The organism is Streptomyces sp. NPDC028298 (genome assembly GCF_055565895.1).
The window spans coordinates 503,167-616,351 of sequence record NZ_JBVHTL010000001.1 but is presented as its reverse complement, the minus strand read 5'-3'; the positions used below and the strand labels follow the sequence as shown (position 1 = coordinate 616,351).

Genomic DNA, 113,185 nt, shown 5'->3' with positions numbered 1-113,185 from the left:
CTGGAACACCGGCTGGCGGCGCACCGGGTCCTGAGCGGTGGAGAGCTGGACCCGGTCGCCGCTGTGGATGGCGGCGGGCGAACCCATGACCCGGCCCCTGACCGTGAAGCCCTCGGCCATCTCGATGAGGGAGACGTTGCGTGCGGCCGGGGTGTTGCGGTGGATCACCGTGGAGTGGCGCACGACACCCGTGCCCGCGCTCGCCTCCGTACGCAGGTCGCTGCCCGCGCACACGGGGCACAGAAGGCGGTTGTACATGGCGGTGGCGCACCAGTGGCACCGCTGGAAGAGCAGGACGTCCCCGGCGCGTTCGGGCGAAGCGGTGCCGAGGCGAGCCCCGGAACCCGCGTCCAGCACGTCCGTCGACGCGTCGATGCCCGGGTGGAGGGCGATTCCTGGGTGGTACACGATGTCATCTCCCTGCGCTCGGCCGGAATCTGATGTGCGCGGAACGCCGTGCACGACCACAGGTTATGGCACTGAGTGCCACTCGACAAGGCACTCCGTACCCTCAAATGAAAGAAAGACCGTCCGCGGCCGGCCCGTGTTCAGTGCCGCGCGAAGGCCGATTCGATCTCCTGCACCACGCGCCACATGGGCGCCCCGCGACGCGAGACGACGACCACCACGTCGTCCGCGCTCTCTTCCTCGTCCGCCCCCTCTGCTTGCGCCGCCTGCGCCGCCTGCGCGTGCGCCGCCTGCGCGTGCGCCGCCTCGGCGGGGGCGGAGCCGAACGTGCGCTGCACGTAGCCGAGAGCCTTGTCGACCGCCACCTCGGCGTCCCCGGTCCCGTCCGAACGCAGCCAGGAGCGCAGGGCGTTGTTGTGCGCGGCGACCACGGCGGCGGCGACGACGTCGGCGCGCAGGGTGTCCGCCCGGGCCCCGGCGGAGAGTCCGCGCAGATACTCCGCGAGGGCGCGCTCGTAGCGCCAGACGACCGACAGTTCGTACGCGCGCAGGCCGGGCACCTTCTTGGTGAGCCGGTAGCGCTGGACGGAGAACGTCGGGTTCTCCGCGTACATGCGCAGCACCAGACGGGCGGCGTCGCAGACGCGCTGCACCGGGTCCTGGGTGCCGGCGTCCTCGCCGAGGAACGCCGTCATGTCGGCCAGGCAGCGTTCGTGGTCGGGGAAGACCACGTCCTCCTTGGACGGGAAATAGCGGAAGAACGAACGCCGTCCGACTCCGGCGAGGGCCACGATGTCGTCGATGGTCGTCTCCTCGTAGCCGCGTTCCAGGAAGAGCTGGAACGCGGCTCCCACCAGGGCGTCCCGCATCGGCGGTTTGACGGTGGTCGCGTCGGCGGGTTCGCGGCGCCCCGGTGCCTCTTTCATGGTCGGAAACTAGCATCGAAGCCGAGGTGGTGGCACTCGGTGCATTTTCAGGGGGACTGAGTTCCCTGACCGCTTTCGCCCGGCGCGCGCCGGGCGGGTCGGCCCCGGAGCCCTCCGGTCCGCCCCGGAGCCTGGAGTTCCCTATGTGGCCGATATGTGCTGACGAGTGAACTCCGTTGGCCCGGGCTCAAGTTGACAGCCCAAAAGCAGTGATCGACTATGAGGACGAGCCACGGCCCGCCGCGTCATCGCCCCCGGATGACGCGGTGCGAAGAGCCTCGGCACTCGTTCCCGCACGAGTGCCGGGGCTCGACGCGTTCCCGCCGGTCCCGACGGGTCGGTGTGCCGGTCAGCGGTCGTTGCAGGTCGCGGAGAATATGTCGTCGCCCGCCAGGTGCCCGTTGAGATGGGCCTGCAGGGCGACGCTCACCAGGGTCAGCAGGAGGTCGATGTCCGAGTCGACCTCCAGATGGATGGTCACCCAGCGGGAGCCGGGCACCACGCGGACGGCCGTCGAGGTCTTGAGATGGTCCTCGAAGCGCCGGATGGCCCGGTCGGTGAGGTGCAGGTCGACATCGTGCTCGGAATGGAAGTGGACGATCTCGCACTGCTCGGCGCACAGTGCGCGCCCCGTGCCGCAACTCGGCAGGGACTCCGCGAGGTCCGGCCAGCTCGCCAGCCGCGTCATGGCTCTCGAGGCCAAGGTCATGCGCCCATCATGACGAGCACACCTCCCGGCCACCAGAACTTGGCGCGGATGTAATCCCTCCAGCGTCGAGGAATGTCCGGTTTTCGCCTGGTAATCGAAGACGCTTCAACCATCGGCACGCGGGCCCGCCCCGTCGGCACCCCTCGGCGCGACGCGAAACGGCCCCGGACATCAGGTCCGGGGCCGCACTCGCTGTCGGGGGACCGGCCGGGCCGGTCCGGCTCACGCCATCCAGAAGAAGACGGCGGTCATCCGCTTGTCCTCCATGGTGGTCCCGCAGTAGCCGGTGGCGCTGTGCATCAGGTTGGCGTTGTAGAGGAGCAGCCGGTTGTAGCGGTGCGGGACGCGGACGTCCTCGACGAAGGAGTCCGGCGGGACGAAACGCGTGCCGAGGGCCTCGACCAGATTGTTGTGCGGGGCGACGACGACGTTGCCGCCCAGCCGGCCGCCGGGCAGGGCCTGCCGGAAGAAGGCCGTTCCGCAGTCCTTGGGGACGTTCGGGTTCAGATAGAGCACCGCCGCGTAACGGCACAGGGCGCGGGAGTCCGTGTGGGGGCGGGGCTCGCCCTCGTCCTTGCCGACGACCTGGACGCAGTTGTGGTTGAGCGTGGCGCCGGACGGGGTCGACTGCTGCCACAGCTCCGGGGCGCCGGTGGCCTTCTTCACCAGCCGCTCCACACGGGCCAGTTCGCCGGGCTCCAGTCCGGGCATCGTCCGCAGGCCCGGCCAGCTCTCCGAGGTGTACGGGTGACCCTTGGCCCAGTCGTCCCGGCCGACACACCGGGCCCGTACGGCGTCCGGGTCGGGCAGCACGTCGTCGAAGACCCAGTAGTCCCGGTCACGGGTGGGCTTGCGATAGGGGAGGACCGGCAACGCCGCTGATCTCGGAGGTTGTGGGGGCATGCGGCCGACCATATTGACGGCTCCGTCAGCGATCTCCAGGGAACGGGTCAACCTTCCGCCAACTCGGTTCATGGATCGGCCAATTCGATTCATGACTCGGCCAAGTGGCGGGGTTCGGGGTGATCACCGAGGCGCGGTTCGCGGTGCTCTCCCGAGGTGCGGCGCCCGGTGAACGTCCCGGCCCGCGCCCGCGTATCACTGCACAGGGACGGCGGGAGACCGCGTGCACGGAAGGAGAGCAGTGTGTCGACACGGCCCGAACGCGGGGGGCCCACCGGCCGCTCCGTGATCGAACCCACGCACATCGAGCGTCGCCGCCGCTCCGAGTCCCTGGCGGAGCTGCTCCGGCAGGTGCGCGAGAAGGAGGGGATGACCGACGACACGGACGACGGCTTCGCGCCGCTTTCCGCGCCGCCGCCTCCCGTGCGGCTGCTGCCCGTCCTGGAGGAGGACGAGACCGAGGAGCTGCCCCCGGTCCCGGGAGGCGAGGACTACACCGCCGACACCCCGCCCGCCCTCGCGGTCCGGCCGGCCGAGGGACCATCCGCCGGTGACGGACGCCCGCACGAGAAGCGGCCCGGAGGCGCCCACGGACCGGCGCGCGGTGCGGGTCTGCGCCGCGCCGCCATCGCGCTCGCCGTCGCGACGGCCGGTCTGACCGGCTTCGCCCTCGCCCTCCTGGTGCCGGGCACCGACCGGGGCGACGCGTCCGGGGCGGGAGGGGAACACTCCCCGACGGCACCGGCCGACCGTGCCGCCGACCCGGACGGCGCCGGCACGCTCCGGCAGGGGGACAGCGGCCCCGAGGTGACGGCCCTTCAGCAGCGTCTCCTCCGCATCCCGGACGTGTACGACCACGGCAGCACCAGCGGCACCTACGACGCCGCGCTCACGGCGGCCGTCGCCCGCTTCCAGCTCTGGTACGGCATCCGCGGCGACGAGTCCGGTGTCTACGGCAACGACACCCGGGCCGACCTGGAGTCCAGGACGGCCGCCCCCTGAGACGGCCGGGGCGGCCTGCGCGGTGACGCTCGCTCCCCCCGCCCCGGCCCCCCCACACACACCCGCCCCCTCCGGCACTGAGGTGTTTCCGAGCCGAGGCCTCCGCTCCCGGGCACCGGGGTGCTCCCGAACCGGGGCTTTGCCCCCGGACACCGGGATGTTCGCGCGGCCGACACCCCCGCTCCCGCTCGCGCTCACCCGGCCACCCGGGTGCCCGCGCGATCCTGGCCGCGACAGGGCGACCTCCGGCGTGAGGGGCTGATCCGCCGTGCATCTTCCCTACCAGCGGGGCGCGTTGCACGACCTCCCCGACGATCCGGCCGCCTACGACGCCGTCCTCGCCGCCGTGGCCGAACAGGCCCTCGCCCGGATCACCCCCGAGGGGAACCTCGAACACCCCGCCGCCCGCGAGGACATCGGGGACACCTCACTGGGGATCACCTCCCTGCTGGCGCTCGCCTGGCAGCGCTCCAAGGACGCCCGTCTACCGGCGGCCGTCCGCCGCGGCCTCGCCTTCCACCTGCGCGAACGCGTGTTCGTCGAGGACAATCCCGGCTATCCGAACCTGCGCCGCCGCGACTCGGGCGAACCGTACGCCCGTTACGTGCCGGAGGCGGGCGCGCACCCGCTCGGCGACTGGCCCAGTACGGTGTGGGCGCTGCTCCAGGCCCTCAACGTCCTGGAGGCGGCGGACGGCATCCTCGACACCGAACAGCGGGCCGAACTGGTCGGGTTGGCCCACGGCTACTGGCGCCGGCTGACCGAGGTGACCTTCTTCAACCCGCAGGAGGCGGGCAACCAGGCGATCGCCTGCGTCGTCGGCGGGCTGATGCTCGCCGGGCAACTCCCCTCCGGCCAGGCCGAATCCGTACGCGCACGGGCCATGCGGCTGTACCGGGAGGAGATCCGCGCCCACCGCGTACGGGACCGGGGCGCTCTGCTGCCGCCCGAGCACCGCGGCGCGTACGACAACAACTACGGTCCCATCTCCCTGTCCTTCCTCGCGCAGGCCCACCGCGTCAGCGGCGAGGACGTGTTCGCCGAGGACGGCGAGGCGCTCGCCCGGTACATCGACGCACGGCTGACCGTCGGCGGGTTCGACGTGGGAGGCCCCCGGTACAGCGAACAACACTGCGGTTTCGAGGCCGTCCTCGGTCTGCGCTACTTCGGCCGCCGCGTCGGCGCCGACCTCGGCCGCTACCGCGGCGACACCCGCTGGGGCCGGCACGCGACCCAACCCGACGGCGGCGTCGACGGCCACTTCGCGTTCATGCTGGTCTGGCAGATCCAGGACCGCACACCCTGGCACCGCCTCCCCTCGAAGGGCCCGCTGCGGCACCAACTCCGCTCAGGGACCGTCTCGGTGGCCTTCGACGACCGGATGACGCCCGCCCTGGTGGAGGCCGCCGGCACGTACTGCCTGCCCGCCGCCGTGAACCGTCAGCACGGCTTCGGCCCCGTCGCCGGAGGCTTCCTGTACTGCCGTCCCGTGGGCGAGGTCCGCGTCCGTGAGCTGCGCGCCGGCCCGCTGACCGCCAAACTCGTCACCAAGCCCGTCGTCGGCCCCGACCACGTCCTGCGCTACGTCCGGTCCCTGTACGTCACCGACGGCACCCGGCTGTGGACGACGGTCGCGGTGGAACGCCTGCCCGGAAGCCCGTACCTGCTCGCCGGGCTGCCGTACGCCGTGGACGACGGGGAGCGGGTGCGCCGGACCGCCGAGGCACAGGTGAGGTCCGCCGGCGGGCTACGGCTGACGCACCCCCGCTCGCGGGGCGCGGACCACTTCGACGCACGCTCGGACACCACCCAGGAACAGGCGGCCTTCGCGCTCGCCGCCGACCCGCGCGTCTACGGCGATCCGGACGAGGGCTGGCGCCACCTCGTCTCCTCCACGGCCCTCGAAGCGGACCCCGCCCCGGGCGGCCCGGAGGACCTGCACGTCTTCGCCGTCCGCTACGGACCCGGCGGTCCCTACACCCCCACGTTCGCCGGCTCCCCGGCCCGACTGGACTTCCGCACCGAGGAGTTCACCGCCTGGATCGGCGATCCACGGGGCGACGCGCACGGGGACCCCGAAGCCGGGATCCGGCTTCACTGACCCGCCGGTCCGCCCGCGCCCGTCCCGACGACCCCCGGTCCGACGACGAGGTCGGCGCGGTCCCGGGTCGCGGCGACCAGCTCGGCGTTGCGCTGGTCCGTCCCCAGTACCCACGCCACCGCCGAGTCGTGATCCTTCCCGAACTCCTCGTGGCGCGCGACCAGCCGCCGGACGCGGTCCGCCTCGTCGAGCTCGCAGAACCACACCTCGTCGAGCTGCGCACGGGCCCGCGCCCAGGCCTCCTCGCGCAGCAGGAGGTAGTTCCCCTCGGTGACGATCAGACGGGCTGCCCGGGGAACCGCGAGGGCTCCCGCCAGGGGCTGTTCGAGGACCCGCTCGAAACCGGGCGCGTAGACGAGCTCCTCCTCGTCCTCGCGCAGCCTGCGCAGCAGCGCCGCGTACCCCGCCGGGTCGAACGTGTCCGGGGCCCCCTTGCGGTCCCGGCGCCCCTGCCGGTCCAGCTCGGCGTCCGCGAGATGGAACCCGTCCATCGGTACGTGGGCGACGCGGAAGGGCGCGACCTCGCCGAGCCGTCCCACCAGCCGCTCGGCGAGCGTCGTCTTGCCCGCCCCGGGACCGCCCGCGATCCCGAGAAGGGCGCGCCGGCCGGGCCGTACGAGCGCGGCGGCCCGCTCCACCAGTTCGTCGAAGGACGGACCCGCCCCGGTCGGCGGACTCGCCCCGGTCATACGGGCCCGGACCCGGGCGCGGGGGCAGCGATCTCCATGCCCTCCAGTATCGGCGACGGTTCCTGCGCCAGGGCGGTGATGTGGCGCTCGCCACCCGGTGGAGACCGATCCCGGGGGCACACTCCTCGTATGACTGAGCTCGGCCTGCCGAAACAGATCCTGGCCTGCCTCTTCGACCTCGACGGCGTCATCACCAGAACCGCGGTGGTCCACGCGGCAGCCTGGAAGCGGACGTTCGACGACTTCCTGCGGCAACGCGAGGGCGACGGATTCCGACCCTTCGACGACGCCGACTACGCCGCCCACGTGGACGGCCTGCCACGCGCCGACGGCGTCCGGACCTTCCTCGCCTCGCGCGGCATCCAGCTCCCCGAGGGAACCCCCGACGACCCGCCGGACCGGGTCACCGTCCACGGACTCGGCAACCGGAAGAACGCGTTGCTCCTCGACATGATCCGCACCGACGGCGTCGAGGCGTACGAGGGCACCCTGCGCTACATCGAGGCGGTCCGGGCGCACGGCCTGCGCACCGCGGTCGTCTCCTCCAGCGCCAACTGCCGTGACGTCCTGCGCTCGGTGGGTGCCGAGGACCTCTTCGACGTACGCGTCGACGGCGTCGTCGCCGCCGAACGGCGGCTGCCGGGCAAGCCGCGCCCCGACACCTTCCTGGCCGCGGCGAAGGACCTCGGCGTCACGCCGTCCGAGGCGGCCGTCTTCGAGGACGCGCTCGCCGGCATGGACGCGGGCCGCTCGGGGCACTTCGGATACGTCGTCGGCGTGGACCGCGTGGGCCAGGGCGACGCCCTGCGCGCCCACGGCGCCGACATCGTCGTACGGGATCTGGACGAACTGGGGGAGCGCCCGTGATCACGCATTCCTCGTACGGGGTCGAGCCCTGGGCCCTGCGGGAGAGCGAGCTGCACCTCGGACTCCTGCCGCAGAGCGAGTCCGTCTTCGCCCTCGCCAACGGCCACATCGGCTGGCGCGGCAACCTCGACGAGGGCGAACCCCACGGCCTGCCCGGCACCTACCTGGGCGGCGTCCACGAGACGCACCCGCTGCCCTACGCGGAAGCGGGCTACGGCTATCCGGAGTCCGGGCAGACCGTCATCAACGTCACCAACGGCAAGATCGTCCGGCTGCTCGTCGACGACGAGCCGTTCGACCTGCGCTACGGACGGCTGCGCTCCCACGAGCGCGTCCTCGACCTGCGCACCGGACTGCTCACCCGCACCTGCGAGTGGACCTCACCGGCCGGCTCCACGGTCCGGGTGCGCTCCACCCGGCTCGTCTCCTTCACCCAGCGGGCGATCGGGGCCGTGGCCTACGAGGTGGAGGCCGTCGACAGCCGGATCAGGGTGGTCGTCCAGTCGGAACTCGTCGCCAACGAACAACTGCCCGGCCGCGACCGCGACCCGCGGGCGGCGATCGCCCTGGAGTCGCCGCTGGAGGCGGAGGAGCACTTCGCGGCGGGAGGCCGGCTGCGGCTCGTGCACCGCACCCGGCGCAGCGCCCTGCGGGTCGCGGCGGCCGCGGACCACACGGTCACGGGCCCGGAGGGGACCGACCTGAGCAGCGAGAGCAGCGACGACGTCGCCCGCCTCACGGTCACCTCCGTACTGGAGCCGGGCCGCACCCTGCGCCTGGAGAAACTCGTCTCCTACGGCTGGTCCGGCACCCGCTCCCTGCCCGCGCTGCGCGACCAGGCCGACGCGGCCCTCGCCGCCGCCCGGCACAGCGGCTGGCGGCAGCTCGTCGACGAACAGCGCGCCTACCTCGACGACTTCTGGGCGCGCGCGGACGTCGAGGTGGACGGCGACGAGGAGATCCAGCAGGCCGTCCGGTTCGCCCTCTTCCACGTGCTCCAGGCCGGCGCCCGGGCCGAACAGCGCGCCATCCCCGCCAAGGGCCTCACCGGCTCCGGCTACGACGGCCACGCCTTCTGGGACACCGAGACCTTCGTCCTGCCGCTGCTCACCTACACCTCGCCGGGCGCCGTCGCCGAGGCGCTGCGCTGGCGCCAGAACACCCTCGAAGCCGCACGCGAACGGGCCGTCCAGCTCGGGCTGCGCGGAGCCGCGTTCCCGTGGCGGACCATAGCCGGGTCGGAGGGCTCGGCCTACTGGCCGGCCGGCACCGCCGCCTTCCACGTGAACGCCGACATAGCCGACGCCGTCGTCCGCTACACCGCCGCCACGGGCGACACGCACTTCGAACGCGACACCGGCGTCGAGCTGCTGACCGAGACGGCACGGCTGTGGCGCTCCCTGGGACACCACGACCACCAGGGGAGATTCCACATCGACGGGGTGACCGGGCCCGACGAGTACAGCGCCGTCGCCGACGACAACACGTACACCAACCTGATGGCCCGAGCGAACCTCCTGGCCGCCGCCGACGCCGTCGAGCGCCACCCCGGGCGGGCGGCGGAGCTCGGCGTCGACGACGAGGAGAGCGCGGCCTGGCGCGACGCCGCCGAGGCCATGCACATCCCGTACAACCACGAACTGGGCGTCCACGAGCAGCACGCCGGATTCACCCGCTACCAGCGCTGGGACTTCGCCGCCACCCGCCCCGACCAGTACCCGCTGATGCTGCACTTCCCCTACTTCGACATCTACCGCAAGCAGGTCGTCAAACAGGCCGACCTGGTGCTCGCCCTCTACAAGTGCAGCCCCTTCTTCGACGACGAGCACAAGGCCCGCAACTTCGCCTACTACGAACCCCTCACCGTCCGCGACTCCTCGCTGTCGGCCTGCTGCCAGGCGGTGCTGGCCGCCGAGACCGGCCATCCCGGCCTCGCCTACGACTACCTGGTCGAGGCCGCGCTGATGGACCTGCAGGACCTGGAGCACAACACCCGCGACGGACTGCACATCGCCTCGCTCGCCGGGACCTGGACGGCCCTGGTGGCCGGCTTCGGCGGGCTGCGCCACCACGGGGACACCCTGGAGTTCGCGCCCCGGCTGCCCGAACGCCTCAGCCGCCTCGCCTTCTCCCTGGAGGTCCTCGGCAGCCGGCTGCGCGTGGAGATCGGGCACGACACCGCCACCTACACGCTCGCCTCCGGCGGCCCGCTGGAGATCAGCCACCACCGCGAGACCGTCACCGTCGACGCCGACAAGCCGCGCAGTCTGCCCATCCCGGCGCCGAGGCTGCGCCCCGCCCCCGACCAGCCGCAGCACCGGCGGCCGAACTCCCGGGGGTGAGACGCGGCGCGGCGCCTTCGGCGTGTCAGTCGCGGGTGACGGAGGGCGCGATGTCCTCGTGCCGCTCCGCGGGCGCTGCACCGGGTACGGCCACCCGTGCGGCGGACCTGGCCGCGGACGTGCCGCAGAAGGCGGGTTCCAGGGCGCGGTACATGGTGTTGAGCACCGTGGTGTTGTTCGAGGTGTTGGCCAGGGCGGTGAGACTGCGCTTGCCGTCCTTCGTGGTGAAGGCGTACGTGTAGTAGCCCTGCACGGTGCCGGTGTGCCCGTACACGGAGATCCCGCACGACAGCTCGCGGCGGCGCAGCCCGAGGCCGTAGGACGTGGTGCTGTTGACCCGGGTCCACTTCGTCATCTGGGTGAGCTGGGCGGCGGACATCAGCTTGCCGCGCAGCAGTGCGGAGAAGAAGACGTCCAGGTCGTGCGGCGTGGAGATGATGGCTCCCGCGCTCTGCGCCCAGGAGGCCGTCTGCTTGGTCGAGTTCACCAGGGCCGCCCCGGTGGTGTCCGACGTGAGGTAGCCCTGGGCGTGCCGGCCCGGGATCGCCGTGGAGGGGTGGACGTAGAAGGTGTCGGCCAGGTTCAGCGGGGTGAAGATGCGCTTCTGGTACTCGGTGGCGACGCTGTGCCCGGTCAGCTTCTCGATCAGCATGCCCGCGACGACGAAGTTGGTGTTCGAGTACGAGTAGGCGGCGCCCGGCGCGTTGGTGCGCGGCTTCTGCAGTGACAGCCTCACCAGGTCCCGGTAGCTGAACACCTTGTTGCGCACGGCCTCGAAGCCGGAGACGGAACGGGCGAACATGTCGTTGGTGTAGTCGTACAGACCGCTGCGATGGCTCAGCACGTGCCGCACGGTGATCCTGTCGTCGGGCAGCAGGCCCGGCAGATAGGTGTCGACCGGCTTGTCGAGCTTCAGCCTTCCCTCGTCGACGAGCTGGAGCAGGACCACGGCGGAGAACGTCTTGGTGACGCTGCCGACGCGGAACCGGTCGTTCGTGCTGATGGTCCGTCCGGTGGCCCGGTCGTCGACCCCCTCGACCAGCCGGTGCACCGTGCCGTTGTCGTCGATTCTCGCCATCGCGCCGGGTGCTCCCTGCGAGCGCGCCGTGCGCAGGATCGCCCGCAGGCCCGCGTCGTCGGGCGCCGCGGCCGCGGCCACCGCGGTCCGTTCGCCGCCGGCGCCGTGCGGGTCCGCCGGTGTCACGGCCTGTGCCGGGCCCGCCAGCAGGGACGCCACGACCGCGCCCAGTGCCGTCCCCGTGACCGCCGTTGCTGAGACCATCTGCTTCTCCCGAGTGTCATCTGCCGGTTCGACGTCCCGGCCCCGACCGCGCCGCGGTTGCGGGCGACGGCACCATCTGTACGCGCTGACGGGGCGCGCGGGTCGCATCGCCATGGGGATGGAGGGGAAACAGCGAGGTGGAATCGGCGAATTGGCGGAAAGCAGTCGCCTGCCGGGGCCGCCCGGTCCGCGTGGCCGGCGGCTGACGCCGGTTCAGCCGCCGAAGAGCTGGGTCCAGTACGTGCCCGCCCTGCCGCCGCCGGCCAGGCCGATGCCTATGTGGGTGAAGTCCCGCTTGAGGATGTTGGCGCGGTGCCCGGGGCTGTCCATCCAGCCCTGGACCACCTCGGCGGACGAGCGCTGCCCGCAGGCGATGTTCTCGCCGACGGCGCGATGGGTGGAGCCCGCGGCGGCGGCGCGGTCCCAGGGCCTGCCGCCCTCGGGGGAGGTGTGCGCGTAGAAGTCGCGGGCCACCATGTCGGCGCTGTGGGCCTGGGCCGCGGCGGTCAGCGTGACGTCGGCGGCGAGGGGCGGCAGGCCCGCCGAGGCCCGCTCGGCGTTGGTGAGGGCCACGACCTCGCGCGCCGTGCGGTCCAGGCCCGCCGGGGTGAACGGCAGGGCCCACAGCGCCGTCCAGTACAGGTCGCCCGTGCGGGTGTCGGCGACGTGGGCCAGTCCCGCGTCGGCGAAGGCGGGATCGCACAGCGTGCGCCGTGACCGGGCGTCGGAGAGGCAGTACTCGACGAACTCGTGCGGGGTGCGCGGGCCGGAGACCAGATGTTCGCCGATGGTGAGGTAGGCGTAGCCGGCCGAGACGACACGCTGGTGGACGAAGACGCCGTCGGGGGCTTCCGAGGCGAGCGTCCCGCGGGCGGCCATGGCTCCGGCGTGGCTCCGCGCGGCGGCGGTCAGCCGGGCGTCGAGGCGGACGGGCGGGGAACCGGCGGCGGCGCGCGCGGAGTTCACCGGCCCGAGATATCCGTCGGGGTCGGGGACGGACCCCGGAGTCCCCGGTGCCGGGACCCGGGCGGCCGAGCCCGGCCCGTCGCCCCGCGCGGAGTTCTGCGCGGCGCCCCGCGTGAAGGCCGGCCCCGGGCCCGCTGGCCTCGGCGGACTCGGGGGCAGGCCGGGCCCGGTGCCGGCCGCCGGTCCGCGCGGCGGGGCGCTGTCCTCGGCGACCTCGACGCCGAAGTCCCGCGCGATGCCCGCGAGACCGTCCGCGTACCCCTGTCCGAGGGCGCGGAGTTTCCACGCCGGACCGCGCCGGTACATCTCGGCGAGGAGCAGCACGGTCTCCCGCTGCGGCCGGGGCGGGGTGAAGCGGGCGAGGACACGGCCGTCCGGTGCGGTCACCTGGACCGTGGGGGAGGGCAGCCGGCCCAGGGGAGTCGTGAGGTCGGCGGGGCTGACGACGACGGTGACACGGGACGCTCCGGGCCTCAGCCGCGGCGGATCGACGGTGAGACGGTCGCCGTCGAGCCGGACGCCGGGCGCGGCCGGCTGGTTGTAGAACACGAAGTCGCCGTCGCCGCGCACCTTTCCGCTCTCGTCGGTGACGAGCGCGGACACGTCGAAGGGGCCGGGGACCCTGAAGGTCACGGCCCCGTCCGGCAGGGGCGTGTTGCCCCCGGGAACCAGCTCGCTCATGCCACCGCCCGTCGGAGTCGCGGTCCGTGCCCCCGCGTCGGAGGTGCGCGGCACGGGCCGTCGACCGCTCAACGGACGGCCCGGCTCCCGCGGTTCCCGCCGCCGGGCAGGCGAAGATCGTCAGACAGGCTCCACGGCGTGTCCGCAAAGTCGCGTCGTCCGCCCGAAGGGAGTGCCAGGCGTCGCCCGGCAGGCGAGACTCTGCGGAGATGCCCTAGGCCTTCCGCGACCCGCGCGGGACCGGGCGGGGGCCGCGCAGGGTGGCGGAGGCCGGTGGGCGGAGCGCCCCGGCGGGTACGGCCGAGCGCAGCGAGCGCAGGGCGAGCAGCATGACGCCGATGTCGTCCAGGTAGACGGGGTCGGGCACCAGGTCGGTGGGCAGCAGGAGGTAGGCGACCGCGCCCCAGAACACCCAGCGGGGCCCGGTCGGCAGCCCGGCGCGCCGCAGATCACGGCGGGTGCGGACGAGCCGGCGCAGGAGCACGAGCGCCACCGCGAGTGCGGCGGCGGCGAGTACCGCGGCGATGACGAGGACCAGGGTCCACGAGGTCGAGTCCATGCGTCCGTCCAGAGGTGTCGTCGGATGCGCTTCCTTCCCGTGTGCCCGCTCGCGCCCCGGCTATCGCCCCGGGCGGGGCCGTCCGGGCGCGCGTTCCCTCATTCCGGGGTGTCGCGGCGGCAGATGACGAAGTCGTCGAAGACGTGCCGGCCGGTCCGTGAGCCGGCGGACCCGACCGCCCGGCGCAGGTCGAGGAGCTGATCCGTGGTCATCTCCAGGGGTGGCTCGTCCGGCTGGTAGGTGGTGCGTACGGGGTAGTCCCGCCCCGGTTCCCGGGTCATCTCGACGTGGCAGCCGAGCACGTGGGTGACGGGACGGCGCCCGCAGAAGTCGACGAGCCGGTCGACGGTACGGGTGAAGGCCGGCCAGTCCTCCACGTACAGGCGTCCGGGATAGACCGTGTCGCCGGTGAGCAGGAACCCGGTCCAGGGGTCGAAGTACGTCACGGCTGCCTCGTGGTGCCCGGGTGTGGCCAGGCATTCCAGCACCCGGTCGCCGAGGTCGACGTGCGCGACGGCGTCGGGGTCCTCGTGGAACCCGAAGAAGTCCCAGGCGGCGGCGAGGGACCCGTCCACGACCTCGGTGCCGGGACGGCCGGCGAACTGGCCGTCCCCGGCGATGTGGTCGCCGTGCGGATGGGTGTGCAGCACCAGCAGGCCGTAGTCGTCACGGGGATGCCGGGCGAGCCAGGAGTCCATCACCTCGTCGACGACCCGGCGCAACGGGAAGTGGTCGGCCGAGGCCGTGGCGCCCGTGTCGATCAGGACCGCGCGCGCGGTCCCGAACAGCAGGAACATGAAGGGCGCTTCGTAGTCGACCGCCATGTTCTGGCGAAGGATCACCGTGTGCTCGTCGTGGACGTGGACCTGGATGTCGGGGTCCGTGTTGTGCTTGGCCGAGGGCGAGCCGTGGATCCACCGCACGTCGAGCGGTGGGGCCGGCGTGGAGGGATCGCCCCCTCGGGCGCCTTCGGTCTGCTGTCCGGCACTGTCCACGCTGTCTCCCTCGGCCTCGGTCCCGCCGGGCCGATGGCGGGCCCGGGACCTCAGTGTCGCGGGTGCGCGTGGTCCACGAGCGCCTGGGACACCGTACGGATGCTCCGGGCGATGTGCTGGAGCTGCATCACCTCGGCGGCGTACATCTTGATGGAGTGCTCGATGACGCCCTCCTGCAGGCCGAGGCCCGGGAGCTCGGAGCGGGCGGTCTGGAGTGCCGTACGGGCGACCCGTATCTCCTGCTGCACCTGGAGGTGCGCGTGGCGGGCGAGCAGGACGGGGTGCTTGTGCAGGACGGGGTAGCTCGCGTAGCGGCTCGGCACCAGCTCGCGCAGCCATTTCACCGCCGATCGCTCCCAGTCGAAACTGCCGGGGGTCTTGACCTGGCACGGCCAGTCCGAGGTGATCGGTGAATACGTCAGGGCCATGTTCATCGCTTCCGGGGTACGTCGGCGGGGGACTCTGGGGCGGCCCCGGCATAGGGGTACCGGGGCCGCCACCACGGGTCTCGCACGCGAGACCCGCTCGAACACCAGGGACCCGATGCGGGTAGGAGCGGACGGCCCCCGGTGCTCATGGGTCGTGACCTGGAAGCCTCCGGGGCACGATCCGAAAGAAGTATTTATATATGCCGCCAGAAGCGCAAGGACATGAAAACATTCATGCGTGCTTTGTTGTGAATGATCCCGTGATGCCGGGGTGACAGAGGGTGCGGACGAGACCGCCGCGTGATAGAGGGATCAGTCCCTCAGGAAGAACTGGTGCTGCTCGGCGACCTGCTCGTACTCCTCCAGGCGCGCCTGGGTGCGCTCCGGATCGGCGTCCGTCATGGCCTGGAGCAGCGCCGCCGACAGCACCACGGGCGCCGCGTAGGAGTCGAAGACGAGCCGGGAGCCGGTGCCGGTGGCGAAGGTGACGTCGGCCTCGTCCGCCAGCGGGCCGAGCCCGAGGTCGGTGACGAGAGCCACCTGGAGGCCCGCGCTGCGCGCCACCCGCATGGCCGTGAGCGTCTCGTGGGCGTGCCGGGGCATCCCGAACGCCAGGACCCACGTGCCGCCCGCCTCGCGCGACTGGAGCAGCGCGTCGTAGGCGACCGAGCCGCCGCGGGTCACCACCCGCACGTCCGGGTGGATGCGGCGGGCGGCGTACGCGAAGTACTCGGCCAGCGAGCCGGAGATCCGCAACCCGAGGACCGTCAGCGGCGTCGACTCCGACAGGGCCCGGCCGACGCGGATGATCTGGTCGGGATCGGTGAAGTCCCGCCGCAGGTTCTCCAGGTTCTCGATCTCGGCGTCCACCGCGGCCTGGAGCTCGTTGCTCGTGACCTCGGCGGGGGTCCCCGGGGTGCTGCTGCCCAGCGTGCTGAGCGCGATGGCCTGGAGGCTCTCGCGCAGGGCGGGGTAGCCGCTGAAGCCCACGGCCGCCGCGAAACGGGTCACGGAGGGCTGGCTCACACCCACCCGCTCGGCCAGATCGGTGATCGACAGGAAAGCGGCTTCGGTGATGTGCTCGATCAGGTACTGGGCGATGCGCCGCTGCCCGGGCGAGAGCCTCGGGCCGTCGAACAGCTCCCTGAGCTGGGACGTGGGCGCGACGCCGGCCTCGGGCGCCGTCTTTCCCGAGGTGATCGCGGATGCCTGTGCGCGTGCCTGCTGCGGCGATGGCACCGGTGCGCCTCCTTCACGTCCCACGAGAACTCAACATAGCTCACCGACCTTTCTGACCTGGGCCGGTCCGGGCGCAAGCAATGCGTGCGTTCCCTGTTTCGGGCGAGATCGCGGGGTACCCGCACAACCGTCACGACGTGCTCGTCCGCGGGCGCGCGTGCCTGCTCGCCGACGCGAGGGAGAGGGTTTTCATGAGCGTGCAACAACTGCCCGCGTCAACGGTCCACGTGATGCTCGGGGACTGTTCCGCGGCCGACGCCAAGAGTGTGCTCGCCGTCCTGTGCGGCAGCTTCGCCGCCGACCGGGAGGGGGCGGACGAGCCCCACGAGTCCGGGAGCGGCCGGCCGACGGTGTGGACGGTGCTGTTCGACACCGCCGGTGATCCCAGCAACACCGCCAAGCCTGTCGGGGAACTTTCGGGGCAGCCGGTCCTGGAGGCACAGGGTGGCCCCCTGGCGACACAGCGTCTGCGGGAGGCCCTCGGTGCCGCCTTCACCGTGCACGAACTGGGCACGGAGGCCGGTGACCAGGAGGTTCAGATGAAACTGCGACTCGATTCAAGCACGGCGCACGAGACGAAGCCCGCGTGAACGCCGGGTCGGTGGCCCGCGAGGGAGAGATCGGCGCCCGCCGTGCGGCGACCGGATCCGCGCGAGAGGGAGCCGCTCGCGCGGGGCTGGTCGCCCGCGGGGTGATCTATGTCCTGGTCGGCCTGCTGGCCCTGCGCATCGCCTTCGGCGACAGCGGCGGGCAGCAGGCCGACCGGGGTGGCGCACTGCAGGAGATCGCCACGAAGCCGTTCGGCGCGGCCCTGCTGTGGGCACTCGGCGCGGGGCTCGTCGGCATGGCGCTGTGGCGCCTCTCGGAGGCCGTCTTCGGCGCCGCCGGACAGGACGGCGGCAAGGCCGGCAAGCGTCTGATGTCCGCCGCGCGGTGCGTGTTCTACGGGTTCGTGGCCTACTCGGTGCTGGCCTTCGCGGCCGGATCGCGCGGCAGCGGGTCGGGCGACAAGCAGTCCCGGGACGTCACGGCCAAGGCGCTGGGCATGCCCGGCGGTCAGTGGATCGTCGGCGCCGCGGGCGTGGGCCTGGTCGCCGCGGGCCTCTGGATCGCCGTACGGGCCGTGATGCGCAAGTACCACAAGCACCTCAAGCTCGGTGAGATGTCCCGGCGGGTCCGCAGGGCGGTCGACACGACGGGCGTGGGCGGCGGGGCCGCGCGGGGCGTGGTGTTCGCCGCGGCGGGAGTCTTCGCGGTCCGGGCCGCGGTGGAGTACCAGCCCGACAAGGCCAAGGGGATGGACGGCACGCTGCGGTCCTTCGCGGCGGCGCCGATGGGTCCGTGGCTGCTGGCCTGTGTGGCCGCCGGTCTCGTCCTGTTCGGGGTGTTCTCGTTCGCGATGGCGCGGTGGCGGAGGGTGTGAGGCCGCGCGGCCGCCCGACCCGGTCGTGCCCGGGCACCCGTCCCGTCTTTGTCCGCCGGACCGTGGCGGCTCGGATGCGTCCGGTGGACCGCGGTGGCTCGGACCGGCCGATTTCCTTACGGTCCGGCGATCGAGTGCCGGACCGCCGGACCGCCGGACCGCCGGGCTGCCGGTCTGCGTCCAGGGGGTGTCTCCGCCGTACCGTCGGCGGAGACACCCCCTCTGTGCGTCCGGTCAGGGCTGCGCGGTGAGCGCGAAGCTCTGGGCGGCCGATCCGTCACAGCCGCGCTGGGTGAGCTGCACGCTGTTCGCGGCGGAGCCCGCCGCGCTCAGGCACTTGCCGCTGTGCCGGGCGACGAAGTGGTACCGCCCCGTGCTCTCCCGCACCGGCTGCCACTGCTGGTTCTGGCCGTTCGACCAACTCCACAGTTGCAGCGGGGCGTTGTCGGCAGTCGAGCGGTCGGTGACGTCGACGACCTGCTGGGCGTTCGGACGCAGCGCGATCCGCGTGTAGCCGCTGTCCGTCGAACGGAACTGGAACTGCTGGGCCTGGGTGCCGTTGCAGGTGTACTGCTGGATCGCGGTCCCGTTCGCCGTCCCGGCCGAACGGGCGTCCACGCAGGTGCCGTTGCCGGAGTTGGCCAGGGAGTACCAGGTGGTCTCGGAGATGGGGTCCGCCGGCGGAACCGACGGGTCCGCCCCGCCGAGCCACTTGAGCCCGTCCAGCAGGAACCGGTTCTGGGCCGTGCTCGCGAACGTCGACGACAGCGTGGTGTTCGTCGCGTAGTCCATCGCGTTGTGGCCGAAGTTCGCGTACAGCATCCGGTACTTCGTGTTGGTCCACACGACCGGGTAGTAGCCGCTGTACCAGGTCTGGTCGGGGTCGGTCCCCAGCGGGAAGCTGCTGGGGTCGACCGAGGCGAGGACGCGGATGTCCGGGTTCTGCCGCAGGTCGTTGGACCAGCTGTACCACTCGCTGACCGACGAGGTGAACGTCGCGGGCAGGTTCACGGTCGAGGGATGGGTCCGGTCCTCGGTCCGCAGGACGGCGGTGGTCGGCCCCCAGGTGTTGGACTTGAAGTTCCCGCTGCCCAGGAACTGGTCGTGGTACCAGGGCCAGCTCCGCGCGTCGGTGGTGAAGGCGGAGACGTGGAAGCCCATCCAGCCGCCGCCACCGCGCATGTACTGCTCGAATCCGGCGCGTTGCGCCGCCGTCTGCGGCAGGTCGTCGAGGAACAGGACGACCTGGTACGCGTTCACGCCGCCGTTCGCGAGCAGGTCCCAGTTGTTGCTCGCCGTGTAGGTGAAGCCGTTCGCGGCGGCCTGCCGGGGGAACCAGTCGTTGGCCTCGTGGACGAAGCTGATGTGGGCCGCGTCCCAGGTGCCGTTGTAGAGGGCGAGCACCTTGAACGGGGCCGCCGCGGTGCTCGCGTGGGCGGCCGGCGGTGCCGCGAGGCCGAGCAGGGTGGCCAGCAGGACGAGGACCCGCAGGACCCCGCGCGCCGGTACGGACCGACTGATGCGCATCCGGTTCTCCTTCCCGTACGTGTCGGGGGTGTTCACGGGTAGCTGACGAGGTCGGCGACGTTGGTGGAGGAGTTGGACGGGCCGCCCCGGTCGTTGACCACGTGCCGGATGGTGCCCGTACCGCCGAGGGAGACGGTCACCATGTCCTTGAAGCGCACACCGGCGTTGTCCGGTGCCTCGATGGCGTGCTCGGCGGCGACGGCCGGGTTGACGTTGAAGTAGCAGTAGCTGCCGAACCCGTACACCTCGTGGCCGGTCACGGAGGGCGCGACCTTGTAGGCGGCGTATCCCTGTGTCGAACCGTTCATCCAGGCCGCCTGGCTGGGCGGGTCGTAGGGCATCTCGTTCTGGTAGAAGTACGTGCGGCCGCCGTTGCCGTTCCAGATGGTCTGGTACTTCTGGTAGTGCTCGACGAACAGGCCGTACATGGTCACGTCGTCGCCGTTCACGACCAGGCCGGTGTCGGCCGTGTTGCTGGTCCAGCCGACTCCGCTGCCGTGGTCCGCCCGCCACAGCCACAGGTGGTCGCCGATGACGTCGTCGCAGTTGACGGTCAGGCTGGTGGTGGCCTTGCCGACGCCCGCGCCGCCGACGCGGAAGAACACGTCGTGCAGGGAGCTGGGGTCCGCGCTGTGGTCCGCGGAGGAGCCGCTCGGCCCCATCTCCAGCAGTTGCGCGGAGTTGGTGGTGCCCGCGTCGATCAGCAGCCCGGCGAGCTGGACGCCGTTCACGTCGGCGACGGTCATGGCGGTGATGCCGTTGTCGGGGACGAGGGTGGCGAGACCGAGGCCCAGGACCACGGTGTCGGCCCGGGTGACCCTGAGCGTCTGGTCGAGGTGGTAGACACCTGGCGTCACCAGCAGGTTCTTGCCCTGGGCGAGCGCGTCGTTCATCTGGGCCGCCGTCGCGCCGGGCTTCACGACGAAGAAGTCGGACAGCGGCAGGGACGTGCCCGCCGGAGTGCCCGAACTCCACGTCGTGCCGGTCGAGCCGGTGCGTACGGACGGGACGAACACCTTCCAGGCGCCCGCCGCGTCGACGTACAGGAAGGGCTTCTCGCGGGAGACCGGAGTCTGGGCCACCGTCGTGTACGGGGGGTTGGGGAAGCTGTTCGCGGGAGCGTTCCTGGCGCCGACGAAGACCATGTTCCAGTTGGAGCCGGTCCAGTTCGACCATTCGGTGTTGCGGGACAGCCACTGCTGCTGCGAACCGGAGTTCACCTGACCGTCGATCTTCGTGTCGGCCATGTAGCCGCCGCTGGACCAGCCGCCGTCGTCCAGGGCCAGGTTGCCGCGCAGATGCATGCGCCGGTAGGGCGCCGCCTGCGACACCGCCCAGCGGTCCGTCCCGGACGTGGGGGTCACCGACAGGTTCTCCGCCGAACGCCAGAAGTTCTGGGTCGCGTTGCCCTGGAACCAGTCGGCCTCCGCGTGCACCGCGCCCCGGATGCTGACGTCGTCGGGGGACAGGCCGAGACCCGCGACCTGGGTGTAGAAGCCGACGTTCGCGTCCGCGCTGTAGCTGCCGGGCTTGAAGAGGAAGGCCTTGCGGGCGGTGCCGAACTGGTTGGTCTGCTGCTGGGAGAAGGCCGCGTCGAGGCTGCTCTGGATCGTCGCGGCCGGGGTCGACGGGTCGAAGACGGTGACGTTCGGGCCCAGGTCGGGTGTCCCCGGCGGTGGTTGTGTGTCGACGGAGTTCACGTAGAAGGACTGCGCCGCGGTGCCGTTGCAGGTGTACTGCTGAAGCTGCACGCTGTCGGCGGCGGACGCGCTCGGCACGTCGAGGCACTTGCCGCTGTTCCGGTTCACGAAGTGGTAGGCGCCGCCGGTCTCCGCCACGGCCTGCCACTGCTGGTTGGTGCCGCCGCCGTACGTCCAGAGCTGGACGGGCGCGCCGTCCGCGGTCGAGACGCCGGTGACGTCCCATGCCTTGGTGGCGTCGGCCCGGTTGCCGACCTGGGAGTACCCGCCCGACGTGGCGGCGAACCGCCACTGCTGGGCCTGGCTGCCGTTGCAGGCGTACTGCTGGACGGCCGTGCCGTCGGCGGTTCCGGCGGCGCGGGCGTCGACGCACTTGCCGCTGCCGGCGTTGACCACCGTGGCCCAGTCGGCCGGGACCGCGGCGGCCTGGGCGGTGGCGCCCGGGGCGGCGGCGGTCAGGCCCGACACCGTGGTCGCCACGAGCGCGGTCACCGTCAGTAGTCCGGCCGCTCGACGGCGCCCTGGGTCTCTTCGTCCGGGCAGGGGGAATCTGGACATGCTGGACACTCCTGAACTGGGTGGGGGGTTCATGTCCGTGAACGCGAAATGCATGCATGGAGGTGTGGCGATCGGTGAACCTAAAGGTCTGCACCAAAGACGTCAAGACATGAAACAAAAAACGCTTTCAAATCAGCGTCAAACGCGAGGAGTTGAAGATCTAGGGGCCAGACGTTCCTGAACTCGACGCCCCGACACGGGTGTTCACCTGCCTGATGTCCTCCGTCGCCGTGCCGCGCGGCGATTCACTTCTTGAAGGACCGTCACACGCGCCGGAGGACGGCGTGCCGGGTGTGGGGTTCCTTACAAGGCGATGACATGACGGCGAACCGCACCCGCCCCACCCGCATCTCAGGGCACTCTGGTTCCGGGCCGGTGACTCCTGTCCTGGAGAGACTCGGAAATCCACCGGCCACCGCGCCGACCGGCATCGCCGGTTCGTGTCCCGCGGCAAGGGAAGCGGCAGCCGCGGAACAGCGCCCCGGAGCACCTCCGGGGCGCCGTGCGTGCCCGGCCGTTGCTCCGCCGGAGGGACCCGGCTCCTTCCAATGGCCCAGCGAGGCCGACTCCGCCGTCGCCGACCTCCCGCGGCAGTGATTGCCTCGGTGGGGGACCGCCGGGAACCCGGAGCCGGCCCACGGACGGCCGGTGCCGGACCGTGGGGCAGGGAGAGAGCCGTGACGGACAACCAGATCCTCCAGGGCCTCGGACTGATCGCCGTCCTGGCCGTCGGCTCCCAGCTCGTGGCGAGCCGGCTGCGGATCCCCGCCCTGATCGTGCTGCTGCCGGTCGGCTTCGCCGCGGGCGCGCTGACCGACATCGTCAACCCCGACAAACTGCTCGGGGACGCGTTCTCCCCGATGGTCTCGCTCGCCGTCGCCGTGATCCTCTACGAGGCCGGGCTCGGCCTGGACATCAGCAGACTGCACGGACACATGCACCGGGTCGTGGCACGACTGATCTGGATCGGCGTCGTGATCACCTGGGGGGCCACCGTCGTCCTCGCCGTACCGCTCCTGGGCATGTCGACGAGCTCGGCCGTCATGCTCGGCGTGATCCTCGTCGTCTCGGGGCCCACCGTCGTCGGACCGCTGCTCCACTTCGTGCGCCCGACCGAGCGGCTGCAGCGCATCCTGATCTGGGAGGGATCGCTGATCGACCCGGTCGGCGGCATCCTCGGCGCGCTCGTCTTCCACGCCGTCGTCGCGAGCGGCAGCAGTGACCTGCGCGGCAAGATCGGTCAGTTCGCGGCGAGCTCGGCCGTCGGACTGATCGGGGGCGCGGTGGGCGCCGCCGTCCTGTGGTTCCTCCTCAGCAGGCTGCACCTGGGCGAGGTGCTCGGAACGACGGCCCAGCTCGCCGCCGCGGTGGGCGTGGCCGCCCTCTGCGACGCCATCCGGGACGACACCGGGCTCATCGCCGCGATCGTGATGGGGATGGCCCTGGCCAACCTGCCGGGCGTCTCCCTCCCGGCACGCCGCCCCTTCCTGGAGACCCTGGTCTCGCTGATCATCGGGCTGCTGTTCATCTCGATCTCCGCCACGGTCACCCCCGCGTCCCTGCGGCACGTCGTCCTGCCCACGCTCGGTCTCGTCGCCGCCCTCGTCCTCGTGGTCAGACCCCTGGTCGCGTTCCTGTCGACCGCGCGCACGGACCTGCCCCGCGGCGAACGGGCCTTCATCGGCTGGATGGCACCCCGGGGAATCGTCGCCGCGTCCACCGCCTCGACGTTCTCCGCCACACTCGTCGCCGACCACGTCGGCGGCGCCCAGAAGATCCTGCCCGCCACCTTCCTGGTGATCGTCGCCACGGTGACGCTGTACGGGCTGAGCGCGCACCCCGTCGCCCGCCGCCTGGGCGCGCTGCGTCCGGCCCGGGCCCGCCCGCTGCTGGTGGGCGGCGACCCCTGGGCGATCGACCTGGGCCGCGCGTTGCGCTCGGCCGGCCTGGACGTGCTGATGTGGGCCGGACGGGAGGAGCAGCGCGACCTGATCCGGGCGTCCGGACTGAGCCTGGCGCCGGGGGAACTGCTCGCCGCGGCCACCGGCGAGGGAGCCGAACTCGAAGGCATCACCGGCGTGCTGCTGCTCACCGAGGAGGACGACTTCAACGCGCTGGCCTCGGAGACCCTGCGCGGCACGGTCGACGGGTTCGTGCACCGGCTCGGGCCGCCCGGTCTGAGCCACGGCGTGGTGGCGCCCTACACGAGCGGTGACACCCTGTTCGGGTCCGGGCTGAGCAGACCGGAACTGACCCGACGCTACGAGGACGGCGCCCGGATCGTCTCCCGTTCCACCGCCGACGGCATCCCGGACGGACACGCGCTGCTGTTCCTCGTACGCCCCGACGGGCGGCTGGATCCCGTCACCGACACCCGGATCCCGGAGCCGGGGCCTCGGGACACCGCGATCCTGCTGGGTCCGGTCCGGACGCCGGGTCGGGTACGGGCGGACTGACCCCGTCGGGCGCGGTCACCACCTCCTCACCCGGTCACCCGGTCACCCGGTCGGCCGGGCGCGGGGCCGCACCCGGCCCCGTACGACACCAACGGGCCAGTGCGGATTGCGGTCCGCCCCCGGGCTGGATCTCATGGTTTCCATGCAGCTACAAGCTTCCGAGCCCGACGACCTCGTACCGCCGATGGAACGCTCGCACTGGGTGGCCTTCGCCGGGATCCTGCTGATGGTCAGCGCTCTGTTCAACCTGCTCACCGGCTTCGTGGCGGTCTTCAACCACGGCTACTACTCGAAGGTGTACTCCCAGGGCAACCGGCTGCTGATCCTCAACTACACGGCCTGGGGCTGGATCTTCGTCGCGGTCGGCATCGTGATGGCCGTGCTGAGTCTCGGCGTGCTCGTGGGCTCCAGGGGAGCGCGGCTGGCGGGTATCTGCCTGGCCGTGTTCAGCCTGGTCGCGCAGATGATCTTCCTGCCGGTCTACCCGTGGTGGTCCCTGTTCACGATGCTCGTCTCCCTGCTGGTCATCTACGGCCTGCTGGCGGAGCCGAAGCACGTGCCCGGGGCGCGGGTGTAGCGGGACCCGTTCCCGGCCGTCTGCTCCGCCGGGACCGGCCGCGTGTTCAGTCGCGCAGCCGGTCCAGCGCCTGGTCGAGCGTGGTGGCGGCCATGATCAGCGACAAATGCGTGAACGCCTGCGGGAAGTTGCCCAGTTGTTCGCCGCTCGGGCCCACCTCCTCGGCGAACAGGCCGACGTGGTTGGCGTACGTATGCATCTTCTCGAAGGTGTAGCGGGCCTCGGCCAGTCTGCCGGAGCGGGCCAGCGCGTCGACGTACAGGTAGGTGCACAGGCTGAAGGTGCCTTCCGAGCCGCGCAGGCCGTCCGGGGAGGCGGCGGGGTCGTAGCGGTAGACGAGGCTGTCGGAGACCAGCGTCCGGCCCATCGCGTCGAGCGTCGACAGCCACGTCGGGTCCTTCGCGCCGAGGAAGCCGATCCGCGGGACGAGCAGCAGCGAGGCGTCCAGGACACCGCCGTCGTAGTGCTGGACGTACGCCTTCACCTCGTCGTTCCAGCCGCGGTCCATCACCTGCTCCAGGATGGTGTCCCGCGCCCGGGTCCACCGCGCGGTGTCCCCGGGCCGGCTCCAGTCGCGGGCCAGCCGCAGACCGCTGTTGAACGCGGCCCAGCACATCACCCGGCTGTACGTGAAGTCCTTGCGTCCGCCGCGGGTCTCCCAGATGCCCTCGTCGGGGCGGTCCCAGTTGTCGGCGAGCCAGTCCAGGGTGCGGGTGACGGCCTTCCAGGCCGCGTAGTCCGCCTGGATGCCGATGTCACGGCCCTCCGAGAGGCCGTAGAGGGCCTCGCCGTAGATGTCGAGCTGGAGCTGGTCGGCGGCGGCGTTGCCGACCCGTACGGGGAACGAGCGGCGGTAGCCCTCGAAGTGGTCCAGGATCTCCTCGCCCTGCAGGGGCGTGCCGTCCACCCGGTACATGATCTGGAGCGCCTCGCCCTCCTGGTCCAGGCGTTCCAGCAGCCGTTCGCGCAGCCAGTGGGCGAACGCGGTCGCCTCCTCGGCGAACCCGAGGTCGAGCAGGGCGCGCAGCGACAGGGCGCCGTCCCGTACCCAGGTGTAGCGGTAGTCCCAGTTGCGTTCGCCGCCGACCTGTTCCGGCAGTCCCATGGTGGCGGCGGCGACCGGGGCGCCGGTGGGCGCGTAGGTCAGCAGCTTGAGCGTGATGGCGGAGCGGTGCACCATGTCGGGCCAGCGGCCCCGGTACCGGGAGTTGCGCACCCAGTTCTGCCAGAACTCGACGGTCTCCGCCATGTTCTCCTCGGTTCCCGGCACGGTGGGCGGCGGCGGTGCGCCGGCGTCGGGACCGTCCACGGTGAACACGGCCACCGCCGTCTCGCCGGCCTTCAGGGTGACCGTGCTGCGGACGTCGTCGCCGTCCCGTTCCAGGGGGAAGGTGGACTGCAGGAACGCGCTGATCCCCGGAGCGCGGAACGCGGCGCCGTCGGGACCGACGGTGAGTTCGTGACCGGCCCGCCCGTAGTCGAAGCGCGGGCGGCACTCCAGGGCGTATTCGACCGTTCCCCGGACGGTCCGCGCGGTGCGCACGAGACGGTGCCGGGCGGAGGCGGTCCCGGACCGGTCGGGGGGCATCCAGTCGAGGACCTCGCCCACTCCGTCGGGTGACATGAACCGGGTCACCAGGACCGCCGTGTCCGGGTAGTAGAGCTGCTTCCAGGTGCCTTCCGGGCGGGAGGGCGCCAGCCGGAAGAAGCCGCCGCGGTCGTGGTCGAGCAGCGCGGCGAAGATGCTGGGGGAGTCGAAGCGCGGGGCGGCGAACCAGTCCACGACGCCCTTGGCGGAGACCAGGGCGGAGCACTGGAGATCCCCCACCAGACCGTGGTCGGCGATGGGCGGATAGCGGTCCATGGTGATCCAATCTCGAGGATCCAGGCCTCTTCACTATCCGGCATGCCGGTCGCGCGCGCTTGTCCGCCCGTGGGGGGAGCGGCGGCCCGGGCGGTGACGTGCCCGGGTGAGCCGGGGCGGGGCCTGTGACGTGCCCGGGGAGCCGTGGCGGGGGCGGTGAGGCCCCGCGGCGCCCGCGAACCGAGCCCCCCGGAACCCACGGTTGCCGAACGCCGGTCCGCCGGAGTTACTGGAGGGGACCGCTCCACGTCGACGAGGCGCGCGCCGGTGTCCCGGGAGGTACCCGCATGGACCTGATCCACGTGCGCCTGGTGAGTCCCGCCCGGCTGACCGACGCCGTGGCCTCCCTGCTCGCGGCCGACCCCCGCGTCGTCAACCTCGTGGTCCAGCCGGGCATCGCGCGGAAACCGGAGGGCGACGCCCTCTCCTGCGACGTGCTGACCGGAGGGGCGAACGACGTGCTGCGCGGTCTGCGGGAACTGCGTCTGGACGAGGTGGGCTCCATCGTCATCGAGCCCGTCGACATGGCGATCGCCGGACACGCCCTGACGGCCGCCGCCGGCCGGCCCGGACTGCTGTCCCGGGCACCGGTCTGGGAGGAGGTGGAGGCCCGCATCCGCGCCCAGGGCACGTACGCGCCGAGCTTCTACCTCTACCTGGTGGTCGCCGGGCTCATCGGCGCGGTCGGCATCGTCACCAACTCGCAGATCCTCATCGTCGCGGCGATGGTCGTCGGGCCCGAGTACGGCGCCATCGTCAGCGTCGCGCTGGGCATCGACCGGCGCTCGGGGCGGCGCGTCCGCGAGGGGCTGACCGCCCTGACGGCCGGGTTCGCGATGGCCATCGCCGTCACGTTCCTCTTCGGCCTGCTGATCCGCGCCTTCGACCTGCAGTCACGGGCGTTCGAGCTCGGTGTCCGTCCCGTCTCGCATCTCATCTCCACCCCCGACTTCTTCTCGGTGGCGGTCGCCACGCTGGCCGGGATCGTGGGTGTCGTGTCCTTGTCCGAGGCCCGGACGAGTGCCCTGCTGGGCGTCTTCATCTCCGTCACCACGATCCCCGCCGCGGCCGACCTCAGCGTGTCCGCCGCGTTCGGGAGCTGGGCCGAGGCGCGCGGAGCGATCATCCAACTCCTGATCAACGTCGCCGTGTTGATCGTGGTGGGCGCGCTCACGCTCCGCGGGCAGCGCGCCGTCTGGCGCAGGGTCGGCCGGCGTGAGGCGCGGCCCGCCGACCGGTGAGGGCCGCGCCGGCGTGCGAGGACGCGCGGAGCGGGGGCGTCCGGTCGGGCCCGGGGAAGTGACAGACTGAGGCCATGGACGAGCGCGCATTCGACAGGTCTGGCCAGCATGCTTCCGTCATCGGTCTCGGCACCTGGCAACTGGGGGCCGACTGGGGCGAGGTGAGCGAGAAGGACGCCCTGGCCGTGCTGGAGACGGCGGCGGAGACGGGGGTGACCTTCTTCGACACCGCCGATGTGTACGGCGACGGGCGGAGCGAGGAGACCATCGCCACGTTCCTGCGCGGCCGGCCGGACCTGCACGTCATGGTCGCCACCAAGATGGGCCGCCGCGTCGACCAGATCCCCGAGAACTACGTCCTCGACAACTTCCGTGCCTGGAACGACCGTTCCCGCCGCAACCTCGGCGTCGACCGGCTCGACCTGGTGCAGCTCCACTGCCCGCCGACGCCGGTGTACTCATCGGACGCGGTGTACGACGCCCTCGACACGCTGGTCGAGGAGGAGCGGATCGCGGCGTACGGGGTGAGCGTCGAGACGTGCGAGGAGGCGCTGGCCGCCATCGCCCGCCCGAACGTGGCGAGCGTCCAGATCATCCTCAACCCCTTCCGCATGAAGCCCCTGCGCGCGGTTCTGCCGGCGGCCCGGGAGGCGGGCGTCGGCATCATCGCCCGGGTCCCGCTGGCCTCCGGGCTGCTGACCGGCAAGTACACCAAGGACACCGTCTTCGGTGCCGACGACCACCGGACGTACAACCGTCACGGCGAGGCCTTCGACCAAGGCGAGACCTTCTCCGGGGTCGACTTCGCGACGGGCGTGGAGGCGGCGGCCGAGTTCTCCGCGCTCGCCCCCGAGGGGTACACCCCGGCCCAGCTCGCCCTGCGGTGGATCGTCGCGCAGCCCGGCGTGACCACGGTCATCCCGGGAGCCCGCTCACCCGAACAGGCCCACGCCAACGCGCAGGCCGCGAAGCTGCCGGAGCTGTCCCGCGCCACGCTGGACGCCATCACGGAGCTCTACGACCGGCGGATCAAGGACCAGGTGGAAAACCGCTGGTGACGGCGGAGCGGGCTGCGGCGGCACGCACCGGGCTTCCCGGAACCCGTGCCGCCGGGTCCCGCGTCGGCTCCGCTGCCGCTGCCGCTGCCGCTGGTGCTCAGCTCGTGGACGTCCCGCGCGTCGCGAGCGCGTCGAGCTGCCGGTCGTGCACGCGGCTGAGCACCAGCACCGAGACGGTCGCGCCGATCAGGGCGCAGAACATGTCCCACTGGGTGTCCCACACGTCCCCCTGCGTGGCCAGGAAGGCGTCCGCGCCGTGCCCGCCGATCACCGCTGCCGCCCACTCGAACATCTCGAAGAGGGCGCTGAAGGCGAGGCACGCGGCCACCGTCAGCGGCGCCAGCCACCTGCTGCCGCGCAGCGGTGACGTCCGGCTGAGCATCTCCCGCACCAGGACGGCCGGCACGAAGCCCTGCATGAGATGCCCGAACCGGTCGTACGGATTGCGGTCGAGCCCGAACGTGTCCCGCACCCAGTCGCCCAACGGCACCTGCGCGTACGTGTAGTGCCCGCCCACCGCGAGCACCAGCGCGTGCGCGGCGAGCAGGCAGTACAGCAGGTTCGTCAGCGGGAAGCGGCGCCGGCTCAGCACCACCACCGGCAGCCCCACGAGCACCCACACGGTCTCCAGCAGCCAGGTCATTCCGTCGTGGGCATGCCAAGCGGAGAGTGCCATGCCCGCCACCACCACGGCGAGGAGCGCGGCGGGGAGGGCGCCGTGCGGGGCACGGTCGGGGAAAGCGCGGTGCGGGCCGGTCGGTGCGAGGGCTGATCCGGGCATGGCGGGCTCCTTCGTCCAGGTGGCCCCATCGTGGTGGAGCGCCGGGCCTCCGGCATGAGTACGGGTACTCACCCGGCCTGCGTGCCATCGCCGGCCGGGCCCGCGCCGCGCGGTCGGCTCACTCCCGGTTCGCCGCCCCGCGCAGGGCCGCGATGGCGGTGCCGATCGCCTGCTGGAGCTCCTCCAGACGCTGCACCATGTCGTCCTCGTAGATGTCGTCGGCGTCGTCGAAGGTCAGCTCCTCGAACACCTTCGTGGCCTTCTGGAGGCTGCTGTAGAACTTCGTCCGGCGTTCCTGGACGCGCAGTTCGGGGTCGGCCTCCACGGTCTCGACGACGAGGTTCTTCATCGTGTCGTACGCCTCGGTGGCCCACTCGCCCGCGTCCTCCCCCTCGTCGAGCTCGTCGAGGAGCGACAGATGCCGCTCGGCCTCGGAGCGCAGCTCGGCGGGAGCGTCCAGGGTCTGTCCGGCCGGCGTCCTGATCTGGCCCTTCTCCGCGATCTGGCGGACGTATCCGATGCGGTCGGCCGCCCTGTTCTCGGTGGCGACCGCCTTCTTCAGCTCGTCCGTGCGGGCGATGTCACGGGCCAACTCGGTCTGGAGCGCGGGGTCCTCCTTCACCCGGTCCAGGAGGGCGGCCCGCGCGGCCTTCGCCGTCGAGGGGTCGGCGAGGATCGCGGCCCGCAGCGCGGTCGGGTTCTCGGCCACCTCCAGCGCCTTGGTGGGACGGATGCCCTCGGCCTCGGCGGCCTCGCTGATGGCCGCGCCGCGCTCCGAGGCGGCACTGGAGCGGGAGGCGTAATAGGCCGACCAGGCCTCCCCGTCCGGCAGTTCGACGTCCGCGCCCGGCATCAGGGTCTCGAAATGGGGAACCAGTCCGTCGTCCGCGGCCCTGTCCCAGGCCTTGTAGTACCGCATGACCCGCTCGGGCGAGCATCCGGCCAGGTCCGCGAACTCCTTCGCGGACACCTTTCGCGTCTCCTCGGCCGACTGACCGCCGGGGCGGACGCTCCGCGCCACCTTGAGCGCGAAGGCCCAGCCACCGTTGCGCGCGTAGGCGCCGAAGTCGTGCGCATCGCGCTCGACGGGGTCCGGAACGCCGGTGCGTGTGACGGCGTCTTTGGACGAGGTGATGGCTTCGGTCACCGGGAACTCTCCTGGGGTGGTGGGGCGTTGATGTCACGGAGGATGAAGCTATGGCCTAAGGTCTGCGTGGAATCAAGGTGACACTCGGAGACCGCGGCCCAGCGGACACCCCAGTAAATCCGAAATGTGCAAGCCCAGAAACGACGCGATGTGATGACCTTCACCCCGATGTGGCAGAAAGTGATGAATTCCTTACGGCCGTGTCACGTACGGGTGTGTATTGGCCATCGCGCGACCGCGGGAGGATCTTTCGTGCGACCGTTCACTCTCAACTACGCCCGGCCCTCAGGGCAGTCGGCCGCAATACCCCCGTACCACTTCGACGTGTCCCTGCAACTGAACGTGCTGCCCGACGGCAGACCGGCCGTCAGCGATCACGCACTGCTGATGGCGACCGGCACCACGACCTCGACGGCCGGTTCTCAGACGCACTTCGACGACTGACGGATGCCGCGCGCATGACGGTTCTCATACTCACGGCCGAACAGGACGTCACCGCCGACATGGTGGTGGCCAGACTGCACGAGCGGGGCGTGCCCATGGTGCGCCTCGATCCCGCGGACCTGCCCGGCAAGGCGGTCCTGTCCGCCGACTACGCCCACGGTGACTTCGACGGCTACCTGTCGGTCAACGGCCATGTGCTCAGCATGGGAGGCCTGCGCTCCGTGTGGGTGCGCAGACCGGGAGAGCCGGCGGCCCATGCCGCCGAACCCTCCGCATGGCTCACCGCCGAGACCAGGCAGGCCCTGTTCGGCATGCTCTACTCCGCCTCGACCCGGTGGATGAACCACCCCCGACGCGCCGAGCAGGCCCGGCACAAGCCCTGGCAGCTACGCGTGGCCCACAGCAGCAAGTTCGCCGTGCCGCCCACCGTCATCACGACCGCTCCCCGGGTGGCCGAGCAGTTCGTCCAGGAGCACGGGGACGTGGTGGTGAAATCGGCCTCCGGTCCGCCGCCCGGCCAGCCCCCGGCGGCCCTGCCCACCACGCTGGTCGGTCCCGGCACGGACTTCTCCGGAGTCGCGGCCGGGCCCGCCCTCCTGCAGCGCTACATCCCCAAACGTGCCGACATCCGGCTCACCGGCATCGGCACCCGGCTGTTCGCCGCCCGGAAGGCCGCCGAACCCGGTCAGGTCGACGGCCGGTTCGGCGAGACGGAGAACGGCTGGGAACCCACACCGGTGCCCCACCGCATCGCCCGTTCGGTCCACGACTACCTCGCCTTCACCGGACTCGCCTACGCGGCCTTCGACTTCGCCGAGGACGCGGACGGCATCTGGTGGTTCCTGGAGTGCAACCAGGGAGGCCAGTTCGGCTTCATCGAGCTGGAGACCGGACAGCCCATCGCCGACGAGGTCGCCGTGTGGCTGGCGCAGCGCAGGCCCGGCCTCCGCATCCCGGAAGGACACTGACATGGGTAATCGGTGACGGCCGGTCACTCCGCTCCCGTCCGGAAGGAGTCGAGGACGGCCTTCAGCGCCTGCCGGTCGGCGGCGCTGTCCCAGTCGTCCGCCGGGGTCGTCCAGCGCAGCGAGAACCCCCGGTGGTCGCCGATGAGGAAACCGCGGCCGAGGGTGCGCACCCGCACACCCCCGACCACGGAGTACCACTCCATGTCGGCGCCCTTCATACCGTGATAGGTCACCGGCCGGATGGCGCCCACGCGTTCGTAACCGGTGGACACGGCACGGAGGTTCGGCTCCAGGTCGCTCCAGACGGCGACCGGGTCCGGACCGAGCTGGGTGCTGTACGTGACGGCCAGGGTGCGCGCGTCGCCGCTCGCCCCGAACGTCACCCGGTAGGCGAGATCGTCGGAGGACTGCGTCTCGACGGGTTTCCAGCCCTTCGGCAGCGCGACGGAGAAGCCCTGCGGCGCCCGGTAGAGGGAGAAACCGGGCGGCAGCGCCGCACCGGCGGTGGCCGAGGCGGAGGGAGTGGGGGAGGGGGACGGCTTCGCCGACGCGGTGGGTGTCCGTTCCGCGGGCGCGCCGCCGGCGCTGGGGGCCCCGGACGGCGCAGCGCCGGCGGACCGTGACGGCGCCGTGCCGGACGCGGCGGTGTCGGCGCCGTCCGATCGCCCGCTCATCGAGGCGAACACCAGCGCGCCGGCGACCGTGACGGCGACGGCCGCGCCCAGCAGCACCGGCCGGCTCAGGGGCAGGCCTCCCCGGGGGCGCACCGGTCGCCCCGGCCCCTCGTCCTCCGCGTCCCGGCCACGGTGGTCCCCGGTGGGGCCGAGGAGATCGGGCAGCGGCTCGGGCGGTGTGGTGTCCTCCAGGTTCTGCCGCAGGATGCGTGTCAGCGACTCCCGCACGACGGCCTCGGGCACCCGCTCCACGGGGTCCCAGCGCAACAGGCCCAGAATGGCGGGCGCGAGCGGGCCCGCGTCGCGCGGGGCCCTGACCGGCAGTCGCTCCACCGCCCGGAGCGTGGCCTCCGCCTCGCCCCGGTCCTGTACGACCGGCCGCCCCTCGACCATCGCGTACATCATCGCGCCCAGCGCCCAGAGATCGGCCGGGGGTCCGCCGGCCTCGCCGCGGGCCTGCTCGGGAGAGGCGTACGAGGGAGCGGTGACGCGCGGCGCGTCGGCGGAGGCCGTCATGCCGAAGCCGGTCACGGTGACCCTGCCGTGCTCGTCGGACCACACCTGGCTCGGGCCCAGTTCGCCGTGCGTGACTCCCTCTTGGTGCGCGGCGGTCAGGACGTCGAGGACGCCGAGCCCGATGGCGGCCGCCCGCACGTGGTCGACGGGACCGTGCAGGAGCAGCTCGGACAGCGGGGCACCCTGGGGGCGCTCCGTGACGGTCCACACGAAGCCGGGCTCCTCGACCACCTCCAGGACCGCGGCCACTCCACCGTGACAGGCCGGGCCCAGGATCTTGGCCGTGCGCAGGATCCGGTCGGCGGCGGGCTCCGGCGGCTCCTCGCCTCCCTGCCCGGCGGCACGCGAGGAGGTCAGGACGACGGGCCGGCCGAAGGCGGTGTCCTCGCCGTGCCACAGGGCCCGGCCCTCCTCGCGCAGGAAGACGTCGAGCAGCCGGTATCTCCCGGCGATCAACTCGCCCGAGGAGTCTTGCGCCTTGGCCATCGTCATCCCTCGTCGTGTACCGGACACTCTCCTTTCCCAGAAGTACGCGGGAGGTGACGAAGAGTGTTCAACGGGAGACGGCTGGAGATGAGTGTTTTTACCCGGACGCGTCGTCGTCGCGCGTCCGTACGAACAGTTCAGGCCCCGGTTCCCGGTCGGTTCACCGCTCGGCCTCCTGGTCGCGGTAGCCGAGCGAAGGTGGCTGTCGGCATCAACTCGCCGTTCAGTGGCGGTAGTTGCCGTGATGGCCGGAACGGGAGGGCGCCACGGTCGCCGGGGCGTGGACACCGGGGGGCCGTCCGGGAAAGATGCCAGATGCACACAACGCCGCCCGCCCGCCGATCCCGGTTCGTTGCCCGCAGCCCGCAGCCCGCAGCCCGCAGCCCGCAGCCCGCAGCCCGCCAAACGCCAGCCCGCCAGCCCGCCCCAAGCGTCGCCCGCCGCCCGTCGCCCGAGCCACCCGGAGGCCGTCCGTATGAGTGCCCGACCGCTGCCCCAGAGCCCGCCCGCCGAGCAGGGAGTCGACGCCTCGGGCATCACGGCGTTCCTCGACGCCGTCGAGGCCCACCCGGAGATCGAACCGCACAGCCTGATGATCCTGCGTCACGGGCACCTCGTCGCCTCCGGCTGGTGGGCGCCGTACACGCCGGAGCGCCTCCAGCTCCTCTACTCGCTCAGCAAGAGCTTCACCTCCACGGCCGCCGGATTCGCCGTGGCCGAGGGCCTGTTGGACCTCGACCGGACGGTGATCTCGTACTTCCCGGAGTTCGAGGCCGACATCACCGATCCGCGCAGCCGCGCCATGCTCGTGCGGCACGTCGCGGCCATGGCCAGCGGCCACCTCACCGAGACCTGGGCCGACGCGATGCGGACGGACCGGACGGAGGCGGTACGCGGCTTCCTGCTGATCCCGCCGGACCGCGACCCCGGCACCGTCTTCGCGTACAACCAGTCGGCCACCTACACGCTCGCCTCGATCCTCCAGCGCGAGACCGGTCAGTCGCTGACCGAGTACCTGCGGCCCCGCCTGTTCGACCCGCTGGGCATCGGGGAGACCGCCTGGACGCGGAACCGGGCCGGCCGGGAGATCGGCTTCAGCGGACTGCACGCCGCGACCGACGCCGTCGCCCGGCTCGGGCAGCTCTATCTGGACGACGGCGTCCGGGACGGGCGGCGGCTCCTGCCGGCCTCGTGGATCGCGGAGGCGACCCGCGCGCACGTCGCGAACGACGACGGCACTCCCGACGGCGCCCGCTCGGACTGGCAGCAGGGCTACGGACTCCAGTTCTGGCGCGGACGCCACGGATACCGCGGCGACGGGGCGTTCGGACAGTACTGCGTCGTGCTGCCCGAACACGACGCCGTGATCGCGACGACGGCGGCGACCGACCGCATGCAGGAACTGCTCGACCTGATGTGGCGTCATCTGCTGCCCGCGTTCGGGACGACGCCGCCGCGGGACGCGCGCGAGCGCGACGCGGCACTGAGCCGACGGCTCGCCCGGCTGGCCCTGCCGCCGGTCGAGGCCGCGCCCGAGCCCACCGAGCCCCTGGACACCTGGGCACAGGAGGAGTTCCGGCCCGCCGGAGGCGTCTGCGCGGCCCAGCGGAGCCTGACGGGTGTGCTCGTCGCCGAGGGGGAACAGGGCACCCGCGTCACCCTGGCCGAGGGGGACCGGAAGCTGGAGCTGCGGCTCGAGAAGACCGGCTGGAGCGTCGATCCCGGCCCGACGCCCCTGGCGGTGAGCGGTGGCTGGACCGGCCCCGGCGCCCTGCGGTTCGACGTGATCTTCCTGGAGACCCCGCACCGGCTGACCGTGGAGTGCGTCCTCCCCGGCCGCACCTTCACCGCCCGCTGGCACACGACCCCGCTGCACGCCCCCACGTTGGAGTTCCTGCGAGCACCGTCGCGCACGCCGTCAACCGGTCCCCGGAAAACGCCACACCACGCCACCCCTTCCGCCACGTAGAGATATCCACCACGATGTATAGGCCGAGGTCCTGACGGGCGGAAGCGGGCCTTTTGGCCCGTGCCGTCCGCGTGCCTGCCGGGCGGAGAGAACCGACTCCGGGGTGATGCATGACGAACCTGATGTGGACGCGGAGCGTGGAGTGGCTGGCCGCGGCCGCCACCGACCCGAGGGCGTGCAAACGCGACTGGGACCAGGGGAGCGGCGGCGTGCTCCTGGAGGCCGGGCGCTACTGGGACGTGCTGAGCGTGCCCGAGCAGCTCGGCCTGCTCGCCCTCGACATCCTGTGGTCCGACCCGGCCCGGTTACCGGGGCCCACACTGGTCGACTGCGCGGCTCAGCGCGTGGGCTTCTTCCTGCCGCCCGACCCCGCGAGCCGGTGGGAGGGTTCGGGGCTCCGCCATCTCGGCCGGGGCTCCTGGGTCGCCGTACCGCCGCCGTACCGTTCGGCGGGGCCGCTGGAGTGGATCGTGCCGCCCGACGGGACGGGCGCGCTCCATCCCGCGCTCCCGCTGGAACTCGCGCTGCGCCAGGCCAACGGCACCCTGGCCGTCCTGGCACCGCCGGCCGGTCAGCCGGTTCCGTAGACCGGTGGGCCAGTCGGTGGGCCGCTCAGCCGGTTCCGTAGAAGTGCGCCTGTCCTCCGCGCCACTTCACCCAGGCCGGATCGTCCAGCAGATCCTCCGCGTCGGGCAGTCCCGCCCGGCCGAGGAACTCCAGCAGATCCTCGTCCGAGAACGCCACGCCGAGGTTCTCACCCCGCGCGGTCACCTCACGGCCACTGGTATCCAGGGCCGGATGCACAACCAGAGGAGCCCGTCCGGACATACATCCAGGATCGTCCCTGGCGCCCCGCCGCGCATCCCGGCGGACGGATCGCGGACCGATCGCGGACCGATCACGACGGACCAGGGCCGGATGACGGTCCGACGCGGGCCGACACCGCACGCCGTACGGCGTGAAAGTGGTTGTATTCGATACCAGTACGGAACCAGTGCGGAGTGCGAAGTCCCGTTCCCCGGGTGAGGAGCTTTCGATGAGCGCCATGGACCTGCCAGCGATCGAAGCGGAGCGTCAGCGGATCAAGGACGCCCATCTGGCGGCGGAGAGGCCGCGGAGCACGGCACGCGGCGTGCACCATGTGGCGCTGCTCTCCGCGGACGTGGAGCGGACCGTACGGTTCTACCAGGGAGTCCTGGGCTTCCCCCTCACCGAGATGATCGAGAACCGGGACTACAAGGGCTCGACCCACTTCTTCTTCGATCTCGGCAACGGCAATCTGCTCGCCTTCTTCGACTTCCCCGGACTCGACCTCGGCCCGTACGCGGAGGTCCTCGGCGGACTGCACCACCTCGCCATCTCGGTCGACCCCGCCACCTGGCGCGAACTGCGCGACCGGCTCGACGCGGCCGGGGTCGAGTACATGGAGGAGAGCGGTACCTCGATCTACTTCCGCGACCCCGACGGCGCCCGGATCGAACTGCTCGCCGATCCGCTCGGCGAGATGTACGGCAACAAGGTCCTCTGAGCCGGGTCCTGTGGGACGGCGGCCGGAGCCCCTGGAGGATCCGGCCGCCGGCCTCAGCGCAGCAGCTCGGCCCAGTTGCCCGGAACCCGCCCGGCGGGGCCCGGCGCGGGCTGGTCGAGCGGATGGCTCACCGGGGGAGCGAGCTCGGGACCGGCCTCGTAGAGCTCCGAGGTGTCGTAGTCCCAGAACCAGTTCTCGCCCGGCTCGAAGCTCTGGATGATCGGATGCCCGGTGCCGCGCGCGTGCGCGGTGGCGTGCTTGGCCGGGGAGTCGTCGCAGCAGCCGATGTGCCCGCACTGGGCGCAGCGCCGCAGATGGAACCACCATCCGCCGGCGGCGTCGCACTCGGTGCAGCCGGTGCCGCTCGGCGGTACGGACGGGTCGATTCCGTTGGGCGTGGTCATGACGGCTCCTCCGAGGCTTCCGCGGCGGTCTCCGCGAGGGTCAGGGGCAGGCGTACCTGGAAGCGGGTGTCGCCGGGCACGGACTGCACGCTGAGGCTGCCGTGGTGCTTGTTGACCACGATCCGCCAGGAGATGTCCAGGCCGAGCCCGGTCCCCTCGCCCACCGGCTTGGTGGTGAAGAACGGGTCGAAGATCCGGTCGCGGATCTCCTCGGGCACGCCGGGGCCCGTGTCGCGGAACTCGACGAGGACATGGTCACCGTCGGCGGCGGTGCGCACCGTCAGCTTCCCCTCGCCGGCCATCGCGGAGGCGGCGTTGTCGATGAGGTTCGTCCACACCTGGTTCAGCTCACCGGGGAAGGCGGGGATCCGCGGCAGCGACCGGTCGTAGTCCTTGACGACCTTGATGCCGGAGCCCATCTTGCCGGCGAGCATCATCAGGGTGCTGTCGAGCAGTTCGTGCACGTCGGCGACCTGGTAGGGCGCGCGGTCCATCTGCGAGTACTGCTTGGCCGCGTCCACGAGGTGCGAGATACGGGTGGTGGAGTCCTCGATCTCGTTCATCAGCAGCTCGGTCTCGACCGTGTAGTTGAGCCACCGGACCGCGCCTTCGAGGGTCGGCCCGTCCACGGCCGCCGCGACCTGGTCCAGCCAGTCGGTGTCGAGACCCGCCTGCACGAAGGTCGGGGCGAGCTGCCAGCCGCCCGCGATGTCGTGGTCGTCGAGCCAGTCGGCGAGCGCGTCCTCCCGGTCGGAGGCCTCCAGCGGGGTCAGCGGGGTGGCCTTGGCGACCTGTTCGGCGGTCCGCTCCTGGATCTCGACCAGCGTCTCCAGGGCGTCGCGCGCGTACGGACCCGAGGCGATCATCCCCAGTTTCTGCCGCATGTGGGCCACCCGGTCACGCAGCGCCGAGGTGGCCCGTACGGCCGCCGCGGCCGGGTTGTTGAGCTCGTGCGTGAGCCCGGCCGACAGCGAGCCGAGCGCCAGCAGCCGCTCGCGCTGCCCGACGGTGCGCTGGGCGTTCTGGCTGCCGAAGAACATCCCCTCCAGGAGATGGACGGCCATGGGGAACCAGTCCCGCAGGATGGCGGCGAACGTCGCCGCGGGCAGCACGAAGAAGCGTGACGACTCGGTGGCCCGCATGGAACCCTTGTACTGCGCGTCCCCCGGGTCGCTGAGATACGCCTGCATCGCGCCCGCGTACACCCCGCGCTGGGAGGTACGGCTGATCTCCACGTCGTCCGCGCCGACCCGGCGCGACATCACGACCGTGCCCTCCAGGAGCACGTAGAAGCAGGTGGCCGGATCACCCTCGGTGTAGACCGGCCCGGGGTCGAACTGCTCCGTCCGGCCCTCACGGCACAGCCGGTCCAACTGGTCGCGGTCGAGTTTCTCGAACAGGAACAGCGTGCTCAGCTCCGCCGCGTCGCACGGCACCGGCCGCCCGCTCACGACTGCTCCAGATAACGGTGGACGAGCATGACGGCCATGGCTCCCTCTCCGACCGCGGACGCGACCCGTTTCGCCGACTCGGCGCGCGCGTCCCCGGCCACGAACACGCCGGGCACATTGGTTTCCAGGTGGTACGGCGGCCGGTCCAGTTCCCAGCCGTGCGGGGGCTGCCCGTCGGGTGTCATGTCCGGGCCCGCCACGATGAAGCCGCGGGCGTCCCGCAGGACCGTGCCCTCCAGCCAGTCGGTGAGCGGGGCCGCGCCGATGAACACGAACATCCACTGCGCGTCGACGAGTTCGGTGTGGCCGCTCTCCACATCGCGCAGCGTGAGCTGTTCCAGATGGCCGTCGCCGTGCGCGGAGTCCACGACCGTACCGGTGCGCACCGAGATGTTCGGCGCGTCCGAGATCTGCTCGACCAGGTAGTGCGACATCGAGGCGGTCAGCGAGGAGCCGCGCACCAGGATGGTGACGGACTTCGCGCCCCTGGCCAGGTACATCGCCGCCTGGCCCGCCGAGTTCGCGCCCCCCACGATGTACACGTCGTGGCCCTGGCAGGCGGCGGCCTCGGTCAGCGCCGAGCCGTAGAAGACACCGCAGCCCGTCAGCTCGGCGATGCCCGGGGCCTGGAGCTGGCGGTACGAGACCCCGGTCGCGAGGATCACCGCGTGCGCGGAGATCGCTGAGCCGTCGGAGAAGCGGATCGTGCGCGAGGCGCCGGTCACCTCCAGTCCGGTCACCTCACGCGCGGTGAGGATCTCGGCGCCGAACTTCGCGGCCTGCCGCCGCGCCCGGTCGGTGAGCTGTCCGCCGGAGACGCCGTCGGGGAAGCCGAGGTAGTTCTCGATCCGTGAACTCTGGCCCGCCTGTCCGCCCGTCGCGGACCGCTCCACGAGCACGGTGCGCAGGCCCTCGGAGGCGCCGTACACGGCGGCCCCGAGCCCGGCCGGGCCGCCGCCGATGACGACGAGGTCGTAGAACTCCGAGGTGGGCGTCGTGGCGAGCCCCACGTGCGCCGCGATCTCGGGGTCCTCGGGTTCGACGAGCGGGGTGCCGTCCGGGGTGACCACCAGCGGCAGCCGCTCACCGTCCTGCCCGGCGGCGCTCAGCAGCCGCTGCCCCTCGGGGGTGTCGGAGGAGTACCAGCGATAGGGCACCTGGTTGCGGGCCAGGAACTCCCGGACGCCCGAGGAACGCGCCGACCAGCGGTGTCCGACCACCTTGCAGGCGCCCACGGGCCGGTAGTCGCTGGCCCGCCACGCGTCCAGGAGGTCGTCGACGACCGGATAGAGCTTCTCCTCCGGCGGATCCCAGGGCTTGAGCAGATAGTGGTCGAGGTCGATCACGTTGATCGCGTCGATGGCGGCGTTGGTGTCCGCGTACGCGGTCAGCAGCACCCGTCGGGCGCCCGGGTACACGTCGAGGGCCTGTTCCAGGAACTCGATGCCGTTCATCTGGGGCATGCGGTAGTCGGCGAGGATGACCGCCACCTGGTCGCCGCGCAGCTTCAGCTCGCGCAGCGCCTCCAGCGCCGCGTCGCCGGACTCGGCGCGCACGATCCGGTGACCCTCGCCGTAGCGGCGCCGGAGGTCGCGGGCGACGGCTCGCGAGACTCCGGGGTCGTCGTCGACGGTCAGAATGACGGTCCGCGCCGGACTGGCGGCCTGGGTCATACCTCTCCCACCCCGAGCAGGTCAGTTGCGTTCCGGCCGAGCGGGCGCCCGGGGCGCCGCGGGGCCGGTACAGAGCCAATCGTATGTACGATCGGTCACCTTTGCTCGGGAACCGGCCACCCGCCGGGCGGCTCCGGGGCATCCGCCGGGGCCAGCAGGGGGTCGCGGACCTCGGGGAGGATGTTCGCGACGTAGTCCTTCACGGCCGCTTCCAGCCCGATGTCGTGCTGGGCGCGCTCGGACAGGAACCAGCGGTGTTCGAGGAGCTCGTGGTACAGCTCGGCCGGGTCCATGGAGCCGCGCAGCTCCGGGGGCACGGCCCGGACCGTCGGGCGGAACACGTCCCGCACCCAGCGGTGGGCGAGCACCTCGGGCCGGGCGGCGCCCGGACGCCCCTCGCCCCGGCCGGTGCCGCGGCCCGCGGAGCCCGGTGCGTAGTCGTCCTGGGTGGCCATCCAGCTCTCCAGGTCGTTCAGGAGCCTGCGGGCCTGGTTCTCCTCGGTGTCGAGTCCGGTCAGCCGCAGGAGCTGGCGCTGGTGGTGGCCCGCGTCGACGACCTTGGGCACGAAGGTGACGGTGTCGCCGTTGGACGAGCTCGCGATGTGCATCTCGGCGACGTCGAAACCGAGGTCGTTGAGCCGGCGTATGCGGCGGTCGATGTAGTGGTACTTGCCCGCCGGGTACACCGAGGTGCGGGTCAGCTCCTCCCACAGGCTCCGGTAGCGGGCGCAGATCTCCTGGCCGAACTCGATCGGGTCCACCGAGGGGTGCAGGGCGCCCGCGGCCTCAAGGTCGAGCAGTTCGCCGCTGATGTTCACCCGGGCGAGATCGAGGTCGTACTCGCGCTGACCGGTGCTGAGCCGCGGGTGCAGTTCACCGGTCTCGGCGTCCACCAGGTACGCGGCGTAGGCTCCCGCGTCGCGCCGGAACAGCGTGTTGGACAGCGAGCAGTCGCCCCAGGCGAAGCCCGCCAGGTGCAGCCGCACCAGCAGGACGGCCAGCGCGTCCATCAGCCGGTGCATGGTGGCGGGCCGCATGGTCGTCTCGAACATCGACCGGTACGGCAGCGAGCCGCCCAGGTGCCGGGTGATCAGCACCGACTCCAGGGGCTCGCCGGCCGCGTCCGTGCGGCCGGTGACCACGGCGAGCGGGTCGACCGCGGGTATCCCGAGCCGGTCCAGGCCCAGCAGCAGTTCGTACTCGCGCACCGCGGGCCGTTCGGCGAGTTCCTTGACGGCCACCACCTCGTCGCCGGCGCGCGCGTAGCGCACGACGTGCCGGGAGATGCCGCGCGGCAGCGGCACCAGATGGTGCTCGGGCCACTCCTCCAGGGGCAGTTGCCACGGCAGTTGGAGCAGGAGCGCGGGGTGCTCCGGGTTGGTCGCGCTGAACTGCAGAGCCATGGCCGGGCTGCCCTCACCTCGGGTCGAACGCTGATCGGGGCCCCAGCATCTACGACTGATCGCCCAGACGGAAGACGCGCCGGGCGTTGCCCGACAGGAACAGCGCGGTGGTCTCCTCGTCCAGGCCCAGATCGTCGAGGTGCTCCAGGGCCCGACTCGGTTCGATCATGGGGTAGTTGGAGCCGAACAGGACCTTCCGTCGTCCCCGGCCGCGCAGGTACGCGACCAGTTCCGGGGGATAGCGGCGGGCGGTGTAGGCGCTGGTGTCGATGTACACGTTGGCGTGCTTGTCCGCGACCGCGATCATCTCCGTGGTCCAGGGGTAGCCGATGTGCCCGCAGACGATGGTCAGTTCGGGGAAGTCGAGCGCGACCTGGTCGATGTACGGGATGGGGCGGCCGGTCTCGGAGGGGCGCAGCGGTCCGGTGTGCCCGACCTGGGTGCAGAACGGGACGCCGAGTTCGGCGCAGGCGGTGTACAGCGGGTAGTAGAGCCGGTCGGTGGGCGGCAGTTGCCACAGCCACGGGATGATCCGCAGGGCCACGAAGCCCAGTTCCCCGACGGCCCGCCGGAGTTCGCGCACCGCGGCGACGGGACGGGTGAGGTCGGCGCCCGCCACCCCGCGCAGCCGCCCGTCGGACCGGGCCACGAATCCGGCGACCTCGTCGTTGGTGATGAGGGCGCCCTGAGGTCCGTACCAGGCCGAGGCCAGACCGGTGTCCACCCCCGCCTTCGCCAGCGCGGCCAGGGTGACCTCGACCGGCAGCTCCTCCGCCGGCGTCCTCATGCCCGTCCAGCGGCGCAGGGACTCGAACATCTCGTGGTTGGAGTGACGGAGAGTGGGGTGCTGCATCCACGCGTCGACGACCGGCATGGTCTTGTGCCCTCCCTGAGGCGGTGTCCGAGCGCTTGCTCACCCCGACCCTAGGGCGCTCCGCGCTCCCGGGCCACACCTCACGCCGGGCGCTTCCCCGGGCACCCGCGGCTCACACCCGGCCCCGCGCCCCCTGGTCACCGGCCCGGGACGCGTCGCCCCACGGCTACACGCCCACCGCGTCCACGAGGGTGGTCAGGGCCGCGGCCAGGCGCGCGAACCCGGGACCCACGACGCCTCCCGGTTCCTTCATGTACGTGTCCCGCCGGATCTCCACCATCAACGCCGTCACCCCGGGCTCCCGTTCGTAGTACCGCAACGGGACGTACGCGCCCGAGAACGGGCTGTCGATCCCCACACCGCCGAGCCCGGCGAACGCCTTCTCCGCGAGCGCGACCAGCTCCGGCGGCGTGTGGAAGGAGTCGGTCCCCAGGCAGACCGGCGGGCGCGGCCCGTCGCCGTGCAACTCGTAGGGCAGCCGGGCCGTCGGGTACGAGTGGACGTCGATGATCACCGCCCGTCCGGTGGCGGCCAGCCGGTCGCTCACCGCCGCCGTCATCGCCTGCGCGTAGGAGTGGAAGTAGCGCTCGATCAACGGCCGGGGATCGGTGTCGGCGGGCCGCAGCGGCGCCCGGTGCGTCGTCCGGGTGTAGACCGCGCCCATCCCGACCGCGAGCATCTCCTCACGCTCGTCCGGGAAACGCTCGGGATCGACGACCAGCCGGGACAGCCGGTTGACGAACCGCCACGGTCTCAGTCCGGCCGCCTCGGCCGCCGCCGAGGCCAGTTCGGCGGTGTGCGCGTCGGTGATGTGGTCCAACTCGCTCTCCAGCGCCGGGTCGTCGAGGAGGATGTCCTCACGGACCGGCGCGGGGATCTCCCTGGAGGAGTGCGGCACGTGCAGGATCACGGGCGAGTGGACCGCTCCCGGCAGGAGCGCGAAGGAGTCCGGGCCGTCCGGGCCGTCCGGGGACGCGAGGATGTCGTTCATGGAGATCACTCTCGCAGCCGGGTCCGACAATGGGCAGGACCCGATGAGCGCGCCACGTGCGTACGGCGGGGGCGGGCGCACTCAGGGACGCGGCGGGCACGGCACCGCGCGCACGCCGCCAAGCGCATGCCCAGACGCGCACGCCGCCCGGGCCCGTGCGCCACGGGGCGCACGGGCCCGGCGGTGCGCCCCGTGTCGCGCGTCTCGCCGCCCTGCGTTCAGACACTGCCCCCGCGGCGCGCGTAGTGCTCGATGAGCGCCGCCCGGGTCGTTTCCAGGCGGTGGGCGAGGATCGCGGCGATCGTCCGTGTCAGCGACAGCTCGAGCGTCGGATCCTGGTCGCACAGCGTCCGTACCTCGGCGGCGTCGAACTCGTAGGCGCGCACCGGGCTGAAGGCCTCGGCACCGAAGTCCCAGGTGTGCGGACGGAACAGCCACGACCAGCCGAGCAGGTCGCCGGGCCCGAGCTGGGCCACGGTGATCCGCCGGTCGGCGATGACCCGCTGGTACAGCGAGACCGTTCCCGAGCGGACCACCCAGAAGCGGTCGGCGGTGCCTCCCTCCTCGAAGATCGGCCCGTCCGCGGGGAAGGACACCTCGCGGGCCACGCTCATCAGCCGATCGCGGTGTTCGGGGGAGAGCGCGTGCAGGAGCCGGAGAGCAGTGGGCATCGCGGACCTCCATCGGGCCGCCGCCTGGACCGAGGGGCCGGCGGCGCCTGTCGTACCGGTGGTATCCCGTCATCCTCTATTGGAGCCCGAACGGCGTAATCCGGCGCGCCGGATCACGGGCGCGTTCGCCGTGGGGCGGTGGTGGGCGTGTGGTCCGGCGCGTCATCCGGCGGCCCTGGACGTCACCGAGAACCGCGCCCCGTCGGGGTCGATGATGAGCGCCTCCATCGAGCCGATGCCCTGCTGGTGCGCGGTGCCGCCGTGGGCGCGCGCCGCCCGGACGCAGGCCTCCACGTCGTCGACCGCGAAGTGGATCTGCCAGTGCGGCCGCAGGCTCGGGTCGGGGGCCGCGCCGATGGCGCCGGAGTGGATCCGGGCCACGACGTCGCCGAAACTGCGCAGGACGACCTCGTTCTCCTCGTAGTCGACCTCGCAGCAGCCCGGGACGGAGGAGGCCCAGCCCAGCACCTCGCCGTAGAAGATGGCGGCGTCGAAGGCGTCGCGGGTGTGCAGGCGGATGAACGAGGGGGCGGCGTTGCGCCAGCGTTCCCAGCCGGACACCAGGTCGCCCTCCCAGATCCCGAAGACCGCGCCGTCCCGGTCGGCCAGCAGCGCGGCCCGGCCCGGGGGCAGCGAGATCGGGCCCACCGCGGTGGTGCCGCCGCGCTCCTGGCTGCGCGCGACGGTCTCGTCGGCGGAGGCCACGGCGAAGAACGCGGTCCAGGAGACCGCCGTGTTCGCCACGAAGTCGACCTTGGCGACCCCCGCGACCGGGACCCCGGCGACACTGGCGACGCGGTACTGCTCGCCCAGCAGGGTGCCCGGGGCCCACCTCCAGCCCAGAACCGCGCTGTAGAAGTTCTGGGCGGCCCTCAGGTCGCGGGTGGTGAGACTGACCCAGCACGGCGCGCCGAAGACCGCCTGGCTGGTGACGACACCGGTGTCGAGAGTTCCGTCGCTCTTCATCGCCGCCCGTCCTGACGCGATCGGCCGACAGCGGTCACGCGGGGGTGCGGGGCCCTCGTGGGGCGCCCGGACGTGAGTTCAGCCGTGAGAGGCCTTCCGTACCGGAAGGCCCCCGACGGCGTCAGCAGCACCTGCGGATCCGCTGTCCCATCACCAACAGCATCTCCCGCTTCGGCGCCGCGCGCACCACGCGAAGGTCAGACGCGCGGGCGCTCCAGCGTGAGGAGCAGGCCCTCCACGGCGCCGGGGCCTATCCGGCCCTTGACGTCCGCGGCCGTGATCGCCTTGAGCGCCCACCCGTCCTCGGCATGCTTGTTCAGGACCTTTTCCAGCTTGTCGCTGTCCAGAGCGTCGCCGATCAGCGATTCACGGAACGTGACGACCTTGTATTCGAAGGTGTACGGGGTGCTCATGGTGGTGGTGCTCTCCTGCGTGTCGGTTGGCATGGCCGGGCCCACCCAATCACTCTTCGGGGGCGAGGCACAGGGGCGTACCGGACCGCAGGGCTACTTTTGTTGAAACTTCAGGAAGTGCCGTGCCGAGGAGGCGTCCTGACGGTCGGCCGGAGAGAGGCGCGCGGCCGGGGCGTCGTAGCGTGGACGCGGGTCTACGGGATGCCGTGACGGCGGATTCAGGGGGCGCGATGTGCTGGAGTGCGACGGCCGATCTGGTCGCCGGTGCCGGGATCGCCGCGGTCGGGGCTGCCTGTGTGATCCGGTCGCGGCGCAGGACGGACCTCCCGCTGGCCGCGCTGCCGTTGCTGCTCGGCGCCCACCAGATCGTCGAGTCCCGGGTCTGGGACGCCGGCGGCGGTACGGGGCCCGCCACCGTGGCCTGGGCCGTGATCGCCCTCCCGCTGCTGGCCGTGTGGGTGCCGGCGGGCGTGCTGTGCGCGGCACCGGGCCACGCCAGGCGCCGGCTGCTGCTCCCGCTCGCGGCCGGTGTCGCGACCGCGGCCGCCCTCGCGCACGCCATGACCGTCCGTCCCGTCAGGGCCGAGATCCGGGGTCACACCATGGGGTACGTCGTCGACCTGCCCCGGCCCGGACTGGTCATCGCGGGCTACCTCCTCGCCACCGTCGGCGCGTTGCTGGTCTCGGGCGACCGCGGGCTGGTACTCCTCGGCGTCCTGACCGGAGCGGGCGCGGTGATCTGCTGGTCGCTGTGGGAGCTGGAGTTCGTCTCCACGTGGTGCGCGTGCGCCGCGGTCGTCTCGGTGACCCTGCTGGGCTGGGTCAACTCCCGGGAGGCCGTCGCCCCACCGGAACGGGTGCGTCAGACGTGAGGTGAGGCGCCCGTGCGGGATCGGGGATCCGGCGGAGCGAGGCGCGGGTGCGGGATGCGGGTGACTCGGCACAGGGGACTGTGCCGATCCCCGTGCTGTGACGTGTCACCGGCGACGGGGTGATCCGGTGATCCGGCGGATCCCGGGTACGCGGCGAACCGTGGATGACCTGACGAGTTCCTCAAATGTGTCGGCCAGGGTCGAGGCATGATCAACTCCGCACACCGTGTTCGCGCGGCGATCGCCGCCGCCTCCTTCCTGCTCGCCGGCTGCGGCGGCATCGCGGCCGAGAAGCCCGCCCCGGGAGCCGGCGGCGCTCCGGCGGGTCACGCCGGGGCGACACGGACGCCCGCACCGACCGCCTCGCGCACGGCGGTCTCCGGCCGACTGCCGGGACTCGGCCCGAAGACCCTGGCCGCCGTTCCGTCACGGACCCGTCAGGCCGTCGTGGTGACCGGCGGCGGCAGGGACTCCTCGCGGTCCACCGTGGTGCTGTACGAGCGTACGGAGGCGGGCTGGACGGCAGGCCCGAGCCGGCCCGCGCGCAACGCCCTCAAGGGCTGGACCGACCACCACCGTTCCGGCGACCTCCGTTCCCCCATCGGCGTCTTCACCCTGACCGACGCGGGCGGGCTGCGGCCCGACCCCGGCACCCGGCTCCCGTACGACCGCTCGGGCGCCTTCACCTCGCCCGGCACCGGCTTCGAGGGCGAGCCGTTGGCCGGCTCCTTCGACTACGTGGTCGCCGTCAACTACAACCGCAAACCCGGCACCACGCCCCTGGACTGGACCCGGCCGATGGGCGCCGGCCGCGGCGGGGGCATCTGGCTGCACGTCGACCACGGCGGGCCCACCCACGGATGCGTCGGCCTGCGTGAGAAGGACATGGTGGAGCTGATGCGCGCCCTGGACCCGGCCCTGCACCCCGTGGTGGTCATGGGGGACGCGGCGTCCCTGGCGCGCTGACACCCACGGGAGGCGCCGGGGCCCCACCCCGGTCTCCCAGCCCGCACCGGACCTCTCCGCACCGGGCCCGCCGGGACCGGACCTGCTCGCACCGGACCCACCCGCACCGGGCCCGCCCGCAGTGTCCAGGGCGGATGTCAGGAAGGTGTCAGCGTGTGGGAAGCCCCTCTCACCCGCCGCGGCGCGGTCGGCAGCACCTACGATCGGCCGCGTGTGCGCATACGTGCTGGTCGCGGAGGACGACGAGAAGCAGGCGGAGCTGATACGCCGTTCGCTGCTGAGCGAGGGCCATACGGCGGCCGTGGTCCACGACGGTGCGGCGGCGCTCGCCGAGGTCCGCCGGCACCGGCCCGACCTCGTCGTCCTGGACCTCATGCTCCCGGTGATCGACGGCTTCGGAGTGTGCCGGGTGCTGCGGGAACACGACGACGTCCCCGTCCTGATGCTGACCGCCCGCTCCACCGAGGACGACGTCCTGCTCGGCCTGGAACTCGGCGCGGACGACTACATGACCAAGCCGTACAGCCCCCGCGAGCTCATGGCCCGCATCCGTACGGTACTGCGGCGCGGCGGTCGGGCCGCGGGGGGACAGCGGCCCGACCCGGTGGTCAGGGCGGCGGGGATCGAGGTGGACCCGCTGCGGCACACCGTCCTGTGCGACGGCTCGCCGGTGGACTGCACCCCCGGCGAGTACGCGATCCTGCTCGCCATGGCCGGTGAGCCCGAACGGGTCTTCTCCCGACGGCAGTTGCTGCACCACACCCGGGGCATCGACCGCGCCTCGACCGAGCGGGCCATCGACGTGCACATCATGAACCTGCGCAAGAAGACCGAGACGGACCCGCGCAGACCGACGCGTCTGGTGACCGTCTTCGGCGTCGGGTACAAGCTCAGGGGCGACCGGCCGTGAGCCGTGCCGTGCCGCTGCGCAAGAGCCTGCTGGTGAGGCTGCTGATCACGTCCGTGCTCGTCGCCCTGTGCTCCGTGGCCGCGACCGCCTGGCTCGCGGTGCAGACCACCACCCGGGCCATCCAGGAGGAGCAGGGCCAGGTGCTCGCCGAGGACATGGACATCCTGCGGCAGCTCAGCGGCTACGCGGCCACCCACGCCGACTGGTCCGGAGTCGACGGGACGCTGCGCGCGATCTCGCGGAGGACGGGCCGGCGCATCGCCCTGACCGAGGGCGACCGCACCCCCTTCGCGGACTCCGCGTCCCGCCGGACCTCCCTGCCGCCCCGGGCCGCCGCCGCCGTCGACCCGCTGCGCACCGACACCTACACGGAACCCGGAGCGCAGCTCGCCGGGGTCGACCCACGTGCCGTGGGCCCGTACCGGCTGACCACGAACGAGCGGCTGAAGGTGGCCAAGCTCGCCACCGTGCGCCAACTCTGCTTCTCCCGCAACGGCGTTCGCACCCGCACGGAGCGGATGCCCAGCGGCCGGACCGTGCTGAAGGGCGTGGACGGGACCATCGACCCCGGCTACGTGCCGAACGAATGCGCCGACGGCCTGCTCAACACCCCCACCCCGACCGAACAGAAGGCCCTGGACGCGCTGTCGGCACTCACCCGGAGCTGTCTGGACCGGCACCAGGTGCACCTCGGCCGCTCCCTGGCGCTGCCGCTGGAGGCCGCGAGCGGGGCCACCCCCGTCCCCTACCTGACGGGAAAGAGGCCGGTCGACCAGGACGGACCCCTCGCCCGTACGGCCAACGCCTGCGTCGCCGAGGCCCGGCGCGCCCAACTCGATCCCTACGTCGCCCCGGTCGCGCAACTCTTCCTCGGCACGGGGGACACACCCGTGCCCCGCTTCGACATGTCGGCCGCCAACAAGGCCAAGGTGATCGGTGTCGCCGGACTCGTCCTCGCCCTCACGGTGGCCGTGACCGCGCTGGTCGCCGGCCGGCTCGTACGCCCCCTGCGCGCGCTGACCGAGGCCGCGCGGCAACCCCCGGAGCGGCACGCACGCGTGCCCGTCACCACCCGGGACGAGACCGGCGTCCTGGCGCTCGCCTTCAACCAACTGACCGAGCGCCGCGAGCGGATGGAGGCCCAGCGCAAGGCGATGGTCAGTGACATCGCGCACGAACTGCGCACACCGCTCACCAACATCCGGGGCTGGCTGGAGGTGGCCCGCGACGGCATCGTGGACCCCGACCCGGAACTGCTCGCCTCCCTCCACGAGGAGGCCGTGCTCCTGCAACGCGTCATCGACGACCTCCAGGACCTCGCGGCCGCCGACGCGGGCACGCTGCGGCTGCGCCACGAGGAGGTGCGCGCCGACGAACTCCTCGAACAGGTCGCCGCGGCGCACCGCGTCGGCGCGGAGGCCGCCGGCGTCCGGCTGGTGACCGAGGTGACCGGCACGCCCTGGCTGGACGCGGACCCCGTACGGATGCGTCAGGCGCTCGGCAATCTGGTGTCCAACGCGACCCGCCACACCCCGGCCGGCGGCACGGTCACCCTCTCGGCGCACATCGAGGAGGACGAGGTCGTGTTCGCGGTGGCCGACACCGGCGCCGGCATCGCCCCCGGAGACCTGGACAGTGTCTTCGACCGGTTCTGGAGGGCGGAGAAGTCCCGCAGCCGGCGCACCGGCGGCAGCGGTCTGGGCCTCGCCATCGTGCGGCAACTGGTCGCCGCCCACGCCGGAACCGTCTCCGTCACCAGCGAGGTCGGCACCGGCTCGGTGTTCACCCTGCGGCTGCCCCGCACACGGTCCACGGCCTCGGCCACCGGCTGAGGAGCGGGAGGCGTCCCGTCACCGGAACACGTTGTCGGAGTCGTCCAGGATCGAGGGATCGCCGATCATCGCCTCGCGCGGCACCCGCGTCGAGGTCTGGTACATCGCCTCGATCTCGGCCGCGTACCGCCGGGCGATCGCGTCCCGGCGCAGCTTCAGCGACGGTGTCAGCAGTCCGTTGGACATGTCGAAGGGTTCCGGGAGGACACGGAAGACCCGGATGGACTCGGAGCGCGACACGGTGGAGTTGGCCGCCGCGACCGCGCGCCTGACCTCCTCGCGCAGCTCGTTCTCCTCGCGCGCGTCCCGGGCGGGCGTCTCCCCCTTGGCCCGGGCGGCGCGCCAGTGCGTCACAAATTCCGGGTCCAGCGTGATGAGAGCGCCCACACAGGGCCTGTTGTCGCCCACGACGGCCGCCTGATGGATGAGCGGATGGACCCGCAGCCGCTCCTCCAGCGCCGCGGGGGCCACGCTCTTGCCCCCGCTGGTGATGATGATGTCCTTCTTGCGCCCGGTGATGGTCAGATAGCCCTCGGAGTCGACCCGGCCGATGTCCCCGGTCGCCAGCCAGCCGTTGCGGAACGAGGCCGCGGTCGCCGCCGGGTCGTTGATGTAGCCCTGGAACACCGAGGGCCCCCACACGAGGATCTCCCCGTCGTCGGACACCTGGATCTCCGTGCCCGGCAGGGGACGCCCCACCGTCCCGAACTTCTCCCGCCCGACCGGCTGGGCGGTGATGCCTCCGCTGGTCTCGGTGAGCCCGTATCCGTCGTGGACGAAGATGCCGATCCCCGCGAAGAACAGGGCGAGTTCACGGTTCAGCGGGGAGCCGCCCGAGACCGCGCCGCACACCCGCCCGCCGAGGGCGGCACGCAGCCGCTTGTACACCGTCTTCTCGTAGAGGGAGTGCTGGAGCCGCAGATCGAACCCGGGCCCCGGTCCCGTGCCGAGCCGCTGCTTCTCCTCGGCCATGGCGAAGTCCTGCGCGGTGCGCACGGCACGCTCGAACAGCACGCCACGGCCCGCCCGTTGGGACGCCCGCACGAAGTTCTTGTAGATCCTCTCGAACACGGAGGGGACGGCGTACAGATAGGTCGGCCGGAACGAGAGCATGGCCTCGGAGAGGGTCTCCTCCCGCAGATCCGGCTCGTGCCCCATCAGGATGCCGCCGCGCAGACAGATCCCCTGGATCATCAGCCCGTAGGCGTGGGAGAAGGGCAGGAAGGCGAGCACGGCCGGCTGCGTGTCCGGCGGGGCGGCCGTCCGCCTCCAGCCTTCGAGCAGCGTGTCGCAGGGGCTCGCCAGGCTGCGATGGGACAGGGCGCAGCCCTTGGGCTGTCCGGTCGTGCCGGAGGTGTACGCGATGACCGCGGTCGAGTCGGCCAGCACGATCCGGCGCAGCGAGTCGACCGCGGTCGCGGGTATCGCCCGGCCGCGCTCCACGAGCTGGGCCATCGCGCCGGCGTCCAACTGCCAGACGTGGCGCAGGAACGGGAGCGCGGCGCACGCCGAGCCGACCGTCATGATGCCCTGTTCGTCCTCGACCACCACGCCCACGCAGCGCGCGTCCTGAAGGATCCACGCGACCTGTTCGTGCGACGAGGTCGGGTAGACGGGCACGATCTCGGCGCCCACCGACCACAGGGCATAGCTGAGCACGGTCCACTCGTACCGGGTGCGCGCCATGATGGCCACGCGGTCGCCCGGCCGGATGCCGGACCGGACGAACCCCCGTGCCACGTCGAGGACTTCGTCCCACAGCTCGGCCGCCGTCACCTGGACCCAGCCGCCCGAGCGGTCCTCGGCGCGGCGCGCGACCTGGGGCAGATCGGGGGTGTTGAGCGCCGCTTCGCGGAGGCTGTCGGCAAGTCCCCCCTGGGTGGGCGCGGTCGGCGGTGCGGGAAGGTGGGACTGATACATGCGCCGCTCCGGGATTCTCCTCGACGCGACCTCACCCCCGGAGGCGCCGATGCCAAGGATTACTGAATGTAGCCCACTGGGGAGCGTTCCGTGTCCTGTTCGAGTACGCGGCCGCCCCTGCCGGGTCCTCGCCGGCCGGCTCGTCGCCCGGAGACGGTGAGGAGCCCCGTCCAGGGCGCGGGCACGGCGGAGGTGCGCGGGTCTACCGGGCGGGAAGGGCGGGCTCGGATCCGGGGGGTACGCAGTACCACGCGAGTCCGGCGGCGGTCAGGTAGGCGAACGCGCCGATGGCCGTGCTGACGCGGAGCCCTTCGCCATAGGTGGCGGCGGTGGCGAGCAGGGTGCCACCGAGGGCGACACCGGTGGCACTGCCCACCTGGCGGGCGGCGTTGAAGAGGGCGGAAGCCGTCCCGGAGTACGCCGGAGGCGCGGAGCCCATCACGGTCGAGGTCGTGCCGGTGAGCGCGAAGGAGGTGCCGAATCCCACGGCCATCATGGGGGCGACGAGCAGGGGATAGGCGGGGTCGGTGCCCGCCGCGGTCCAGCCTGCCAGGCCCGCGGCGGCCAGGAGCATCCCGGCGATCACCAGCGGACGGTCTCCGGTGCGGCGGGCGAGCCGGGCCGACAGGACGGAGGCGAACATGGTCATCGCCACGGCGGGCAGCAGGGCCGCCCCCGTCTCGAGCGCGCTGAGGCCGCGCTGGTGCTGGAAGTACAGGCTGACGGTGAACACCATGGCGTAGAAACCGAAGTTGAAGATCAGGCCGATGGCGGCGCCGCCGCCCAGCGCGCGCGACCGCAGCAGGTCCAGCGGCACCGCGGGAGATCGCGCCAGTCGTTCGCGGACGACGAAGGCGACGGCCGCCAGGACGGACAGGCCCGCCCCGGCGAGGACCGCTGGAGCGGTCCAGCCGCGTCGTCCGGCCTCGTTGAGCGCGCCCGTCAGCAGGGCCACCGCCGTCACCACCGCACACTGCGCGGGCCAGTCGACGGCGCGGGAGGTCAGGCGGGGCGAGGGGCCCACGTGGCGCAGCGTCAGCGCCAGACAGGCGACGCCCACCGGCAGATTGATCAGGAACACCCAGCGCCAGCCCACCGTGGACACCAGCAGACCGCCCAGCAGCGGCCCCGCCGAGGCCGCGACGCCGGCCATGGACCCCCACAGCCCGAAGGCCCTCGAACGAGCGGCCGGAGCGCGATACGTCTGCCGGAGCAACGCCAGTGAACCGGGCACGATCAACGCCGCCCCCAGCCCCTCCACCAGACGCGCCGCGGTCAGGAAGGGAGCGCCGGGCGCGAGGGCGCAGGCGGCGGAGGACACCGTGAACACGGCCACACCCGTGCAGAAGATCCGGCGGTTGCCCCACCGGTCGCCCAACGCGCCACCCAGCAGCAGAAAGCCGGCGAAGACCAGGGTGTATCCGTCGGTGATCCACTGGACGCCCGTGACGGAGGCGGACAGCTCCCGGCCGATCACCGGCACCGCCACGCTGACGACCGTCACGTCCAGGATCACCATGAAGTACCCGGCGCACACGGCGAGCAGCGGGAGCAGAGACGGCTCACCACTTGCCCTGTCCGCCTGCCCCGGGCCGGCTGACGCCCCGTCATCGGCCGGTTCTGAGAACGTCATGCCCGCGACCCATCCTTCACCCGTTTTCTTGACAAAGGCCACATTACGGGTGTTCCCGAGGGTGGGAGTGGGGCGTCTGTGGGGGGTGTTCCCGCGTGCTCCCGGCTCCGGGCGGAGCCCGCGCGGCAAGTGGCTCGGGGGCAAGCCGCGTTGGCGGCCGATCAGCAGGCCGCCGCCCGCACGCCACCACACGGTGCGAGCCCCAGGTCGTGAGTCCGGTCGGCGGCGTGCCCTGGGCGGATTTCTCCCTGTCCACCCTTCCGGGAAGCGGTCCCGGGCTGACAGACTCCGTTGGTGCGCGACTTCGACATGCTCGTCATCGGATCCGGCCCGGGTGGACAGAAAGCCGCCATCGCAGCGGCGAAGCTCGGCCGTCGGGTCGCCGTCATCGACCGCCCCGACATGGTCGGCGGGGTCTCCATCCACACCGGAACCATCCCCTCCAAGACGCTGCGTGAGGCGGTCCTGTATCTCAGCGGCCTCAGTCAGCGGGATCTGTACGGCCAGAGCTACCGGCTGAAGGAGGACATCACCGTCGCCGATCTGACCGCTCGCACCGAGCACGTGGTCAGCCGCGAGGTGGACGTCATCCGCAGTCAGCTCTCGCGCAACCACGTGTCCCTGTTCGCCGGCGTCGGCCGCTTCGTGGACGACCACACGGTCGCCCTGGTCGAGGCGAACGGCACCGAGAAGCGGTTGAGCGCGGACCACATCGTCATCGCCACGGGCACGCGGCCCGCGCGGCCCGACACCGTCGAGTTCGACGGGCGGACGATCATGGACTCGGACAACGTCCTGAACCTGGAGCAGGTGCCGCGTTCCATGGTCATCGTCGGCGCCGGGGTGATCGGCATGGAGTACGCCTCCATGTTCGCCGCCCTCGGCTCCAAGATCACGGTGGTCGAGAAGCGGCCCGGGATGCTCGACTTCTGCGACGTCGAGGTGATCGAGTCGCTCAAGTACCACCTGCGCGACCTCGCCGTCACCTTCCGGTTCGGTGAGACCGTCGCCGCCGTGGAGCGGCACTCCCGGGGCACGCTCACGGTCCTGGAGAGCGGCAAGAAGATACCCGCCGACGCGGTCATGTACTCGGCGGGGCGACAGGGCCTCACCGACGAACTCGACCTCGGCAAGGCGGGGTTGTCCGCCGATCCGCGCGGTCGGATCAAGGTGGACGAGCACTACCGCACCGAGGTGCCGCACATCTACGCCGTCGGTGACGTCATCGGCTTCCCGGCGCTCGCGGCCACCTCGATGGAACAGGGCCGGACGGCGGCGTACCACGCCTGCGGCGAGCCGGTGAACCGGATGCTCGACCAGCAGCCGATCGGCATCTACACCATCCCGGAGATCAGCTTCATCGGCCGGACCGAGGACCAGCTCACCGAGGACTGCGTGCCGTTCGAGGTGGGCATATCCCGCTACCGGGAACTGGCTCGGGGGCAGATCATCGGCGACTCGCACGGCATGCTGAAGCTGCTGGTCTCGCCCGAGGACCGAAAGCTCCTCGGCGTCCACTGCTTCGGCACCGGCGCGACGGAGCTCATCCACATCGGCCAGGCCGTCATGGGCTGCGGCGGAACGGTCGACTACCTGGTCGACGCCGTCTTCAACTACCCGACGCTCGCCGAGTCCTACAAGGTCGCCGCGCTGGACGCGACCAACAAGATCCGCCAGATCGACCGCCTCAGGGACTGACCGCCGTACGCGATCCCTCACGCGATCCCGTACGAGACTCCCGCAAGGGGGTGCGGCACAGGATCGCGGTGCGGGATCGCGGTGCGGGACTTCGCGAACATACTGCGCGACACGGTTCGGGCATGGCACCGTGGACCCAGGGTCTGGCCCGTCGCTCCCCCCGTGGTGACGGGTCAGACCTCTGTGCCGTCCGGCAGGAAAGCCGACGGTCCCGGAACTATCGTGAAGAGCGGCCGGTCCGCGCCGGAGCCCGAGGACACGACGGGACCGACTCCACGGCGGCCCTGTGCCGTCCCGACGAGGAGGAGCCGGATGAACGGCACGATGCGGGCGGTACGCGGTCATCGGCGGGGCGGTCCCGAGGAGCTGATCTACGAGGACGCGCCGAAGCCGGTCCCCGGTCACGGTGACGTGCTGGTCGAGGTGCGGGCGGCGTCCGTCACGCCGGGGGAGCTGGACTGGGACGCGACCTGGACCGACGACTTCGACGACGGCAGCCCGCGGCTGCCGGTCGTGCCGTCCAAGGAGGTCTCCGGGGTCGTCTCCGAGCTGGGCCACGGCGTCACGGAGTTCAGGCCCGGCGAGGCGGTCTACGGCCTGATCCCCTTCATCCGGGACGGAGCGGCGGCCGAGTACGTGACCGTTCCCGCGGCGGTGCTCGCCGCGAAGCCGGGATCGCTCGACCACGAGCGGACCGCCGCGCTGCCGCTCGCGGGCCTCACCGCGTGGCAGGGCCTGGTCCGCCATGCGGGCGTCACGTCCGGACAGCGCGTGCTGGTGCACGGCGGCGCCGGCGGCGTGGGTTCGTTCGCCGTCCAGGTCGCGGCCGCGCTGGGGGCCGAGGTGACGGCCACCGCCTCGGCCGGTGACACGGACTTCGTACGGGGCCTGGGCGCGGACACCGTGATCGACTACGCCGGACAGCGCTTCGAGGACGAGGTGAAGGACGCGGACGTCGTCTTCGACACCGTCGGAGGGGACACCCAGGCCCGGTCCTGGGAGGTGCTGCGTCCGGGCGGAGTCCTGGTCAGTGTCGCCGAACCGCCCACGCCGCCGGAGGGGGCGGACGCCCGCGCGGTGTTCTTCGTGGTCGAGCCGGACCGCGCCGGTCTCGAGGAACTGACGGCACTCGTCGAGGCGGGCCGGCTGATCCCGCAGGTCGACCGGATCCTTCCCCTGGAGAGCGCCCCGGGGGCGTACGCGGCCCTCGAACGCGAGCACCGGCGGGGCAAGATCGTACTGCGCGTCTCCTAGCGAAGCCCCGGCTCCGGGGCCCCTCGTCCAAGGCGACCGAACGCGACCGGAGGGGCCGGGCGTCGTCGTGCCGTGGGGGCCGTCACACGTGACAGCGGGGGTGAACAAGCGCTTAGATAGTGATTCCGACCTCGTTCGCGCGTGCTGGAGGCCCCGTTGCTGTTCACATCCGTCGACGACGTCTCCGCACGCCTCGCCGACACGGGCTATCTGGCGTCGCCCGCCGTCGCCACCACGGTCTTCCTGGCCGACCGCCTCGGCAAACCCCTTCTGGTCGAGGGCCCCGCGGGCGTCGGCAAGACCGAACTCGCCAAGGCGGTCGCCCAGGTCGCCGGAGCCCGGCTCGTCCGCCTCCAGTGCTACGAAGGCGTCGACGAGTCACGGGCGTTGTACGAGTGGAACCACGCCAAGCAGCTTCTGCGCATCACCGCGGGCCGGGACGAGACGTGGGACGAGACACGCACGGACATCTTCTCCGAGGAGTTCCTGCTGCCGCGCCCGCTGCTGACCGCCATCCGCGGCGACGAACCGAAGGTCCTGCTGATCGACGAGACCGACAAGGCCGACATCGAGGTCGAGGGCCTGCTGCTCGAAGTGCTCAGCGACTTCCAGGTCACCGTCCCCGAACTGGGCACGATCACCGCGACCAGCCGCCCCTTCGTGGTGCTCACCTCGAACGCGAGCCGCGAACTGTCCGAGGCCCTGCGCCGCCGCTGCCTCTTCCTCCACATCGGCTTCCCCGACGAGGAGCTGGAGCGCAGGATCGTACGGCTGAAGGTGCCCGGACTCGACGAGGCGCTCACCGAGTCCGTCGTACGGGTCGTCGGGGCGCTGCGGGAGATGGACCTGCGGAAGGTCCCCTCCGTCGCCGAGACGATCGACTGGGCCCGCACCCTGCTCGCGCTGGGCGCCGCCACCCTCGACGAGAACGTCGTACGCGACAGCCTCGGCGTGATCCTCAAGCACCAGGACGACGTACTGAAGGCGGCGGCCAAGCTCGACCTGGGCGCCGTGTGAACGCCGCCGTGCCGGCGGACGGTGTCGGTGACCGGCTGACCGGACTCGTCGGCGCGCTGCGCTCGCACGGCGTGCGGATCGGTACCGGCGAGACCGTGGACGCCGCGCGGGCCGTGGCGGCGCTGGGCTTCGCCGACCGTGACCTGCTGCGCGAGGGCCTGGCCGCCACCCTCCTCCACGAACCGGGACAGCGCCGGGTGTTCGACCCCGTCTTCGACGTGTACTTCCCGCGCGGCGTGGGCGGGCCGGACAGCCCGGCCCCCGCGGACCGGGACGAGCTGCGTGAGCGTCTGGCGGCCGCCCTGGCCGCCGACGACCAGGCGCTCATGGGGCAGTTGGCGATCGAGGCCGTCGACGGTTTCGGCGGCTACGGAGGGACGACGGCGACGGACGGCTGGTCGTCGTACCAGACCCTCGACCGGCTGCGGCCGCAGACGCTGCTGGCCCGGGTGCGGGACACCGTCCGCGCGCGGGGCGGCGCGGAGGGATTCACCGACCGTCTCCTGGAGGACGAGATCCGCCGGCGGATCGAGGTGTTCCGCGGGCAGGTCGCGTCCGAGGCCCGGCGGCGGATCGCGGAGCGCCGCGACCGTGACGCGATCGCCCGGCGCGCCATCGCCCCGACCGCCGACCGCGTCGACTTCCTGTTCGCGGGCCGGGACCGGCTCGCCGAACTGCGCAAGGCCGTGCAGCCGCTCGCCCGCAAACTGGCCACCCGCCTCGCCGCGCGCCGCCGCCGCGCGCACCGGGGCACCATCGACCTGCGGCGCACCCTGCGCGGATCGCTGTCCACGGGCGGGGTGCCGATGCGCCCGGTGCTGCGCAGGCGCCGCCCGGTGCGGCCCGAACTGGTGCTGCTGTGCGATGTGTCGGGTTCGGTGTCGGGCTTCTCGGACTTCACGATGCTGCTCGTGCAGGCGCTGCACGACCAGTTCAGCAAGGTGCGGGTGTTCGCCTTCGTCAACCGGGTCGACGAGGTGACCGGTCTGATCGGACCGGGCACCGCCGACCCCGAGGGACTGAGCGCCCGGATCCGCGCCGAGGCGGCCATCACGCGCTGGCACGGGAGCAGCGACTACGGCGTCGCCTTCGGCGAGTTCGCCGAGCGGTACACCGGCGCGGTCGGCTCCCGGACGACCGTCTTCGTCCTCGGCGACGCCCGGACGAACATGAGCGACCCCAACCTGCCCGCCGTGCGGCGGCTCGCCCGGCAGGCCCGCCGCCTGTACTGGCTGAACCCCGAGGCACGCTCGCAGTGGGGGACGGGCGACTCGGCCGCTCTCGACTACGCCGGCCTCGTGGAGATGCACGAGTGCCGCAACGCCCGGCAGCTCAGCGCGCTGATCGGCAGCCTGCTTCCCGTCTGAGCGGCTCGCGGTCCCCGCCGTGCGGCGGCCTCAGCGCGCCAGGAGCCTGCGCAGCCAGACGAGCCGGGCGGCGCGGGCGGCCCGGGCGAGCCCGGTGTGCGGGGCGAAGGAGTCGAAGCCGTGGAAGCCCCCGGGCCACACGTGCAGCTCGGCCACCCCGCCCGCCTGCCAGATCCGCGACGCGTAGTCGACGACCTCGTCCCGGAAGGTCTCCGCGGAGCCGACGTCGAGGAAGGCCGGGGGCAGCCCGGACAGGTCCGAGGCACGCGCCGGGGCGGCGTAGGCGGGCACGTCCGGGCCACCGCGCGCCGCGCCCAGGACGGCCGTCCACGCGGTCTCGTTGGCCGTACGGTCCCACGCGCCGACGCCCGCCATCTGGTGCGCGGACACCGTGTCGTTGCGGTCGTCGAGCATCGGGTACATCAGGACCTGCCCGAGCGGCCGCGGCCCCTCACGGTCCCGGGCGAGCAGGGCGAGCGCCGCGGTGAGGCCCCCGCCCGCGCTGGCGCCCGCGATCACGATCCGCTCCGGATCGCCGCCGAGCTCCCCGGCGTGCCGCGCCGTCCACAGCAGACCGGCGTAGACGTCCTCCACCCCGGCCGGATACGGGTGCTCGGGTGCCAGCCGGTACTCCACGGACACCACGACCGCGTCCAGCTCCCTCGCCCACTCCAGGACGAGCTCCACCCCGGCCCGGTTGGTGCCGAGGACCATGCCCCCGCCGTGGGAGTGGTAGATCACCGGGCGCGGCCCGTGCCCGGCCGGTGCTCGCGGCCTGATGACGAGCAGCGAGATCTCGGGAGCGCCCTTCGGCCCCGGCACGGTCACATCCGTGGTCGTGAAGGCACCGCCGTCGGTGAGGTCGTACGCGGGTACGGCGGCCTGCTGTACGGCGCGCAGGGCGGCGATGTCCGCCAGGGTCGGCCCGGACGGTACGGAGGGCCCGACCGCCGCCAGCGCGGCGTCCAGTTCGGGGTCGAACGGGGGCGGTACCAACAGCATGACGTCTCCTCGCGCCGAGCCCGGCGGCTCACGGATCCCATGATCGGGCGCCGTGGTCCCGGGCCGGGAGCCGCCGTACGGCGGAACCTGCCCCCGGCCCGGCCGGTCATGCCCGCCGCGGTGACGCCCGGAGACGTCACCGCGGCGGACACGGGACCGGATCGCGCGGAAGAGGTCAGCCCACGATGCGGTGGGTCGTCCAGAACGACGTCAGGTCCGTGGTCGTGGCGGCCTGGGCGGCCGCCTTGAACTCGGCCGTGGTCGAGACGCCGTACCAGTGCGAACTGGCGTAGCTCTTCAGCAGGTTGGTCATGGCGGTGTCGCCGAGCACGCGCCGCAGGTCGTGCAGGGCGCACTTGCCGTAGCCGTAGACGACGGTGGAGTAGCGGGACGAGTGGGCGTCCCAGTAGGCCATCGAGTTGGTGATGTTCTCCGCGCTCGACGCCCAGGAGACGCTGCTCCAGCAGCTCGTTCCGGTCTTGCCCTGCGCCAGGTCGGTGGCGTAGTCGGTGAACGCCTCGTCGAGCCAGGGGCTGTTGTACTCGTCGTCACCGACGATCCCGTAGAACCACTGGTGACCGATCTCGTGGGTGAGCGCTGTGGTGCTGACCAGGTCGAGGACGAACCCGGGGTACTCCATGCCGCCGAACCAGTAGTTGTTGTCGATCACCGCGTCGAGCTCGCCGTACGGGTACGCGCCGAAGCGCGCGGCGTGGGCGTCCACCGCGGACTTGGCGGTGGAGAGCATCGACTGCGCGTCGGAGGAGCTGATGCCCGAGACGGAGTAGATGTTGATCGCGGTGCCGGCGGTGGAGGTGCCGGAGATCTTGGTGAACGGCCCGGCGGCCCAGGCGAAGTCACGGACCTTGGAGGCCGTGGCCGTGGTGACGGTACGGCCGCTCGAACCGGCGGTGTCGACCGAGGTGCCGGTGGCCGGGACGAGGAGGCTCGTCGGGTGGTCGAGGGTCACGTTGAAGTCGGCGGCCAGGGAGTAGAAGGACTCGCCGTTGTTGGTGTACGGGTCCAGGTGCCAGCCGGAGCCGTCCTTGACCGCGAGCACGGGCAGTGCGTTGCCGATGTTGACGAAGGCTCCGTCGTACCCGAAGCGGTCGGCGCCGCTGGGCACGGTGATGGCCAGGTCGAAGCCGATCGTCGCGCTCTGGCCCTGGGCCAGCGGTGACGACAGGCTGATCTGGAGCGCGGTGCAGGCCACCGAGAGCGAGCCGGCGGTGCCGCCGGTGACGTTGCTGACGGTGATGGGCATCGCGGAGCAGGTGCCGTGGTAGTTGTCCCACAGCCTCAGGTACACCTCGCTGAGCGAGGTGGAGGAGGCGTTGGTGAAGGTCACGCTCTCGTGACCGGTCCAGCCCTTGCCGGTCGTGTTGCTGGTCAGGCTGACCGTGTACCCGGGGGAGGCGGGGGTACGGGTGGAGTCGGCCGGCGGGGTCGTGCCGCCCGAGGTGTTGAGGGCGATGTCGTCGAGGACGAAGCTCGACTGGAGGCTGGAGTCCTCCGTGCCGGTGAAGGCGAGGGTGACGGTCTGGCCGGCGAACGCCGAGACGTCGAAGGTCTTCTGGGCGTATCCCGAGGCCTTGTTGAGGTTCGAGTACGTCGCCAGGGTCGTGCTGCCGATCTTCGCCGTCAGCTTGTCGTAGGCCGTCGACGAGGTCGTCTCCGCCGTGTCGATGTGCAGCCAGAACGTGAGGCTGGCGCTGCTGCACCCGGACGGGATCGTGACGCTCTGGGAGAGCGTGTCGGTGTGGGTGCTGCCCACGCCGTCCAGCCAGGCGAAGGTGGTGCCGCCGTGGGCACTCTGGCCGGTGCGGCTGGTGATCACGGAGGTCGAGGACTGGGTCCAGGGCGAAGTGCCGCTCTCGAAGCCGCCGTTGGTCACCACCTGGGCGGGTGTGCAGGCCGCCGCGGCGGCCGGTGCGGTGCTCGTCTCGGCGGCCGCGGGGGTGCCGGGGAGCGAGACGGCGGCCAGGGCGGCGATGGTGATGACGCGCGCCGCCAGGGCCTTGAGGGGGGTCGGTCTCACACGAAACTCCTTTGAGGCGGCCGGGATTCCGGCAGCTCGGTGGCGGCCCGGGACGACTGGGGTGCGCCGCTGGGTGGCCGCGACCGCGCACGGGTGCGCGCGGTCGCCTGGTGAGATTTCCGTGCCGTCACCCTGGGGTCAGGGCGACGGCATCGGAAAGCCTCGCAGATTTGACCTAGACATGCCATCAATCCACGGCAAAGGAGAGTGCGCGGGCCGCCGGGAACGGGTGTCGCCGCTAGACCCCCGGACGGCTCAGGGCGGGCGTCAACCGCGCCCAGGGATTGGGGAGTTCACCGGTCACCGGTCCGGCCACCGCCGCACCGCGCTCACGCGTGGTGCGAACGGCCAGCGGGACGAGCGCCTCGGGGACGCCGTAGACCAGATGACAGAACAGCTCGGGCGGGTGCCGCATGGTCCACGCGGGCCTGCTGAACGCCGACACGTAGGTGGACCAGTGGCCCTCGAACGTGACGAGCAGATCGGCGCAGCGGGCGTACCCCGGCGCCGGGTGGACCCCCATGTTCAGCACGACCGGCGCCGCGCCGGTCCGGCGCAGCTCCCGTACCAGCCGCCGGCAGCCGGGCAGCGCCTCAGCGGTGGGCGCCACCCGGTCGAGGAAGCACCCCTGTGTTCCGTACCAGTCCCGGTGCCGCAGGACCTCGTCCGCGACGAGTCCCGGATCGCGGGCGCCGTAGTCGGTGTCGACGTAGCCGAGCAGCCGGGCGCCCGCCGAGCTCAGCGCGTCCGCCGCCGCGGCGAAGGCGGGATCGGGGCCCCGGCCCGGCCCGTCGGCCGGGTTGATGACGACCCCGTACGTCCGGTCGGCCGCCGCGATCAGCCGGTGCCAGGCGCCCGGGTCCTCGGCCGGGTGGACGTACAGCGGGATCAGCAGGTTCATGATGTGCGGTCGCCTCCGGCCCGCGGGAGCACACCGGTTCCCGTGGTGGCCGCCCAGAGCGCGGCCAGCGAGTCGTCGAGCGTCAGCTCCGGCCGCCAGCCGAGCGCCTCCCCGGCGGCGGTGATGTCGGAGCACTGCCACGACACCTCGCCCGAACGCGCGGAGCCCCCGCCGTTCTCCTCGACGCGGCCCCGGAACCCGGCGACGCGCGCCAGACCGTGGACCAGTTCGCGCACCGGGACGGCCTTGCCGCCCCCGATGTTGAGGACCTTCGGCAGCGGTCCGGGGGCGGTCGCGGCGGCCGCGGCCGCCCGTGCCACATCGCGTGCGTCCACGAAGTCGCGGTACGCCGAGAGATCACCGAGCCGGACGACCGCGTCCGGGTCGGGACCGGCCTCGCGGAACAGCCCCGCGATCCGGCCCGGCAGCCCCGTGGACGGTGCTCCCGGCCCCACCGGGTTGCCGACCCGCAGCACCACGGCGTCGAGACCGGAGGTGGTGACGGTGACCGTGCCCGCGAGTTTGGTGGCCCCGTACGGGGTGAGGGGGCAGGTGGCGGCGGACTCGGTGACGGCGGTGTCCCGGACGCCGGGACCGTACTCGGCGGCCGAACCCAGATGGACCAGCCGGGCGGCCGGCGCCGCCTCGCGCAGCGCGGCACAAAGAGCCGCAGGACCACGGGAGTTGACCTCGGAGAGGGTCACGGCGTCGCCGCCGGTCGCGCCGGCGCAGTTGACGACGGCGTCGGGAGCGGCCGAGGCCAGGGCCGGGACCAGCAGCTCCCGGCGGGCCGTGGCCAGGTCGATGCCGAACTCCGCGGCGGGCGAGCGTCCGCCGCCGAGCACCCGCACGCCCGGGAGGGTGCGCAGGTGCTCGGCGACATGGCCGCCCAGATAGCCGGTGAAGCCCAGGACGAGAATGCGCATGCGGTGGTCAGGCTCCCTTGAGCAACAGCGACTTGCGGGTGGTGAACTCGGCGTTGGCCCGGTCGTAGTCGTCCGGGCGGCCGATGTCGAGCCAGTACCCGTCGAACGCGTAGGCGTGCGGCTCGCTGCCGCTGCGCAGCAGGTCGAGGACCAGCTCGTCGAAGCCCAGCGGCAGCCCCGGCGTGTACCCCTCGAGCGTGGAGCGCGACAGGCCGTACACGCCCATGGAGACGCGGTAGTCCATGCTCGGCTTCTCGGTGAAGGCGACCACCTTGCGGTCGTCGGTGGTCAGCACGCCGAAGTCGATGCGTACCTTGCGCGCGTACGTCGCGATGGTCAACGGCGCGCCCGAACCGCGGTGGCGCAGCAGCAGGTCGCCGTAGTCGAGGTCGGTGAGCACGTCGCCGTTCATCACCAGGAACGACTCGGGCAGCCGGTCGCGCATGGTGAGCAGCGGGCCCATGGTGCCGAGCGGGCTCTCCTCGGTGGAGTAGTCGATGGCCAGGCCCCACTGGGACCCGTCGCCGACGTAGGCGCGGATGATCTCGCCCAGGTGACCCACGGCGATGGTGCAACTCGTGAAGCCGGACGAGACGAGCTGGCGGAGGACGATCTCCAGGATCGCGTGCTGGTCGCCGATGGGAACGAGCGGTTTGGGCAGGGCGGTGGTGTAGGGCCGCAGCCGAACGCCCTTGCCTCCGGCCAGAATCACTGCGTGCATGGGGTGCGCTTTCCTTCGTGGGACGTGCCGACCGGGATCGGACGTCGCGAACGGTGAGAGGTGGTCGACGGTCAGAGGTGGTGAACGGTCAGATGTTGTAGATGCCGGTCTTGTAGCGGGCCAGGTTCGCCGGCTCACGGAAGAAGGCGACGGTCCGCGCGAGCCCCTGCTCCAGGTCGTGGGCGGGGCTCCAGCCGGTCGCCTCGGCCAGCCGGGTCGCGTCGGCGACCAGGCGCATCACCTCGGAGTTGGCCGGCCGGATGCGCCCGGTGTCCTCACGCACGTCGAGGGCGGTGTCCATCACCTTGCCGATCAGCGCCACCAGGTCGCCGACCGAGATCTCCCCGCCCGTACCGGCGTTGAAGGTCCTGCCCACGACCCGGTCCGCGGGCGCCGTGCCCACGGAGAGGAACGCCTGCGCGGTGTCCTCGACGAAGGTGAAGTCGCGGGTGGGCCGCAGATCGCCGAGGGTGATGACGCGTTCGCCCGCGGCCACCTGGCCGATGACGGTGGGGATGACCGCGCGCATCGACTGCCGCGGGCCGAAGGTGTTGAACGGCCGCAGCGTCACCACGGGCGTGTCGAAACTCGCGTGGTAGCTGTCGGCCAGCCGGTCCGCGCCCGCCTTCGAAGCGGCGTACGGGGACTGGGTGTTGATCGGGTGGTCCTCGGTGATGGGCACGGTCCGGGCGGTGCCGTAGGTCTCGCTGGTGGAGGTGTGTACGAGCCGGGGTGTGCCGAGCGCGCGCACCGCCTCCAGCACGTTGAGGGTGCCGGTGACGTTGGTGTCCACATAGCTGTGCGGTGCCTGGTAGGAGTACGGGATCGCGATGAGCGCGGCCAAGTGGTAGACGCAGTCGGCGCCTTCGACCAGCCCGCGCACCGAACCCGGATCCCGGACGTCGCCCAGCACGATGTCCACCTGGTCCAGGACGTCGGGGTGCAGGGTCTCCAGCCAGCCGTACGAGGAGAAGGAGTTGTACTGCGCCATGGCCCTCACCCGGTGCCCTGAGGCGACCAGAGCCTCGGTGAGGTGGGAGCCGATGAAACCCTCGGCTCCGGTGACGGCGGCGAGCGGTTGGGTGGTCAACTCGATGGTCCTTCCGGTTGGTTGTTCGTGCGATGGATGATGCGGACGAAGGCACGGCGGCCCTCCGGATCCGTCCGGAAGGGCCGTGCGGGACGGTTCAGGCGTGCGGGGCCGGCCGCCCCAGCAGCCGTACGGCGCAGACCGCCAGACACAGGCAGGCCGCACCGCAGGACAGGGTCAGGACGTCCGCGCCCGGCGGGGAGCGGAGCACGGTGGCCGCGGCGGCACCGCCGGCCGCCGCCAGACAGACCACGGCCGGCTGCCAGGCGGCCCCGAACGCCTGGAGCAGCAACGCGGTCCACAGCGTGGCCGCGAGCAGCAGCAGCGGGGCCGGCTCCGCGCCGGTCAGCCGGGCGGCGGGCAGCAGCGGGAGCACGTAGAGCAGCAGACAGAGGCCGAGGACACCGGTCGAACGCAGCAGGAAGGCGGCCGGGGTCGCTGTGGCCCGCAGCACCGACACCGACAGGCCCCGGTACCGGTACAGCAGCCACTCCGCCGGTCCCATGCTGACGGTCAGCACGACCACGGCGTACGGCTGCTGCCGGCCCTCCAGCAGTACCAGCACCCCGGCCGACAGCCCGAACACGCCGTACGGCAGCGACCGCAGCAGCGACGGACGCGCCGCACCCGGGGCCGGGGACGCGGAGAGCGCCGACCGCAGCGCCCAGCCCGCCCCGGCGACCGAGCCGAGCACGGACAGCAGTGTCAGGGCGACACGGGGAAGGGGACCGGGATCCCACCAGGGCAGCGCCGCCGCGCCGGCGATCAGCGGGGTGAGGGCGGCCAGCAGCAGCCGCTCCCCGCCGAGGACGAGCAGCACCCCGGCCGCCGCGAGATACACCGACTGCGCCGCGGCGACACCGATCGCGGTGCCGGACCCGCCGGCCAGCGCCCCGGCTCCCGTCGCGGCGAGTGCGCCGAGGGGCGCCCCCGCGAGCAGGGTCCGGCCCGCTTCCCGGCGGCCGGTGGCCATCCGTACGTAGGCGCGGTGGCCGAGCGCCTGGCCCCAGGCCCAGGAGACGAGACCGGCCACCACCAGGACGCGGAGGTCGCGGCCCGCGTGCCACAGCGGCGCGGTCAGCAGGTAGGCGAGGCCCGGCAGAGCGAACAGCGCCCCGCGCAGCGCGCAGCGCACATGGTCCGGACGCCAGGGGTCGGCCGGTCGCGGCGGCTCCGGAAAGGTGCGCGGCACCCGCTCGTACAGCGCGGAGGCCAGCGAGAAGAGGTTCGGATGCCCGTAACGCTCCTGGATGACCTCGGCGGTCAGCCCCTCCGACTCCAGCAGGGCCGCCACCTCGTACGGGTGGACCGCCGGGCCGACACCGTCCGCCAGTTCGGCGGCGAGCCGGTCGACCGCGTCCCGCTCCGCGCCCCGGCCGGGAGCGGACCCGGCGGGTGCGCGCGGGGCGGCGAGCCGCAGGGACAGCGTGTCGCCGCCCGTGCCGCCCGGTTCCAGCGCCATCGGCCCGCTCATCCGACGAGACTCCTCGACCTGGACGCGGCCGCGAGACCGGCCGGTACCGGCGACGGGGCGCCGATCGGCGCGGGAACGCGCGGCGCGGTTGCCCCGAGCGTCGACAGTTCGAGGTAGATGGTCCGGAACGTGTCGACCGTCTGGCGCAGGGTGAACTGCTCGATGACACGCAGCCGGGCCGCCTCGCCCATCGCGGCCCGCCGCCCGGCGTCGCCGAGCAGTTCGAGGGCGGCGGCGGCCATGGCGGCCGGATCCCGCGGCGGGACGACGAGACCGCTGTCGCCGACCGCCTCGCTCACGCCGCCCACGTCCGTGGAGACGGTGGCCCGCCCGCACGACATGGCCTCGATCAGGGTGAACGGGAAACCCTCGCTGATGCTGGAGAGCATCACGACGCTGCCCGCCGCGTAGGCGTCCTTGATGTCGTCCACCCGGCCCTCGAACGTGACGGCCTCCGCCTGTCCGAGTTCGGCGGCCAGCGCCTCGCAGCGCTCGCGGTAGCCCTCGCCGCCGCGCGGGGTGCCGCCGAACAACCGGAGCCGCGCTTCCGGGAGTTGTGCCCGTACGAGTGCGAACGCCCGGATCAGGGTCTCCAGGTCCTTGATCGGGTCGACGCGCCCGGCCCAGCTCAGCGTCGGCCGCTCCGGCTCCGGGCCTGCGGGCGGGAAGGCGGCCGGGTCCACGCCGTTGTAGACGGTACGGATCGACTCGGGCGCGGCACCGCCCTGTTCCTCCCACAGCCGGTTGTAGCGGTTGCCCGGGGTGATCAGGGCCGCGCGCCGGTACGTCTCCTCGGCGAGCAGCCGGAAGAAGCCCAGCACGACCGCCTTGACCGGCCAGCGGTACGGGGCCGTGCGGTAGCCGAGGTAGCGCTCGCGCAGATAGACGCCGTGCTCGGTCAACAGCAGTGGGACGCCGTGCCGTTCGAGCGCGGCGAGCCCCGGCAGGACGGCGACGCCTCCGCTGACGGCGTGCGCCACCCCGTGCTCGGGCAGCGGCGCGGTGAGCGGGCGCAGCGCGTGCTCCAGCAGGGCGGTCGCGGTGATCGCGTCGTACAGGGTCGGCCGGGCCTCGCGGACCGACAGGCCCGGGCGGTTCCACACCGAGGTCAGGACGCCGATGGCCCGGTCGCCGCGCAGGAAGGAACTCAGCGTCCCGTCCGGCGCGGCCCGCGCCATCGCGTACAGGGCGGTGGCGAACCCGTCCTCGGCGCACGGATCGAGCAGGGAGGTCAGGAACTGTTCGTAGGCGGAGGCGAGTTGCCTGCGGCGGCGGCCGCGGGGTTGGCGGCCGGCGGGCGCGGGTCCCCACATGGGGACCGTGACGACGTCCGTGACCTGTGCGGGAACGTCCCACACGAGGGGTTCACGTCCGGTGCCGGTCACGGCGATGACGCCGAAGTCGAAGTCGGGCATGCCGTCGACGAGTTGGTCGCACCAGACACTGACACCGCCGTGACTGTGCGGGTAGGTGCCTTCGGTGAGCAGGGTGACGCGCGTCGTGCTGAGGCTGCGCGCGCCGCGGGGAACGTGCATGGATGTGCTCCACGGCCGAGGTTGGGGTGGTCGGGCCCGTCCCGTCCGCGACGGCGCGGACGGGATCTTCGGTCGGTGCGCGGCTCAGTTGTCCGGGCTGCAGGCGACCCGCGCGGGCGCTCCCGTCGACAGGTCGTGGCCGGCGCGTACGCGCGCGGTGTTCGCGGGCGCCGGGCCGGCCGGCGGGCCGGACGAGGCGCTGAGCGCGCCGACAGTGGGCGCGGTCGCGCGAATGGTCCGCTTCATGCGGTGAAGTCCCCTCCCCGGGCAGGGGTGAGCACCGCTCCCGTGGAGCGGACCAACCCCCTGGCGTGACGCCACAGCCCCCCTCAGACGTGGTCGTCGACGCGTTCGTCGCGTCACATAGTGGTCCCTCTGTGGAGCTTTTGTGTGCTTGCCGAGGGACATGACGGAAAAGCGTGTCAATCGGAAGAGTGATCGCCGAGTACCGCGTCGACACCGCGTCCGTCACGTTGAGCTGTCATGTGATTACCCAGTGAAACGTTCCTGTGCCTGTTAGGACCGGGCCCGCATGGAACCGGAGCGGCCCGGTCCGCCCGGTGGGGGCGCCCGTGGTCCGCACCGGGACGAGTTCCGGCTGAATCGTCGGTTTCAGGCCACCCCGAACCGGGTCTGTGAAGAATCCGCGGGCCGCGGGTGTCAGCGGCCGGGGAGAGGACACCCGTCCACCTCTGGCGGAAAGAACGAGTTGGAGGATTTCCTCGTGAACGAGAACCTTTGGGGTTACGCCCCGACCAGCGGGCACACGCCCGACGCCGATCTCTCCGGGTACCGGGTGGAGGCCGCCGACGGCCGCATCGGCAAGGTCGACAAGCACTCCGACGTGGTCGGTTCTCAGTACATCGTCGTCGACACCGGCGTCTGGATCTTCGGCAAGGAGGTCCTGCTGCCCGCCGGGACGATCACGTCGATCAGTCACGAGGACAGGACGATCCATGTCGCCCGGACCCGGGACGAGATCAAGGCGGCGCCGGAATTCGACGAGGAGAAGCACCTCGGGGACCCGCACTACCGCGACCAGCTCGGCGGCCATTACGGCTCCGGCCACTGATACGACGAAGGACCGCCGGCACCGCCCCTGATCCGGGCGGTGCCGGCGGTCCTTCGTCGTCCGTCGCTGTTCCGGGGACGCCACGCGGGAACAGGGGACCCCGGCTGGACGGGGGAGACCAGCCGGGGCCGCTTACCTGGTGTGCGGAGGCCGCTCCGCGTCACATAGGGGTGAACATCCGGCCATATCGATCTATTCCACGCCCGAGTTCCGGGATCCCGGGAACCCGGCGTCCTGGTGTCCGGGAGTGGCCGGAAGGGCGCGGCGGGCGAGGCCGACCGCGGAGGCGCGGAGGGTGGTCACCGGCGTGCCCCCGCATCCGACGGGCGGGCCCGGCGGGAAGATCGGTCACGACCGGCTGCTCGGAGGATGGTGCCCATGACCGCGAAGCGCGGTGTGCCCGATGTCCTGATCGTCGGCGGCGGGCTCGCCGGTCTGGCGTGCGCCCGCGACCTCGCCGGGTACGGCTACGAGGTCCGGCTCCTCGAAGCCTCGGACGGGGTGGGAGGCCGGATGCGCTCCGACCTCCACGACGGCTTCGTCGTCGACCGCGGCTTCCAGGTCTTCAACACGTCCTACCCGCAGGTCCGGCGCAGGCTCACCCTGCGCGAGCTGCGGCTGCGGCCCTTCACGCCCGGCGTCCTCGTCCACACGGAGGACGGACCGCTCCGCTTCGACGACCCCACGCGCGGCCGCCGGCGCCTCGGCGACCTGCGTCCGGGGCGCCTCGCGGGGACCCGTGACCTGATCGCGCTGGCCGCCCTGTCCGGCCGGGACATGCTCGCCCCCGCCGGATGGCTCAAGCGCGGAGAGGACCGGACGACCCGTACCGCACTGGCCGCGGCCGGGTTTTCCGAGGAGTTCGTCGAACGGTTCTTCCGGCCCTTCCTGTCCGGGGTGTTCCTGGAGGACCAGCTCGAGACCTCCGGGCGGGTGTTCCATCTCGTCTGGCGCAGCATGCTGCGCGGCACCCTGTGCCTGCCCGGCGCCGGCATCGGGGCGGTGCCGCGCCTGCTGGCCGAGGCGCTGCCCCCGGACGCCGTACGACTCGGCACCCCGGTCACCCGGCTCACGGACGACGGGGTCGAGGTGGACGCCGGGGGCGAGATCGCCGCGCGGGCCGTGGTCGTGGCCACGGGCCCGGGACCGGCCGCCCGGCTGCTGCCCGGCCTCGGCCTCCCCGAGTACCGCGTCGTGACGACGTACTACCACGCGGCGACCCGGTCACCGCTGGCCGAACCCGTCCTGCTGACGGACACCAGAAGACGCTTCCTCAACACCTGCGTCCTGAGCGAGGTGGTGCGCGGATACGCCCCGCCGGGCATGTCGCTGATCGCCACCTCGGTCCTCGGGCACGACCAGGAGGGCCGGGAGACCTGGCTGCGCGACACGCTGGCCGAGGTGTACGGCACCGACACCGGCGACTGGGACCTGCTGACGGTCCGGACCGTTCCCGACGCCCTGCCGGCGATGCCGCCCCCGCAGCCGCTCGGCCGGACCGCCCGTGTGACCCCCGGCCGCTATGTGTGCGGGGACCACCGGGCCACGGGCTCGGTCCAGGGCGCGCTGGCTTCCGGAGCCCGCGCGGCCCGCGAGGTCGCGGCCGACCTGGCACGGTAGACCGCCGCCGACCCGGCTCACTCCGGACCGGCGGCCGTCCTGAGACGGCGCACCCGCGTCAGGCGTCGTCCGGGCTCCCGCCGTCCGCGTCCTGGGTCAGTGTCTGTTCCGTCCAGATCGTCTTGCCCGGGGCGGAGTAGCGGATGCCCCAGTTGTGGCTCATCTGCGCGCAGATGAACAGTCCGCGTCCGCCCTCGTCGGCCGTGCGGGCGTGGCGCAGGCGCGGAGCCGCCCCGCCCGCGTCGCTGACCTCGCAGGTGAGCGTGGCGTCCTTGATGAGGCGCAGCCGGATCGGCGGCGCTCCGTAGCGCAGGGCGTTGGTCACGAGCTCGCTGACGATCAGCTCGGTGGCGAAGGCGGTCTCCTCGCCCACCCGCCATCCGCGGAGCCGTTCCTGGGCGTGGTGCCGTGCCGTCGCCGGCGCCGTGGGCAGGAAGTCCAGGTCCCAGGTGGCGACCCGGTCCGGCGGGAAGGCCCGGGTGCGGGCGAGCAGCAGGAGGATGTCGTGGTGGCCCGTCGTGTCGCGCATCCGGTAGAGGACGTCGTCCCGGATCTCGCCGAGGGGCCGGTCCAGACGCGTCAGCGCCTGACACAGGGGGCCTTTCGTCCCGTCGCCGTCCGGGGTGTCGGGGCCGGGGAAGGACGTGGTGCGCAGCGCGAGCACGCTGCCGTCCCGCACGGGGACGGAGGCGGTGGCGAACGGGGGTCCGTCCCGGCTGCCCAGGAGGGGGCCGGTCGGGATCTGCGGCACGTGCACCACACCGCCGGGGTGGGCCACGACGGGCGCGGGGTGACCGGCGGAGGCCATGACGCAGGTCTCCTGGAGCGGGTCGTGGACCGCGTAGACACAGCCCGCCCTGAGGGGCTGCCGGCGCAGCGGGTCGCTCGCCGGCAGGGCCTCCCGCTCGTGGGCGAGCCGTACGACCGCGTCGTTGAGACGGGCGAGCAGTTCGTCGGGATCCAGATCGAGCGCCGCGAGCGTGTGGACGACCGTCCGGATCTGGCCCATGGCGGTGGCGGCGTCGATGCCGCTTCCGCTGACCTCCCCGATCACCAGGGCGGTGCGCGCCCCGGGCAGACCGAAGGCGTCGTACCAGGTGCCCGCTCCCGCGTCGGCCGGCACGTGCAGCGGCGCGAACTCCATGGCCGTCTGCGACGGGGGCTCGGGCGGCAGCAGATGGCGTTGCAGCGCCGAGGCGATCGTGTGCTCGCGGGTGTAGCGGCGGGCGTTGTCGATGCTCAGCGCGGTGTGCGAGGCCAGTTGCTCGGTGACGGCGAGGTCGTTCTCGTCGAAGACGTCGTACGGTCGTACGCGATAGAGGCTCAGCAGTCCGAGCACGGCGCCCCGCAGGGCCAGGGGAGCGGTGAGCAGCACCCGGGCCCCGGAGGCGCGGATGGCGCGGGCCCGCTCCGGATCGGCGGACAGCCAGGGCGTGTTCCGGTCCAGCGTGACGGCTCGGGGCCGGAGATCGCTGAGCACCTGGGAGTACGGCGTGGGTGTCGGCACGGCGCGGACGTCGCCGACCGGATGGGCCTGCGCCCGGTGGGAGGGGCCCTCGAGGCGGAAGGCCGCGCGGCGCAGCGGGATCTCGCGCCCGAGGGGGCTCAGCGGGGGGTCCTCGCCCCGCACCACGGCGTCGACCACCTCGACCACCGCGATGTCGGCGAAGCCGGGCACCAGCGCCTCGACCAGTTCCTGGCAGGTCGTGACGACGTCCAGGCTCCGGCCCACCCGTTCCCGTACCGACCCGAGCGCCCGGCTCCGCCGCTCGCTCCGCATGGACTCCGTGACGTCGGTCAGGGAGACGACCACGCCCCGCGCGTTCCTCAGCGGGAACGCGGAGATGTCCGCGAAGCGTTCCCGGGACGCGGCGTCCACCGGTTCGAGCTGTACGGCGTGGTCGGTGACCGACGTGCCCTCCGTGAGGACACCCCGCAGAAGGTCCTCGAACTCCTGGGGACGGGAGGGGCGGCACACGTCGCCGACCGGCCGGTCGAGGGCCTTGTCCGCCGTGACGCCGAGCAGCGCGCGGGCCGCCTCGTTGACGCTGAGGACGCGCAGCGCGGGGTCCAGGACGAGGAACGCCTCGTGCGTGTTGGCGTGCAGGATGTCGAAGACCGCGGTCGGGGTGTCGAGGCGGGCCGCGTCGCCGTCCGCCTCGAAGACGCCCCAGGCGACCGTGCCGTCGGAGCGCGGCACCACCCGGACGCGGAGGTCGACCGGCTTTCCGTCGACGTCATGGATGACGAGCGGGCCGGAACCGGGCCCCGTGCCGTAGCCGGAGTCGCCGCCGGAGTTCCCGATGTCGGGCGCCACCAGGGCGAGGGCCGTACGCCCCACGGCCTCGGAGTCCGACCGCAGCCAGATCTCGCGCGCCCTGCGGCTCCACCGGAGGACGACGCCCGCGCCGTCGACGACCATCAGCGGGGTGGCTGTGCTCACCCGCCGTCACCTCCGCCGCGCCTCCGCCCGGACACCCCGTGTCCGGGGGCGCCGTGGACGGTCGATTCACCGGCGGAGACCATGTCGCAGACTGCGTCCCTTTCCATCCTTTTGACCCACAAAACCATCATTCTACGGTGCGGGGTGGGCGCCCGCCGGTGCGGCGGGGGGCCCGGGGGCCTGATCGGCGCCCGGCGGCAGCAGTGACCGCAGGGCCATGTCCGTCAGCCGGGCCTCCTGGGCGGCCCGGTCCGGCATCACCGCGCTGCGGAGCGGGCGTCCGGCGAGGAGCGAGATCAGCCACCAGGCGGCGGTGTCCGCGCCGATGTCGTCGCGGATGTCGCCGTCGCTCTGGCCGCGGCGCAGCAGCCCGGCGAGGGCTTCGGCGAAAGTGCGGTGGATGTTCCGGGCGGCGTCACCGAGGGCCGGATCGTGGGCCAGGGCCGCCGCGTCGGCGAAGAGGAAGCCGTGGGCGCCGCGCTGGTGGAAGCGGTCCATGTGGGCCGGGTCGAGGAAGGCCGCCAGCACGTCGGGGACGGGGCGGCCGGTGTCCGCGGCCTCGGTCAGGAGTGCGGTGACCGCCGTGGTGACGTGGTCGAGGGCGGCCTGGTAGAGGGCGGACTTGGACCCGAAGTTCTGGAAGACCACCGGTTCCGTGACCCCGACGCGCCGGGCGATGTCGGAGACCTTGCCCCGTTCGTAGCCGGTCTCGGAGAAGACCTCGGTGGCCGCGGCCAGGATCGAGGCGCGCCGCTCGGCCGCGGGCATCCGGGTGCGCGTACGGGTCTTGCCCTGGTGGGCGGAGGTCTTCTCGGCGTCGGTCACACCGGCCATCGTAGGCCCCTTGCACACTTCCTTAGTCGTGGCTAAGTTAGCTGTGTACTTAGTCGCAACTAAGTTAAGGAGGGTGACCGGTATGTCCATCGGGCGCCTCATGCAAGGAAAGCCGCACGCGGACACCCCAGGGGTGACGATCGGAGCCCCGCGTTCCTACGAACTGTGCGGAGCCGTCTGCTTCGCGGGCCGGCGCAACCGCGCCTTCTCCCGGCTGGCGGTGCTGAGCGGGGCCGAGAGCGGGGACCGGGTGCTGGACGTGGGCTGCGGCACCGGGTATCTGACCCGGCGGATGGCCGCCGTCGCAGGGCCGCGGGGAACGGTGACGGGCGTCGACCCGTCGCCCTCGGTGCTCGCCTACGCGCGCCGCAGGAGCGGCGCCGGACGGGGCGCCGCCTGCATCTACCGGGAAGGCGTCGCGGAGGACCTGGGCTTCCCGGACGCGTCGTTCGACACCGTCGTCACCAGCCTGATGCTCCACCACCTGCCCGAGGGGCTCCGGCCGGCCGCACTCGAGGAGATGTGGCGCGTCGTGCGGCCGGGCGGACGCCTGCTGGTCGTCGAGTTCCGGCCGCCGCGCAGCGCCGTCGGGCGTCATCTGGTGCACGGCGGCCTGGGCCACGCCATGTCCCACAACCGGACCGACCTGCTGGACGGGCTCGTCACCGGCGCGGGCTTCGAGATCCGCGGCAGCGGCGACGTCCGCCCGTGGCTGACGTACGTCCAGGCCGTGCGTCCGGTCTCCCGGGAGCGGACGGACCGGTCGAGCCGCTGACGCGGACCGGCCGAGCCCGCGGCCCGCGCGCGGCTCCGGCCGACCGGGCCACCCGCGCGCGGCTCCGGCCGGGTCCGCCCCGTGGGGCGAACGCCGCCCGCCGTGGCGTCAGTCGTCGGCCATGGCCGACTCGGCCGAACTCGCCGCGGACTCCGCGTCGTCGACCAGTTTCTGCAGATGGGCGACATCCGTGGACGCCGGTCCCGGCGACGCGGGGGCCTGCCCGGTGTCACCGGAGCCGCCGCACGCGCTCAGGAGCAGCGCGGCCACCACCAGGGCCAGTGCCGCACGTCCCGCGCGCATCAGGAGCCGGCCCCGTCGTCGTGGCTCGCGCACCACTTCTGGACGTCCGCCAGATCCTTCTGGCGGCCCTCCAGAGTCGGCACGAGCGAACGGCGGAAGGTCAGCCGGTGGTCGAGATAGGTCTCGATCTGGGTGTCCCCCGCGGACTTGGCGTTGGCCACCCGCTGCTCCAGCCTGGCGATCGAACCGCGCTGCGAGGCGTCCCCGTTCAACCGGCCGAGGATGCGGTCGATCCGCCGGTCGATCTTCGGCGCGCGCTTGCAGAGTGCCTTCGCGCCGTCACCCGTCGGCGCGCCCGAGGGGTGCGTCCCGGCGCTGTCGGCCGAGGCGGCCCCCGCGGCGCCGAGCAGCGCGCCCACCGCCATCAGCGCGACGACGGTCTTCCCGGCCCTCGGCGCCGTCGGCTTCCTCGATGTCCTCGTCATGCTGAACTCCTCTTCGTTCCGGGGCGGTTGCCCGCACGCCCGGCACGCTAGGAGCCGTCCTTGTGGAATTCTTGTGGCCGGACACCGGCGGTCGCGATCACCCAGTTCCGCTGTGCGGGAAGCGCCCGCTCCTCACCGGCCCCGCCGCCCCACAGGGGGAGCGCCACCTCGATCCGGGTCCCCGTTCCGGCCGGCGGTTCGAGGACACGGACGCGGCCCCGGTGCAGGTCGACCTGCTGGGCGACCAGGGTGAGGCCGAGGCCCGATCCGGGACTGTCCGGGCGGCGCTCGAAGCGTTCGAAGACCGTGGCGCGACGCTCGGGCGCGATCCCGGGCCCCTGGTCGTCGACGCACAGGACGACGTGGCCGCCGCTCGCGCGCAGCGTGACCTCGATGCGCGCCGGGCGTCCGTCGGCACAACCGCCGTGCACCAGCGCGTTGGTGAGGAGATTGTCCAGGACCGTGCGCAGGCCCGGCTCCCAGCCGTGCACCCGCAGGCCCGGCGGACAGTCCCCGGAGATGTGCGCGAGCGGATGGCGCCGCCGCTGCTCGCGCACGCTCGCCTCGACGACATCCGCGAGGTCCACCGGACCGAAGGCGTCCGCCTCGACCAGGTCACCGCGGCCGAGCTCGCGCAGCATGACCAACAGCCCCAGCAGCCGGGCGTGTTCGCGGCGCAGGTCGTCCAGGACCTCGTCCCGCTCGGGCGCGGGCAGCGCCGGATGCCCGGTGAGGATCTCCAGGTTGGTCTGCATGCTCATCAGCGGCGTGCGCAGTTCGTGCGCGGCGGCCGAGGCGAAGGAACGGGCGGTGGCGAGCGCCTCCTCGGTCCTCGCCGCCTGCTCGTCGTAGCGGCTCAGGACCGTCTGGAGGGTGTGCGCGAGATCGTCGACCTCGGCGATCCGCGCCGGCGTGTGGTCGAGGCGGGCGGCACTGGTCCGCGGATCCAGACCGCTCGCGCTGTCCCGCAGCCGCCGCAGCGGACGGCTCGCGCGGCCCGCCACCGCACCGGCCAGCAGCCCCGAGAGCGGCGCGGCGAGCAGAGCCAGGGTCACCACGCGCCTGCGCACCAGGCGCAGTTGGGAGTCGGCGGCGGTGTCGGGCGCGAAGAGCCAGAGCGTGCCGCGCACTCCGGGACGGGTACCGGACACCCGCTTGGACAGGACCCGCCAGGAGTCCCCGCCGGCCCGCACTGTGACCGGCACGGGCGCGCTCGCGGGGAGCGTCACCCCCTGGTCCGGCTGCGGGCCGCCCGTGTACGTCTCCGACGGGCCGATCAGCCGAACGCCGACATCCAGAGCCGAGGTGAACAGCCGCCTCTCGCGGGCCCGTTCGACCGCCGCGGACCGGTCCGCCGCGCTCGCGCGCAGCAGTCCGCGGGCGTCCTTCGCCACGGCCGCCGCGCTCGTCCGCAGGTGGGCGTCCTGCTGCTCGTGCAGATCCGACGCGACGAGCCGCAGCAGCAGCCAGCCGGTGGCCAGCACCAGGACCGGCACGGTCGCGCCGACGGCGAGGGCGATGCGGGTGGACAGCCTCATCGTCCCGCCCCCGGCCCGTCGTCACGCAGCACGAACCCGACTCCCCGCACGGTGTGGATGATCCGGTCCCGGCCCGGTGCCTCCAGCTTGCGCCGCAGATAGCTCACGAACGTGTCCACCGCGTCGGTGCGCACGTCGAAGTCGTACCCCCAGACCCGGTCGAGGAGCTGATCCCGGCTGAGCACGATGCCCGCGTTGCGCGCCAGGACGTGGAGCAGCTCGAACTCCCGCCGGGTCAGCTCCAGTCGGCGCCCGTCCAGACTGACCGTGCGCGCCGTCGGGTCGAGCGACAGCCCGCCCACCCGTACCGTGTCGGTGTCCTTCGGCGGCCGGCGCCGCAGCAGCGCCTGGAGCCGGAGCACCAGCTCCTGCAGCGCGAACGGCTTCACCAGGTAGTCGTCCCCGCCGGCCTGCAGCCCGGCGATCCGGTCACCGGTCTCGTCGAGCGCCGAGAGCATCAGGACGGGTACGTCGTTGTCCTCCGCGCGCAGCGTCCGGCACACGTCGATCCCGCTGAGTCCGGGCATGGAGATGTCCAGCACGATCGCGTCCGGCGGTGTGTGCCGGGCCGCCTCCAGCGCGGTCCTGCCGCCGTCGGCGAGGTCCACGGTGAAACCGCCCAGCCGCAGACCGCGTTCGAGCGACCGTCGTATCGCCGCGTCGTCGTCGACGACGAGGACCCGTCCCCGATCTCCGCCCATCAGCACACCCCAGCTCGCAGGAACGGACCGTTCGGGCCGGTCCGTCTCGCCGCCCATCGTGCACCAGGGGCTTCGTCGGCGGACCCGCGCGGCCCCCCGCGTACGAAGGTGTGACCAGGCAAGAAGCGGTCCGTGCCGTGGCCAGCCACGAAACGGTAACGAAGGACTTCGCAGGGGGTGAGGACATGCCCGCGCAGCGTAATGTCCCGCATGTCCTGGGTGCTCGTGGGGGGTGACCCAGTGTGGGGAGGGGTGTGTCATGGCTGCCATGACGCGGGTTCGAAGAGTGCCCACCGATGTCCGGGTCCGTCTGATCGCGACGCTCTGCGCGGGACTGCTGTGCGCGTCCCTGGCCGGGTGCGGGAAACACGGCACGCCGGAGGCCGCGTCCTCGACGGCCTCCGCCAGTACCCTGGCGTCCGCCGCGCCGTCGTCCGCGGCCGCGTCCACGCCGGAGGCGACGCCTTCGGTCACCGAGGTCGCGACGCCGACGGAGACACCCACCACGGAGGAGGCCACGACGGCCGCCACCGAGGACACGGTGTCCGCCGGCGGCTCGGGGGCCTCGGCCCTGTGGGGCAAGGCGTACAGCGGCACCGCGAGCATCTCCGTCGACATCTACGACTACTGCTCCACCGACGGGTCCCGGCACCTGGCGGACAGTCAGACCTACTCCATGAACAGCACCCTCGATCTGGGCCGGCCCGAGAGCGGCGGCGACCAGACCGAGAGCAACCCGTTCTCCATGCTGTTCGCGGCGGGTAATCCCGCCCAGGCCGGAGCGGTGTCCTTCCGGTCGTCGTCGGTCAGCACGGTCTCGAGCCAGGACCTGGCGGGCAACTACCGGGATCCGAATCTGCTGCTGACCTACTGGAACATCGACTGGTCAGGCGGCGAACTGGACGCACGGCTCACGGATCCGCACGACCGGGAAGCCATCGTCCTCAACCTGCTCAACTGGCCCGGCCTGCTCATCGCCTGCCGCTCGGACCTCGGTCAGATGCCCGGCGGCTTCCCGCACGCGCTGGCCGCCGGTACGACGTTCACGGGCCGCCTCGACGGTTCCGGGGCCTCGCTCACCGCCGAGGGAAGCACCACCGACGGCGTGGTCGCCTTCAAGTTCACCTTCGACGGCACGGCCTCGTGACGCCCTTGGCGGCCCGCCTCCCCCGGACGACCGTGACGGGACGGCGGGCAGGCGGCGGGGCCGCATCCGGGGACGCCGCATGACACCGGACCGGCTGGACACCTGGAGCCTGCGGATCGCCGAGCGGGCCGCTCCCGAGGAGCGCGGGTTCGCGGCGCAGACGGCTCGCGCGTACGCCGCGGGCGGCGCTCCCCGCCGCGACCTCTTCTCCTCGCCGGGGCAGGTGCCCGGAGGCATGGGCGGCGGCGGGGCCGCCGTCCTTCCCGCCGTGCTGGACGGGCTCGCCTACGCCGCCGAGTCGCTGAAATCCGCTCTGGCGAGCCCCGAGTTGAACAACCTGCTGTCCGCGACCGGACTGCTGGTCGCGTTACAGGCCCAGCGGCGCGCCGAGGCCGCGACCCGGCGGCCGGGGGAGGACGGCACGGCCTCACCGGACGCACAGCCGCCGGCCGGCGAGGACATACCCTCGGCGCCGTCGACGTCACCGCCACCGCCGTCGTCACCACGGCCGGTGCGGGACGACGGCGGTGGCGGTGACGTCGACGGTGCGGCCGACGGCGAGGACCTGCCGGCAGCCGCGCCGGGAGACTTGTCGGGAGCCACGCCAGGAGACGTGTCCGGAGCCGTGCCGGGACTGGCCCCAAGAGGCCTGTCGGGAGCGGCGGTTCCCCCGGGCGGCGCGGACGCCCGCTCCGGCACCCCCACGGCCGACGCCGTACGGGCCGCACTGGACATGAGCGCGCGGCTCCGGGCCCGCGGGCTGGCCCCGGACCAGGCCGACGAACTGACGGCACGCCTCATCGCCCGGCTGGTCACCGAGGACGACCCGGAGGAGGCCGCGGCCTTCCTCGACGCGCTGGTCGGCGAGGAGCCGCCCCCGCAGGCGCCCGGCCCGGACACCCGGCGCCCGAAGCTGCGTCGACTGCGCTCCGCGGCGTCGAGCCTGCTCCACCGCGCCGCCCGTCCCCGTACGACCCCGCACGGCCCCCAGGCCGGTCCCGACACCACGGACCGGGAATGAGCACGGCGCCGAGGGCACAGGAGCATCGGCCGTCCCGGCGCGCGGACCGACCCCGTACGCCGTCATGAGGTGGCCGCCGCCGCTCCGGCCCGCACGGTCCTGGGGGCCGCCGCCCTGGCTGTGGCTGACCCTGGCGCTCTTCCTCGCGCAGCTTCCCGCCCTGATCGGACACACCCTCGACGTGAGCACGGGGCTCGGCCGGGTCGGCGGGGCCGGACGCGGCCGCTTCGTCACGGCGCTGCTCAGCCTGGTCCAGCTCCTGCCCCAGTTCTTCCTGCTCGTCGCGGTCCTCGCCCTCCTCGCCCCGCGGGCACGCCGCCGTCTCGTCGAACGCCGCCACGCACTCCTGGCCCCCGAAGACCCGCTGATGGCGCCCCCGGCCCCGGCGCCCGGGAGCCCGGACGGGGACGTCCGGCCGCACTTCGCCGCCGCGATGGCGGCGTTCGTGCACACGCATGCACCCGGCACCCGGCTGAGGCTGAGCACGCAGGACGGAATCTCCGCCCGCGTCTACCCCGGCGGCTGGCGAACGGCCCATGTCGGCGTCTTCGCCCCGCTCGTCCATCTGTGGCACACGGACACCGACGCCGCCCGAGCGGTCCTCCTGCACGAACTCGGCCATCTGCGGAAGGGCGAGCAGCACGCCACCGGGCTCGGCAGCCCCCTCACCGCCCTGGTCCGCGTCTGGCCGTACGTCCTCGTGGGCTTCGTGGCTCTCCCGGTCGCGCTGCTGTTCGCGACGGGCAACGCGACGGTGTTCCTGACGCTCGCCGAGGTCGTCCTGGTCCTGGAGAGCGTGCCGAAGGTGCTGCTCCTCGTGGTGGCCGCGCTGTGGTCGGCGGAGCTCGGCGCGGACCGCTACGCCGCTCGGACGGCGGGCGCCGACGCCGTCGTACGCGCTCTGCGCAGCCTGGAGAGGGGCGATCACGGAGGCCTCGCACGGCTCTATCACCCGCCCGTCGGACTACGCGTCCGGTGCGTGTCACAAGCCGGGACCGTCCGGGTCCGGCTCCTGTCGGCGCTGCTGTGGCCCCTGGCCCTGTTCGCCCAGACGCCGCTGGCGATGCTGGGGGCGTTCCCCGCGTACGTGCTGCTGGGGGCGTCCGCCGACCGGGCCGGCCGGCAGGTCCTCGCGCTGGCCCACGAGTCACTGGCCGGACAGCCGGCCTGGTGGGCGACGCTGGCCGTGGCGCTGCTCTGGCCCCTGGTGACGCGCGAGGAACCCGCACGGAGGGACTTGCCGGCGACGGCCGGTTCTGCGACGTCCGGGCCGGGGGCGGCGACGGCCGGTCCTGCGATGCCCGGGTCGGGGGCGGCGACGGCCGGTTCTGAGACGCGTGGGCCGGCGACGGCCGGGTCCGGGACGCCCGGGTCGGTGGTGCCCGGGTCCGGGATGGCCGGGTCGGGGGCGGCCCGGTCGGCGAGGCCTTCGCCCGGGGCCTCCCGGTCGGTGGCGGCCGGGTCCGCGACGCCGTCGCCCGGGACCTCCGGGTCGGCCGCGGTCCGGTCCGCGACCGTCTACGCGGCGGCCGTCCTGCTTCCGGCGGTGCTGCTGCTGATCGGGCTGCTGCCCCTCGCCCCCCGCCCGGCCGGTGGGGTCTTCGCCGACGACCCGGCGGCGGGGACCACTCCGGCCGCCACGTGGGCACCGGGCGGCCGAACCGGAACCGATGCCGGTGCGGGGGCGGGAAGCGGTGGCGCAACCGATGACGGGGCCGGGGCCGGAGCCGGGGTCGGTGCGACGGCCACCGGATGTCCCCGGCGCGCGGCGCCGCGCGATCCGAGCCGTCCCCCGGGACTCCCGGCCTTCACGACCGGAAAGCCCTCGCCCTCCGCCGCCGGTCCGGATCATGAGCAGGGCCCCCGCACCTTCCGTACGCTCGCCGTCGTCTCCGCCAATCCCCTCTCGGGCGCCCGCTCCCAGGCCCAGGAGGTGGCCGACCGTCTGCGCGGGGCCCGGTGGACCCTGCGCGACGACGGCACCCTGGCGGCCGACCTGGACGAAGTGCCCGTCCTGCGCACCACGTCCGTCGACGGCACCACACGCCTGCTGACCGGGGAGCGCACCCGGCGCACGGACGTCAGCGCGACGACGACCTGGACGGACGCACGCCTGGTCTCCGGCGCGGGCTCGACGGTCCGGCTGGACCTCGTCAGGGCCGTGACGGGAGCCACCCGAGCGGTGGTCGCCTGCCGGGAGTTCACCTCCACCTCGACCACCGCGCAACGCCTGTCGCTGACCTTGTCGGACACGCCCTAGTGCCGCTCACGGTGTCTTGGTCAGCTCACGGTGTCCTGGTCAGGAGAGCCCGGGGCCGTCGTCCCGCCGTGGGCTCCGGGGGATCGGTAGCCGCCGCGTCACCGTCGTGTCACAGGCCTGTGCACGCGTGAACCACGGCGGCCGTGCGTCGATCTACAGCGACGAGTGCCGGTGAACGTCCGGCACCTGAACATCTCAATCGGGGGACCACATGCAGTACGGGACGCACTCAGGGTCGCGTGTCCGCGGCGCCGTTCTGGCCATGGCGGCCATGTCCGCGGCCACACTCCTCATGACCGCCTGCCAGCCGGGCCCGGACAAGGCGGGTTCCGGCGCCACCGCGCCGTCGGGCACCGCCAAGAAGCCGACGGCCTCGGCTCCCGGTTCCCCGACGCCCGCGAAGCCGTCCGCCGGGACGGGAGCCTCGGCCGAGCCGGCGGGCGACACGTCGTCCAAGGCCCCCGCCTCGGTCCCCGCCACCGCGACCCCGGCGACGAAGACCAAGACGTGCGCGGCGGAGTCCCTGAAGGCGTTCATGTACCAGGCCGACGTGCGGCCTCCGGGCACCGGAACGGGCGCCGCCGTCGTGGAGTTCACCAACATGTCCGGAGCGACGTGTGTCCTCCAGGGGTACCCGACCGTGGCCGGCGCGGCCAACGGCTCCCCCGAGAAGAACAAGCCGCTGACCGTGACCCGGACGGGCCCCTCGGCCAAGGTGGTGCTCGCCCCCGCCGCGAAGGCCTGGGTCAAGATGACGTTCGTCCAGGTCCAGGGCGAGGCCGACGGCTACTGCGTGTCCGGGTCCACCCCGGTCAGCTACCCGACGCTGGTGGTGGGCCTCCCCTCCAGCGGAGCGCACCAACTCGCCCTGGAGGGCGGCGGAGTGCTGGCCGAGTGCGACAACAAGGCGACGGTCACGGCCGTCACCGCGACGAAGCCTTCCTGACCGTCGCCGGCGCGCCGACCCCGCCGTCGGTACGGCGCTCCTCTGCCGCCGGTCACGGCCGTGACCGGCGGCTTCGGCGTACGCCAGTGTGGGGCGTAACGGGAGGCCGTCCCCAGGCTGCCGCGGTAGGCCGTGCGGGGTGGCGGCCCCACCCGCGGTGACCGGATGCACCCACCGGGCCGGACCTATGGATCGCATACCGCTCGGTCCTATGGACCGGGACCGGGCATGTGCCGTTCGCGGGCCGGAAGCGCCCCCGCCCGGCGGGGGAGGCCCGGCGGGCGGTGAGCCCGGTCGCCGCCGGGGTCGCAGACGTGGTGTGGTCCGCCGCCTGGTCCGGCGTGTCGTACGCCACGTCCGGCGTGCGGGAATGCCGGCGCCAGGTGTGCTGTTACAGCTCACGTAACCGATTGGCATGCGCGAGTCAAGGCTCGTGCGTGGTGGGTGAAGGAGGACCTCATGGCACGCAGCACCGCACGCCCCGTCGTCACGCTGAGGTCGACGGCCGGTACCGGCGCCACATACGTGACCCGCAAGAACCGCGCGAACGACCCCGACCGGCTGACCCTGCGCAAGTTCGACCCGCTGGCGGGCCGGCACGTCGCGTTCCGCGAGGAGCGCTGACCGCGCGCCGGGTATTCCCGGGACGCGCCCGTCGTATCGCCGCCGTATCCGCGGACGAACCCGCCGTAACCGAGGAGGGAACCCCATGAGGTCCGACATCCATCCCGAATCCCGTCCCGTCGTCTTCCGGGACCGTGCCGCCGGGGTCGCGTTCCTCACGCGATCCACCGCGCACTCCGACCGGACGATCGAGTGGGAGGACGGAGCCGTTCATCCCGTCATCGACGTGGAGATCTCGTCGGCGAGCCACCCGTTCTACACCGGCACGTCGCGGGTCCTGGACACCGCGGGCCGCGTGGAGCGCTTCGAGCGCCGCTACGGCCGTACGGCGTCCGACCGGCACTGACCGCCGGAGCGCGCCGAGTTCGGCACAGAGCCCGCAGGAGGAAGAGTCATGAAGGTACGCGCGTCACTGCGCTCACTGAAGTCCAAGCCCGGCGCCCAGGTGGTCCGCAGGCGCGGAGTGGTCTTCGTCGTGAACAAGAAGAACCCGCGCCTGAAGGCCCGCCAGGGCTGACGGCACGACACAGCTGAAGGCATCCGGTCCGGTCGGCACATCGCGTGCCGGCCGGACCGGCCCGTCTCGGCCACGCCACGCGGCGGCAGGTCGTCGACCGGCCGCACCGCGGCACGCCGTCGACCAGCCACGCACGGCCCGTCGCCGACCGGCCGCGCCCGCGGCTCGCTGACGCACCGGTGTGCCGGGAGTTACGATCACGAGCGTGACGTGCCCTTCCTCCGCGGACGACGGATCGCCCGCGGAGGGCGGTGCGGGTGGATGCGCTGGATCCGACGCGTGACGGTCGCGCCGGGCGAAGTACTCCGAGGGGAGCCGTTCGTGACCACGGCCAGGGACTTGTTCATCATCACGATGGACAAGGAGCCGGAACGTTCTGTGGGGCAGGGCGACCTGTCGCTCGCCCTCGCCGGAGCCGAGGTGATCGATCTTCTCGCCGGCGAGGTCATCACGCTGGACGGTGACCGGATGACACCGGCGAGACAGCCGGCCACGGACGACCGGCTCCTGGGCGAGGCGGCGTCCTCGCTCGTGCGGCAGGTCCCGTACGAACGCGTCGAGGACTGGCTCTGGCGCCGGGGGCGTGACCTGGCGAAGGCCTATCAGGCCGACCTCGAACAGGCGGGCCAGCTCACCCGGCACCGGCGGAGCCGACTGCCGTTCGGCGGCGAGCGGATGGAGCTGGTGGACTCACCGGCCCGCAGCCGCGCGATGCACCGCTGGGCGGCGGACGAGCCCGTCCTCGCCGCGCTCGCCGAGGTCGTCGGCATCCCCGCCGAGGAGACCGACGGCGGCTCGTCGGTCGAGGACGAGGCGGTGACGACCGTCCTGGTCGCCGTCCACGACGCGGTGATGGAACTGGAGGCCGTCCGCCAGCGCCGAGCCATCGAGAACGCCGCGTTCGCCAACATCTGGCGCGGCGCCTGACACGACCGGGGCCGCACCGACACCCACGAGGCCGTGATCGGAGCCAGTGCCATGCCCGCGAGGCCGTGATCCGGCCCGGGGTTCATGCCGCGAGGGCGCGATCGGGGCCGGGGTCCACGCCATCAGGCTGTGTTTCAGGGCCAGGCCCACGCCTGCGAGGCCGTGATCCGGCCCGGAGGTCACGCCGCGAGGGTGTGATTCGGGCCGGGGGGCACGTCTTCACCAGGTGATCCGGGCCGATCCCATGTCCGCGAGGCCGTGAGCCGGGTCCGGGGCCACGCCACGAGGGTGTGATCCAGGCCGGGGCCACCCGCCACCAGGACGTGATCCGGTCGGGGGCCCGCCCCGAGCGCGAGGTGAGGGGCGCGGCGGTCGGCCGGGGTGCCGTCCGCCGCGCCCCGGGTCACTCGGAGGCCTCGCGGGCCCGGCGCTCGCTCTCGCGTGCTTCCTGGAGGTGGGCGTCGACGCGCTGTGCCCGCCGGGGCAGCAGCGAGTCCGTGACGCGCTGGAGTGTCTTCGTCAGCGGATGCCTGTCCTGCCCCTGCGCGGACCCGCGCGCGGCGGACGCGGCGTCGCGGTACTCCGCCATCTCGGCGAGCGCCGCGTGCGCGAGCTCGGTCGCCTCCCGGTACAGGTCCCGCGACTTCGTCATCGCCTCCAAGGCCTCGGAGTACGAGGCCACCAGGGCCCGCGCGTGGGTGACCTCCTCTTCGAGGGTCAGCAGGCTCCACTCCTCGCGCAACGCCGTGAAGGCCGCCGCCGCGTCGTCCGGCAGCGGCCAGGGCAGCGCCGCGAACTGCACGACCTTGTCGAGGAGTTCGGTGGGCTCGGAGCCGTCGAGGAAGACGCTGCGCACCCTGAACGCCTGCTCGTCGAACCCGATCCGGGCGGGTGTCCCGGACAGGATGACGGCACCGCCCCGCGGCACGGACGTCCCGAGGTCGCCGAGCGCCCAGTTGACGGCGTGGAACTGCTCGGGTGTGGCCCGGTGTTCGACCACGCGGTGCCGCAGCGCGGGCGGCAGCAGCCGTACCAGCGGGAGGCGGCCCTCGGCGTCGGGGGTCATGGCCTCGTGCACGACGACGTTGATGCTCCAACTGTGCCGGGCGATGTCCTTGAGCAGCCGGCGCAGCGCCGCGTCGTCCTTCGGCAGCGGGTTGACGTCCTGGAAGAGCAGCCCGCCCGCGGCGTCACGGTCCCAGGAGAGGCCGCTCCGCTCGGGCCAGAGCAGCGCGGCGGGGGAGGGCCACCCGGGATCCCAGGGCCGCTCCGCCTCGGCCGCCAGCGTCCAGCGCCGCTCGCCGTCCACGTGCGCACGTCCGTCGGTGGTGAGCCGTGCCCGCACGGTCACCTCGTCCTCGACGAACCAGCGGGCCTCGAAGACATACCCGTCCGGCGTCGTGGAGTTCTCCTTCTCCAGGAAGTCCTGGATCCTTTCGCTGTTCTTCAGTGCCCGCAGGTGCTCCCGGATTGCCGCCTGCGGGGCGGGACCTGTGTGGCGCCCGGCGGCCAGCCAGACCGTTTCCGGGGCGGTGAGACGCTCTGTGGAGGACTTCGGCATGAGTCACTTTGCTGGTGGGGTGTGGTGTGCCCTCCCAGTATGGTCACCTTTGGCCAAGAGCCGGGAGGCGAGGCCCCTCGGGATCACGGACCTCCGCCATCGGGTGACTATGGAGTTTTCGTTGACGATTGACCGTATTGGGGTGATCGCGAAGAATCCGAGCCGCCCCCGACTCCCGGTTCCGGCATGCCGGCGAGGTCCGCGCGGCCGGGGGCGGAGGTCCGCGCGACAAGAGCGGTGGCGGCGCGGGTCCGGCCCGCCGAGGGCGCGGACCTGCGTGGATGCGGGGCGGATGGCGACCGGGCGGAACCTCGCCGACGGTCGGGCGCCGGTAGGGTTGCGGTCGAAGAAGGGGCGGACGCGGATGCGGCAGCGGGTGACCATGAGCGATGTGGCGCGGGCCGCGGGAGTCTCGTCCGCCACCGTCTCCTATGTCCTGAGCGGAAAACGCCCGGTCACGGAGGAAACGCGCAAAGCGGTCGAATCGGCCATCGAGCGGCTCGGGTTCACCCTCAACCCCGTCGCCCGCAGTCTCCGTACGGGCAAGTCCACCATGGTGGCCCTGGTCGTGCCGGACATCGCCAACCCGTTCTACGCGCTGCTCGCCCGCTCCATCCAGGACGAGCTGCGCGGCCGGGGCTACCACGTGCTGGTGAGCAGTACGGGAGCCCGGCGGGACGAGGAGGAGGCGCTGCTGCGCGAAGTGGTGCACCAGCGGTTCGCCGGTGTGGTGATGACGCCGTTCCGGCTCCCCACCGACTCCTTCGACGTGCTGCGCGCCGCCGGAATCCCGGCGGTGGTCAGCGCTGACGTCTCGTTCGGTGACGTCGATCTGGTGACCCCCGACGCCGACGGCGCGGTCCGTGAGGCGCTGGCGCACGTGGCGGCCACCGGCCGGCGCCGCATCGGTGTCATCGCCGGGCCGCTGGACGCGGCGGGCGGTGATCCGCGCCTGGAGCGCGTCCGGCGGCACGCGGCCGAGGCGGGGCTGCGCATCACGCGGGAGCACATCGTCCACGGCGAGCACACGCGCGAGGCGGGGGCGGAGGGCTTCGAACGGCTGATGCGCGCGCGGCTGCGGCCCGAGGCGGTGCTGTGCGGCAACGACATCACGGCCGTCGGCGCCATGGACACGGCCGAGCGTCTCGGGCTCGACATTCCCGGCGACGTGTCGCTGGTGGGGCACGACGACATCGAGTTCGCCTCGCTGGTCCGGCCGCGCCTGACGACCATCCGCTACCCGGCGCGCGAGGTCGGCCGTGTCGCGGCGGGGCTCCTGCTGGAGCAGATCGACGGCCGGACGGCGCGAAGGACCGTGCGGGTCGCCACGACGTTCGTGACGCGCGCGTCGGTCTGACGGCCCGGCCACTTCGCCCGAGCGCGGCGGTCCGAGTCGGCGCGCGGCCACCGGGACCGTGCACGCAGCGGCCCCTGGCCATGCACCCCTGATGGTCAGCCGTGCATCCCCGACGGCCAGCGGTGAACCCCCTCCAGGCAGCCGTGAACCCCCGACCGTCAGCGGCCGCACGCCGTCGCCCCCGGCCGGGCCTCCTGCCCGTCAGCCGAGCCCCCTGACGGTCAGCCGTGCATCCCCGACGGCCAGCGGTGAACCCCCTCCAGACCGCCGTGAACCCCCGACCCTCAGCGGTGAACCCCCTCCAGGCAGCCGTGAACCCCCGCCAGGCGGGCTCGTTCCTCCCGTCCGGCACCCATAACCCCCGCCCCCGGCGCGCCCGTTACCGGCCCGCCTTTGCCGGATCGATAGTCGAAGGACCGTAGCGTAATCGATTACGTTGCGCTTGACTGAGTCGCGGACAAACGCCGACCGGGGTTCCGCAGCCCCCTGACCCGCCATCAGTCTGCCGGATTTGGCAGGAATCGCCCGCTCGCCGATTTGCGCTGCCTGTAAACAAATTCGATCAGTGGTTGTTTGCTTTTGGGTGTCCACGTCGCGAAAGCCAACATCGTCGATCCGGTCGCACGGCCGGTCGCCGGCGGGTTCGCGGATCGGGCGAGGTGACGGGCCCGCCGGTCCGTGTTGGTCGTGCTCGCCCCTTTTTCGAGGCCCATGAGGGTGGTCCGTGACGTGTCGGTCACGTTTCGGGTAAGGCGAGCGCGAGGTCTTGACGCATTGACGACATGAGGCTGTCATTACGCCCACGTTGTTCGGTCGAGTTGGTTTCTGATCGATTTCCGGCCTCCCCGCCGTCCAACTCGACCGAACCCTGCCCTCAGGAGCCGTCATGCACCTTCCCCTCTCGGGTCTGTCCGCCCCAACGCCCAGCCGTCGCACCCTCATCCGTGGAATCGGCGGCGCGGTCGCCCTCGGCGCGGGCATACCCCTGCTGAGCGCCTGCGGCGACAGCGGCACGGCCTCGGACCCCAAGACGGTCACCGTCGGCTCCAACGCGTCCGACGCCGTGCCGAAGAAGGCCTTCGCCGACGTCTACGCGGACTTCAAGAAGCAGTCCGGCATCACGGTCGACGTCAACACGAAGGACCACAACACCTTCCAGGAGCAGATCAACTCGTATCTGCAGGGCACGCCGGACGACGTCTTCAACTGGTTCGCCGGGTACCGCATGCAGTTCTTCGCGGCCAAGAAGCTCGCCTCGCCGATCGACGACGTGTGGGCGAAGATCGGGGACAACTTCCCCGAGGCGATGAAGAAGCTCAGCAAGGGCGAGGACGGCAAGTACTACTTCGTGCCGATGACGACGTACCCGTGGGCGGTCTTCTACCGCAAGAGCGTCTTCCGGCAGCACGGCTACAAGGTCCCCACCACCTGGGACGAACTCATCGCCCTGTGCAAGCAGATGAAGAAGGACAAGCTCGTGCCGATCGCCTTCGGCGACAAGGACGCCTGGCCCGCGATGGGCACCTTCGACCAGATCAACTTCCGCCTCAACGGCTACGACTTCCACGTCCAGCTCATGGCCGGCAAGGCCTCCTGGACCGACGCCAAGGTCAAGGCCACCTTCGACCACTGGGCCGAACTCCTCCCGTACCACCAGGACGGCTTCATGGGCCGCACCTGGCAGGACGCGGCGCAGACGCTGGTGGCCAAGAAGGCCGGCATGTACCTCCTCGGCACCTTCGTGGCCCAGCAGTTCACCAACAAGGAAGACCTGGACGACCTGGACTTCTTCCCCTTCCCGGAGATCGACTCCGCGTACGGCCAGGACACCGTGGAGGCCCCCACCGACGGCCTCATGGTCAGCAAGGCCCCCAAGAACCACGCCGGCGTCCTCAAGCTGCTGGAGTACATGGGCAGCCCGGCCGCCGAGGAGCTCTACCTCAAGGGGGACCCCAGCGTGGTGGCCGCCTCGGCCAAGGCCGACACCTCCGCGTACTCGGCGCTCCAGAAGAAGGCGTTCGACATGATCGCGGGCGCCAAGACCCTCACCCAGTTCATGGACCGCGACTCCCGGCCCGACTTCACCTCGACGGTGATGCAGCCCGGACTCCAGAAGTTCCTCCAGAACCCCAAGGGCGTGGACGGCTTGCTGTCGTCGATCGAACGCCAGAAGAAGCAGATCTTCGCGACCGCGTGAGCGACATCATGAGCACCGACACGACGACGGACTCCCCGGAGACGGCCACCGCGCCGCCTCCGGGCGCCGCCTCCGCACCGAAGCGGGCAGCACGGGGCCGAAGGCGCCTGCTGACCCGCCGAGACCGGATCACGCTCGCCCTCATGGCGGGCGTGCCCACGGTCCTGCACGTGGCCCTGGTCTGGGTCACCGCCCTCGCCTCCATCGCGCTCGCCTTCACCACCTGGGACGGCATCGGGTTCGACTCGATCAAGTGGGTGGGCCTCCAGAACTTCCGGCAACTCTTCGCCGACAACCCGCAGTTCTGGCCCGCCGTTCAGCACAACGTCATCTGGTTCGTCGTGCTCATCCTGATCCCGACACCACTGGGCCTCTTCCTCGCCGTCCAGTTGGACAAGAGGATCCGCTTCAGCCGCGTCTACCAGACCGCGTTCTTCCTGCCGGTCGTCATCTCGATGGCCTGCATCGGCTTCGTCTGGCAGCTCGTCTACAACCCGGACACCGGCCTCATCAACAGCCTCATCGGCGCCAACACGCCCGGCCACTACATCGACTGGATCGGCGACCCCGACCTCAATCTGTGGGCCGTCCTCGTCGCCGCCTCCTGGCGGCACACCGGCTACATGATGATCCTGTACCTGGCCGGCCTCAAGGGCGTCGACCCCTCTCTCAGGGAGGCCTCCGCGCTGGACGGCGCCAACGAATGGCAGACGTTCAAGAACGTCATCTTCCCGACGCTGCGCCCCACCAACACCGTCGTGCTGGTCGTCACCATCATCGAGGCGCTGCGCGCCTTCGACCTGGTCTTCGTCTTCAACAAGGGCGCCCAGGGCACCGAGTTGCTCTCGATCCTGGTGACCAACAACATCATCGGCGAGTCGAGCCGCATCGGTTACGGATCGGCCATCGCCGTGGTCCTGCTGGTCATCTCGCTCGTGGTGATCGTCCCCTACCTCGTGGCCACCTTCCGGAAGGAGCGGCGACCGTGAGCGCCCCCACCCTCGCGTCCGGCGGGCGGGGGCGGCGCGCGCCCGTCCGCCCCGCCCGCGTACTGCTGCACGTGTTCCTCGCCGGTACCGCCCTGGCCTGGCTCGCCCCCCTGCTCTGGGCGGTCTTCTCGGCCCTGCGCCCGTACGGCGAGACCAGCGACAAGGGCTATGTGTCCTGGCCGGACACGCTGAACCTCGACAACTTCAAGAACGCGTTCGAGCAGTCGGACATGACGCACTACTTCGTCAACACCCTGGTGATCGCGGTGCCGGCCGTGCTGCTCACCCTGTTCCTGTCCTCGATGGTCGCGTTCTACGTCAGCCGCTTCGACTTCCGGCTCAACCTCGCGCTGCTGCTGGTCTTCACGGCCGGCAACCTGCTCCCGCAGCAGGTCATCATCACCCCGCTGTACCGGATGTACCTGCTCACCGACCTGCCGGGCATCACCGCGAGCGGCAAGCTGTACGACTCGGCGCTCGGCCTCGTGCTGATCCACGTGGCCTTCCAGTCCGGGTTCTGCGCGTTCGTGCTCAGCAACTACATGCGCTCCCTGCCGGACGAGCTGACCGAGGCCGCGCTCGTGGACGGAGCCTCCGTCTGGCGGCTCTACTGGCAGATCACCCTTCCCCTGTGCAAGCCCGCGATGGCGGCCCTGGCGACCCTGCTGTCGATCTGGATCTACAACGACTTCTTCTGGGCCCTCGTGCTGATCTCCACCGGCGAGAACATGCCGATCACCTCCGCCCTGAACAACCTTTCCGGCCAGTACTTCACGGACCCCAACCTGGTCGCCGCCGGCGCCCTGCTCACCGCGATCCCCACGCTCGTCGTGTACTTCGCGCTCCAGCGGCAGTTCGTCAGCGGTCTGACCCTCGGTGCCAACAAGAGCTGAGACGACACCACCCGAAAGACTCAGGCGGCTCCAGTGAAAGAGAACGACGTGCCCCAGGCCTTCACCCCCGCAGCCTCCGTACCCGTGGACCCGCGCACCGCACGGGTCCACGAGGAGGGCTGGCAGTCCTGGAGCCCCAGCGGCTCCTACGCCCTCGACGACACCCCGTACCGCCCGACGAACGACAACTGGGCGACCGTCTGCTACCGCCCCGGCCGCACCGCGCCGCCCGGGACCTTCCAGGGCGAGGGACTGCTCGCGCTGGACCCGGGCGACGGCTCCCCGGTGCGGCTGTGGGCGGCGCCCGCCCCGACCGCCTCGGTGCCCTCCATCCGGCTGACCGTCCACGACGGCCGTGCCGAGATCGCCGCCGACGGCCCGGTCACCGAGTCCTCGTACTCGGGACCGGACGGCATCCAGGGCGCCCTCGCCGCCTGGGCCGACACCCTCGCGAGCCCCGCACCGCGGCCCGCGCCCACCGTCTGGTGCTCCTGGTACGAGTACTTCACCGCCGTCACCGAGGACGACGTCCACGAGAACGTCCGCGCCATGGACACCCTCGACCTCCCCGTCGACGTCGTCCAGATCGACGACGGCTACCAGAACGCGCTCGGCGACTGGCTCACCCTCTCCGGACGCTTCCGCTCCCGTGCGGCCCTCGCCGACGCCGTACGCGCCCGCGGCCGCCGAGCGGGGATCTGGACCGCGCCGTTCCTCGTGGCCCCGCACAGCGAACTCGCCGGCCTGCACCCCGACTGGCTGGTCCGCGACACCGAGGGCGCGCCCCTGCACGCCGGCCACAACTGGAACCACGACCTGTACACCCTCGACATCACCCACCCCGAGGCCCGCTCCTACCTCACCGACGTCTACGCCACCCTGCGCGCCGAGGGCTACGACTACTTCAAGACCGACTTCCTCTACGCGGGCGCCCTGGACGGTGTCCGGCACTCCGGCGCCGACGCGCTGGGCGCCTACCGCGACGGCATCGCCCTGATCCGCGAGGCCATCGGCCCAGACGCCTACCTCCTCGGCTGCGGAGCGCCGGTCCTCCCGTCCATCGGCCTGTTCGACGCGATGCGGGTCAGCCCCGACACCGCCCCGCACCGGCGCCCCGAGGCCGGCGACCACAGCCAACCCGGCCAGGACGCCGCCGAGTTCACCGGCGTCGGCCGCCAATGGCAGCACCGGCGCCTGTGGATCAACGACCCCGACTGCCTGATGGCCCGCCCGGCCGTCGAGACCCGGGAACGATGGGCCGCGCACGTCGAGGCCACCGGCGGCCTCATGGCCTCCAGCGACCGGCTGCTGTCCCTCGACGACTGGGGTGTGGCCACCACCCGCCGGCTGCTGTCCTCCGGACACGCGCCGGCCTCGGGAGGTGCGGCATGACCCCCGAACGCACCCTGTCCGTCCCCGGCATCGCCTACGGCGGCGACTACAACCCCGAACAGTGGCCCGAGGAGATCTGGGCCGAGGACATGCGCCTGATGCGCGAGGCCGGTGTCACCATGGTCAGCGTCGGCATCTTCTCCTGGGCCCTCATGGAGCCCTCCGAGGGGCGGTTCGACTTCACCCGCATGGACCGGCTCCTGGACCTCCTCCACGAGAACGGCATCGCCGCCGACCTCGCCACCCCCACGGCCGCTCCGCCCGCCTGGTTCTTCCGCGCGCACCCCGAGGCGCTGCCGGTCGACCGGGACGGCCGAACACAGACGTACGGCAGCAGACAGACGTTCTGCCCGAGCAGCCCCGCCTACCGCGCCGCGGCCCTGCGTGTCACGAGCGCCCTCGCCGAACGCTATGCCGCCCACCCGGCCGTTGTGATGTGGCACATCCACAACGAGTACGGCTGCCACAACGCGGCCTGCTACTGCGACACCAGCGCCGCGTCCTTCCGCCGCTGGCTGCGCGCCCGCTACGGCGACGACTTGGCGGCGCTCAACCACGCCTGGGGCACCACGTTCTGGAGCCAGTGGTACTACGACTGGGAGGAGATCCTGCCGCCCCGCGTCACCGGCGCCGTCCCCAACCCCACGCACCAGCTCGACTGGCGCCGCTTCTGCTCCGACGAACTCCTGTCGCTGTACACCGCGGAGCGGGACGTCCTGCGCACGGCCGCCCCCTCGACACCGGCGACCACCAACTTCATGGTGATGGACGTCTTCGACGCGCTGGACTACTGGCGGTGGGCGCCGGAACTCGACATCGTCTCCAACGACCACTACCTCATGTCCGCCGACCCGGCCTCCGAGGTCGACGTCGCGCTCTGCGGCGACCTGACCCGGTCGCTGGCCGGAGGGCCCTGGCTGCTCATGGAACACTCCACGGGCGCCGTGAACTGGCAGCCCGTCAACCGGGCCAAGGTCCCCGGCGAGATGCGCCGCAACGCCCTCGCCCATGTGGCCCACGGCGCCGACGGCATCGCCTACTTCCAGTGGCGGGCCGCGAAGGCGGGCGCCGAACAGTGGCACTCGGCGATGCTCCCGCACGCGGGCACGGACAGCCGCATCTGGCAGGACGTCGTGCGCCTCGGCGCCGATCTCAAGGCCCTGGCCGAGGTGCGCGGCAGCACCTGCACCGCCGAGGTCGCCGTCGTCTGGGACTGGAACGCCCGCTGGGCACTGGAGCTGCCCTCCCAGCCCAGCGGCGAACTCCGGTACCAGGATCTCGTCCGTGCCTGGTACGAGCCCCTGTGGCGGTCCGGCGTGGCCGTCGACTTCGTCCGCCCCGACGCGGACCTGTCGGCCTACCGCCTCGTCCTCGCCCCGAGTCTCTACCTCGTGGACGAGGCGGGCGCGGCGAACCTGACCGGCCATGTGGAGCGCGGCGGCACCCTCGCGATCGGCTTCCACAGCGGAGCCGTCGACGAGAACTGCCACATCCGGCTGGGCGGATACCCGGGCGCCTTCCGCGACACCCTCGGCGTCCGCGGCGACGAACTCTTCCCGCTCCTGCCCGGCGAGTCGGCCGGACTGACCGGTCAGGTGCCCCCGGGCGCCACGGCCACGCTGTGGTCGGAACGGCTGCGCCTGAACGGCGCCGAGCCGGTCGCCACTTACACGGACGGACCCCTGGCGGGCGTCCCGGCGGTGACGAGACACGCCCGGGGAGCAGGTGTCGCCTGGTACCTGGCGACCCTTCCCGACCCGGACACCCTCGGCGCCCTGCTGGACCGCATCCGCGCCGAGGCCGGGGTCACCGACGGCGGCGGCCTGCCCCCGGGAGTGGAGACGGTCCGCCGCCGGGGCCGCGACGCCGACTACGTGTTCGTCATCGACCACGCGGGCCGGGGCGCGGACATCCCGGTCCCCCCGGGCACCACCGAACTCCTCACCGGCAAACCCCTGTCGGGCTCCCTGCGGGTCGATCCGGGGGAGGTGGCGGTACTGAAGGAGCCGCGGACGACGGGCGGGTAGCCGCCGGCTCACTCGGGAGGCGGGAGCAGGGGGCCCAGCGGGCCGAGGTCGAGGTTGAGGTCCTCCATGGTGAGGCCGTGGGTCGCGCACAGGTCGCGCATCCGGTCGTGCAGGACCATGAGCGTCGTGCCCAGCCGTTCCTCGTCCTCCTCGCTCAGATCACCCTGGTCGACCCGGCGCAGCGCCTGACGTTCCATGACCTGCCGCAGCAGTTCGACCAGCGTCAGGACCAGCCGCATGAGATCACGCTCGACCGTGTCGGGGTCGGTGTTGATCCGCCCGGCCGCGGCGCGCCCCCGCGTGCCGGGTCGCGGCCGGTCCGTGGGCGCGGCCGGCAGCAGCCGGAAGGCCCGGGCCGCGGCCTCCGCCGCCTCTTCCAGAGGGTCCGCGGCGCCCTGGAATCCGTCGTCCTCAGCCGGCATGGCCGCCTCGCGGGGGAGCGGACCGGTCCCAGGGCGACGGATTCTCCGCGCTGACGGAGACGATCAGCGCGCGCAGCGAGATCCGTACGAGATCGATGTCGGCGATGGACAGCATCACGTCACCCGTCAGGACCACCCCTCCGGCGAGCAGGCGGTCCAGCAGGTCGACCAGCGCGACCTGACGGTCCGGCAGCGGCTCCAGGGAGGCCGAGGCCGAGGGGCCGGGCACGGTCATGGCGCGACACCCCGTACGTCGCCGCCGGTTCCGCCGGTGCCCTCCTCGTCGTCCGTGGCCTCCTCGGGTGGCATCGCGAAGGAGTACGGGGCCCACGGGCCGGTGACCTCCACGCGGACCCCCGGCAGGCCCCGGCCCGCTCGGGCGGCCTCCTCGCGGAAGGCCTCGCCGTGCCCGCGAGGCACCAGGAACGCGTCGTTGAAGACGTTCTCGCCCGCGTCGTCGCCGGCCAGGGGGCCCTGCTGGGGACGGTGGGCCGCCCGGTCGGTGGCGTACGCGCGGGCCACGTCCGCCACACGCTCGGCCGCCTCCTGGGCCGCCCGATAGACGGCCTCCCGGTCGCCGCGCTGCCGTCTTCGGGCGCTGAGGTAGGCCCGCCCCGGAGTCATGTCCGCCGACGCGGTGGACTCCGGCGCGGACTCGGCGGTGGCCGCGGCCGCCTCGACGTAGATCTTCACTCCCCATTCGACCTGGTCCGCCAGGTGATCCAGACGCTCGGCGAACACCCGGATCGCGGAGCGCAGCATGTCGCGGGCGCTGTCGTCGTCGACGTAGACGGTGGCCAGCCGCAGCGGCAGCGCGGGGGTCAGCGCCGTGACCTCCTCCACGATCGCGTGGTGGGCCCGGGCGACCGCCTCCAGCCAGTCCAGGTCCTCCAGGTGCCGTCTGAGCCCTTCCTCGCGGAAGTCGGCGGACGGCGCCGGGCTCACCACGAGGACGATGTCCGGGGCGTCGCCGTTCTCCTCGCCCTCGGCGATCAGGTGGACCGGGGCGCCGACGATTCCCGCGTGTCCGGCCAGCGTCCGGGCCAGGTCCGGGTGCGCGCGTGCCACGGCGTACGCGTAGGTGACCGGTTCACTCGTTCTCGTCGTCATCGCGATCAGCCCTTCGGCGGGTGGTGCCGCGCGGCTCCGGCTCCACCTCGGGGATACCCCGGTCCCGGCGCAGGGCGTTCAACTCGGCACGCAGCCGGCGGTTCTGCGCGGCCAGCGACCGCTCGTCCCCGGCCCCCGACGTGAGCGAGGGGTCGTGTTCCCACCAGTCGATGCCCATCTCCCTGGCCTTGTCGACCGAGGCGACCAGCAACCGGATCTTGATCGTGAGCAGTTCGATGTCGAGGAGGTTGATCCTGATGTCGCCCGCGATGACGATGCCCTTGTCGAGGACGCGTTCCAGGATGTCGGCCAGGTTGGCGGACGAGCCCTGCGCGTACTGCGGTGTGGCCCGGGACGGATAGTCGCCCAGGCGGTTGGAGAGCGGTTGACTCACGACGGTGTCCTCGAGTTCTCCCGGGTCGGGGCCGGGACGCGCGGGATGCGATCGGGATCGGGCCGGTCAGGGTGCTCCGCCCTGTTGGTACGCCCTGATCTCGTCCAGTCGGTCGAGCAGTTGGTCCTCGGCCCGGTCGAATGTCTCCTCGTCGATCTCACCGGCGTTCAACTGCCTTTCCAGCTCGGCGAGTTGGAGCCGTATCGGGGCGGGGTCGTAGTACTCGTCCTCCGCGGCCTCCAGCACCCTGTCCATCACCCAGGCGACTCCGCGCACGGGTGCCAGGGGAAGCGTGACGAGTTGTGTGAACAGGCCCATGACGTCTCCATCAGCTGAAGCTGTACGGAGGGAGGGGGCCGTTGAGCCGGAACTCGAACCCCTCGCCCATCTGGTGCGCCAGGCTCAGCTCCGTGGCGAGGAAGAGTTCGTCCTGCTCGTCGCTCACCAGGAACGAGACGTTGAGGAAGTCCGTGCCGGTGGGCGGAGCGGAGTCGATCTCGCGGGCGAACGGGCGCAGCCCCTCGATCACGCCCGAGGCCAGTGCCTCCTGGCGGGCCCGGACCTCGTTGGCGACCATCTCGCCGAGCCGTACGGCCGTGTCGGGGGCCGCCGTGCCGGCGCGGATGTCGTCGTTGAGCTGCCGGGCCTGCTCCGAATCCGTGAGGATCTCCCGCAGCAGCATCTCCTCGTCCTGCGACGCCTTCAGGTTGTACTCGACGCAGCCCTCCAGCAGGCGCAGCCGGTCGGCGTACTCGTCGCCGCGCTCCTCCAGTGTCTGCTTGACCGTGTCCTCGTCCGGGGCGGTGTAGCCGAACCTGAGCGGCAGCAAGGTGCCGTCAGCGAGCAGACGCTGCTGCACCTCCTGGTGACGGCCGACGTCTCTGCGTTTGGGACGCAGTTCCTCCGGTGCGTCGCTCACGACCGCGCAGAGCGGCCCCGCGGTCACCGTGCGCAGCGGGGAGGCCGCAGCGCCGACCCCTTCGAGCCCGTCGAGGCGCAGCGGATGGTCCTTGAACGTGATCGAGTAGATGTATACGGCCATGGCTCACTCCTCCGCGCGGGACGTGCTGCGCTCCCGCCGGGAGGATCGCTTGGCAGGCCGCCGCCGTCGTTCCACCGTCTCCTCCTCTTCTTCCTCGTCGTCGCCCTTGCCCGTCACTCCCCGGAGGGTGTCGGTGACAGCCTCGGCCGCGCCACTCAGGGCTCCTTTGGACTTGCCCTTCGCGCCGGATTCCAGGGTGTCGCCGACGATGTCGGTGAGCTTGGACGGGGCCTTGTTGCCCGACTCCAGGTCGAGGCGGTTGCACGCCTCGGCGAAGCGGAGGTAGGTGTCGACGCTGGCCACGACGATGCGTATGTCGATCTTCAGGATCTCGATGCCCACGAGGGACACACGGATGAAGACGTCGATGACCAGCCCGCGGTCGAGAATGAGCTCCAGAACGTCGTAGAGGGTGCCGGATCCGCCGCTCCGGGCCGGACTGCCGCTGCTCTGCGGCACCATGGTCATGGTGCCTCCCTTCACCGGCTGTGCTGTGTCAGCGCCGGTCGATCTGTCCACGCGTATAGCGGCGCTTCCTTTCGTAGGCCACCAGGTCGCCCTTCTTGTCCAGGGTCACTCGGTAGGTGGCCATCACGCTGGTGGTCTCGGGGACGCGCTCCAGTTCGAGTACCTCCACATCCGCCTCCCAACCGTCGTCCGTGGGTCTGATCGCGGAAACCGACTCGGGGGTCCGGCCGAGCAGCGTGTCGAGCTGTTCCACCGCTGAACGGATGGCCCGGGCCGCGCCTCCGGAGCGTGAGGGGGCCGCACGCTCCGCCGCGGGCCGCCGGCGCGGGGCACCGCCCTCGGCGCTCGGTCGCCGTTTGGCGGGCTCTGCTGCGGCCATGGTGTCTCCGGTCGTCGTGACGGACGCCGTACTTGGACAAAAGCGTGCAATCTCATCATATAGGGGTACTTGGGGCGTCAGGTGAGGATGACGTGCCCTGAGGCCGCCCCGTCGAGCGCGTGGCCCAGGGGGAGGTAGCGCGCGGCCCAGGGGAGGTGCGGGCCGCGCGGTCCGAAGGGAAAAGGTTCATGGATGACACAACCAAGATCGCTCTGGCCGCGGCTGTCGCCGGGGGCTATCTGCTCGGACGTACGAAGAAGGGCCGCCTCGCGTTCGCCGCGGCCACCTACATCGCCGGGCGCCGATTCGCGCTCGATCCGAAGCAGTTGGCCACGGAAGGGCTGAAGCGGCTTTCGGACGTTCCGGGCGTCGCGGAGCTCCAGGAGCAGGTGCGGGGCGAACTGATGGACGCCGGCCGCCAGGCTCTGAAGGCCGCGGCCGACCGTCGCCTCGGTGACCTGGCCGAGAGCCTCCATGAGCGGACACTGCGTGTCGGCGAGAAGCCCGCCAAGGAAGAGGACGAGGAAGAGGGCGAGGACGAGTACGACGAGGACGCGTACGACGAGGAGGACGAGGGCGAGCCGCAGGGCGAGGTAGAGGAGCCGGAGGAGGAGGAAGAGGAAGAACCGGAGGAAGAGGAAGAGGAGGAGCCCGAGGACGAGGAAGGGGAGCCGGAGGCGGAGGCAGAGGAAGAGGAGGAGGAAGAAGAGGAGCCGGAGGAAGAAGAAGAGGAGGAAGAAGAGGAAGAGAAGGAGCCGGAGCGACCGCGAAGGCAGCGGCGGAGCGCCGGAGGCACCGAGGGCAGACGTGCCGCGGAACCCGCTGCCCGGAAGCGGACCGCGAAGAAGCCGGCCGGGAAGCCCGCGGCGAAGAAGGCGCCCGCCAAGAAGTCTGCTCCTGCCAAGAAGGCCGCCGCCAAGAAGAGCTCGCCCCCGGCGAAGAAGGCCGCGGCAAAGAAGGCGCCTGCCAAGAAGGCGGCTCCGGCCAAGAAGACCGCGGCCAAGCGGTCCCCCGCGAAGAAGACCGCTCCGGCGAAGAAGACCGCCGCGAAGAAGGCGCCCGCCAAGAAGACCGCCGCGAAGAGTTCTTCGTCCAAGACGGCCAAGAGCGCTTCCGGACGACGGAGGTAGGGCCATGGCCACCAAACAGAGCGAGAAGGACACTGCCGCACCCTCGGGCCTCGACGCGCTGCGCGAGGAGTTCACCGGGTTCCTGGGCGCCCAACTGCAGAACCTCGTGGAGAAGGCCGGTGACAAGATCGCGGACGTCACCGACGACCTCGCCGACTCCGCCGAGAACGGCGGCCCCCTCCTCGCGGCCGGGTCGCGCGTCCTCAAAGGGGAATCGCCGCTGAAGGCGTTCGTGTCGGAGAAGGCCAAGAGCGCCAAGGACAGCGTCGTGGGCAAGGTGAAGGACGCCTTCGGCGGCGGAGGCGGCAAGGCGAAGTCCGGCAGCACCAAGGTCATGAACATCATCGAGGTGCTGGACGTCGGTGTCCCGGTCCGGAAGGCCTACGACCACTGGACCCAGTTCGAGAAGTTCAGCAGCTTCACCAAGGGGGTGCGCAGCGCCTCCCAGGACGGCGAGGGCGGCAGCGACTGGAAGGTGAAGGTCGGCCCGTCCACCCGGGGTTGGAAGGCGACCGTCCAGGAACAGGTCCCGGACGAGCGGATCGAATGGACCTCGGAAGGCGCCAAGGGCAGTACACGCGGCTGCGTCAGCTTCCACGAACTCACGCCCGACCTCACCCGCATCGTGCTCGTCGTCGAGTACTACCCGTCCGGCTTCTTCGAGAAGACCGGCAACATCTGGCGCGCCCAAGGCCGCCGCCTGCGGCTGGACTTCAAGCACTTCCAGCGCTACGTCACGCTCACCGACGAGGAGGCCGAGGGCTGGCGCGGCGAGATACGCGGCGGCGAGGTCGTCCGCACCCACGAGGAGGCGCTGGAGGAGGAGGAAGCGGCAGCGGGCGAAGAGGACGAGGAAGGCGCGGAGGACTACGAGGACGAGGAGATCCCCGAGGAGGAGGACGAAGAGCTCCCCGAGGAGGACGAGGAACTTCCCGAGGACGAAGAGCTCCCCGAGGAGGACGACGAAGCGGGGGCCGAGTACGACGAGGAGGACGCGGAGTACGAGGACGAGGACGAGGAGCAATGAGGGACGAGGAGCAGTGAGGAACGAGGAGCAATGAGGGACAAGGAGCGATGAGGAACGGGCACCCGGGCGCGCCGCGCGGGCGTGCCGACAGGGCGCCGACCCCCACGTGCCGCCCCACCCGGTAGGGCACCGTCCCCGCCACCCGGCCGGGGGCGGTGGGCGCCGGCCCCGCGGCGACGCGCGGCTGGTTTCCTCCCGCCCCGGCGGGGGACCCGTGGCAACAGCCCGGAGTCGACCGAACACCGGACCCACGGGACCGGAGACAGCCGAACCGGGGACCGACCACCGAGAGGACGACAAGAAGTCATGACCGCCTACAGCGGGACCAAGACCACCTCGCGACCGGAGACAGGATGGGCCAAGGCCCGCCGCCGGCGCGGGACCGGCCCGCGGACCTGCCTTCCGGCGACGTCCGCCACCTCGGCCCGCGAGGACCGGACCGCCCCGGACTGGAACATCGTCAGGGGTGAGGACTGACCGGACGTCACCCCTTCTCCGTACGGCTCGAGCCGTGGTGGCGGGGCCTCAGGAGGCGGAGTCCGTCTTCGAGCGCAGTCGGCGGATCTCGTCCGCCGGAGGCCGGCGCACGTCCTCGTCCACCAGGCGCTCGGGCATGTCGTCGTCCGGGATCAGGTGCGCCTCCGCCTGCTCGGCGGGGTCCGCGTCCCCGTCGCCCCCCACGTCCTCGGCGATCATGTCGTGCTCGGCGTCGTCGTGGGCACCCACGTCGAGGGCCAGGAACTTCTCCTCGGGATCCGGGCCCACGTCGTCGTCCAAGGGCTCGCCGCCCTCGCCCGTGAGGTCGTCCTCGTCATCCTCGTCGGAGTCCCGGAGGGCCGGATCCGTCCGCTCCTCGGCCAGCTTCTCGTCCAGACTCTCCCCCTGACGCTGTTCACGCGCCGTGGTGCCCAGGTGGTCCACGGCGAGCGGACGCTCGGGTGGCGACCACCCGTCGTCGAAGGGGTCCGAGCCCCGGTATTCGAGAGTGTCCTCCGGATCGAGGATGCCTTCGTCCTCGCGGATGTCGGGACCTCCCGGCTGGTAGACCTCATCACCCATGACGTCGTCCTCGCTCTGCTGGCCGAGACGGGCGCGACCTTCCGGACGGATCCGGGTGGCACCGGCCCATGTCTCCAGGCTCACCCAGCACACCGGTTCCGGCATGCCGGAACCGCGCGCGATCACGGAGGGTGACCGAACCGATGATTCTCGATCTCCACGTTTGGCACCCGCGGGACGGGTCACCCGTCTCCCGACACTCGAAGCCGATCGTGATGGGAAGTGAGACATCGTGAGTGGCGAGCAGAAGGCCAAGGCCAAGATGGAACAGGCCAAGGGCAAGACGAAGGAAGCGGCCGGGCGCGCCGTGGGCAACGAGCGCATGGCCGCCGAGGGCCGGGCCGAGAAGGCCAAGGGCGACGCACGGCAGGCCAAGGAGAAGACGAAGGACGTCTTCAAGGGCTGAACAGGCCGAAGGGCAGGAAGCGGACTCCCGGTCACCGGGTAGTCGGCGCGGCCGCCGGACCGACCACGTGGGGCCCGTTCCGAGGAACGGGCCCCACGGCCGTGCACCCGCAGAATCCGGGGAGCCCGGCACCGCCGGCATCTGCTTGAGAGCCCGGCCCCGTCAGACGCCCGGTGCGGCGACGCCACCGGCGGCGGGGGAGACACGTCCGTCCGCCCGCCCCACCCGCGGCCCGCGGCCGCCCCGGCCCCGTGTTGCCCCGCGCCCCCGCGGGCCGAAGATGGTGGGGGTGGCGGAGAGGAGTCCCCGGCGTGGAACCGGACGCGCAGGCAGACGGACGAGGGGACCGGGCGCGGGGACCGGCCGAGGGAGCCGATCCGAGGCGTTGGCGGGCCCTGTGGGTCACCCTGACGGCCGGGTTCATGAGCCTGCTCGACGTCACCATCGTCGCCGTCGCGCTGCCCTCCATGCAGCGCGCCCTGCACGCTTCCGCCCCGTCGATCCAGTGGGTCGTCTCCGGTTACGCCCTCACCTTCGCCCTGGTCCTCGTGACCGCCGGACGACTGGGCGACGCGATCGGCCGACGGCGGATCTTCCTCCTGGCCCTCGCCGCCTTCGTCCTGTGCAGCGCGGCGGCCGGCGCCGCGCCGACGATCACCCTTCTCGTCGTCGCGCGACTCGCCCAGGGCGTGGCGGCCGGGTGCCTGGCACCGCAGAACTCCGCCCTCATCCAGCAGATGTTCCGGGGAGCCGAGCGGGGCCGGGCGTTCGGACTCTTCGGCGCGACCGTCGGCGTCTCCAGCGCGGTGGGCCCCGTCATCGGCGGCCTGATCCTGATGCTCGCCGACGGGCCCCAGGGCTGGCGCTGGATCTTCTACGTCAACGTGCCGGTCGGCGCCGTCGCCTTCCTGCTGGGCCTGCGCCTGCTGCCCAAGGTCGCTCCCCGTCGCCGGGAACGGCTCGATCTGCGGGGCGTCCTGCTGCTCGGCACCGGGGTGCTGGCGCTGATGCTTCCCCTGATCCTGGCCGAGTCCGGCGGCGTACGAAGGCTGTGGTGGCTCTTCCTGGTGGGGCCGGCCCTGCTCGCGGTGTTCGCCTGGTGGGAGCGCCGGCTGACGGCCGCCCACGGTCAGCCGCTCCTCGATCCGCGCCTGGTGACGAGCACACGCGGCTACGCCGCCGGAGCCGTCATCGCCGCCCTCTACTTCGTGGGGTTCAGCGGCGTCTGGCTGGTGTTCGCGCTGTACTTCCAGAACGGCCAGGGCTTCACCCCGCTGCGCTCGGGTCTCGCGGTGACACCCTTCGCCCTCGGTTCGGCTGCGGCCGCCGTCGTGGCCGGACGGCTCGTCGAGCGGCTGGGCCGGCTGCTGACCGTCTGCGGCCTCACCGCCGTCGCCCTGGGGCTCGGCGGTGCCGTGCTGATCCTGCGCCTCGCTCCCGGGGACCAGGCCGTGTGGTACGCGGCGCCGGCCCTGTTCGCCGGCGGGCTGGGCAGCGGATGCGTCATCTCGCCGAACGTCACGATGACGCTCCGGGACGTGCCGGTGCGGATGGCGGGCGCGGCCGGCGGCGCCCTGCAGACGGCCCAGCGGCTGGGCGGTGCCGTCGGTACGGCGGCGCTGCCCGGACTCTTCTACGTGGTGCTCGGCACCGGACGGCACGACTTCGGCTCGGCCCTGTCGATCGCCGTCGGCTCCGGGATCGTGGCGATCCTGTGCGCCCTCGCGCTCGCGGTCCACGACTGGCTGCGCGACCACCGGCCCCGGTCGCCGCGCCGTCCTGCGGAGACGTCGCACGAACACACCCCCATGAGCCGGCCCTGAGGAGCATGCGGGAAAACCGGCCGCGCGGAGGCCGGGGCCGTCGGCCGTGTTCACAGGCACCGCACAGCGGCCGAAAAGCTGTGACGGGCGGATGAACTCGCAGTAGGTCATGGTCAGTTCAAGCCGAAGTCTTGTCCGCTCCATGACAAGGTCATCGGACGGGTGTCACTCTGCTGTCGACCGTGCACGCCTCGTACACACCCCCGTTCCCTGACCCCCTCCGGCTCACCCCCTCCACATCGTCCCCTTCCAGCGCACCCGCACCCTGACGAATCACGCGCCGCAGACTCCGCGAGCGCCTTCGTGCGGCACTCGCTGCGGCGCTGCTTCCCGCCCGGCTCTCCACGGACCGGCCGTACCCGACGGCCGGTCCGCCCCGGGCTACCCCCCTCGCAGATGGAGATGACCTTGAACCGGCAACCCCTCTCCGCCCGGCGGCGCAGACACGCCGCCGTCCTCGCCCTCACCGCCGCGAGCTCCTTACTGGCGCTCGCCGTCCGTCCGGCCCCCGCGTCCGCCGCCCCCGCCGATCCACGGCCCACCAGGACCGTCGCCCGTATCGCCGCCGAACCCCGGTCCGGCGCCCTCCAGGTCCCGCTGTCGCCCGCCCGGCATGCCGCACTGCTCAAGGGCGCGGGAGCGGCCGCGGGGTCCACGGCCGAGCGGATCGGCCTCGGCGCCCGCGAGAAACTCGTCGTCAAGGACGTCACCCGGGACGCCGACGGTACGACCCACACGCGCTACGAGCGCACCTACGCGGGACTTCCGGTGCTCGGCGGCGACCTGGTCGTGCATCTGAAGAACGGCCGCAGCACCGTGTCCGAGGCGCGCCGGGCCGGCGTCGCCGTGCCGAGCCTCAGGCCGGGGATCCCCGCCCGCGTCGCCGCGGCGAAGGCCCTCGCGGTGAGCCGGAAGGCGGCCGTCACGCGATCCCGCGCCGACGGAGCGCCCCGGCTCGTCGTCTGGGCCGCGGGCACCCGCCCGGTCCTCGCCTGGGAATCGGTCGTCGACGGCGTCCAGCGCGACGGCACGCCCAGCGAACTGCACGTCATCACCGACGCGTCCTCGGGCAAGGTCGCCTCCCGCTACGAGGCAGTCGAGACGGGCACGGGGACCGGCCAGTACGTGGGTACGGTGCCGCTCTCCACCACGCCGTCCGGATCGTCGTACCAACTCGTCGACGGCGACCGTGCGGGCCACCGCACCTACGACCTCAACCAGGGAACCTCGGGCACCGGAACCCTGTTCACGGACGACAACGATGTCTGGGGCAGCGGCGCTCAGAGCGACCGGCAGACCGCGGGCGTCGACGTCGCCTACGGCGCGGCGGCGACCTGGGACTACTACAAGCAGGTCTTCGGCCGCAACGGGATCCGCAACGACGGCGTCGCCGCCTACAGCCGGGCCCACTACGGCAACAACTACGTCAACGCCTTCTGGCAGGACAGTTGCTTCTGCATGACCTACGGCGACGGCGCGAGCAACACGCACCCCCTGACCGCTCTCGACGTCGCCGCCCACGAGATGAGCCACGGCGTCACCGCGGCCACCGCGGGTCTCACCTACGCGGGGGAGTCGGGCGGTCTCAACGAGGCGACCTCGGACATCTTCGCCGCGGCCGTGGAGTTCCACGAGAACCTCGCGGCCGACGTACCCGACTACCTGGTCGGCGAGAAGATCGACATCCGCGGCACCGGCGCCCCGCTGCGCTACATGGACAAGCCCTCCAAGGACGGCTCCTCCCGCGACTACTGGGACTCCTCGCTGGGCGGCATCGACGTCCACTACTCCTCGGGACCGGCGAACCACTTCTTCTACCTGCTCTCCGAGGGGAGCGGCGCCAAGACCGTCAACGGCGTGTCGTACGACAGCCCGACCCACGACGGTCTGCCGGTGACCGGCATCGGCATCGAGAACGCCGCCGGGATCTGGTACCGCGCGCTGACGACCTACATGACGTCCTCGACCGACTACGCCGGTGCCAGGGCCGCCACGCTGCGGGCCGCGGGTGACCTCTACGGCGCCTACAGCCCCACGTATCTCGCCGTCGCCGACGCCTGGGCGGCCATCAACGTCGGCGACCGGATCGCCCTCGGGGTCAACATAGCCCCGCTCGCCGACCAGACGTCCGGGGTCGGCCAGGAGGTCTCCCTCCAGGTCGACGCGTACACCACCAACACCGGCGCCAGCCTGACGTACACGGCCACCGGGCTGCCCGAGGGTCTGTCCATCAGCGACACCGGACTGATCTCCGGGACCCCCGTCACGCCGGGGACCAGCGACACGACGGTCACGGTGACCGACAGCACCGGCGCGGCCGTGTCGGTGGCCTTCCACTGGCGGATCGCGTACGTCTACGCCAACAGCACCCGCGTGGACATCCCCGATTTGGGCCCCGCGGTCGAGTCGCCCATCACGATCACGGGCCGGCCGGGCAACGCCTCACCGACCACCGAGGTCTACGTCAACATCGTCCACACCTACCGCGGCGATCTGACGGTCGATCTGGTCGGCCCCGACGGGACCGTGTACTCGCTGCTGAACCGCAGCGGCGGCTCGGCCGACAACGTGGACCAGACGTTCACGGTGGACGCCTCCGCGCAGCCGGTCGACGGCACCTGGAAGCTGCGTGTCCGCGACCTCGCGTCGATCGACGTCGGCTACATCCAGCAGTGGAGGATCACGCCCTGATCGAGGCCTGACCCGATCCCGTCCGGACCGCCCCAGCGGTCCGGACGGTCTGCTGTCCGCGCCGAACGGCCGCGGGCGTCCCGCCTCAGGGCGGCGACGCCCGCGGCCGTTCGGCGTCTTCAAGCCTTGACGGATCCGGACCGTCGCCCGCCCCTCGGTGACGCCCGCCGCCCAGGTCGCAGCCCCGGAGCGCCCCGCCAACGTGGGCCCCGCGCACACGAGTTGAAGAAACTCGCGTCACGGGACTTGCCACCCTGATGGTTCATTACTTAAATCAAAGCGTGAACTAAGAGAGCCGGTAGGTCAGTTCACAGTTCTCCCCTCGTAAGCGGCTGTTTCCTCAGTCGCTCAACAAGTGTGTCCGCTCCGCTCGTCACCCCACCCGCATGGAGTCACGGCATGAAACTCAGAACCCTGGGTGTCGCGCTGGCCGCAATGGCCGCGCTCGTCACCCTGCCCTTGCAGAGACCGGCCGCCGCGGCCGAACTCCCGCTGTCCCAGGGCAAGACGGCCACGTCCTCGTCCGACGAGAACGGGGGCACTCCCGCCGCCTACGCCGTCGACGGCGACACGGCCACGCGCTGGTCCTCGGCCGCCACGGACACCCAGTGGCTCCAGGTCGACCTCGGCGCCTCGGCCACCATCACCAAGGTCGTCCTCAACTGGGAGGCCGCGTACGGCAGCGACTACCGCATCCAGACGTCACCGGACGGCAGCACCTGGACCGACGTCAAGACGGTGACCGGCGGCGACGGCGGCACCGACACCCTCGACGTCTCGGGCCAGGGCCGCTACGTACGCATGTACGGCGTCCACCGCGCGACCCAGTACGGCTACTCCCTCTGGGAGTTCCAGGTCTTCGGCACCGGTGGCACCACCACCCCGGCGACCTGTGACACGGCCAACGCCGCGCAGGGCAAGACGGCCACCGCCTCCTCCACCGAGAACGCGGCGAGCCCCGCCTCGGCCGCCTTCGACGGCAACACCGGAACCCGCTGGTCCAGCACCTTCGCCGACCCGCAGTGGGTCCAGGTCGACCTGGGCGCCTCCAGCGACCTGTGCCGCGTCGACCTCAACTGGGAGGCCGCGTACGGCAAGGCCTTCCAGATCCAGTCCTCCACCGACGGCCAGAACTGGACCGTCCTCAAGTCGGTCACCGACGGCACCGGGGGCACCGCCTCCTACGACGTCTCCGGCAAGGGCCGTTACGTACGGATCTACGGGACGACCCGCGGCACCGCGTACGGCTACTCACTGTGGGAGGTCGCCGTCCACACCGGTACGGGGAGCAGCACCCCGCCCGTGCAGGGCGGCGGGGACCTCGGGCCCAACGTCATCGTCGTGGACCCCTCGACGCCCGGACTGCAGGCCAAGTTCGACCAGGTCTTCGCCCAGCAGGAGTCGAACCAGTTCGGCTCCGCCCGCTACCAGTTCCTCATGAAGCCCGGTACCTACAACAACATCAACGCCCAGGTCGGCTTCTACACCTCCGTCTCCGGCCTCGGCCTGAACCCCGACGACGTCCACATCAACGGCGACATCACCGTGGACGCGGGCTGGTTCAACGGCAACGCCACCCAGAACTTCTGGCGTTCGGCGGAGAACCTGTCGATCACCCCCTCCAACGGCACCGACCGCTGGGCCGTCGCCCAGGCCGCGCCCTTCCGCCGTATCCACGTACAGGGCGGCCTCAACCTGGCCCCGAACGGCTACGGCTGGGCCTCCGGCGGCTACATCGCCGACTCCAAGATCGACGGTACGGTCGGCCCGTACTCCCAGCAGCAGTGGTACACCCGTGACAGCTCCGTCGGAGGCTGGACCAACGGCGTCTGGAACATGACCTTCACGGGCGTCCAGGGCGCGCCGGCGACGAACTTCGACTCCGGCCCGTACACCACCCTGGACACCACCCCGGTCTCCCGCGAGAAGCCCTATCTCTACCTGGACGGCAGCACCTACAAGGTGTTCGTCCCCTCCAAGCGCACCAACGCCCGCGGCGTCTCGTGGCCGAACACGGCCGGTTCGTCGATCCCGCTCGACCAGTTCTACGTCGTCAAGGCCGGCGCGACCGCCGAGACCATCAACGCGGCTCTCGCCCAGGGCCTCAACCTGCTGTTCACGCCGGGTGTCTACCACCTCGACCAGACGATCAACGTCACCCGCGCCAACACCGTCGTCCTGGGCCTCGGCCTCGCGACGATCGTGCCGGACAACGGCGTCGACGCGATGCACGTCGCCGACGTCGACGGGGTCAGGCTCGCCGGATTCCTGATCGACGCGGGCCGCTCCAACTCCGCGAATCTGCTCCAGATCGGTCCCTCGGGCTCCTCGGCCGACCACTCCGCCAACCCCACGACCATGCAGGACGTGTTCGTGCGGATCGGCGGCGCGGGCCCCGGCCTCGCCACCAACTCGGTCGTGGTCAACAGCGACGACGTCGTGATCGACCACACCTGGCTGTGGCGCGCCGACCACGGTGACGGGGTCGGCTGGGACACCAACCGCGCCGACTACGGCCTCGTGGTCAACGGCGACGACGTGCTGGCGACCGGCCTGTTCGTCGAACACTTCAACAAGTACGACGTGCTGTGGAACGGCGAGAACGGGCGCACGATCTTCTTCCAGAACGAGAAGGCGTACGACGTGCCCAACGCCGCCGCCGTCACCCATGACGGCATCGTCGGATACGCGGCCTACAAGGTCGCCGACTCCGTCTCCACGCACGAGGCATGGGGTCTGGGAAGCTACTGCAACTTCACCTCGGACCCGTCGATCGTCCAGGCGCACGGCTTCCAGGTCCCGGTGAAGACCGGGGTGAAGATGCACGACATCCTGGTGATCTCGCTCGGTGGCAAGGGTCAGTACGCGCACGTCATCAACAACACCGGCGCGCCCACCTCGGGGACGGACACCGTGCCGTCCAAGGTCACGCAGTTCCCGTGATCCCGCACCGCGCCGTCTGAACGGCACCTGGGTGCCGGTGCTCCACCCCGGTAGGTCCGGGGGAGCGCCGGCACCCTCACCTTGCTCGCGTCGTGCCGCGCGGCGCGTCGAGCCTCAGGTCGTGCGGCCGGGCCGTCTCCTGGTCGGGCGGCCCCGCCGGTTCCACCCCGGCGGCGTGCGCCAGGAGACGGCGGGCCAGTTCACGGGCCTCGGCGGGCGTGAGCGAGGCCCACACCCCGTGCTCGTCGCCCTGGTCCGGGCCCACGTCCAGCGTCACGCGGCCGATCTGCCGGTCCGGTGTCGGCAGCAGCAGCTCCTTCACGGAGATCCTGCGGCCGCACGAAGTCACCAAGGGCAACTCGCCCGCCCCGGCCGCCCGTAGTCGCCGCTGCCCGGACTCCGTCATCGCTCTCACGCCTTTCCACGAGCAGAACCGCCGGTGGGTCCACCGCACCGGGTGGAACTCCGCGCTCCGGCCATCCGCCGGACTGTTCAGGTCAGCGTCGAGTGGTACCGGTTTGTTCCCGGCGGCCGGGCACGGCGCTCCCGTGCGACCCGGCGCGCGCAATCGCCCGTCGGCCTCAAGGGTCCCGAACGCGGGGCGCTGTCCGTGCTCTTGACGGATGCCCGCCGGATCGGCGGAAGGGGCGTGCGAGGCGACCGGCCGCCCGGCGGCCGGTCCGTGTCAGCGCCGGGTGGAGTTCTTGGTGCGCAGAGCCCCGAGACGCTCCAGGAGCAGGCCCTCCCGGGTGGACCAGGGGGAGATCTCCACGCTCGTGGCCCGGCAGGCCTCCATCAGTGCCTCCGCCACCAGCGCCCCGGCCAGGGACTGGCCGGCCCGGTGACGTGAGATGCCGGGCAGACGGCCGCGGCCGGCCGAGCCGTTCTTCGCGAGGACGCCCACCGCGGCCCGTACCTCGTCGAGCGTCAGCCGCTGCGGAGCGCGCGAGCGGTCACTGCCCGCGGTGGTGTAGCGGGCGAGCTGGGTGAAGGTCTTGGAACACGCGAGCACCCGCCCGTCCGGGTCGGCGTGCGGCAGGTCGGCGTCGGCGAGGCGGTCGCTCAGGTGGTCGCGCACCTCGGCGAGCCGTCGCTTCGAGGACACGGCCTCGTCGAGCTTCCACGTGCGGGTGACCGTGCGGGCGCCGAGCGGCAGGGAGTGGGCCGTTCGCGGCTGTCTGGACGTGCCGGACGCCACCTCGACCGTCCCGCCGCCGATGTCGAGCACCAGCAGGGAGCCGGGCCGTTCGCCCGCCCAGTGGCGTGCCGCCACATAGGCCAGCCGTGCCTCCTCCTCGCCGGACAGCACCCGCAGCCGGGTGCCGGTGGCGCTGGCCACCTGGGCGAGGACCTCGTCGCGATTGGGCGCGTCGCGGATCACCGACGTGGCGAACGCGTAGACCTCCGGCAGCGCTTCCCGGTTCTCGGCGAGCGTCTCGGCCACGGCCCGCTGCACGCTGCGGACACCCGACTTGTCCAGCCGTCCCGTGGCGTCCAGCGTCTCGTGCAACTGGAGTCGTACCTTTCGGGACAGCACCTCTTCCATGGCGACCCCGGGGGGGGGGGGGGGGGGGGGGGGGGGGGGGGGGGGGGGGTGGAAGGGGGGGAGGGGGGGAGGGGGGGAGGGGGTGGAAGAGGCGGAAGGGGGGAAGCGCTGGAAGGGGTGAAGGCGCTGGAAGGGACGGGAGCGATGGAAGGGTCGGGAG

103 protein-coding genes (1 of these 103 cut by a window edge) are annotated in these 113,185 nt (G+C 72.2%); 47 read left to right on the top strand and 56 right to left on the bottom strand.

What is annotated here, in order from left to right; translation table 11 throughout:
* The 4 genes from ACZ4TO_RS02835 to ACZ4TO_RS02820 form a co-directional block, all read right to left on the bottom strand.
* Nucleotides 1–354 carry the 5' portion of a Zn-ribbon domain-containing OB-fold protein gene (locus tag ACZ4TO_RS02835; RefSeq protein ID WP_382780828.1) on the bottom strand. Its footprint begins 33 nt before the window's first position, so the window shows 354 of its 387 coding nt (coding positions 1–354); it begins with the start codon at nucleotides 352–354; its stop codon lies beyond the left edge, outside the window.
* Between the two features lie 194 nt (nucleotides 355–548).
* On the bottom strand, nucleotides 549–1,277 hold the full coding sequence (locus ACZ4TO_RS02830) for a TetR family transcriptional regulator (RefSeq protein WP_468023772.1): 729 nt from the start codon (nucleotides 1,275–1,277) through the stop codon (nucleotides 549–551).
* A gap of 406 nt (nucleotides 1,278–1,683) precedes the next feature.
* Entirely contained in the window at nucleotides 1,684–2,043 is a 360-nt protein-coding gene (locus tag ACZ4TO_RS02825) for a luciferase domain-containing protein (protein WP_382779839.1), read from the bottom strand.
* A 222-nt stretch (nucleotides 2,044–2,265) separates the two neighbouring features.
* On the bottom strand, nucleotides 2,266–2,946 hold the full coding sequence (locus tag ACZ4TO_RS02820; protein ID WP_468023218.1) for a DUF6445 family protein: 681 nt from the start codon (nucleotides 2,944–2,946) through the stop codon (nucleotides 2,266–2,268).
* Between the two features lie 243 nt (nucleotides 2,947–3,189).
* On the opposite strand from ACZ4TO_RS02820, the gene ACZ4TO_RS02815 reads away from it, so the two are divergent.
* Nucleotides 3,190–3,948, top strand: a complete 759-nt coding sequence (locus ACZ4TO_RS02815; protein WP_382779845.1) for a peptidoglycan-binding protein — start codon at nucleotides 3,190–3,192, stop codon at nucleotides 3,946–3,948.
* 268 nt (nucleotides 3,949–4,216) lie between these two features.
* Complete coding sequence (locus tag ACZ4TO_RS02810) at nucleotides 4,217–6,049, top strand: hypothetical protein (protein WP_468023217.1); 1,833 nt, start codon at nucleotides 4,217–4,219, stop codon at nucleotides 6,047–6,049.
* Here the strand turns inward: ACZ4TO_RS02810 and ACZ4TO_RS02805 are convergent.
* Complete coding sequence (locus ACZ4TO_RS02805; RefSeq protein ID WP_468023216.1) at nucleotides 6,043–6,738, bottom strand: nucleoside/nucleotide kinase family protein; 696 nt, start codon at nucleotides 6,736–6,738, stop codon at nucleotides 6,043–6,045. The genes ACZ4TO_RS02810 and ACZ4TO_RS02805 overlap by 7 nt on opposite strands.
* 129 nt (nucleotides 6,739–6,867) lie before the next feature.
* Here ACZ4TO_RS02805 and ACZ4TO_RS02800 point away from each other — a divergent pair, with 129 nt between their 5' ends.
* Nucleotides 6,868–7,605 (top strand): HAD family hydrolase, encoded by a 738-nt coding sequence (locus ACZ4TO_RS02800; protein ID WP_382779854.1) that lies wholly within the window; start codon nucleotides 6,868–6,870, stop codon nucleotides 7,603–7,605.
* Nucleotides 7,602–9,947, top strand: a complete 2,346-nt coding sequence (locus ACZ4TO_RS02795; protein WP_468023215.1) for a glycoside hydrolase family 65 protein — start codon at nucleotides 7,602–7,604, stop codon at nucleotides 9,945–9,947. Before ACZ4TO_RS02800 ends, ACZ4TO_RS02795 begins: the two co-directional genes overlap by 4 nt.
* A 25-nt stretch (nucleotides 9,948–9,972) precedes the next feature.
* Here ACZ4TO_RS02795 and ACZ4TO_RS02790 read toward each other — a convergent pair whose 3' ends face one another.
* The 6 genes from ACZ4TO_RS02790 to ACZ4TO_RS02765 all read right to left on the bottom strand — a co-directional run bounded on the left by ACZ4TO_RS02790 (nucleotide 9,973) and on the right by ACZ4TO_RS02765 (nucleotide 16,097).
* Nucleotides 9,973–11,229, bottom strand: coding sequence for a serine hydrolase domain-containing protein (locus ACZ4TO_RS02790; RefSeq protein ID WP_468023214.1), 1,257 nt, complete (start codon nucleotides 11,227–11,229; stop codon nucleotides 9,973–9,975).
* A gap of 213 nt (nucleotides 11,230–11,442) precedes the next feature.
* The gene (locus ACZ4TO_RS02785; RefSeq protein WP_468023213.1) at nucleotides 11,443–12,876 is read right to left on the bottom strand and encodes a CAP domain-containing protein; all 1,434 of its coding nucleotides are present in this window, start codon (nucleotides 12,874–12,876) and stop codon (nucleotides 11,443–11,445) included.
* A gap of 214 nt (nucleotides 12,877–13,090) precedes the next feature.
* Nucleotides 13,091–13,435, bottom strand: a complete 345-nt coding sequence (locus tag ACZ4TO_RS02780) for a YkvA family protein (protein WP_382779865.1) — start codon at nucleotides 13,433–13,435, stop codon at nucleotides 13,091–13,093.
* Nucleotides 13,436–13,533: 98 nt separating this feature from the next.
* The gene (locus tag ACZ4TO_RS02775; RefSeq protein WP_385038395.1) at nucleotides 13,534–14,430 is read right to left on the bottom strand and encodes an MBL fold metallo-hydrolase; all 897 of its coding nucleotides are present in this window, start codon (nucleotides 14,428–14,430) and stop codon (nucleotides 13,534–13,536) included.
* Between the two features lie 50 nt (nucleotides 14,431–14,480).
* Entirely contained in the window at nucleotides 14,481–14,864 is a 384-nt protein-coding gene (locus ACZ4TO_RS02770; RefSeq protein ID WP_382779871.1) for a hypothetical protein, read from the bottom strand.
* Nucleotides 14,865–15,170: 306 nt separating this feature from the next.
* Nucleotides 15,171–16,097 (bottom strand): MurR/RpiR family transcriptional regulator, encoded by a 927-nt coding sequence (locus ACZ4TO_RS02765; protein ID WP_382779874.1) that lies wholly within the window; start codon nucleotides 16,095–16,097, stop codon nucleotides 15,171–15,173.
* A 191-nt stretch (nucleotides 16,098–16,288) separates the two neighbouring features.
* Here ACZ4TO_RS02765 and ACZ4TO_RS02760 point away from each other — a divergent pair, with 191 nt between their 5' ends.
* Nucleotides 16,289–16,687, top strand: a complete 399-nt coding sequence (locus tag ACZ4TO_RS02760) for a hypothetical protein (RefSeq protein WP_382779877.1) — start codon at nucleotides 16,289–16,291, stop codon at nucleotides 16,685–16,687.
* Nucleotides 16,684–17,520 (top strand): DUF1206 domain-containing protein, encoded by an 837-nt coding sequence (locus ACZ4TO_RS02755; protein WP_382779879.1) that lies wholly within the window; start codon nucleotides 16,684–16,686, stop codon nucleotides 17,518–17,520. Before ACZ4TO_RS02760 ends, ACZ4TO_RS02755 begins: the two co-directional genes overlap by 4 nt.
* A gap of 234 nt (nucleotides 17,521–17,754) precedes the next feature.
* On the opposite strand, the gene ACZ4TO_RS02750 is transcribed toward ACZ4TO_RS02755, so the two are convergent.
* Together ACZ4TO_RS02750 and ACZ4TO_RS02745 are read right to left on the bottom strand one after the other, a co-directional pair.
* Nucleotides 17,755–19,047, bottom strand: a complete 1,293-nt coding sequence (locus tag ACZ4TO_RS02750) for a ThuA domain-containing protein (RefSeq protein ID WP_468023212.1) — start codon at nucleotides 19,045–19,047, stop codon at nucleotides 17,755–17,757.
* A 32-nt stretch (nucleotides 19,048–19,079) separates the two neighbouring features.
* Nucleotides 19,080–21,305, bottom strand: a complete 2,226-nt coding sequence (locus ACZ4TO_RS02745; protein WP_468023211.1) for an RICIN domain-containing protein — start codon at nucleotides 21,303–21,305, stop codon at nucleotides 19,080–19,082.
* Between the two features lie 677 nt (nucleotides 21,306–21,982).
* Here ACZ4TO_RS02745 and ACZ4TO_RS02740 point away from each other — a divergent pair.
* Both ACZ4TO_RS02740 and ACZ4TO_RS02735 read left to right on the top strand, forming a co-directional pair.
* Nucleotides 21,983–23,761: a cation:proton antiporter gene (locus tag ACZ4TO_RS02740; protein ID WP_468023210.1), complete on the top strand. Its 1,779-nt coding sequence runs from the start codon at nucleotides 21,983–21,985 to the stop codon at nucleotides 23,759–23,761.
* Between the two features lie 142 nt (nucleotides 23,762–23,903).
* Nucleotides 23,904–24,338, top strand: a complete 435-nt coding sequence (locus ACZ4TO_RS02735; protein ID WP_382779892.1) for a DUF7144 family membrane protein — start codon at nucleotides 23,904–23,906, stop codon at nucleotides 24,336–24,338.
* Nucleotides 24,339–24,384: 46 nt separating this feature from the next.
* On the opposite strand, the gene ACZ4TO_RS02730 is transcribed toward ACZ4TO_RS02735, so the two are convergent.
* Nucleotides 24,385–26,208, bottom strand: a complete 1,824-nt coding sequence (locus ACZ4TO_RS02730; RefSeq protein ID WP_382780831.1) for a glycoside hydrolase family 15 protein — start codon at nucleotides 26,206–26,208, stop codon at nucleotides 24,385–24,387.
* A 281-nt stretch (nucleotides 26,209–26,489) separates the two neighbouring features.
* On the opposite strand from ACZ4TO_RS02730, the gene ACZ4TO_RS02725 reads away from it, so the two are divergent.
* Nucleotides 26,490–27,443 (top strand): DUF389 domain-containing protein, encoded by a 954-nt coding sequence (locus ACZ4TO_RS02725; RefSeq protein ID WP_385038381.1) that lies wholly within the window; start codon nucleotides 26,490–26,492, stop codon nucleotides 27,441–27,443.
* Between the two features lie 74 nt (nucleotides 27,444–27,517).
* On the top strand, nucleotides 27,518–28,501 hold the full coding sequence (locus tag ACZ4TO_RS02720) for an aldo/keto reductase (protein ID WP_468023209.1): 984 nt from the start codon (nucleotides 27,518–27,520) through the stop codon (nucleotides 28,499–28,501).
* A 97-nt stretch (nucleotides 28,502–28,598) separates the two neighbouring features.
* Here ACZ4TO_RS02720 and ACZ4TO_RS02715 read toward each other — a convergent pair whose 3' ends face one another.
* A complete protein-coding gene (locus tag ACZ4TO_RS02715) occupies nucleotides 28,599–29,282 on the bottom strand; it encodes a DUF2238 domain-containing protein (RefSeq protein WP_468023208.1) in 684 nt (227 codons plus the stop codon).
* Between the two features lie 118 nt (nucleotides 29,283–29,400).
* Nucleotides 29,401–30,429, bottom strand: a complete 1,029-nt coding sequence (locus ACZ4TO_RS02710) for a hypothetical protein (RefSeq protein WP_382779904.1) — start codon at nucleotides 30,427–30,429, stop codon at nucleotides 29,401–29,403.
* Between the two features lie 252 nt (nucleotides 30,430–30,681).
* Between ACZ4TO_RS02710 and tgmA the strand changes: the two genes are divergently transcribed.
* Both tgmA and tgmB read left to right on the top strand, forming a co-directional pair.
* Nucleotides 30,682–30,873: a putative ATP-grasp-modified RiPP gene (gene tgmA / locus ACZ4TO_RS02705; protein WP_382779907.1), complete on the top strand. Its 192-nt coding sequence runs from the start codon at nucleotides 30,682–30,684 to the stop codon at nucleotides 30,871–30,873.
* 14 nt (nucleotides 30,874–30,887) lie between these two features.
* Nucleotides 30,888–31,841 carry an ATP-grasp ribosomal peptide maturase gene (gene tgmB / locus ACZ4TO_RS02700; protein WP_361675142.1) on the top strand — a complete coding sequence of 318 codons (954 nt, stop codon included), beginning with the start codon at nucleotides 30,888–30,890 and terminating at the stop codon, nucleotides 31,839–31,841.
* Between the two features lie 23 nt (nucleotides 31,842–31,864).
* Here tgmB and ACZ4TO_RS02695 read toward each other — a convergent pair whose 3' ends face one another.
* Nucleotides 31,865–33,517: a protein kinase domain-containing protein gene (locus ACZ4TO_RS02695; RefSeq protein WP_468023207.1), complete on the bottom strand. Its 1,653-nt coding sequence runs from the start codon at nucleotides 33,515–33,517 to the stop codon at nucleotides 31,865–31,867.
* Between the two features lie 475 nt (nucleotides 33,518–33,992).
* Between ACZ4TO_RS02695 and ACZ4TO_RS02690 the strand changes: the two genes are divergently transcribed.
* Nucleotides 33,993–35,486, top strand: a complete 1,494-nt coding sequence (locus ACZ4TO_RS02690) for a serine hydrolase domain-containing protein (RefSeq protein ID WP_468023206.1) — start codon at nucleotides 33,993–33,995, stop codon at nucleotides 35,484–35,486.
* A gap of 110 nt (nucleotides 35,487–35,596) precedes the next feature.
* Nucleotides 35,597–36,073 (top strand): hypothetical protein, encoded by a 477-nt coding sequence (locus ACZ4TO_RS02685; RefSeq protein ID WP_382779914.1) that lies wholly within the window; start codon nucleotides 35,597–35,599, stop codon nucleotides 36,071–36,073.
* Between the two features lie 25 nt (nucleotides 36,074–36,098).
* Here the strand turns inward: ACZ4TO_RS02685 and ACZ4TO_RS02680 are convergent, their stop codons facing one another.
* A complete protein-coding gene (locus ACZ4TO_RS02680) occupies nucleotides 36,099–36,257 on the bottom strand; it encodes a hypothetical protein (RefSeq protein WP_384241284.1) in 159 nt (52 codons plus the stop codon).
* Between the two features lie 265 nt (nucleotides 36,258–36,522).
* Here ACZ4TO_RS02680 and ACZ4TO_RS02675 point away from each other — a divergent pair, with 265 nt between their 5' ends.
* Nucleotides 36,523–37,014: a VOC family protein gene (locus ACZ4TO_RS02675; RefSeq protein WP_385038366.1), complete on the top strand. Its 492-nt coding sequence runs from the start codon at nucleotides 36,523–36,525 to the stop codon at nucleotides 37,012–37,014.
* Nucleotides 37,015–37,067: 53 nt separating this feature from the next.
* Here ACZ4TO_RS02675 and ACZ4TO_RS02670 read toward each other — a convergent pair whose 3' ends face one another.
* The 9 genes from ACZ4TO_RS02670 to ACZ4TO_RS02630 all read right to left on the bottom strand — a co-directional run bounded on the left by ACZ4TO_RS02670 (nucleotide 37,068) and on the right by ACZ4TO_RS02630 (nucleotide 45,893).
* On the bottom strand, nucleotides 37,068–37,418 hold the full coding sequence (locus ACZ4TO_RS02670; RefSeq protein ID WP_382779920.1) for a UBP-type zinc finger domain-containing protein: 351 nt from the start codon (nucleotides 37,416–37,418) through the stop codon (nucleotides 37,068–37,070).
* Entirely contained in the window at nucleotides 37,415–38,869 is a 1,455-nt protein-coding gene (locus ACZ4TO_RS02665) for an ATP-binding protein (RefSeq protein ID WP_382779923.1), read from the bottom strand. The genes ACZ4TO_RS02670 and ACZ4TO_RS02665 overlap by 4 nt, the downstream gene beginning before the upstream one ends.
* Complete coding sequence (locus ACZ4TO_RS02660) at nucleotides 38,866–40,542, bottom strand: NAD(P)/FAD-dependent oxidoreductase (RefSeq protein ID WP_382779927.1); 1,677 nt, start codon at nucleotides 40,540–40,542, stop codon at nucleotides 38,866–38,868. The genes ACZ4TO_RS02665 and ACZ4TO_RS02660 overlap by 4 nt, the downstream gene beginning before the upstream one ends.
* A 95-nt stretch (nucleotides 40,543–40,637) precedes the next feature.
* The gene (locus tag ACZ4TO_RS02655; protein ID WP_468023205.1) at nucleotides 40,638–41,945 is read right to left on the bottom strand and encodes a DUF4032 domain-containing protein; all 1,308 of its coding nucleotides are present in this window, start codon (nucleotides 41,943–41,945) and stop codon (nucleotides 40,638–40,640) included.
* 49 nt (nucleotides 41,946–41,994) lie between these two features.
* On the bottom strand, nucleotides 41,995–42,819 hold the full coding sequence (locus ACZ4TO_RS02650) for an amidohydrolase family protein (protein WP_468023204.1): 825 nt from the start codon (nucleotides 42,817–42,819) through the stop codon (nucleotides 41,995–41,997).
* Nucleotides 42,820–42,985: 166 nt separating this feature from the next.
* Nucleotides 42,986–43,810: an N-formylglutamate amidohydrolase gene (locus ACZ4TO_RS02645; protein ID WP_468023203.1), complete on the bottom strand. Its 825-nt coding sequence runs from the start codon at nucleotides 43,808–43,810 to the stop codon at nucleotides 42,986–42,988.
* A gap of 218 nt (nucleotides 43,811–44,028) precedes the next feature.
* Entirely contained in the window at nucleotides 44,029–44,481 is a 453-nt protein-coding gene (locus ACZ4TO_RS02640) for a Crp/Fnr family transcriptional regulator (RefSeq protein ID WP_382779939.1), read from the bottom strand.
* Between the two features lie 162 nt (nucleotides 44,482–44,643).
* Nucleotides 44,644–45,447, bottom strand: coding sequence for a VOC family protein (locus tag ACZ4TO_RS02635; protein WP_382779941.1), 804 nt, complete (start codon nucleotides 45,445–45,447; stop codon nucleotides 44,644–44,646).
* 197 nt (nucleotides 45,448–45,644) lie between these two features.
* The gene (locus tag ACZ4TO_RS02630; RefSeq protein ID WP_382779943.1) at nucleotides 45,645–45,893 is read right to left on the bottom strand and encodes a DUF4177 domain-containing protein; all 249 of its coding nucleotides are present in this window, start codon (nucleotides 45,891–45,893) and stop codon (nucleotides 45,645–45,647) included.
* Nucleotides 45,894–46,090: 197 nt separating this feature from the next.
* Here ACZ4TO_RS02630 and ACZ4TO_RS02625 point away from each other — a divergent pair, with 197 nt between their 5' ends.
* The 4 genes from ACZ4TO_RS02625 (at nucleotide 46,091) to ACZ4TO_RS02610 (ending at nucleotide 50,440) form a co-directional block, all read left to right on the top strand.
* Nucleotides 46,091–46,732: a DUF6629 family protein gene (locus tag ACZ4TO_RS02625; protein ID WP_468023202.1), complete on the top strand. Its 642-nt coding sequence runs from the start codon at nucleotides 46,091–46,093 to the stop codon at nucleotides 46,730–46,732.
* 207 nt (nucleotides 46,733–46,939) lie between these two features.
* Complete coding sequence (locus tag ACZ4TO_RS02620) at nucleotides 46,940–47,698, top strand: L,D-transpeptidase family protein (protein WP_451075120.1); 759 nt, start codon at nucleotides 46,940–46,942, stop codon at nucleotides 47,696–47,698.
* Between the two features lie 211 nt (nucleotides 47,699–47,909).
* Entirely contained in the window at nucleotides 47,910–48,608 is a 699-nt protein-coding gene (locus ACZ4TO_RS02615; protein WP_382779951.1) for a response regulator transcription factor, read from the top strand.
* A complete protein-coding gene (locus ACZ4TO_RS02610) occupies nucleotides 48,605–50,440 on the top strand; it encodes a sensor histidine kinase (protein ID WP_468023201.1) in 1,836 nt (611 codons plus the stop codon). Before ACZ4TO_RS02615 ends, ACZ4TO_RS02610 begins: the two co-directional genes overlap by 4 nt.
* An 18-nt stretch (nucleotides 50,441–50,458) precedes the next feature.
* On the opposite strand, the gene ACZ4TO_RS02605 is transcribed toward ACZ4TO_RS02610, so the two are convergent.
* On the bottom strand, nucleotides 50,459–52,360 hold the full coding sequence (locus ACZ4TO_RS02605; protein ID WP_382779956.1) for an AMP-dependent synthetase/ligase: 1,902 nt from the start codon (nucleotides 52,358–52,360) through the stop codon (nucleotides 50,459–50,461).
* A 202-nt stretch (nucleotides 52,361–52,562) separates the two neighbouring features.
* Nucleotides 52,563–53,993, bottom strand: a complete 1,431-nt coding sequence (locus ACZ4TO_RS02600; protein ID WP_468023200.1) for an MFS transporter — start codon at nucleotides 53,991–53,993, stop codon at nucleotides 52,563–52,565.
* Between the two features lie 294 nt (nucleotides 53,994–54,287).
* Here ACZ4TO_RS02600 and sthA point away from each other — a divergent pair, with 294 nt between their 5' ends.
* The 4 genes from sthA to ACZ4TO_RS02580 all read left to right on the top strand — a co-directional run bounded on the left by sthA (nucleotide 54,288) and on the right by ACZ4TO_RS02580 (nucleotide 59,329).
* Entirely contained in the window at nucleotides 54,288–55,691 is a 1,404-nt protein-coding gene (gene sthA, locus ACZ4TO_RS02595; protein WP_385038337.1) for a Si-specific NAD(P)(+) transhydrogenase, read from the top strand.
* A 312-nt stretch (nucleotides 55,692–56,003) separates the two neighbouring features.
* The gene (locus ACZ4TO_RS02590; protein WP_382779964.1) at nucleotides 56,004–56,945 is read left to right on the top strand and encodes an NADP-dependent oxidoreductase; all 942 of its coding nucleotides are present in this window, start codon (nucleotides 56,004–56,006) and stop codon (nucleotides 56,943–56,945) included.
* 159 nt (nucleotides 56,946–57,104) lie between these two features.
* Complete coding sequence (locus ACZ4TO_RS02585) at nucleotides 57,105–57,962, top strand: AAA family ATPase (RefSeq protein WP_382780834.1); 858 nt, start codon at nucleotides 57,105–57,107, stop codon at nucleotides 57,960–57,962.
* Nucleotides 57,959–59,329 (top strand): VWA domain-containing protein, encoded by a 1,371-nt coding sequence (locus ACZ4TO_RS02580; protein WP_468023199.1) that lies wholly within the window; start codon nucleotides 57,959–57,961, stop codon nucleotides 59,327–59,329. Before ACZ4TO_RS02585 ends, ACZ4TO_RS02580 begins: the two co-directional genes overlap by 4 nt.
* A 30-nt stretch (nucleotides 59,330–59,359) precedes the next feature.
* Here ACZ4TO_RS02580 and ACZ4TO_RS02575 read toward each other — a convergent pair whose 3' ends face one another.
* From ACZ4TO_RS02575 to ACZ4TO_RS02535, 9 genes are all read right to left on the bottom strand, one after another.
* Nucleotides 59,360–60,331, bottom strand: a complete 972-nt coding sequence (locus ACZ4TO_RS02575) for an alpha/beta hydrolase (protein WP_382779970.1) — start codon at nucleotides 60,329–60,331, stop codon at nucleotides 59,360–59,362.
* Between the two features lie 175 nt (nucleotides 60,332–60,506).
* Nucleotides 60,507–62,369, bottom strand: a complete 1,863-nt coding sequence (locus ACZ4TO_RS02570) for a M1 family metallopeptidase (protein WP_468023198.1) — start codon at nucleotides 62,367–62,369, stop codon at nucleotides 60,507–60,509.
* Between the two features lie 238 nt (nucleotides 62,370–62,607).
* Nucleotides 62,608–63,270: a spherulation-specific family 4 protein gene (locus ACZ4TO_RS02565; RefSeq protein WP_468023197.1), complete on the bottom strand. Its 663-nt coding sequence runs from the start codon at nucleotides 63,268–63,270 to the stop codon at nucleotides 62,608–62,610.
* Nucleotides 63,267–64,196, bottom strand: coding sequence for an NAD-dependent epimerase/dehydratase family protein (locus ACZ4TO_RS02560; protein ID WP_468023196.1), 930 nt, complete (start codon nucleotides 64,194–64,196; stop codon nucleotides 63,267–63,269). The genes ACZ4TO_RS02565 and ACZ4TO_RS02560 overlap by 4 nt, the downstream gene beginning before the upstream one ends.
* Nucleotides 64,197–64,203: 7 nt before the next feature.
* Entirely contained in the window at nucleotides 64,204–64,917 is a 714-nt protein-coding gene (locus ACZ4TO_RS02555; protein ID WP_382779981.1) for a sugar phosphate nucleotidyltransferase, read from the bottom strand.
* An 88-nt stretch (nucleotides 64,918–65,005) separates the two neighbouring features.
* The gene (locus tag ACZ4TO_RS02550) at nucleotides 65,006–66,007 is read right to left on the bottom strand and encodes an SDR family NAD(P)-dependent oxidoreductase (protein ID WP_382779984.1); all 1,002 of its coding nucleotides are present in this window, start codon (nucleotides 66,005–66,007) and stop codon (nucleotides 65,006–65,008) included.
* Nucleotides 66,008–66,104: 97 nt separating this feature from the next.
* Nucleotides 66,105–67,481: a hypothetical protein gene (locus tag ACZ4TO_RS02545; RefSeq protein WP_382779987.1), complete on the bottom strand. Its 1,377-nt coding sequence runs from the start codon at nucleotides 67,479–67,481 to the stop codon at nucleotides 66,105–66,107.
* Nucleotides 67,478–69,016, bottom strand: a complete 1,539-nt coding sequence (gene pelF / locus ACZ4TO_RS02540; protein ID WP_468023195.1) for a GT4 family glycosyltransferase PelF — start codon at nucleotides 69,014–69,016, stop codon at nucleotides 67,478–67,480. The genes ACZ4TO_RS02545 and pelF overlap by 4 nt, the downstream gene beginning before the upstream one ends.
* An 84-nt stretch (nucleotides 69,017–69,100) precedes the next feature.
* The gene (locus ACZ4TO_RS02535; RefSeq protein ID WP_385046333.1) at nucleotides 69,101–69,262 is read right to left on the bottom strand and encodes a hypothetical protein; all 162 of its coding nucleotides are present in this window, start codon (nucleotides 69,260–69,262) and stop codon (nucleotides 69,101–69,103) included.
* A 478-nt stretch (nucleotides 69,263–69,740) separates the two neighbouring features.
* On the opposite strand from ACZ4TO_RS02535, the gene ACZ4TO_RS02530 reads away from it, so the two are divergent.
* Nucleotides 69,741–70,088: a PRC-barrel domain containing protein gene (locus ACZ4TO_RS02530; RefSeq protein WP_385046331.1), complete on the top strand. Its 348-nt coding sequence runs from the start codon at nucleotides 69,741–69,743 to the stop codon at nucleotides 70,086–70,088.
* Between the two features lie 378 nt (nucleotides 70,089–70,466).
* Nucleotides 70,467–71,708, top strand: coding sequence for an NAD(P)/FAD-dependent oxidoreductase (locus ACZ4TO_RS02525; RefSeq protein WP_468023194.1), 1,242 nt, complete (start codon nucleotides 70,467–70,469; stop codon nucleotides 71,706–71,708).
* Between the two features lie 58 nt (nucleotides 71,709–71,766).
* Here ACZ4TO_RS02525 and ACZ4TO_RS02520 read toward each other — a convergent pair whose 3' ends face one another.
* A complete protein-coding gene (locus ACZ4TO_RS02520) occupies nucleotides 71,767–74,151 on the bottom strand; it encodes an ATP-binding SpoIIE family protein phosphatase (protein ID WP_468023193.1) in 2,385 nt (794 codons plus the stop codon).
* 132 nt (nucleotides 74,152–74,283) lie between these two features.
* The gene (locus ACZ4TO_RS02515; RefSeq protein WP_468023192.1) at nucleotides 74,284–74,976 is read right to left on the bottom strand and encodes a TetR/AcrR family transcriptional regulator; all 693 of its coding nucleotides are present in this window, start codon (nucleotides 74,974–74,976) and stop codon (nucleotides 74,284–74,286) included.
* A 91-nt stretch (nucleotides 74,977–75,067) separates the two neighbouring features.
* Between ACZ4TO_RS02515 and ACZ4TO_RS02510 the strand changes: the two genes are divergently transcribed.
* Nucleotides 75,068–75,760, top strand: a complete 693-nt coding sequence (locus ACZ4TO_RS02510) for a class I SAM-dependent methyltransferase (protein WP_468023191.1) — start codon at nucleotides 75,068–75,070, stop codon at nucleotides 75,758–75,760.
* 108 nt (nucleotides 75,761–75,868) lie between these two features.
* Here the strand turns inward: ACZ4TO_RS02510 and ACZ4TO_RS02505 are convergent, their stop codons facing one another.
* Genes ACZ4TO_RS02505 through ACZ4TO_RS02490 form a run of 4 tightly spaced genes read right to left on the bottom strand, consistent with a single transcriptional unit; the run spans nucleotide 75,869 to nucleotide 78,727 of the window.
* The gene (locus ACZ4TO_RS02505; protein ID WP_382780009.1) at nucleotides 75,869–76,063 is read right to left on the bottom strand and encodes a hypothetical protein; all 195 of its coding nucleotides are present in this window, start codon (nucleotides 76,061–76,063) and stop codon (nucleotides 75,869–75,871) included.
* Complete coding sequence (locus tag ACZ4TO_RS02500) at nucleotides 76,063–76,488, bottom strand: hypothetical protein (protein ID WP_468023190.1); 426 nt, start codon at nucleotides 76,486–76,488, stop codon at nucleotides 76,063–76,065. Before ACZ4TO_RS02500 ends, ACZ4TO_RS02505 begins: the two co-directional genes overlap by 1 nt.
* A 47-nt stretch (nucleotides 76,489–76,535) precedes the next feature.
* Complete coding sequence (locus tag ACZ4TO_RS02495) at nucleotides 76,536–78,026, bottom strand: sensor histidine kinase (RefSeq protein WP_468023189.1); 1,491 nt, start codon at nucleotides 78,024–78,026, stop codon at nucleotides 76,536–76,538.
* A complete protein-coding gene (locus tag ACZ4TO_RS02490; protein ID WP_468023188.1) occupies nucleotides 78,023–78,727 on the bottom strand; it encodes a response regulator transcription factor in 705 nt (234 codons plus the stop codon). Before ACZ4TO_RS02490 ends, ACZ4TO_RS02495 begins: the two co-directional genes overlap by 4 nt.
* 259 nt (nucleotides 78,728–78,986) lie before the next feature.
* On the opposite strand from ACZ4TO_RS02490, the gene ACZ4TO_RS02485 reads away from it, so the two are divergent.
* From ACZ4TO_RS02485 to ACZ4TO_RS02450, 8 genes are all read left to right on the top strand, one after another.
* Entirely contained in the window at nucleotides 78,987–79,874 is an 888-nt protein-coding gene (locus ACZ4TO_RS02485; RefSeq protein WP_468023187.1) for a hypothetical protein, read from the top strand.
* Between the two features lie 79 nt (nucleotides 79,875–79,953).
* A complete protein-coding gene (locus ACZ4TO_RS02480; RefSeq protein ID WP_468023186.1) occupies nucleotides 79,954–80,895 on the top strand; it encodes a serine/threonine-protein kinase in 942 nt (313 codons plus the stop codon).
* A 64-nt stretch (nucleotides 80,896–80,959) separates the two neighbouring features.
* A complete protein-coding gene (locus ACZ4TO_RS02475; RefSeq protein WP_468023185.1) occupies nucleotides 80,960–83,155 on the top strand; it encodes a M48 family metalloprotease in 2,196 nt (731 codons plus the stop codon).
* Nucleotides 83,156–83,426: 271 nt separating this feature from the next.
* Nucleotides 83,427–84,101, top strand: coding sequence for a DUF4232 domain-containing protein (locus tag ACZ4TO_RS02470; protein WP_468023184.1), 675 nt, complete (start codon nucleotides 83,427–83,429; stop codon nucleotides 84,099–84,101).
* A 459-nt stretch (nucleotides 84,102–84,560) separates the two neighbouring features.
* Nucleotides 84,561–84,725: a 50S ribosomal protein L33 gene (gene rpmG / locus ACZ4TO_RS02465; protein WP_382780032.1), complete on the top strand. Its 165-nt coding sequence runs from the start codon at nucleotides 84,561–84,563 to the stop codon at nucleotides 84,723–84,725.
* Between the two features lie 85 nt (nucleotides 84,726–84,810).
* Nucleotides 84,811–85,071, top strand: a complete 261-nt coding sequence (locus ACZ4TO_RS02460; protein ID WP_382780036.1) for a type B 50S ribosomal protein L31 — start codon at nucleotides 84,811–84,813, stop codon at nucleotides 85,069–85,071.
* 48 nt (nucleotides 85,072–85,119) lie between these two features.
* Nucleotides 85,120–85,242 carry a type B 50S ribosomal protein L36 gene (gene ykgO / locus ACZ4TO_RS02455; RefSeq protein WP_326783839.1) on the top strand — a complete coding sequence of 41 codons (123 nt, stop codon included), beginning with the start codon at nucleotides 85,120–85,122 and terminating at the stop codon, nucleotides 85,240–85,242.
* A gap of 321 nt (nucleotides 85,243–85,563) precedes the next feature.
* Nucleotides 85,564–86,169, top strand: coding sequence for a GOLPH3/VPS74 family protein (locus ACZ4TO_RS02450; protein ID WP_382780041.1), 606 nt, complete (start codon nucleotides 85,564–85,566; stop codon nucleotides 86,167–86,169).
* A 403-nt stretch (nucleotides 86,170–86,572) separates the two neighbouring features.
* Here ACZ4TO_RS02450 and ACZ4TO_RS02445 read toward each other — a convergent pair whose 3' ends face one another.
* The gene (locus ACZ4TO_RS02445; RefSeq protein ID WP_385046124.1) at nucleotides 86,573–87,730 is read right to left on the bottom strand and encodes a hypothetical protein; all 1,158 of its coding nucleotides are present in this window, start codon (nucleotides 87,728–87,730) and stop codon (nucleotides 86,573–86,575) included.
* A 364-nt stretch (nucleotides 87,731–88,094) separates the two neighbouring features.
* Between ACZ4TO_RS02445 and ACZ4TO_RS02440 the strand changes: the two genes are divergently transcribed.
* The 6 genes from ACZ4TO_RS02440 to ACZ4TO_RS02415 all read left to right on the top strand — a co-directional run bounded on the left by ACZ4TO_RS02440 (nucleotide 88,095) and on the right by ACZ4TO_RS02415 (nucleotide 96,585).
* Nucleotides 88,095–89,087 (top strand): LacI family DNA-binding transcriptional regulator, encoded by a 993-nt coding sequence (locus tag ACZ4TO_RS02440; protein WP_468023183.1) that lies wholly within the window; start codon nucleotides 88,095–88,097, stop codon nucleotides 89,085–89,087.
* 886 nt (nucleotides 89,088–89,973) lie between these two features.
* Nucleotides 89,974–91,284 (top strand): ABC transporter substrate-binding protein, encoded by a 1,311-nt coding sequence (locus tag ACZ4TO_RS02435; protein WP_382780050.1) that lies wholly within the window; start codon nucleotides 89,974–89,976, stop codon nucleotides 91,282–91,284.
* An 8-nt stretch (nucleotides 91,285–91,292) separates the two neighbouring features.
* Entirely contained in the window at nucleotides 91,293–92,273 is a 981-nt protein-coding gene (locus tag ACZ4TO_RS02430) for a carbohydrate ABC transporter permease (protein ID WP_468023182.1), read from the top strand.
* A complete protein-coding gene (locus ACZ4TO_RS02425) occupies nucleotides 92,270–93,166 on the top strand; it encodes a carbohydrate ABC transporter permease (RefSeq protein ID WP_382780055.1) in 897 nt (298 codons plus the stop codon). Before ACZ4TO_RS02430 ends, ACZ4TO_RS02425 begins: the two co-directional genes overlap by 4 nt.
* A 48-nt stretch (nucleotides 93,167–93,214) precedes the next feature.
* On the top strand, nucleotides 93,215–94,558 hold the full coding sequence (locus ACZ4TO_RS02420; protein ID WP_468023771.1) for a glycoside hydrolase family 36 protein: 1,344 nt from the start codon (nucleotides 93,215–93,217) through the stop codon (nucleotides 94,556–94,558).
* Entirely contained in the window at nucleotides 94,555–96,585 is a 2,031-nt protein-coding gene (locus tag ACZ4TO_RS02415; protein WP_468023181.1) for a beta-galactosidase, read from the top strand. Before ACZ4TO_RS02420 ends, ACZ4TO_RS02415 begins: the two co-directional genes overlap by 4 nt.
* 8 nt (nucleotides 96,586–96,593) lie before the next feature.
* Here the strand turns inward: ACZ4TO_RS02415 and ACZ4TO_RS02410 are convergent, their stop codons facing one another.
* The 8 genes from ACZ4TO_RS02410 to ACZ4TO_RS02375 all read right to left on the bottom strand — a co-directional run bounded on the left by ACZ4TO_RS02410 (nucleotide 96,594) and on the right by ACZ4TO_RS02375 (nucleotide 100,400).
* Entirely contained in the window at nucleotides 96,594–97,007 is a 414-nt protein-coding gene (locus ACZ4TO_RS02410) for a gas vesicle protein K (protein WP_382780061.1), read from the bottom strand.
* Nucleotides 96,997–97,242, bottom strand: coding sequence for a gas vesicle protein (locus tag ACZ4TO_RS02405; RefSeq protein WP_382780063.1), 246 nt, complete (start codon nucleotides 97,240–97,242; stop codon nucleotides 96,997–96,999). The genes ACZ4TO_RS02410 and ACZ4TO_RS02405 overlap by 11 nt, the downstream gene beginning before the upstream one ends.
* Nucleotides 97,239–98,117 carry a GvpL/GvpF family gas vesicle protein gene (locus ACZ4TO_RS02400; protein WP_468023180.1) on the bottom strand — a complete coding sequence of 293 codons (879 nt, stop codon included), beginning with the start codon at nucleotides 98,115–98,117 and terminating at the stop codon, nucleotides 97,239–97,241. Before ACZ4TO_RS02400 ends, ACZ4TO_RS02405 begins: the two co-directional genes overlap by 4 nt.
* Nucleotides 98,098–98,511, bottom strand: coding sequence for a gas vesicle protein (locus tag ACZ4TO_RS02395; protein ID WP_382780071.1), 414 nt, complete (start codon nucleotides 98,509–98,511; stop codon nucleotides 98,098–98,100). The genes ACZ4TO_RS02400 and ACZ4TO_RS02395 overlap by 20 nt, the downstream gene beginning before the upstream one ends.
* A 66-nt stretch (nucleotides 98,512–98,577) precedes the next feature.
* Entirely contained in the window at nucleotides 98,578–98,829 is a 252-nt protein-coding gene (locus ACZ4TO_RS02390) for a gas vesicle protein GvpG (protein WP_382780074.1), read from the bottom strand.
* Nucleotides 98,830–98,839: 10 nt separating this feature from the next.
* A complete protein-coding gene (locus ACZ4TO_RS02385; protein WP_468023179.1) occupies nucleotides 98,840–99,553 on the bottom strand; it encodes a GvpL/GvpF family gas vesicle protein in 714 nt (237 codons plus the stop codon).
* A 3-nt stretch (nucleotides 99,554–99,556) separates the two neighbouring features.
* The gene (locus ACZ4TO_RS02380) at nucleotides 99,557–100,015 is read right to left on the bottom strand and encodes a gas vesicle structural protein GvpA (protein WP_382780840.1); all 459 of its coding nucleotides are present in this window, start codon (nucleotides 100,013–100,015) and stop codon (nucleotides 99,557–99,559) included.
* Between the two features lie 34 nt (nucleotides 100,016–100,049).
* Nucleotides 100,050–100,400, bottom strand: a complete 351-nt coding sequence (locus ACZ4TO_RS02375) for a gas vesicle protein GvpO (protein ID WP_382780080.1) — start codon at nucleotides 100,398–100,400, stop codon at nucleotides 100,050–100,052.
* Nucleotides 100,401–100,588: 188 nt separating this feature from the next.
* Here ACZ4TO_RS02375 and ACZ4TO_RS02370 point away from each other — a divergent pair, with 188 nt between their 5' ends.
* The 3 genes from ACZ4TO_RS02370 (at nucleotide 100,589) to ACZ4TO_RS02360 (ending at nucleotide 103,034) form a co-directional block, all read left to right on the top strand.
* Nucleotides 100,589–101,530, top strand: a complete 942-nt coding sequence (locus ACZ4TO_RS02370) for a histone protein (RefSeq protein WP_468023178.1) — start codon at nucleotides 100,589–100,591, stop codon at nucleotides 101,528–101,530.
* A 4-nt stretch (nucleotides 101,531–101,534) separates the two neighbouring features.
* Nucleotides 101,535–102,557: an SRPBCC family protein gene (locus ACZ4TO_RS02365; protein ID WP_468023177.1), complete on the top strand. Its 1,023-nt coding sequence runs from the start codon at nucleotides 101,535–101,537 to the stop codon at nucleotides 102,555–102,557.
* 306 nt (nucleotides 102,558–102,863) lie between these two features.
* Entirely contained in the window at nucleotides 102,864–103,034 is a 171-nt protein-coding gene (locus tag ACZ4TO_RS02360; protein ID WP_468023176.1) for a hypothetical protein, read from the top strand.
* Between the two features lie 48 nt (nucleotides 103,035–103,082).
* Here the strand turns inward: ACZ4TO_RS02360 and ACZ4TO_RS02355 are convergent, their stop codons facing one another.
* A complete protein-coding gene (locus ACZ4TO_RS02355) occupies nucleotides 103,083–103,721 on the bottom strand; it encodes a hypothetical protein (RefSeq protein WP_382780092.1) in 639 nt (212 codons plus the stop codon).
* Between the two features lie 127 nt (nucleotides 103,722–103,848).
* Here ACZ4TO_RS02355 and ACZ4TO_RS02350 point away from each other — a divergent pair, with 127 nt between their 5' ends.
* The 4 genes from ACZ4TO_RS02350 to ACZ4TO_RS02335 all read left to right on the top strand — a co-directional run bounded on the left by ACZ4TO_RS02350 (nucleotide 103,849) and on the right by ACZ4TO_RS02335 (nucleotide 111,479).
* Nucleotides 103,849–104,022, top strand: coding sequence for a CsbD family protein (locus ACZ4TO_RS02350; RefSeq protein ID WP_355987981.1), 174 nt, complete (start codon nucleotides 103,849–103,851; stop codon nucleotides 104,020–104,022).
* A 311-nt stretch (nucleotides 104,023–104,333) separates the two neighbouring features.
* Nucleotides 104,334–105,845 (top strand): MFS transporter, encoded by a 1,512-nt coding sequence (locus tag ACZ4TO_RS02345; protein WP_468023175.1) that lies wholly within the window; start codon nucleotides 104,334–104,336, stop codon nucleotides 105,843–105,845.
* Between the two features lie 408 nt (nucleotides 105,846–106,253).
* A complete protein-coding gene (locus ACZ4TO_RS02340; protein ID WP_468023174.1) occupies nucleotides 106,254–108,536 on the top strand; it encodes a M4 family metallopeptidase in 2,283 nt (760 codons plus the stop codon).
* 399 nt (nucleotides 108,537–108,935) lie between these two features.
* Nucleotides 108,936–111,479, top strand: a complete 2,544-nt coding sequence (locus ACZ4TO_RS02335; protein ID WP_382780101.1) for a discoidin domain-containing protein — start codon at nucleotides 108,936–108,938, stop codon at nucleotides 111,477–111,479.
* Nucleotides 111,480–111,555: 76 nt separating this feature from the next.
* Here ACZ4TO_RS02335 and ACZ4TO_RS02330 read toward each other — a convergent pair whose 3' ends face one another.
* Together ACZ4TO_RS02330 and ACZ4TO_RS02325 are read right to left on the bottom strand one after the other, a co-directional pair.
* The gene (locus tag ACZ4TO_RS02330) at nucleotides 111,556–111,885 is read right to left on the bottom strand and encodes a hypothetical protein (RefSeq protein WP_468023173.1); all 330 of its coding nucleotides are present in this window, start codon (nucleotides 111,883–111,885) and stop codon (nucleotides 111,556–111,558) included.
* A gap of 279 nt (nucleotides 111,886–112,164) precedes the next feature.
* Nucleotides 112,165–113,016 (bottom strand): Ppx/GppA phosphatase family protein, encoded by an 852-nt coding sequence (locus ACZ4TO_RS02325; RefSeq protein WP_468023172.1) that lies wholly within the window; start codon nucleotides 113,014–113,016, stop codon nucleotides 112,165–112,167.
* Between the last annotated feature and the right edge of the window lie 169 nt (nucleotides 113,017–113,185).

Coding starts and splice junctions, on each gene's coding strand:
- ACZ4TO_RS02590 (WP_382779964.1), top strand. CDS start 56,004: ATGAACGGCACGATGCGGGCGGTACGCGGTCATCGGCGGGGCGGTCCC.
- ACZ4TO_RS02475 (WP_468023185.1), top strand. CDS start 80,960: ATGAGGTGGCCGCCGCCGCTCCGGCCCGCACGGTCCTGGGGGCCGCCG.
- ACZ4TO_RS02400 (WP_468023180.1), bottom strand. CDS start 98,117: ATGACGACGAGAACGAGTGAACCGGTCACCTACGCGTACGCCGTGGCA.
- ACZ4TO_RS02505 (WP_382780009.1), bottom strand. CDS start 76,063: ATGCGCGCGGGACGTGCGGCACTGGCCCTGGTGGTGGCCGCGCTGCTC.
- ACZ4TO_RS02785 (WP_468023213.1), bottom strand. CDS start 12,876: ATGAGCGAGCTGGTTCCCGGGGGCAACACGCCCCTGCCGGACGGGGCC.
- ACZ4TO_RS02715 (WP_468023208.1), bottom strand. CDS start 29,282: ATGCCCGGATCAGCCCTCGCACCGACCGGCCCGCACCGCGCTTTCCCC.
- ACZ4TO_RS02440 (WP_468023183.1), top strand. CDS start 88,095: ATGCGGCAGCGGGTGACCATGAGCGATGTGGCGCGGGCCGCGGGAGTC.
- ACZ4TO_RS02415 (WP_468023181.1), top strand. CDS start 94,555: ATGACCCCCGAACGCACCCTGTCCGTCCCCGGCATCGCCTACGGCGGC.
- ACZ4TO_RS02435 (WP_382780050.1), top strand. CDS start 89,974: ATGCACCTTCCCCTCTCGGGTCTGTCCGCCCCAACGCCCAGCCGTCGC.
- ACZ4TO_RS02620 (WP_451075120.1), top strand. CDS start 46,940: ATGATCAACTCCGCACACCGTGTTCGCGCGGCGATCGCCGCCGCCTCC.
- ACZ4TO_RS02430 (WP_468023182.1), top strand. CDS start 91,293: ATGAGCACCGACACGACGACGGACTCCCCGGAGACGGCCACCGCGCCG.
- rpmG (WP_382780032.1), top strand. CDS start 84,561: ATGGCACGCAGCACCGCACGCCCCGTCGTCACGCTGAGGTCGACGGCC.
- ACZ4TO_RS02535 (WP_385046333.1), bottom strand. CDS start 69,262: ATGAAGCGGACCATTCGCGCGACCGCGCCCACTGTCGGCGCGCTCAGC.
- ACZ4TO_RS02330 (WP_468023173.1), bottom strand. CDS start 111,885: ATGACGGAGTCCGGGCAGCGGCGACTACGGGCGGCCGGGGCGGGCGAG.
- pelF (WP_468023195.1), bottom strand. CDS start 69,016: ATGCACGTTCCCCGCGGCGCGCGCAGCCTCAGCACGACGCGCGTCACC.
- ACZ4TO_RS02525 (WP_468023194.1), top strand. CDS start 70,467: ATGACCGCGAAGCGCGGTGTGCCCGATGTCCTGATCGTCGGCGGCGGG.
- ACZ4TO_RS02720 (WP_468023209.1), top strand. CDS start 27,518: ATGGACGAGCGCGCATTCGACAGGTCTGGCCAGCATGCTTCCGTCATC.
- ACZ4TO_RS02750 (WP_468023212.1), bottom strand. CDS start 19,047: ATGCGCATCAGTCGGTCCGTACCGGCGCGCGGGGTCCTGCGGGTCCTC.
- ACZ4TO_RS02480 (WP_468023186.1), top strand. CDS start 79,954: ATGACACCGGACCGGCTGGACACCTGGAGCCTGCGGATCGCCGAGCGG.
- ACZ4TO_RS02770 (WP_382779871.1), bottom strand. CDS start 14,864: ATGAACATGGCCCTGACGTATTCACCGATCACCTCGGACTGGCCGTGC.
- ACZ4TO_RS02800 (WP_382779854.1), top strand. CDS start 6,868: ATGACTGAGCTCGGCCTGCCGAAACAGATCCTGGCCTGCCTCTTCGAC.
- ACZ4TO_RS02485 (WP_468023187.1), top strand. CDS start 78,987: ATGGCTGCCATGACGCGGGTTCGAAGAGTGCCCACCGATGTCCGGGTC.
- ACZ4TO_RS02690 (WP_468023206.1), top strand. CDS start 33,993: ATGAGTGCCCGACCGCTGCCCCAGAGCCCGCCCGCCGAGCAGGGAGTC.
- ACZ4TO_RS02600 (WP_468023200.1), bottom strand. CDS start 53,993: ATGACGTTCTCAGAACCGGCCGATGACGGGGCGTCAGCCGGCCCGGGG.
- ACZ4TO_RS02545 (WP_382779987.1), bottom strand. CDS start 67,481: ATGAGCGGGCCGATGGCGCTGGAACCGGGCGGCACGGGCGGCGACACG.
- ACZ4TO_RS02365 (WP_468023177.1), top strand. CDS start 101,535: ATGGCCACCAAACAGAGCGAGAAGGACACTGCCGCACCCTCGGGCCTC.
- ykgO (WP_326783839.1), top strand. CDS start 85,120: ATGAAGGTACGCGCGTCACTGCGCTCACTGAAGTCCAAGCCCGGCGCC.
- ACZ4TO_RS02500 (WP_468023190.1), bottom strand. CDS start 76,488: ATGACGAGGACATCGAGGAAGCCGACGGCGCCGAGGGCCGGGAAGACC.
- tgmB (WP_361675142.1), top strand. CDS start 30,888: ATGACGGTTCTCATACTCACGGCCGAACAGGACGTCACCGCCGACATG.
- ACZ4TO_RS02825 (WP_382779839.1), bottom strand. CDS start 2,043: ATGACCTTGGCCTCGAGAGCCATGACGCGGCTGGCGAGCTGGCCGGAC.
- ACZ4TO_RS02410 (WP_382780061.1), bottom strand. CDS start 97,007: ATGCCGGCTGAGGACGACGGATTCCAGGGCGCCGCGGACCCTCTGGAA.
- ACZ4TO_RS02660 (WP_382779927.1), bottom strand. CDS start 40,542: ATGACCCAGGCCGCCAGTCCGGCGCGGACCGTCATTCTGACCGTCGAC.
- ACZ4TO_RS02695 (WP_468023207.1), bottom strand. CDS start 33,517: ATGGCCAAGGCGCAAGACTCCTCGGGCGAGTTGATCGCCGGGAGATAC.
- ACZ4TO_RS02380 (WP_382780840.1), bottom strand. CDS start 100,015: ATGGTGCCGCAGAGCAGCGGCAGTCCGGCCCGGAGCGGCGGATCCGGC.
- ACZ4TO_RS02650 (WP_468023204.1), bottom strand. CDS start 42,819: ATGCCGGTCGTCGACGCGTGGATGCAGCACCCCACTCTCCGTCACTCC.
- ACZ4TO_RS02355 (WP_382780092.1), bottom strand. CDS start 103,721: ATGCCGGAACCGGTGTGCTGGGTGAGCCTGGAGACATGGGCCGGTGCC.
- ACZ4TO_RS02560 (WP_468023196.1), bottom strand. CDS start 64,196: ATGCGCATTCTCGTCCTGGGCTTCACCGGCTATCTGGGCGGCCATGTC.
- ACZ4TO_RS02625 (WP_468023202.1), top strand. CDS start 46,091: ATGTGCTGGAGTGCGACGGCCGATCTGGTCGCCGGTGCCGGGATCGCC.
- ACZ4TO_RS02370 (WP_468023178.1), top strand. CDS start 100,589: ATGGATGACACAACCAAGATCGCTCTGGCCGCGGCTGTCGCCGGGGGC.
- ACZ4TO_RS02790 (WP_468023214.1), bottom strand. CDS start 11,229: ATGGTCTCAGCAACGGCGGTCACGGGGACGGCACTGGGCGCGGTCGTG.
- ACZ4TO_RS02575 (WP_382779970.1), bottom strand. CDS start 60,331: ATGCTGTTGGTACCGCCCCCGTTCGACCCCGAACTGGACGCCGCGCTG.
- ACZ4TO_RS02510 (WP_468023191.1), top strand. CDS start 75,068: ATGTCCATCGGGCGCCTCATGCAAGGAAAGCCGCACGCGGACACCCCA.
- ACZ4TO_RS02390 (WP_382780074.1), bottom strand. CDS start 98,829: ATGGGCCTGTTCACACAACTCGTCACGCTTCCCCTGGCACCCGTGCGC.
- ACZ4TO_RS02490 (WP_468023188.1), bottom strand. CDS start 78,727: ATGGGCGGAGATCGGGGACGGGTCCTCGTCGTCGACGACGACGCGGCG.
- ACZ4TO_RS02735 (WP_382779892.1), top strand. CDS start 23,904: ATGCAGCTACAAGCTTCCGAGCCCGACGACCTCGTACCGCCGATGGAA.
- ACZ4TO_RS02470 (WP_468023184.1), top strand. CDS start 83,427: ATGTCCGCGGCCACACTCCTCATGACCGCCTGCCAGCCGGGCCCGGAC.
- ACZ4TO_RS02655 (WP_468023205.1), bottom strand. CDS start 41,945: ATGGCTCTGCAGTTCAGCGCGACCAACCCGGAGCACCCCGCGCTCCTG.
- ACZ4TO_RS02645 (WP_468023203.1), bottom strand. CDS start 43,810: ATGAACGACATCCTCGCGTCCCCGGACGGCCCGGACGGCCCGGACTCC.
- ACZ4TO_RS02805 (WP_468023216.1), bottom strand. CDS start 6,738: ATGACCGGGGCGAGTCCGCCGACCGGGGCGGGTCCGTCCTTCGACGAA.
- ACZ4TO_RS02360 (WP_468023176.1), top strand. CDS start 102,864: ATGACCGCCTACAGCGGGACCAAGACCACCTCGCGACCGGAGACAGGA.
- ACZ4TO_RS02445 (WP_385046124.1), bottom strand. CDS start 87,730: ATGCCGAAGTCCTCCACAGAGCGTCTCACCGCCCCGGAAACGGTCTGG.
- ACZ4TO_RS02405 (WP_382780063.1), bottom strand. CDS start 97,242: ATGACCGTGCCCGGCCCCTCGGCCTCGGCCTCCCTGGAGCCGCTGCCG.
- ACZ4TO_RS02760 (WP_382779877.1), top strand. CDS start 16,289: ATGAGCGTGCAACAACTGCCCGCGTCAACGGTCCACGTGATGCTCGGG.
- ACZ4TO_RS02385 (WP_468023179.1), bottom strand. CDS start 99,553: ATGGCCGTATACATCTACTCGATCACGTTCAAGGACCATCCGCTGCGC.
- ACZ4TO_RS02725 (WP_385038381.1), top strand. CDS start 26,490: ATGGACCTGATCCACGTGCGCCTGGTGAGTCCCGCCCGGCTGACCGAC.
- ACZ4TO_RS02335 (WP_382780101.1), top strand. CDS start 108,936: ATGAAACTCAGAACCCTGGGTGTCGCGCTGGCCGCAATGGCCGCGCTC.
- ACZ4TO_RS02555 (WP_382779981.1), bottom strand. CDS start 64,917: ATGCACGCAGTGATTCTGGCCGGAGGCAAGGGCGTTCGGCTGCGGCCC.
- ACZ4TO_RS02495 (WP_468023189.1), bottom strand. CDS start 78,026: ATGAGGCTGTCCACCCGCATCGCCCTCGCCGTCGGCGCGACCGTGCCG.
- ACZ4TO_RS02830 (WP_468023772.1), bottom strand. CDS start 1,277: ATGCGGGACGCCCTGGTGGGAGCCGCGTTCCAGCTCTTCCTGGAACGC.
- ACZ4TO_RS02635 (WP_382779941.1), bottom strand. CDS start 45,447: ATGAAGAGCGACGGAACTCTCGACACCGGTGTCGTCACCAGCCAGGCG.
- ACZ4TO_RS02375 (WP_382780080.1), bottom strand. CDS start 100,400: ATGGCCGCAGCAGAGCCCGCCAAACGGCGACCGAGCGCCGAGGGCGGT.
- ACZ4TO_RS02675 (WP_385038366.1), top strand. CDS start 36,523: ATGAGCGCCATGGACCTGCCAGCGATCGAAGCGGAGCGTCAGCGGATC.
- ACZ4TO_RS02820 (WP_468023218.1), bottom strand. CDS start 2,946: ATGCCCCCACAACCTCCGAGATCAGCGGCGTTGCCGGTCCTCCCCTAT.
- ACZ4TO_RS02685 (WP_382779914.1), top strand. CDS start 35,597: ATGACGAACCTGATGTGGACGCGGAGCGTGGAGTGGCTGGCCGCGGCC.
- ACZ4TO_RS02780 (WP_382779865.1), bottom strand. CDS start 13,435: ATGGACTCGACCTCGTGGACCCTGGTCCTCGTCATCGCCGCGGTACTC.
- ACZ4TO_RS02630 (WP_382779943.1), bottom strand. CDS start 45,893: ATGCCAACCGACACGCAGGAGAGCACCACCACCATGAGCACCCCGTAC.
- ACZ4TO_RS02460 (WP_382780036.1), top strand. CDS start 84,811: ATGAGGTCCGACATCCATCCCGAATCCCGTCCCGTCGTCTTCCGGGAC.
- ACZ4TO_RS02745 (WP_468023211.1), bottom strand. CDS start 21,305: ATGTCCAGATTCCCCCTGCCCGGACGAAGAGACCCAGGGCGCCGTCGA.
- ACZ4TO_RS02565 (WP_468023197.1), bottom strand. CDS start 63,270: ATGAACCTGCTGATCCCGCTGTACGTCCACCCGGCCGAGGACCCGGGC.
- ACZ4TO_RS02670 (WP_382779920.1), bottom strand. CDS start 37,418: ATGACCACGCCCAACGGAATCGACCCGTCCGTACCGCCGAGCGGCACC.
- ACZ4TO_RS02640 (WP_382779939.1), bottom strand. CDS start 44,481: ATGCCCACTGCTCTCCGGCTCCTGCACGCGCTCTCCCCCGAACACCGC.
- ACZ4TO_RS02605 (WP_382779956.1), bottom strand. CDS start 52,360: ATGTATCAGTCCCACCTTCCCGCACCGCCGACCGCGCCCACCCAGGGG.